Raw genomic sequence first — 115,343 nt, 5'->3', positions numbered from 1 at the left:
ACGAACACCTGACGCAATCAATACTTTCTTTATTCCCGGCAATGCGCGTGCGCGGCGATATAAATCAATGGTTGGCTTATGATCGGTATCCATATGGGCACAAATACTGGGATAAACGCAAGATGGCCTGCGACAGGTGGCTTCCGCTTTAGGACTTTTACAACGCAAGCGGTACATGTTTGCCGTAGGCCCGCCTAAATCTGATATCACGCCGGTAAACCCAGGTACTTTGTCGCGGATCTCTTCCATCTCGCGAATAATAGAGTCTTCTGAACGACTTTGAATGATTCGACCTTCGTGCTCGGTTATAGAACAAAATGTACAACCACCGTAACAGCCACGCATGATGTTGATAGAAAAGCGTATCATGTCGTAGGCAGGAATTTTAGCATCGCCATATACCGGGTGGGGGACACGTTGATAAGACAAGTCAAACACAGCATCCATTTCCTCGGTTTCAAGAGGCATGGCGGGTGGGTTAATCCAGATGTGTCTGTCGCCGTGACGCTGCATCAGTGCCCGGGCGCATCCAGGGTTAACTTCCTGATGCAAAATACGCGATGTATGTGCATAAAGCGCTTTGTTGTCTTTCACCACTTCAAAAGCGGGTAATTTTACATATACGTTTTCCCACGGTTTTCTTCGCTCAGCAGGCTGAATAACAATGGGCTGGGCAACGTCACTGGCCTGTACCGTGTTGTTATCTTCTTTGTCGCACTCGGGAAGTTCCTGATAAGGGGAAGGGATCGGTTCAATTTTTCCAGGCTTGTCGAGAGAAGTAGAGTCTACTCCCTGCCATTCCGGGAGTGCTTCTTTGACGATAATGGCTGTGCCGCGAACGTCGCGAATATCGCCGATAGTTTCGCCTGCGGCAAGGCGGTGAGTGACCTCCACCAAAGGTCTTTCAGCATTCCCGAAAAACAACATGTCGGCCTTACTGTCAAAAAGCACGGAGCGGCGCACTTTTTCTGACCAATAATCATAATGAGCGATACGGCGTAAACTGGCTTCGATGCCACCAATGATAACAGCCACGCTCTTGAAGGCCTCACGACATCGTTGAGCATATACGGTTACCGCACGATCTGGACGCTTACCGCCAACATTTCCTGGGGTGTAGGCATCATCGTGGCGAAGTTTTTTATCCGCAGTATAGCGGTTGATCATTGAATCCATGTTACCGGCGGTTACGCCAAAATATAAATTGGGTTTACCCAGTTTCATGAAGTCATTTTTATTGGTCCAATCCGGTTGCGAAATAATACCTACACGAAAACCATGGGCTTCAAGTACCCGACCTATTACTGCCATACCAAAACTCGGATGATCGACATAGGCATCGCCGGTCACCAGAATGACATCGCAACTGTCCCAGCCGAGTGCATCCATCTCTTCCTTTGACATGGGTAAAAAAGGTGCGGTGCCGTAGCAATGAGCCCAGTACTTTGGGTACGAAAATAAGCTGCGATCCGCTTTGATGGTTGCTTTCATGAGGTAAAACCGGAAATATCAAAAATAAAGGCAGGATTGTAACATTTTCGGGGTGTCAGGAGATAGTTAAATAGAAAAGCGAAGCTGTGAGCAAGCTCCGCCTGAATGGTCAGTTTCCTCAGTGGCAACAACCTTCCGTATGGCGCGGTAAGATTATGCCGTCGTGTTGATACTTATGCTGGAAGAAAGTGTTTCCATCAAAGTTGATTCAGCACTGCCAAGCATTGAGTTTGACGCGTAATTGCCAGCTTGAGTTGATGGCGGAGGTGGCATGCCTCCTCTTTGACTGTGTTGTTCGTGTTTTTGCTCAAAAAAGCTCTTTAGATCAACACCGTTTTCCTCGGCAAACTCTTTCATGGAAGCAGGGGCGTTGGCAGCAAGGCTTTCGGCGTCAAACGTCCCCGAGGCTTCCATTTCCATGACACTTTCCATGAACGCTTTTACTTCAGTGTCTTCTTTCGACTCATCCATATAGTCGGAGAGCTCATCTTGCGGAGGTGGTGGTGGAGGCGGCCTGCTTTGGGCAGCGTTAGTGGCAGAAATGCCATTGCTTTGCAGCATTCCGCTGAACTGTGATATTTCCATAGTGAAATCTCCAATCTGACATGCCAACATTGGCACCTTTTTAATTTAGCAATGGGTATTCCTTTGTTTGTCAAGGTTCTGTAAATCAATGTAAAGCTCAGAATACTCGAGCCCATAGGGTATGATAACCTTGTCATATCAAACGTTTCAGTGGAGCAAACCCATCATGGCCTTTTGGTTATTTAAGTCGGAGCCCGATGCTTTTGGCATCGATGATTTAGCCTCTCGCCCAAATAAGACTGAACCCTGGGATGGCGTCAGAAACTATCAGGCGCGAAATTTTTTAAGAGATAAGGTAAAAAACGGAGACTTCGTTTACTTCTATCATTCCAGCTGCAAAGAGGTTGGCATTGCAGGCGTGGCAACCATAGTTCGGGAGGCGTACCCTGACGATAGTCAATTTTCCCCAGAGAGTCGTTATTATGATCCAAAAGCGACACCCGATGCGCCCCGCTGGTATTGTGTTGATGTACAGTTTGTAGAAAAATTTGATCAGGTGCTGTCATTGCAAGCAATTAAAGCAATGCCTGAAATTACTCAACTCGGCGTTGTCAAAAAAGGACAACGATTGTCGGTAATGCCTGTAGAAACTGATGAATGGCGATGTCTATATAAAAGTGCAACAGGTATGGATTTTAATAGTTGAATTAGGATTAATAATGCAAGTGTATTTGGCTTTGTTTTTACTGTTTACTTCCAGCCCATTGCTCGCCGCTACGGGTACTACGGCTATCGGTATGATTATATCCGTGGTATTCGTTTGTGTGATGCTGGTAGTTTTCCTGCTGGTAGTTACCGAATTCGGAGGCGAGAAAAAGAAAGCTTATGAGGTCGAGGAGCAAGAAAACAGCAATAACAGCAAACCTCAGTAATAGCCCTTTTCTGATCTGCCAAATGCCTTAAAATGGTCATCAGCTCAAAAATTTTAGGAGGCAACGGATCTGAGCTTTACGCCCTCGGACGTAAAAATCAGAGGGCTTTTTTTATGCAGTAGGGACTGACGCCTGAACAATACAAATCCTATTATCTGCACTTACTTTAAAAATGACATGGCTTTCGCATACTTGCCGAATGCGCTCAGCAGTTTTTTCGTTTGCTCCTTACGCCGCTTAGTTATACCGACTTTCTTTGCATCTTGGTCTGCGTCCCGGGTCCTGCATTCACATCTGTAATTCATTTGGTTTTCCATGTTTTTCTCCTGTTTTTTTTTTGTAGGCTAAAACCTCAACTTATGTTGAGGTCAAGGAGTTATTTCATTAAAGTGATTAATAATGAGAAAGCGAGAGGCGGGGAAGCGAGATGGATACCTTATTGAAAGTGGGTGAGGTAGCAATGCGCAGTGGGGTAAGCGTATCTACACTTCATTTTTATGAAAACAAAGGGTTAATAAAGAGCGGCCGGAATAACGGTAATCAGCGGATATATCCCCGTGCAGTATTGCGTCGGGTTGCCATTATCAAGGTTGCCCAGCAACTGGGCATGTCGTTAAGTGAAATCAAAAAAGCTATCGAGGTGTTGCCGATGAATAAAACAGCCAGTCAGGCTGATTGGCAGCAATTATCGCAATTTTGGCACAATCAGCTGGAAGCTCGCATTGCCAAACTCACAAAATTAAAGGACGAGTTATCCAGCTGTATTGGCTGCGGCTGTTTGTCTATGAAAGCGTGTGCATTGAGAAACCCTCAAGATGAACTGGCTGAGCATGGCGCAGGCCCTGTAATATTTGACTCCTCGTCTTCTTGAATGTGTTAGTTACTATTCGACTATGAAAGTGCCAATTGGTCTCTTGTAAGCGTAGTGTCATCGCTAAAACTTTGAGAAAATTAATGTTCTCAGGTGGCGACTGTCCTGACTGAAGAGCGTAACTGGCAGAGGTGTATGGCGAAAGTAAAAAACAGAGCAATTGTCGCGATGACAAGGTTTTCTATTAATCTTGTTACTTACGGTGAGGGACATCAGGTTCTATCGCACAACGACCCCATGGGTAAAGGTCGTTATTTTAAGTTTAATATCGTACTGAAAAAGCCGATAAAAGGCGGAATTTTTCATGCTGACAAAGTAATTCTTAATTGGTTTGATCGGATTTATTTCTTCAGGCCCGATAAATACATGCATAGCGTAACAAAAATTGAAAAAGGAGAAAGAAAACTACTCTCAATAGCAGTGTACATTTAACACAGCTAAATTATCTGGAAAAGGCGCGGGTGAGGCGCAACTTACTGGCGTGCCAATGATTGATTGGGCGTCGCGGAGCCTGGGCGATGAGCCGTGGGAAACTGATTTCTTCGGCGTTGAGGGGTTTTACATGAGCACAGAAAATCGTACTGGGAGCGAGGTGCTGTACACGCTGTAACGAGCTCTTGTATTGGTTTGGATGGCACAGCGGATACGGAAAGGTCAGACGTTTTTTCACCGATACAATGAGGTCGGCAACATACAATTTGTGCGTTGGCTTGTGTAACAGTGAAATATCGTGGTCGGTATGACCGGGCGTGTATATAACCTGCCAATCTTCAAACTCGGGCAGTATTTGATTGTCACAGAGCGAGATATCTGGCTGAAAATAAGGTTTATACCAGATATGGCGTCGTGTCTTACCTAATTTGCCTGCTACCCACCAGGTGAGCGCTACATCAATGGCATGGGCGGTACGGCCGCTAACGCCGCGATACCATAAGGGTGCCTTCGGGTGGCATGCGATACGCGCACCAGTGCGGTTTTGTAACCGCTTTGCTCCGCCTGCATGATCAGGATGCATATGGGTGACGACAATGAGTTTTAAGGCCGCTAAAGGCAATGATAATTTTTCAGTAATATAGTGACACACGGTATCGACATCTGCCCGACTGCAGCCATCAAGCAACATTAGCCTGTGGTTGTCTTCAACCAGGTAAATGTTTTCAATATATCCCCCAATCTCGTGAAGTTGCATACATCCTCGTTTATTACCCTGACCAGATGATATTAGCAAAGCTCTTCTGGTCAAACCACTATAGAATTCCCCTCGACGTAAGCTGCTCTAATACAAAAGCTGTTCTTTTCTTTAAATAATCCCGCAACAAGCGTATCGCCGGCGTGATAGTTTGCCTGCTAGGGCAGACCAGCCACAATTCTGTAGAAGTTGGTTCGTATTCAGGCATGACTTTGACGATGTTACCGGCTAAAAGGTCTGCTGACATGTCTAGACAAGATTTCCGAGCCAACCCTTTGCCTCTTACGCACCAACGCCGAACCAAATCGGCATCATTTGAAACCCTGTTACTTGCAGTTTTTACTTTGTAGGTTTGGTTTTGCCGAGTAAAACACCACTCAGTATCGATAAGTTCGTGAAACTGGAACAACAAGGCATTGTGATTGGCAATATCTTCAGGTGTTGTAGGTTGACCGAATTTCTCAATGTAGCGAGGCGAAGCGCAAAGTACTCTGCGCACGTTGCAAATTTTAAAGCCATAGAGATTGTCATCTGTTAGCGCACCATAGCGAATGGCGAGATCTACGGGTTCACGGTAGAAGTCTATGTTGCGATCTGCGATATGGATTTTCAGTTTAAGGTTTGGGTGTTCCTCAGCAAACTCATCTAACCAGGGGAGAATAATATTTCGTCCCAAATCAGATGGTGCGGATAACCTCAGTTCACCGCTCACTTCTTCCTTTTCATGTTGTATGTTTTGCTTAGCAATATCCAGTGACTTCAGAGCTTCCATGCATTTGGGCAGATATCTTTCGCCTGCTGCTGACAACCTAAGTTGTCGCGTCGTTCGAATGAATAAGTCTACTCCCAGCGCTTTTTCTACTCTTTTCACTGCTGCACTGGCTGTAGCAGTGCGCATATTTAAGCTATCCGCGGCGGCCGTAATACTCTTAAGCTCAGCTACTTTTACAATAATGGTTAAATCTTCCAAGAGCATAAATAGTCTTTAGGAATCAATTTGGGAGCGCACATTATGCACAAAATCATGTGACCGATAAATTAGATTGTCAAAAAATATTAGATAAAGATTCAATCGTTAGGCTGTTTTTGTTTGTTAGTTGGGTGGTTAGTATTAACTCAGTAGTTAGAAAATAACGACATCACTGTTACACGTGGTGGCTTGACCAAATTCACGAATAAGGAAAACTGATGAAATTACTAAATAAAACAGCACTGTTTGGCATGATTGGGTTCTCAGCATTAGCGGCAAATTATGTTAGCGCGGCTGAAGTAGGGCCGTTAGAAGCGGTAACACAATTTAATGAGACACGGGGTGGCGGCATTACTGTTACACCCGATGGTCGAATCATTATTAGCATGCACCCTTTGGATGATCCGAAATATCGGGTTGTCGAAGTGATGGCAAACGGAGAGAAAAAACCTTTTCCAAACATTGATTGGGCAGACGGTCCGGACACGGGGAACGTTGGGCTTAGCGCAGTCATTGGTGTACAAACAGATTCAAACGGAATCGTGTGGATGCTGGACATGGGTAGTGAAAAATCACCGGCCCAGTTGGTTGCTTGGGATAGTGTAAATAACTCACTACATACCACCATTCAAATTGACAAGAGTGCATTGCAGCCCAATTCGTTTATTCAGGATTTTGCTATTGATGAAAATCGCGGAAAAGTTTACATCGCTGATATGACTTTCGGAAATTTCCAGGGAGCAACCAAGCCCGCTTTTATAGTCGTTGATCTGGAAACAGGAAAGTCACGGCGGGTATTGGAAAGTGCTCAGCAACTGATGCCAGAAAATAGAAATATCGTGATAGAAGCGTCGTTACTTGCCTCTAAAACAGAAAGCGGTGAAACGAACAGCTTGCGATTTGGTTTAAACCCGATTGCCATTGATGATGAATTTGAGTGGGTTTACTTTGGCGCATTTACAGGCACTCAGGTTTATCGCTTACCGGCGTCAACCCTCGCTGACAATAACGCTTCAGATCGTGATTTGCAGAATACAATTGAAGTTTACGGCCCTAAAAATCCAAGTGATGGCATAGCTTATGCGCCTGGTGTAGGCATTTTAGCAACTGACCTGGAAAATAGCGCGATTGGGCTCACGACACCAGGACATTATCAGACCCTAATCGAAGATAAAAAATTGTCATGGCCTGATAGTTTAGCGGTGAGTAACGGGTACATATACATTACTCAGGATCAATTGCATCAGCACCCGGCGTTTAGTCAAGGTTTGGGCAATGCAAAAGCACCGTACACGTTATATCGATTTAGTTACCAACCATAAGGCTAGGAAGCTATTGCCTTCTTCTGTGCCTGTTGAACCTAATAATTTAAATTTGGAGCTTTAGTATGTTACCCGAAAAAATGAAAGCTATCGGTTTTGTTGAATCGAAACCCATTGATGCCGAAAACAGCTTAGTTGAATATACTGTTGATCTGCCATCCGTTGGCGACAAGGATTTACTCGTAAAAGTCAGCGCTGTCTCAGTGAATCCGGCGGATACAAAAATTCGCGTTCGCGCCGCTAATGACAAAACCCTTGCTCAACCCAAAATTCTTGGTTATGACGGGGTAGGTACCGTTGTCGGCATGGGAAAAGATGTAACGGGTTTTGAACCTGGCGACCGGGTTTATTACGCTGGAGATGTATCCCGCAATGGTTCTAATGCTGAATATCAGGCTGTAGATTTTCGCATAACCGCACATGCGCCAAAAAGTTTGTCAGATCCTGAAGCCGCTGTGGTCCCATTGGTCGCATTAACGGCGTGGGAGGCACTTTTTGAACGTTTACGTATTCGTCCTACGGAAAAGAAAAAGCTGCTTGTTATTGGTGGTGCGGGGGGAGTGGGTTCAATGACTATCCAACTCGCAAAGCAACTCACTAATTTAACAGTTATAGCCACGGCTTCACGGCCAGAAACTGAAGCTTGGGTAAAAAAATTGGGCGCGGATCATGTCGTTAACCATCGTAATTTGGTGGAATCCATGAATGAACAAAAACTCGGGGAGGTTGACTATATTTTCAATATTGCTGACACCTTAGGGCATTGGGATGCAATGGTAGAATTGATAGCTCCACAGGGGTTAATTAGTTCAATCGTTGAGTTCGACGGCGGCATAGATCTATCGAAACTTCAGGCTAAATCCGTTGGTTTTATCTGGGAACTTATGTTTACCCGCTCGCTGTTCAATACTGACGATATTCAACAGCAGCAAAGTATTTTGTTTCAGGTGGCGAACCTCATTGATGCCGGGCGAATTAAATCTACGCTGACGACTTCTCTTGACGGTCTTAGCGCTCAAACCTTTAAAAAGGCCCATGGCGAACTAGAAACTGGTAAATCCATAGGCAAACTGGCGATTTCATTTAACTAACTTTTTAAGTAAAGAGATACCAAGCGCAAACTCTAGCATTCTTCGCCACAGCTGCAGCTTTGGCGAAGATTTGTAGTCATGCTCCTCGAAAGCCTGGGTGTGCCGCAAAGGTAAGTTTGTGCGCGATAAGCCCTTCACTCTATTTGCATCTGCTTCTCGGCTTCCTTTCGAGCATGATTTGTTTGATGATTTTGAACAATACGTTCACGACAAGCGTGATAGGCGACCTTCGACTTTTTCCAACATGTTTCGCCGCGATCCGCTAAACAGTATTCCAATTTGGATACGGCAACTTTATTGCAACGAACAAATTCCTCAGGGGTGGCAGAAGCATATAAGCTTTGACTGAACAGACAGATAACAATAAATAAAAGGGTCTTCAATGATTTAACTCCTGATGTCACATAAAACTTCGCGGCTCTTCAATTCATCGCCACAGCGGCAAGCCGTGACGATGAAAGTGGTTACGATGTCTTTGCTCTATTGCGTGGTATTAAGCATTAATTTTTCAGTTAAATAAGTAAACTGAAGTGCAACCCGGTGGGCTGCTTCTTGCAAGTTGGCCGATGCTGCATGGCCGCCATCTGTGTTCTCGTAATAGAGAAACGGTTTGCCTGCATCTTCGAACAATTTCGCCATTTTCCTCGCGTGGCCAGGGTGTACCCGGTCGTCTTTAGTGGATGTAACAAAAAAAGGTTCCGGGTAACCGGTTTGAGGGTTGAAATTGTGATAGGGAGACATTTTCTCTAACCATTCGCGTTCCTCTGGTACTTCCGGCGAACCATATTCTCCAACCCAACTAGCGCCAGCCAGCAGCAGATGAAAGCGAAGCATATCTAACAGGGGCACTTGCACTATAACGGCATTAAATAAATCCGGGCGTTGGTTCAACATTACTCCCATAAGCAAACCACCGTTTGAGCCCCCTTGAATACCCAGGTGAGACGCAGAAGTGAGTTTGTGCTCGACAAGCCATTCGGCCACAGCAATAAAGTCATCGTAAATTACCTGGCGATTGGTTTTAAGGCCTGCCTGATGCCATTCAGGGCCAAATTCGCCACCCCCACGAATGTTTGCAAGAACATAGGCGCCACCCTGTTCAAGCCAGAGTCTACCGAGAATGCCGCTGTAGTGGGGAAGCATGGATACCTGAAAACCGCCATAGCCATACAAAAGAGTGGGTGTACGCCCATCGTGCCTAATGCCTTTCTTGTGGACGACGAAAAAGGGGATCATTGTTCCGTCTTTAGAAGCAACCTGCTTTTGCTCTACCACCAAGTCGTCGGCATCAAACCAACTGGGTAAACGCTTCAAGGTTTTGCTCTCACCGGTGGACGCTGAGTAACTTATCAGGGAGTCAGGCGTTAGAAAGCCTTCGTAAGTAACAAATGCTGTATCTTCTTGTTGACTGGAGAAAGTGACTTCAAGCTTGCCATCTTGTGGAAGGTCTAGTGGTCGGGATATCCAGTCATTCCTATCTCTGGTTATCGCAAATACTTTACCCACAACATTGTCGTTGATGGATAAGAGAATCTGACCTTTCGCCAGCGATACCTTCTCGATGGATTGACGCTTATTGGGTTCGAACACTACGACTGGTAGGGACTCTTTAGTTAATTCGCTGCTGGCTGAATACGACATAGACAGGAGGCTACCGGTTTTGTACCTGGCTTTTGTACTACTGACAGACACTTGCCAATCTTGGTTAATTGTGAAGAGCAGTTGACCCTGGTGTAGCCCAATCACCTCTGACTTTTCCGGAAGTGGCAGTTTAATAGCATTTTTACCAGCAAGCACATAGTGTTGATTAGTGAAAAATGTAGATTGCTGTATTATCAATTCAATTTTACTGCCATCAGTGGTGTCCACTGTAAATGGAAATACGGCAGTATCAGATTTTTTTCCTCTGAAAACTGTCTCGGCCGATTCCAATGGGGTTCCGCGGCTCCAGCGTTTTACCACGTAAGGGTAACCTGATTCTGTTAACGTTGTGCCGTCGTCACCCCAGTCGGTGGCAACGAGAAGGGTATTGTAATCTACCCACGCTGCCATTAATTTCGACTCTGGCAATATAAAGCCGTGATCGATAAAGCGTTTAGTTGACAGGTCAAACTCCCTAACAGTAACTGCGTCCTTTCCACCGTCAGATAAACTTACCAGGCATTTATAATCGGCCTTGCCTTTCGCTGAATAGCAATCAACACCCTTGAACACCCAATTTTTATTTTCAGATTCGGCAAGGGCGTCGAAGTCAATAAGGGTTTCCCACTCAGGGGTGTTAGTGCTGAAGCTCGCTAGCGATACTCTGCGCCACAGGCCCCGAACATGTTTTTCGTCTTGCCAGAAGTTATAGACCTCACCATCCCGAATACTGCCAAGAGGGATCCGCTCTGAGGAATTCACAACGTCGAGTGCTTTGGCTTTCAGATCTGTATATATCGGGCTGGCTTCAAGCTTGGATAAGGTACGAGTATTTTGCTGCTTTACCCACGTCAGGGCTTTGTCACCCTCTATTTCCTCTAACCACAGGTAAGGATCGTCCAGTGACATTTGCTTTACTTTTGCTTTTTCTAAAGGTTTAGGATCGGTAATCGAGCTCTCTTGGAGTGAACACCCAACTAATCCGAGTATTACAATATACGTGAACAACTTCCTGATAAATTCCATGGTAGGTTTCCTTTTCCATAGTGTCGCCTGTTTCATTCCACTTTTTGACGTTAACACACCATTATGCTAACGAGCCTGTGTTGTTGTTACGTTGCAAGTAAAGCATACTACTAAAATGAATATTTCGCTTAATTAGTACACAAGGGATTAACCATGTACAAAGCCTTTTATTACCTGATGTATCGTGTACTTACTGTCGTAAGTCTTTTGTTGTTTGCGTTCAGTGCATACGCTAAATCCCTTGTGGTTAACCCAGACAAGGAACTGATGGTTCCCGTTGAAGGCGGGAACGTTTATGTCAGGCTCAATGGCGTCCCACACACAGATTCCATTCCAGTGGTGTTTATTCACGGTGGTCCTGGCGGTACGCACAATGGCTTTGTAGGCATGACTGAACTGGCAGACGATCGCATGGTGATCATGTATGACCAACTCGACAGCGGAAAATCAGACCAGCCAAACGACCCGGCAAACTGGCGTGTTGCACGTTTTGTTGAGTCATTGGATGCTATTCGCAAGCATTTAAACGTTGAGCGATGGCATTTGGTGGGACATAGCTGGGGCTCAGCCATTGCCTTGGAGTACACAGTAAAATATCCACAGCACACGGTATCGACTGTGCTTGGCGGCACATTTATTTCTACGCCACACTGGATCATGGATGCAAACTTGTTGGTAAACGCAGCCCCGCAAAAAGTACAGGATACACTTAAACAATGTGAGTCATCTCAACCGCCGGAAGCGCCTGTATGCGGTTCTGCATATACTAAGTTGTATTCTGCTTATTATACGCCAGGTAAACCCGATGAAGCGATTATCGCTTATGAAGAAAACGTAGGTGGAAACGGATTTAACCCGGTGATTTACAATGCCATGTGGGGGCCAAGTGAGTTTTCGTCTACGGGTGTATTGAAGCACTATGACGCCACCCATTTGCTGGCCGATATCGACCCGGCCAAAACATTGTTCATGATTGGTCAGTACGATTCAGCCCGTATTGATACCGTTCAAGATTATCTGGCGTTGACGCCAGGCGCCGAATTGGCCGTGGTGCCGGGTGGGGCACACGGTTTTTACGACGACAGACCTTTGGTGACGCTGGCGTTGCTGCGCAGTTGGTTAAAGCGCAAGGATGTAAAGTAGTGTGGTCGATATCTTTTACCCCGACTAATTTCCCGAAATATTTTGGATAGCTGCGTGGCTTTCTACAGTTCGTTACCGGTCAAATATTTACATCCAATTAATAACAACACTCCGCCTGCGCGGTGGAGTGGAGTTATCGTTCAAGAAGGGCAGTGGAATTTGCTAATACGCCGCTTTGGTAATCGTTAACTGCCTGAATAATTTCCTGCTGAGTGTTCATTACAAAAGGCCCGTATTGGACGACAGGCTCGTTAATAGGTTTACCCGAAACCACGATAAACTTGCATTCCTTCTCAGCAGACACACTCAACTGCTTTCCATTTTGTGACAAAACGCCCAGCTCTCCTGATACCAAAACTTTTTCTTTGCTTTGAGCTCCTTTATTAATGACTAAACTGCCCGCGTACACATAGATAAAAGTAGCTTCATCTGAAATCATGGCAATATCAGACTTCCCGCTTTTTAGGGTAACGTCTAAAAAGGTGGGCGCAACGGCCGTTGTCTTAACCGGTCCTTTCACGTCGTCAATTTCGCCTGCTAGCACTTTAATTAGAGCATCTTGAACGTGCACGGAAGGGACGCTTTCTGGCTGAATATCTTGATAGTTTGGTGCTGACATTTTCTCTGCTGCGGGAAGATTCACCCACAGCTGAAAGCCTTGCAATAAGCCCTGTTCCTGCTCTGGCATTTCTTCGTGAATGATGCCTCGGCCCGCATTCATCCATTGAATGCCACCAGCATCAATAATCCCCTCATTGCCTACAGAGTCTTTGTGACGCATTTTGCCAGTGAGCATGTAGGTCACTGTCTGAAAACCACGGTGAGGATGTGGTGGAAAGCCAGCAATGTATTCACCTGGATTATCTGAGCCAAAAAAATCCAGCATAAGGAAGGGATCCAGGCGAGGTAGATCCGGTTGCCCGATAATACGGGTAAGCGACACCCCCGCGCCATCACTGGTTGGCACGCCCGTAACCACTTTCTCTATAACTTTATGTTCACTCACTTCCACTGACATGATGTGTATCTACCTTAAATCTTAGCCTTTAATCTGTACTATGAACGTCGCTTTTAACTTCCAAAATTATTGCGACCGTGAGGCGACATAAGATCTTGCTCTGGCCCGACGGGGATAACCTGCGTCGGATTTATCATCGTGTGGCTATAGTAATAGTGCCTTTTAATATGGTCGAAGTTCACCGTTTCAGCAACGCCTGGTACCTGATAAAGCTCTTTCATATAACCATAGATATTTGGATAGTCTGCAATTTGCTTTTTATTACACTTGAAATGCCCGTGATAAACAGCGTCAAAACGTATCAACGTGGTGAATAAGCGCCAGTCAGTTTCCGTTATGTTGCTGCCAACTAAATAACGTTGTTTGCTCAACCTTTCCTCAACCCGATCCAGAGTGGAGAATAACGCTGATACTGCCTCTTCATAAGCCTCTTGTGTTGTAGCAAATCCAGCTTTATACACGCCGTTATTTATGTCGTGATATACCATGTTGTTGATAGTATCGATTTCTTCACGAAGCGCTTCAGGGTAGTAATCATCGTTATTGTTGGTAAGTGAATTAAATCCACTGTTAAAGATACGAATAATTTCAGCTGATTCGTTATTGACGATAGTTTCGGTTTGTTTATCCCAAAGGATTGGAACCGTGACACGAGTGGTAATTTCAGGCTTTGCCTTAGTGTAAATTTGATGCGCATAAGCAAAGTCATAGAGCTTATCTCCCGTAGACCCCGGATAGTCTTTAAATTCCCAGCCCTGTTCAAGCATTTCAGGGTGAACCACTGAAACATCGATATGATCTTCCAGTCCCTTTAATTTTCTAAATATGAGCGCTCTGTGTGCCCAAGGACAAGCAAGCGACACATATAGGTGATAACGACCAGATTCAACGGGAAACCTCGCATCAACTTTGTTACTGACACTATCGCGAAATTTAGATGCCTGACGCTCAAATTTCCCACCATTCGTACTGGTGTCATACCACTTGTCTTGCCATTGTCCATCAACGAGTAAGCCCATATGCCTGCCCCTTTTCAATACTTCACTACAGAATAATTTGATTTAACCATGTATTGGGTAGAACGTATGTTGCTTAAAATCGGTTCTATTATTCGAAAAAACTGGAGAGTATTAATTAACGCTCTTTTGGGCATCCAAGTCTTCCTTTTTCTTTGACGCATCGTTTTGTGTATCGACATTTTGGGATAGCTAAAACAACTAAAAAGCATAGATAGAGTAAAAGTGACATTACTAGGCTAAATCCTTAATACGGTGCATGCAGATCAAGTGTACTTTGTTGTTGATTGCTAGTGGGGCGTTAGTGGGGGATTCCGCTACAGCCCGCGTTGTAGTGGGGCTATAGCGGTTTTAAAGTGGTGGAGCTGGCGGGATTTGAACCCGCGTCCAGAAAATGTCTACCTTTGGTACTACATGCTTAGTTTGTCTTTTATTTAACTACTTTAGACCCCGACAAACAGGGTTCCTGGTAGCTGTCCTGATACTATTTCGCGGTTCAACCTCAGGAGAGTTTCCCTCGCTAGTTTGCTTTAATGACCTTCCAAAATCCTGGCTAGCAGACAGAGCTTAGGTGGAAGGGCCTATACCGGTTATTAAGCGGCTAGTGCGTAGTTTTCGTCGTTTGCGACTATTTAAATGCGGCTTTTTAAAGAGGCAAACCGCACCTCTGCATGCACCTCCAGCTTCCTAGATCCTGTCGAATCCTAATCAGCCCCGGGCGATCGCCTTGTTTCCAAGACATTCACTGTATAACCAGTTATCAGTGAATATGCGACTGATTCTAACGCATTCAAGGGTGGGGAACAAATTAATTCAGCCGAGAATAGCTGTTTAAATGTTTGAACGAACGAAAAATTACCGTTGTAATCAGATGAATGAATAATTATTAACCAGAAGAAACGGTGGAGATTTTGAAAAATATCATTAAAGTATACCCGCTTCCCTAAAAGACACGGATATATGGATACAAATACCGGAATCTATTCGCCTTTTACTTTTCCATGCGGTACAACGGTTAAGAATCGTTTGGTAAAGGCCGCCATGGAAGAAAACATGGCCGATGCAAACCTTCAGCCAGACCACAGTCTATTGTCGCTATACCGTTATTGGGCGCATGGCGGGGTGGGCATGATTATTACCGGTAATGTGATGGTCGATCATCTTGCCATGACAGGCCCGGGTGGTGTGGTAATACCGGAAAATGGCAGTCTCCATGCATTTGAAAAGTGGGCGGGCGTGATAAAATCTGGTGGTGCAAAGGCCATCATGCAACTCAACCATCCAGGCAGGCAAATGCCCCGTGAGATAGCTGACAAAGCCTGGGCACCGTCAGCCGTTCCTCTAAATTTAGGTCGCTACAGCAAACGGTTTGCTCAGCCTGTTGCGATGACGTGTGAGCAAATTCACCAGGTCACCCATCGTTTTGCCCATGCTGCCAAACGGGCCAAAATGGCTGGTTTTGACGGCGTGCAAATTCACGCCGCTCATGGCTATTTACTCAGTCAGTTTTTATCACCGCTATCGAATCAACGTCAGGATGAATGGGGCGGTTCCCTTATCAATCGCGCCAGGTTATTGCTCAATGTTGCGGGTCAGGTACGGGCTACATGCGGCAACGATTTTGTAGTAGTGATAAAACTGAATAGCGGTGATTTTCAGCGCGGTGGCTTTTCGCCTCAAGATGCAGCAGAAGTAGTAACTGCATTAGAGCGGCTGAATATTGATGCCATAGAGTTGTCTGGTGGTAACTATGAATCACCAGCGATGCAAGGACGCGGCGAACTCAATGCTGAGTTGAGCGATGATGCATATTTCCTTAGCATTGCAAAAGCTGTTAGCGGAACCAGTAGCATTCCGGTTATGACCACCGGTGGTATTAGTAAAAAAGATACCGCCGAAAAAGTTGTACAGAGCGGATGTGCATTAGTGGGCATGGCGAGTGCGTTGGCATTTACCCCTGATTTACCGTTGAAATGGCGTGAAAAACCTGATTACAAGGGTGTTCATCCCACCTGTGATTGGTCTGACAAAACTTTGGCTGCGCTAGTTATCATGGCTAAAGTGCGTCGACAACTACGCCGGTTAGGTAACGATTTAACGACAATGCGACAGCCCACTGGTTTCTGGAGTCTCATTCTTGATACCATCCATCGTCGCAAAATGACCCGGCTTTACCATGCGTATCTTAAAGCTAAAGTAAATAAAAGCGCAGACGTGGTTGAACACGTCACTACGCGCTGTGTTTCATCACCCGTTGCTTCTGACGCTCCCAGTCGCGATCTTTAACTGTATCGCGCTTGTCATGAGCTTGCTTACCTTTCGCAAGATAGATTTCCAGTTTTACCCAACACTTTTTCCAGTACATGGCTGTGGCGACAATTGAATACCCTTGTCGCTCTCTTGCACCGATTAGTTTGTCGATTTCTTTTTTGTTGAGTAATAGCTTTCGGGCTCGCTCTGGCTCACACACTACGTGAGTAGAAGCCTGATTTAGCGGGGTTATTCTGCAACCAACCAGATACGCTTCAGCATTTTGCAAAATGATATATGCGTCTGTGATGTTTACTTTACCTTCGCGGATGCTTTTTAGCTCCCAGCCTTGCAGCGACACACCAGCTTCGAATTTTTCCTGCAGGTGATAGTCGTGACGCGCTTTTTTGTTTAGCGCGATGGTGCCGGTGGAGTTTTGATTTGATTTCTTCTTTTTCATGGCCGCCATTATACTGATTGTGCCCTGAATGTCTTTCGATTTTACTGCTCTCACACACCCAGGCGAATTTCACATTGATACTTAAATGTGGGGGACATGTGTATAAATTTAAAGGGTAGGTGGGAATAAAGTCTCATGGTAAACTTTAGGGCAATTAAGTGAAAGAATAAGTGATCATTATGCCTAGTATCCAACGCAGCGCGTTAGTGGCATACAGTGCTCAGGCCATGTATGACCTGGTTAACGACGTTTCGTCTTATCCTGAATTTTTACCCGGTTGTCGCGACAGTAAAGTCATTGAGAAAAATGATGACCAAATGAAGGCCTCTTTGCTGGTTGCAAAAGCGGGTGTTAAGCAGTGGTTTACTACAAAAAATACCCTTACCGAAGCAAAAAGTATTGAAATGGAGCTTGTTGATGGCCCATTTAAGCACCTTACGGGCGGGTGGACTTTCTCCGCACTTTCCGACTCTGCCTGCAAGATTGAATTGCGTCTTGATTTCGAATTCAGCAGCAAACTAACAGAATTCGCTTTTGGTAAAGTGTTTAGCGGCCTGGCTACAAGTATGGTCAATGCTTTTACTGAACGAGCGAGGAAAGTGTACTAATGGCAACGACCTTGTCAGTGGAGGTGGCATATGCGCTGCCCGATAAACAGTCATTACTGTCTGTCTCTGTGGCTGAAGGGACGACCGTCGAAGAGGCTATCGAGCAGTCTGGCATTTTGACTTTACATCCAGATATTGACCTGTCAAAAACAAAAGTCGGTGTGTGGAGCCGGGTAACCAAACTAAAAGATACGCTGTCTGAAGGCGATCGAATCGAGATTTACCGACCTTTAATTGCTGATCCGAAAGAAATACGTAAACGGCGTGCTGAAAAAGCCATTGAAGAAGGCCGGGCCGACAAAGTGACTGGCGGCCGTGTCAACCCGCTCAAAGCGAAGGGAGCTAACTAACGCTCCCTGAGTTCGCCAACTTCCAGGAAGGGTGAAGCATCAATATTTTCTGCGTCCATCATCGAAGCAATGCGCTGCATAGTCGCTACCATCTGACTCTGCTCCCAGTCTTTCATATTGTTAAACCGATCGATGAAATGTTCTTGTAGTGGACGTGGGGCATTTTCTAAAGACGCTTCGCCTTTTTCAGTGAGATAAACACCCACTTTTCTTTTGTCTGTAGTACTTCTGATGCGAGTAACCAATTCACGAGCCTCAATGCGATCAAGAATATTGGTTATGGTCGCGGGGCTCAGGTTGATGCTGTCCGCAATCTCTCTTACCATGATGCCTGGACGTTCCTGAATATTTTGCATCACTAAAAGTTGTGGGCCAGTAAGCCCTACATCTTTGCTCAATTGCTTGCTGCGCAAATCAACCGCGCGAATCACTTTTCTTAAGGCAACTAATAATTCTTCTTCTTTTCTCATAATGTTGTCCGTCGTAGACCTGGTTCACACCAGCTGATGTAAAAAGTGCTGATGCTTATGATAGTGATCGATTACGTCGTTTATCACAGCAAGTTTTGACCATCCCATGATGTCATAGCCTTGTCCCCCTTCACTAAGGTGAACTTCGGCGCGATAGTACGTTTCATCCGGGCCAGTGTCCAGTTTACCGTTTAAATCGGGTTGATGAGTAGAGGTAAGGTGAACTTCGTAAACAAAGTCTGGTTGATCATTAATACTAACCCGAAGACTCATGAAGTCCTCATTACGCTCAATGATGACCTCAAATTGTAAATGCTCAAATTCGTCTTTCACGTCATCAAAAGCCGGCAGTACAGTTGTTTCTAAAAAGCGCGTGACGGTTTTTCGGTTAGGAAATGACACAATGTTCTCAAGCCTTGAACGCCAGTTTTTATCTCCCTCTCCAGTTGGCGCTTGCAGCGCACTAAATTGCAAACTTTCTCGTTTAAACGACTCCACACGAAGGGCTTTCCACAAACCGTACATAGCAATGAGCAAAATTATGGAAAACGGTAAAGCGGCAACAATAGTCATGGTTTGTAATGCGCCTAGCCCACCAGCAAACAACAATACTGATGCTACCACGCCAACGCTGGCAGCCCAGTATATACGCTGCCATACCGGAGTGTCGTTGCGGCCGTTAGAACACAGCATATCTACAACCATCGCACCTGAGTCACAGGATGTGACGAAGAATATGATAACCATAACCACCGCTAGCAGGGTCAATACACTACTATAAGGGAAATATTCCAGAAAAACGAACAAGGCGACTGAGGTGTCCTCGTTTACCATGTTCGCCAAGGCATCTTTACCCTGAATAAGGATCAAATCGATGGCCGCATTACCAAACACCGTCATCCACAATAAAGTAAATGCTGTGGGTATGAGTAACACGCCCATGACGAATTCGCGAATGGTTCTGCCGTAGGAGATACGGGCGATAAACAAACCCACAAAAGGTGCCCATGCTAACCACCACCCCCAATAAAATATAGTCCAACCGCCAATCCAGTCGGTCTTTTCATAAGCGAATAAATTGAGGGTATTTCTGACAATGTCCGAGACATATGCCCCTATATTTTGAATATATGCCTGTAGCAGGAACACTGTGGGGCCCAGTACAAGTATGAATACAACCAGAGCGACAGCGAGAATCATATTGGTTTCCGACAATCGCCGGATCCCTTTATCAAGACCTGTGGTAACAGACACAATGGCAATTGCGACCACTGCCAACATCAGCAGTATCTGTACTGTTGTGTTGGCTGGAATGCCGAACACATAGGAAAGGCCGGCGTTAATTTGTGCAGCACCAAAGCCGAGGGACGTGGACACCCCAAAAATGGTGGAGGTAACGGCAAAGACATCAACTACATGGCCTGGCCACTTGTAAATGCGTTCTCCAATAATCGGGTAAAGTGCGGAGCGCAAAGTCAGAGGAAGCTGGTGACGATAGGCGAAGTAGCCAAGTACCAGAGCAACAGCGGCATAAATTGCCCAGGGGTGCATGCCCCAGTGAAAGAAGGTTGTTTTCATGGCTTCCCGTACAGCGGCAAGACTGGCAGGGTCGGCCGTGGGCGGTGCCAGAAAGTGCATAACCGGTTCCGCTACACCAAAAAACATGAGTCCAATGCCCATTCCGGCGGCAAACAGCATGGAAAGCCACGTGAGTTTACTAAACTCTGGAACGGCGTGATCAGGGCCTAATCGAATGTCTCCGTAACGAGAAAATCCGAGAATAACAACAAAAAGTACAATGATTGCAACGGTGAGAATATAAAACCAGCCACCGTTGTTTGTCACCCCAGCCTGCAGAGACTTAAAAAACGTATTGGCTGCATCTGGCGCAATGGCTGTGCATACCATAAGTATGAGGATAGCCAAAGACGATGGGATAAAGACAAACAGGTTGAGTTTGCCACGAGGTGCTTGGGGTGTTGCCACGCTGTTTTCCTTAATGTGTAAAAACCACCTTTTGAAATCATGTTAAACAGACTTTTACCAATGACTTCTATGAATGCTTTGCATTGTGCTATAATTATTCGACATGAATGTATAATTATACTGTTTTTTCTACCGTTGGGCTTTATTCTGCGGAAAATAAAAGCACAAAAAGAACAAAATAGTTAGAAGTGAAGTATAACTTTTTGCAATTCGGAAATAAATGTTACCGAATGCCTCCAGTAAAAATTATTAAACCTAGAAGTACAACATTAACTCACATTGAGGAACACACATGCAAAAGACTCGTCTAAGCTGTGCCGTTATTGCTGCTTTGGCATCAACGCCATTATTAGCGCAAGAGGCTGAGAGCAAAGCGAAGATTGAAACTATTCAAGTCACCGCAACTAAGCGAACCGAATCCATTCAGGATGTGCCGGTAGCAGTGAGTGCACTGGATGGAAAAGCATTAGAGAATTTGGGTATTGATAGCTTTCAGGATTACGTAGAGTTTTTACCTAACGTTGTTTTCCAGGGCACCGGGCCAGGACAGAACGAAATTTATATCCGTGGTGCGGCTACTACTCAATCCAACATTATGTTGTCATCTGTTCAGGCATTGCAGCCTTCTGTGGCGTTTTACCTGGACGAGCAACCTGTGTCGATGGCTGGTCGTAACCTCGATATTTACGCAACAGATATTCAGCGCGTAGAAGTACTACCTGGTCCTCAGGGCACGCTGTTCGGTGCTAGTTCTCAGGCGGGTACTGTTCGAATGATTACTGCCAAACCCGATCATTCAGCATTTTCTGCCGGTGTCGATACCAACGTTAGTTTCACCAAAGGTGGTGAAATGAGCAATGCGGTTGAAGCGTATTTCAATATGCCTATCACTGACGATTTGGCGGTTCGCGTTGCAGCATACAACGACAAACAGGGCGGTTGGATCGACAATGTTCTGAACGTGCCTGGAGAAGGTGGCTATATTGGTAGCGCCCAGGTAATTAGCCGTATATCTGGCGGTGTCTTACAAGATCCTGCTGCAATGGATGCCAATCGAATTACTAACCCTGATATTGCCACAGCTGATGATGCTGCCGTTGTTTCGCCGAAAAACGACAATTTGGTAGAAGACGACTTTAACGATGCAGTTTATGCTGGTGCGCGGATCGGTTTGTCTTATCACATCAACGAAGACTGGGATTTACTTGTTCAACACACTCAGCAAACCCTGGAAACTGAGGGTGTTTTTGCTTACGACCCTAATCTTGAAGGCGAAAGCAGCACAAACCGCTTTCAACCGGAAGAAAACAAGGATGAATTTGGACTAACAACCTGGACCCTTGAAGGCCGCTTATCGAAGCTGGATGTGGTTTACACTGGTGGTTACCTCGACCGCGAAATCGATACACTGGCAGATTACACCGGCTACACGAACGGCGGTCTGTTCTCAGCGTATTACGTGTGTAATTATTCTGCTGCCGGAGATGCTGCAGACGAGCGTTGTCTTGACCCCACCAAATTCTATCGTGAAGATACTACGTCAACGCGAGCCACTCACGAATTGCGCTTCAATACCACCATGGATACGCCGTGGCGCGTAACTGCCGGCTTGTTTTATGATGATCAGGAAGTGGCAACCATAGGCCAGTTCAACATCGCTAACACAACTAAGTTCAATGCGCTTCAAACCACATTGGTTGGCAGTGAAGGCATCAATAGCAATGGCGGTCCATTCCCTTCTGATATCAGCTTTGTGAATGACATTACTCACACCATTGAACAAATTGCCGTGTTTGGTCAGTTTGAATATGACTTAACAGATACATTAACTGCCAGTATCGGTGCTCGCTGGTATCAAATTGACGATGAGTATAAAGGCTCAACAAGTACAGTGGATGTTTCTCGTCGTGTCCGTGCATTCGGTACTATGGATGCCGACGAACTAAGCGCAGTTGGAGAAGACCCGACTCTCGTCGCGCAAGCTATTGAAAGTGGCCAACTTGAAGTGAGTCTTCTTGATTCTGATGGTGTCCTGACAGTTGATGACACAATCTGGAAATTCTCTATCGACTGGAAAGTAACAGAAGACGTACTTTTGTTTGCTAACTATTCGGAAGGCTTCCGCCCGCCTGTGACTAACCGTGTAGGTGGTGGTTTGGCATCAAACCAATCTGGAAAATTCGAAGATTTCCGCATTCCGGTTTATTCGACGACAGATACGCTAGATAACTATGAAATAGGTTTAAAAGGTGATTTCTTCGATGGCATCGTGCGGGTAAACGCTACGGGGTATTATTCTGAAATCACTGATTTACAGACCTCTCGCTTCGATCCAACCAATATTTCCTTTTTAGTTTTTACCGACAATGTGGGTGATGCTGAAATTCGTGGTTTGGATGCTGATATCACCTGGCTTGCCAGCGATGATCTCGTCATTAGCAGTGCTATCAGTTGGCTCGATACGGAGTTAACTCGTGTTAATGATGAACTGGTAGGTATTTCTGCCGGAGTAGGTTCTGAATTGCCTTACTCTGCGAATTTCTCAGGAAATATCAACGCGCGTTATTTCTTTGAAGTAAGTGGCGGTAAACAGGGGTATGTAAATGCAGCAGTGAGTTACACTGGTGATCGCTTAGCGGGCATGGTCATGGACGCTTATGTCATGGAAGATGCCACCCAGTTGATCTATGGCACAGGTTCAGGCCTTGAAATTCAAGACGAAGCTGCCGTATACGAAGGCGTAACCTACGATGATCGCAATGGCGAGACCTTCCGCGGTGGACGTTACGTGCAGGAAGCTTACGTTATTGCGAACCTCGCTGTAGGTGTAACTAACGATGAGTGGAAAGCTGAGTTGTACATCGACAACGTGTTTGATGAAAGTGCAATTTTAAATATCGATACACAGCAATTCACACCTAAAGTGGTCACTAATCGTCCTCGTACTATTGGTGTTCGACTATCTTACGATTACTATTAAATTCTTTGTTTAATAAGTAAATACGTTAATATAAAAACGGCAAATCTCTTGGTTTGCCGTTTTTTTAGCTCAGCAGAAAAGGACAAGCATGACCGATAGCGTTCTATCCAGTCTCAATAATGCCAAAAAAGCATTAATGCAATCACGGTTTTCCGACGCTATTGCATTATGTCAGCAAAGTTTGTCAACGAATCAAATTGAAGACACTGACAAAGACTGTTTGTACATAATCGCAGTTGCCCAACGTATGGCGGCACAGCCTCAAGAAGCCCTGAATACGCTAACCAAACTGCTTACTCATTTTCCAGACTACGGCCGTGGTTATCAGGAGCAGGCCTATTGTTTTAAAATGCTTGGCGATGAACAGGCTATGGCTTCAGCATTTTACCGTGCAACCAGCTTTAACCCGACGCTCTTAACGGCGTGGCGTGAGCTGGTAAATGTTTATCAGCGTACTGGTAATAATCCGGCACTTAAACTGGCTAATGAACATATCAAAAACCTATCTTCTTTGCCTAAGCCGCTATTGGGCGCTATGGATTTACTCCACGAAGGGCAAGTGTCCAAAGCCGAGAAAGTGTGCCGCGACTTTTTACAGCAAAACAAACATCACCCAGAAGCAATGATGCTGCTGGCAGAAATTGGTATGCAACTCAAGGTGTACCACGACGCTGAGTTTTTGCTGGAAAGTTGTGTGGCTCTTTATCCGCAAAATGAAGCTGCGACAACCGCTTATCAAAGTGTTCTAAGCAAACTGGGAAAGTATCCGCAAGCCATAGCATTGGCGAGAAAAAGGCTAAACAAAGATCCGCAAAATTATCAGGCAAAAGTTGCCTTAAGCCATGCGTTGGTAGGCGTTGGTGAACTGGATGAAGCAATAAATCTATATAGAACGCTGCTGACTGAAAACGAAAGTAAATCAGCACTGTGGCTTCAATACGGACACGCACTAAAAGCCAACGGCGCAACGAACGAGGCTGTGAAGGCCTATGAACAGGCTGCAATAGTCAATGACGATTTTGGCGATGCATACTGGAGTCTGGCGAACACGAAAACCTATCAGTTTACTGATCCATGGATTGATAAAATGGCGAAAGTGGCAGATGGAAATAACGTGGCATTGGAAGATAAAATTCACGGTTGTTTCGCCATGGGCAAGGCGATTGAAGACAGGCAGGATTTCCAACGAGCGTTTCATTATTACGCAAAGGGAAACCGGCTTAAGCAACAAACTTTGAAGTTTGATATAAATAGAACTGAGCAGGCATTAAAAGCACAGGCTAGAGCGTGTGATCCAAGCCTTTTTGCCTCCAGAACAGGATGTGACGCAAAGGATCCAATATTCATTGTAGGCTTGCCCAGAGCGGGTTCGACCTTGTTAGAGCAAATTCTTGCCTCTCATTCTCAGGTTGACGGCACAATGGAGTTGCACGATATTCTGGGTATAGCATCCGGGTTGAGTCACCAACATAAACCCTATCCCTTTAACCTTGCAGAGTTAACAGAAGACAAGTGTAAAGAACTGGGCGAACAATACTTAGCGCAAACACGAGCTTACCGCCAGCGTGCCCCGTTTTTTATAGATAAAATGCCAAATAATTTTATTCATATTGGTTTGATAAAGCGCATTTTACCTAACGCGAAAATTATAGATGCACGTCGGGACCCAATAGCTTGCTGTTTCAGCGGCTTCAAACAACTATTTGCAGATGGACAGGAATTTACCTATTCGTTAACGGATATTGGTCGTTACTACAACGCTTATGTCGCGTTAATGGACCATTGGCATTCAGTCCTCCCTGGTGAAATTCTTACGGTTCAACACGAAGATGTTATCCACGATCTGGAAGGGCAGGTAAGGCGCATACTCAATTATTGTGAATTACCTTTTGAAGAAGCATGTCTGCAATTTCACAAAACCCAGCGAGTCATAAAAACCCCCAGCTCAGAACAGGTGCGTCAACCAATCTATCGCTCTGGTATGACGCAATGGAAAGGGTTTGAACCCTACCTTGCGCCATTGCTTGACGTGTTGGATTTAAATCAAAAAAGCACACTTTAATACTTTTTCCGTTGTAACCCCGTTTCAGCCAGGATTTTGGCTGAAATTTCTTCTATAGAGTAGCGGGTAGAGTTGAGGAAGGGAATTTTTTCACGGCGATACAGGTTCTCTACTTCACGTAACTCCATGCGGCATTGTTGTAATGACGCATAGCGACTATTTGCCCGTCGTTCAGAGCGGATTTGGCTCAGTCTTTCAGGCTGTATGGTCAGGCCAAAAAGTTTACTTTTGTATCGTCTCAGGGCCTGGGGCATTTTGAGTATGTCTCCCATGTCTTCTTCGGTAAAGGGGTAATTGGCTGCTTTAATTCCATATTGTAGTGCCAGATAGAGGCTGGTTGGCGTTTTTCCTGAACGGGATACGCCCACCAGAATGATATCTGCTTCATCATAGTTTTTAAGATTAGATCCATCGTCATTAGCCAGCGCATAATTTACTGCTTCAATTCGAATATCATAAGTCGTTTCGTGGATACTGTGGGTGCGATGTTTTTCTGGTTTAGAGGGCACACCGAGCACTTTTTCCACTGGCGCAACGAATTGATCGAGAAAATTATAGTTAATTCCCACTGAACGAGAGATAACTTTACGTACCTCGGGATTCACAATTGTATAAAAAACGAGCGGCCTTTCTCCACTATCTTGAAAACTTTCAGAAATTTTATCGAGTACGCGGTAAGCCTCTTCTTCCGTTTCGACGAACGGAATCGTGGTGTGATTAAACTGCATAGGGAACAGCGAAAGCAGGGCGTGACCGAACACTTCGGAAGTGATGGCTGTACCATCTGAGATATAGTAAGCAGTGCGCAAAACATTTCCTTAACATTGGTGTAATATTCTTTCAGATTACAGAAAGATTTTACTTTCATTTTTTCTACATTCTATGATGAAACCGTCGAAAAGCCAGTCTGCTTTTATCAGACGGCATGATCCTCGGCACGTAATGAATGCCTTTTGTTCACATTGGGTAAAATTTTAAGAAAAGCTGGAGGCTTTGGCCGTGCAAGAATACGTACTTTGGTATCAAGAGTTGGGGATGCATGATGTGGGCCGCGTTGGCGGCAAAAATGCGTCGTTGGGAGAAATGATTTCAAACCTGGCAAATGCCGGTGTTCAGGTACCGGGCGGATTTGCCACAACAGCAGCGGCTTTTAACGAATTTTTAGAGCAAAGCGGTCTGGAAGCAAAAATCCATGACGTTCTGGACACCCTCAATGTTGAGGATGTAAATGCGCTGGCAGAGGCCGGAAAAAATATCCGTCAATGGATTATAGACACACCCTTTCAAGGTGCTCTGGAAAACGCAATCCGTGACGCTTTTGACACACTGCAGGCAGATGCCGGAGGCGAAGCATCTTTTGCCGTTCGTTCTTCAGCGACGGCCGAAGACATGCCTGATGCATCTTTTGCTGGGCAGCAAGAAACCTTCTTAAATGTAAAAGGCTATGACGCAGTCATGGTGGCAATCAAACACGTGTTTGCATCCTTGTTTAACGACCGTGCCATTTCTTATCGTGTGCATCAGGGCTACGATCACAAGGGCGTAGCCTTGTCTGCAGGGATCCAGCGCATGGTTAGAAGCGACATCGCTTCTTCTGGTGTGATGTTCACAATTGATACAGAATCGGGTTTTGAAGATGTGGTATTCATCACCAGTTCCTACGGCTTAGGTGAAATGGTGGTGCAAGGGGCGGTGAATCCCGATGAATTTTACGTTCACAAACCTACCCTGGCTGCGGGAAATCCGGCTATTTTACGTCGAAATCTTGGGAGTAAACTCACCAAAATGATCTACTCCGACGATGAAGCCCATGGAAAGCAGGTGTCCATCGTAGATATTGATAAAGTCGACAGCACCCAATTCTCGCTTACTGACGACGAAGTGGAAGAGTTGGCGAAACAGGCAGTCATCATTGAAAAACATTACCAGCGTCCTATGGATATCGAATGGGCCAAAGATGGTGTTAATGGCAAGCTATACATTGTTCAGGCTCGCCCAGAAACTGTACGAAGCCGGGAAGACAGTCAGTCTATTGAACGTTTTCAGCTTAAAGACAAAGGCAGCGTGGTGTGTGAAGGTCGTGCTATCGGACACAAAATAGGCTCTGGTGAAGCCAAGGTGCTGGGCTCCATAGAAGAAATGGACAAGATTCAGGCCGGAGACGTGCTAGTAACAGACATGACGGACCCGGATTGGGAGCCCATCATGAAAAAAGCGTCGGCGATTGTCACGAATAGAGGTGGACGTACCTGTCACGCCGCCATCATCGCTCGTGAACTGGGCATCCCCGCCGTAGTGGGTTGCGGCAATGCAACAGACAGCATTCAAGCAGGAGACAAGGTAACCGTATCCTGTGCAGAAGGTGATACCGGGTATATCTACAGCTCCGAACTGGAATTTGATGTGGTGACCTCGCGTATAGATGCGATGCCAGATCTACCGTTAAAAGTTATGATGAACGTGGGTAACCCCGATCGCGCCTTTGACTTTGCCCGTTTACCCAGTGAAGGTGTTGGCCTTGCGCGTTTAGAGTTCATCATTAACCGAATGATTGGTGTTCACCCTAAAGCACTATTAAATTTTGATAGCCAGCCTGAAGAATTGCAGGAAGAAATCAGTGATATGATGGCCGGCTACCCCTCTCCGAAAGAATTCTACATACAGAAACTAGTAGAGGGTATAGCGAGCATTGGGGCGGCTTTTTCGCCGAAAAAAGTCATTGTCAGAATGTCAGACTTTAAATCTAATGAGTACTTCAATTTAGTTGGCGGGTACCAGTATGAACCCGACGAAGAAAACCCCATGTTGGGCTTTCGGGGGGCAAGCCGCTACATTTCTGAAGATTTCCGCGATTGCTTTGCGCTGGAATGTGAGGCAATAAAGCGGGTTCGCAATACGATGGGGCTAACCAACGTCGAAATTATGATCCCCTTTGTTCGAACGTTAGAAGAGGGCCGAAAGGTTATCGAACTTTTAAAAGAGCAAGGTCTGGTTCAGGGAGAAAATGGACTCCGCGTTATTATGATGTGCGAATTGCCTTCTAATGCGTTGTTGGCTGACGAGTTCCTCGATATCTTCGACGGTTTCTCCATAGGCTCGAACGACCTAACGCAGCTGACATTGGGGCTGGATAGAGACTCGGGCGTAATCGCTCATTTGTTTGACGAGCGTGATCCTGCTGTTAAAGCGTTGTTGTCTATGGCAATTCGCACAGCGAAGAAGCGAGGAAAGTACGTGGGTATTTGTGGTCAGGGGCCTTCTGATCATGAAGATTTCGCGGCATGGTTGGTGGAAGAGGGCATTGACTCCGTATCACTTAACCCTGATACCGTAGTAGAAACCTGGCTCTATTTAGCGGAGAAACACGGTTAGGTAAACACTAATTAGTAAATTGTAAGAGCAGTATAATAACTCCGATGATGCGGGTTGTTGATTTAGTCAACAACCCGTTCTTTTGTAACGGGTTGTCGCTTAGCGCAATTTACGTGATAGTAGATAGGTATCTAATTTCTTTGCGCCACGGCTCATGCCATTCTGTACGTGTTTGAGCCAGACTTTCGCTTTTGGAACATCGTAGCTAAGCACAACTAACCCAGCCAAAATTAACAATGTTGAACCAGGAATAATGGTGAAAACCACACCAGAAACAGCCAACAAAGCCCCCAGTGTTATTCTGACAGTCTTTAACATGACAAACCTTGTTATAAAAAATCTACCTACCAATACCATATAGCTTTTGTCAGAAAAGCCAACAAGCGAAGTGTAACCAATTGTGATTGATAGCGCGTAGCTTGCGGGTGATAGTGCCTTATTTTTGTGGTAAATTGCAGGAAATAACAGCCTTTCACAAGGCCCTATAACAATCAAGAAAGTGAAATATGACAGACGAAACCGTACCAGCCATCTCAGAACAAGAACGCAAAGCGTGGATTAACGAGCAATTGCAAAAGGCAAATAAACATTTAGCGGAAAACGGAATTGTAGTAAGTACAGTTGACGAAACCGTAAGCCGCTACCTGCTGCCTTTTTTTGCAGTATGGAAAGTTAAAGCTAGTGACAAAAAAGTTTACTGGGTATTAAGCGGTGATTTACCTGCTGACTTTATCGCTGGTGATAATGCAAAAAATGCCAGAGAAGCGCTCCGCCATTTTGCACTGAGCTGGCAGATAAAAGCCGAAAACCTGGTTCGTTCCGGTATTGCAGATCAAACACAAATGCAGTTTGCTGGAATATTGCAAAACCGCGCCGAAAAGCTTCACGACTTCGCTGAAGAGGACGCTATCTGGCGGGGCTAGTCTGTCAATTTAGCCGCTAATGCAAGTCTCTCACATCGGGTGGATAAAATTCGGTAATAGGGCATCGCATGCGTTGGCGTGGGATGCCCGCTTCCATAAAGACCTTACCATCAGGTTCATATCCCAAAGTACGATGCTTTTCCACACCGTCTAAACGACATACCACTTTAAGGTAAGGAAGTTTTATACCTTTACCTGCCTTAACTAACCTGTTGAAAAGTGCCTGATAAAGTAGTGGGGAGCGGTAAAGTTTTTTGACGGCGATCCGGCCAATTTCACCATCTTTCGTCAGACGCGCCGTGGCGATGGGCGTGTTGTTTTTATCATAAACCAAGACGTGAATAGCGTCTTTGTCTCGTTCATCGAATTCTATGTGATCGGGAAGGTGCCACTCAAGCACAAAAACTTGTTCTCTAAGTGCAGTTAGTCGATTTTTACTACTCTGCCAATCGACGTTTTTAATCGTAAACGTCATATGGATTACTCATCGTGCCAGGAACGTTTTACTTGCCTGAGTAAAACGTTTTTTATATGTATGGGTCGTTAGTCCATTAATTCCCAATAACCTTTGTTAATGAGTATAGACAAAAGTTGTAGAAACGCAAAATCGTCAACTAACTTGGTTTGTAAGAGGTGACTATAATTCAAAGGGATACCGCAAAACATGTCTTCAAGTGCAGGCTGATGCACCTTATCAGTCACAAAATGTTCGCCGTTAATAAAGAACTCGAATTGTGGCGTTGATTGAATTTCCCTAAAAATTGGCTTACAGCCATTCGCACGATACATGATGCTGCCGGCTTCGAGCGCTTCTTTTAGTGCATCAGGCGAGGGGATGGCATTATTGAAATTCTCAGGCAAATGTTGATCACTAAGCATGGTGAGTAACGCTGTAGTACTTTGTTCACTATTGAGATAATCCATTAACATGGACTTTAGCGTCGAAATTTCTGTTTGCGTGATCATCGACGGATGAGAAGGGGAAACAAGTTGTGGGTCTGTATAACGGGTGGCCGCAGGGCCGTGCGCACTGACAAGTTCTGCAACTTGTTGCAAAATGTCTTTTTGATCCGGGGCGCGAAAGCCAATTGAATAGGTCAGGCTATTGTCCAAGGTCACGCCATCGTGTGGCCAGCCTGGCGGTATATACAAAATGTCGCCAGGCGCTAACTCAACGTCAATAACGGGTTCAAAATCGCCTACTTGTTGTAAATCTTTATGAGGCACATTGGGCTGATGGTTTCCAGGTCGACCGACACGCCAGTGCCGCTTGCCTTTGCCCTGGATTAAAAATACATCGTATTGATCGGTGTGGGCGCCCACGCCAGCCCCCGGAACGGCAAAACTGACCATGACGTCGTCCATCCGCCAGTACGGAATAAAACTAAAGGCTGCCATGAGGGTATCGATGTCTTCAATGTAGCGTTCTACGCCTTGAACTAATAAGGTCCACTTTCCTGAACAATGGGCGGAAAAGTCGGTAAAAGGCCCATGTTCCACATGCCAGCAGTCGTCTTCCTCCTGACGAACTATTCGACTATCAACGGATTCTTCCATTGCTAGGCCTGCTAAGTCATGCTCGTCGATAGGATCTACAAAATCAATTAACCCTTGTCTGATAACGACGGGCTTTTTTTGCCAGTGTTGTTCTAAAAAATCAGTGGCGGAAAATGATGGCGCAAGGCTGAACATAAGAATTCTTCTTTAAGCACTGTAAAGAGTGTGAGCGACGAGGTTGTCACCGACCACAAAATGTTCGGAAAATGACATACCTTCAACATGGTTATCCAGCAGATGTCCGCGGGTTCGGGCACAAATAGTGATGGTTCCGGGTTTACTTCCTTGTTCGAGTCGCGATGCGCGATTAACCGTTTTGCCCCAAATATCGAAGTGAGGTTTATGGGCGCCAATAATACCGCCTGTCACCGCACCGGTAGCAATACCAATGCGAATGTTGCAGTCGAGACCTTTTTCTTCTGTCAGCATTTTAAAGCTAGATAAGATTTCCTGGGCAAATAAACAGATAGTATGCGTGGGATGAAGTTCTTCTTCTGGCTCGTGAATGTAAGTCAAGGGTATGCCGATAGCAGCCATGTATTCATCACCGTTAGTTTTGACTTTCTCTACGCCGAGTCTGAGTGCGTGGGCATCAAACAGGCGGTAAAAATCATCTAAAATATGTACAATATCAGCATCATCGTATTGTTCGCTTAGTTTGGTGTATCCCTGGAGATCGGCAAAGAGTACAGAGACATCGCTAATTTTTTGTGTGTGTCCCAAGGGCCAGTGTTTTGCTGGATTATCCGGAGAGGGAGGCAACATGCTTTTAAGTAACGCTCTGTTGCGTTTTTCCGAAATAGACAATGCTTCAGCCTGATTTTCGAATCTGCTTCTAAGCAGGCGTAGCATAATGATTCCGCCGACAACTAATATGATTGCGTTTGATACCCTAAGCGTGGCCCATGTATGCGTTTGGCTAAATACGATGACGCCTTCAACAACCACATACAATGCGCCGTAGGTGAACTCCGCAAAGCGCCTGTTCCGTGTTTCTTTGCGAGGAAATATAAACCCACTGGTAATCATGCCAACTAAGAGAAACTGTTGTAACCCTGTGTCTTGTTCCCACATCAAAGAAAGTAGGGTGATGAGGGTCATACAGCTTAGCACGAAGATAAATCTGGCTTGTTCTGCTGCGCCTTTGGTATTGCGGTAGGTCAATGCCAGTGTGCATGTAAACAACAGCCCATGTGTGGCAATTAGCGTAAGAATGGAGGTTGAGAAGTCGTTTAGGATGAAGACAACCGCCAGGGTGTAAATTGCCAGGCCGCCAAGGACGGCTACCGACAACGACCGCACCATTTTCACCACAGCCTGAGTTTTGTTGATCGGCGCCTTTTCCACGTTTTCCCTGTACGTACAATAGGAAAGGGCTGCATTGCAGCCCAAATATTAATGACTTAGATCAAATAGTATACCGTGAGCGTTATTCGGGCAACTGATCTACGAGTCTGATGGCATCGCCAATGTAATTTGCTGGCGACAGAGCTTTCAATTCGGCTTTGGCGCTATCTGGCAGTGCCAGGCCGTCGATAAATTCAGCGATAACAGCAGCATTGACTTTCTTACCACGGGTAAGCTCTTTTAGTTTTTCGTATGGTTTTTCAATACCGTAACGGCGCATGACCGTTTGAATGGGTTCTGCAAGTAATTCCCAGTTGTTATCCAACTCTGCTAACAGACTTGCTTCATTAACTTGCAATTTACTAATACCTTTTAACGTAGCCTGATAAGCAATTACTGCATAACCAACGCCCACACCTAAATTCCGCAGTACGGTTGAGTCGGTTAAATCCCGTTGCCAACGTGAGATAGGTAATTTGGCAGCCAGGTGGTCGAAAATCGCATTGGCTAGTCCGAGATTACCCTCTGAGTTTTCAAAGTCTATGGGGTTTACTTTGTGCGGCATGGTGGAAGAGCCAATCTCACCTGCGATAGTTTTCTGCTTAAAATGACCAAGGGCGATGTATCCCCATACGTCACGGTCGAAATCGAGAATAATTGTGTTGAATCTGGCTACTGCGTCAAATAACTCAGCGATGTAGTCATGAGGTTCAATTTGTGTGGTGTACGGGTTCCAGGTAAGGCCGAGACTGGTCACGAATTGCTCTGAAATCTGATGCCAGTCGGTATCTGTGTAAGCCGATAAATGGGCGTTGTAATTTCCCACAGCACCATTGAGCTTACCCAGTATTTCAACATTGGCTATTTGCTCCCGTTGACGACGGAGTCTCATGGCAACATTGGCCATTTCTTTACCCATGGTGGTGGGTGAAGCCGGTTGGCCATGGGTTCTGGCCATCATGGGAACGGTCTTGTATTCTTTGGCTAAGCGGGTGATTTCGGAAATGAGCTTGTCACAATAGGGTAGCAGTACCTGATCACGGGCTTCGGTTAACATCAGACCATGTGAAAGATTATTGATGTCTTCAGAAGTACAGGCAAAGTGAATAAACTCATTGATGGCGTTTAGTTCGCTGTTATCAGCAACACGTTCTTTGAGAAAGTATTCAACTGCTTTGACATCGTGATTCGTAGTGCGCTCAATATCTTTAATACGCATGGCGTCTTCGACAGAGAAGTTAGCCACTATGTCATTGAGTAGTGAGTGCGACTTCTCGCTAAAAGCGGGGACTTCTGTCACAGAGCTTTGCTCAGACAAACGCTGCAACCAACGCACTTCTACCTGAACCCGGTATTTCAGTAAGCCATACTCGCTAAATATGCTACGCAGTTCAGCACTTTTGCTCGCGTAACGGCCATCTACAGGGGAAATTGCGGTCAACTGAGTCAGTTCCACCTTTAGCTCCTCAATTAATTTATTAACTTCAACGCCAAAGTGGCGCTGTCTACAATTTGTTTTCTCGCAAACAGTATTTGCCTGCGTCGTCCTCCCATCTGTCGCCACATTACAGCCGCTCGAACACCAGCCAGGAGCAAGGCTCTTACCCGGTGTTGATTTATGGGACGACTTAGGTATTCAGTATTGCCTGCCACTTGAATTTTGGGGGCTAAGGGACTAATTACGTCGCTGTATATACTAGCCAGAGAACCGATAATTTGGCTGTTATCGAAGTCGACGTGAGCCAATTGTCGCTGAACGTGGGAAATTCGCTTAGCCAGTTCATTAAGAGAATCGGAACGGTTGCTGAGTTTCCTTTCCAGGCTAAGGATGCTGGCAACGTAACGGGTCAGTTCAGCATTTTTGCTCGTACTTTTACCAGACAGTTGCGACACAATGCTGCGATATCCAACAGCAAGATTACTCAAACTGCCAAAAACGTGTTGAGGCGATTCAGGATCAGTGACCAGAATACTGGACAGACTGGCTTCGCATGCCGTTTCATCTACCTGACCCGTGCGGGCAACTTGTTGAACGAGAGTCGCTGCTTGTGCGACACCGGCGAGTGCAAGGTGTTGTTCTATTTTTGGATCTAACATTAGCGAATGTAGCTCTCGATAATACCGCCGCCCAAACACACGTCATCCTGATAAAACACAGCAGACTGTCCTGGTGTAACCGCTTTTTGAGGAGTATCAAAACGAACCTCGACCAAGTCATCTCCCACAGCGGTTAAGGAACAGGGGATATCCGCTTGACGATAGCGGGTTTTAACAACCGCCCTTAGCGACCCTTCAAGCGTGCGCCTATCGACCCAGTGCAGCTGTTTTGCGATTAATCCATCAGAATACAAACGGGGGTGATCTGCGCCCTGACCAACAATTAAAACATTGCGTTCAACGTCTTTATCCACCACATACCAAGGGTCATCACCATAGTCGGCTAAACCACCAATATGCAGGCCTTTGCGTTGTCCAAGCGTGTGGTACATCAGCCCTTCGTGCTCACCGATTTCAACCCCTTCGGCGGTTTCAATTTTACCCGGTTGTGCAGGTAGATAACGGGCGAGAAAATCCTTGAATTTCCGCTCACCGATGAAGCAGATCCCAGTTGAATCTTTTTTACTGGCTGTCACCAAGCCTAGTTGCTCAGCGATTTCTCTTACCCGGGGCTTTTCCAGTTCTCCTACGGGGAACAGGGTTTTTGCGATGTGTTCTTCGCCAAGAGTATACAAGAAATAGCTCTGATCTTTATTGTTATCAAGACCACGAAGCATTTCCCAGCGCCCGTCTCGAAAACGGCGGCGCACATAGTGACCGGTGGCAATATAATCTGCACCGAGATCTTCTGCAGCAAATTCCAAGAAAGCTTTGAACTTAATTTCTTTATTACACATGATATCGGGGTTTGGGGTACGTCCGGCTTTATATTCTTCGAGGAAATACTCAAAGACATTATCCCAGTATTCTGCGGCAAAATTGATGGTGTGTAATTCTATACCCAGTTTGTCTGCCACTGACTGAGCATCGGCAAGGTCCTCTGCAGCAAGACAATATTCGTTGTCGTCATCTTCTTCCCAGTTCTTCATGAATAACCCTTCTACCTGATAACCTTGTTGCTGCAACAGGTAGGCAGATACCGAAGAGTCCACACCGCCGGACATGCCGACAATGACTTTTTTTACTGAAGTTGATGGCTGGGTGGTTGATGTCATAGAAGCTCTTTGCAATGTTCCAAATTAATCGAAATTGACAGGGCGCGGATTCTAACAGAATTTCCGGCCTATATCACTGCGAGCGCGGGGTTTTTTGTACTAACTTATTCCGATGAAAAAGAATCCCGGCTTTACATGAAATCTCGTGCAGGTAGTTAGATACATTTTTAGCTTAATTTCAGGTACTCACCGTTTTTGATGCCATCAATTGTCCAGTTGCCAATGCGGTAGCGTATGAGGCGCAGAGTAGGATAGCCCACGTGAGCTGTCATGCGGCGTACTTGTCTGTTTTTACCTTCAGTCAAGGTAATTGACAACCAAGACGTTGGGATGTGCTTGCGAAATCGCACTGGCGGTGTGCGCTGCCAGATGTTTGGCTCTGACATTAGTTTGACTTTGGCAGGCCGGGTGAGTCCGTCTTTGAGTTCTACACCTGTTTGAAGTTGTTCGATGGCTTCGGCTGAGGGAACACCTTCTACTTGCACCCAATAGGTTTTACTTGTTTTCGCCTTTGGGTTTGCCAGGCGATGTTGCAACTTACCATCGTTGGTGAGTACCAATAGCCCTTCAGAATCCCGGTCGAGCCTACCTGCGGCATAAACGCCCGGAACGGGTATGAAATCTTTCAGCGTTTGCCTACCTTCCTGGTCTGTAAATTGGGTCAGCACATTAAAAGGCTTGTTGAATAAGATCACTGTTTGGTTTGACATAGTGCTCGCTTGGTCTTCGTTTCAGTAGAGTCAGTGGTTACAGGTACTTGATTTAATATTGTTATTATACGCCATTATGTCATGTGTTTTTGTTTCTAAGGCCAGTATGATGATACAAAGTGAAGGAAAAATACGTTTTTTTGCTAAACTTTGCGAATAAGACAATGGTATGACTTGTAACTTGTCCTATCGACCTTATATTATTTAGCGCGGTAATTTTGCAGGCACAGGTGTGCCTGTTGGTTGTGAGTTGTTCATTCTGGGGCCGTAATGGTCACTGGCGAAGGGCTTTACACACCGTGCCAAGCTGAAATTTACTTTCAGTTTACGTCTGAACACACGCGATTATCGAGACGCTCTTCGTGTTCACTGATGAGCGAAATGGATTAATTCTGGTAGCTCTTTACCGACAACTTTGAGGTATATAATGACCAAAGCTAAGTCGACTATCATCTACACTAAAACAGATGAAGCGCCAATGCTGGCGACCTATTCACTCCTGCCAATCATACAAAAATTTGCTGGTGCGGCAGATATCGACATTGAATTGAGTGATATTTCTCTGGCCGGGCGTATTCTCGCCACCTTCCCAGAGTTTTTGAACGATGAACAAAAAGTGCCCGATGCATTGTCGCAACTTGGCGAACTGACACAAGATCCCGATGTAAATATCATCAAGCTTCCCAATATCAGTGCTTCTATTCCCCAACTTCGTGCAACAATTAAAGAATTGAACGCCAAAGGTTACAACGTTCCTCCTTTCCCGGAAGATCCTAAAACAGATGAAGAAGCAGATATCCGCGAACGTTACGGAAAAGTTCTGGGCTCAGCAGTAAACCCTGTATTGCGTGAAGGTAACTCCGATCGCCGGGCGCCAACGGCGGTGAAAAACTTCGCTAAAAAACATCCTCATAGTATGGGTGAGTGGAGCCAGGCTTCTCGTTCACATGTTGCGCACATGCGTGGCGGTGATTTCTACTCCAGTGAAAAATCAACCACTGTTGAAAAAGACGGCCATGTGAGTATTGAGTTCACTGCTAAAGATGGCAGCAAGAAAACACTCAAGCCTTGCGTAGACTTACTTGCCGGCGAAGTCATCGACGGTATGTTTATGAGTAAAAAAGCCCTTTGCAAGTTCTTTGAGGAGCAAATTGAAGATGCAAAGCAAACGGGCGTATTGTTTTCACTGCACGTGAAAGCAACCATGATGAAAGTTTCTCATCCTATTGTTTTTGGCCACTGCGTAAAGGTTTTCTATAAAGAACTGTTTGATAAGTATGAAGATTTATTCAAAGAGTTGGGCGTAAATCCGAACAATGGTCTTGGCAGCGTTTACGATAAAATTGCGAGTCTTCCGGAATCACAACGTTCAGAAGTAGAACGTGACATCAACGCTTGTTATGCAGATCGTCCACCAATGGCGATGGTAAATTCAGACAAAGGTATTTCTAATCTGCATGTACCTTCAGACGTCATTGTTGATGCATCTATGCCTGCGATGATACGCAACAGCGGTCAAATGTGGGGCCCGGATGGAAAAGCGCATGATACTAAAGCGGTTATCCCTGAATCCACTTATGCCACTATTTATCAGGAAGCGATTAACTTCTGTAAGACTCACGGTGCTTTCGATCCAACAACCATGGGAACAGTGCCAAACGTCGGCTTGATGGCTCAGAAAGCAGAAGAATACGGTTCACACGATAAGACCTTTGAGATTGAAGCTGACGGCACCGTACAAATTGTTGATCAGGACGGTAACGTACTTATTGAACACGACGTGGAAGAGGGCGATATCTGGCGTATGTGTCAGGCCAAAGACGCACCAATTCAAGATTGGGTGAAATTGGCTGTGACCCGTGCTCGTCAATCCGGAATGCCAGCTGTATTCTGGTTAGACGACGAACGTGCTCACGATGCACAATTGATCTTAAAAGTAGAGAAATACCTGAAAGATCACGACACTAGTGGTCTAGACATTCATATTATGTCTCCAGTTCGTGCTATCCGTTTCTCTATGGAGCGCGCAATTCGCGGCTTAGACACAATTTCTGTCACAGGCAACGTATTACGCGATTACTTAACAGATTTGTTCCCTATTCTGGAACTTGGTACCAGTGCCAAGATGTTGTCCATTGTGCCTTTAATGGCCGGTGGTGGCTTATATGAAACTGGTGCTGGTGGTTCTGCGCCTAAGCACGTTCAGCAATTTGTTGAAGAAGGTCACTTGCGTTGGGATTCCCTTGGTGAGTTCCTCGCTCTCGCTGTATCCCTAGAAGACGTTGCGATTAAGCACGACAATCCAAAGGCAAAAGTTATTGCCGCGGCATTGGATAAAGCGACTGAAAAACTGCTCAACACAGGTAAATCTCCAGCACGTAAAGCAGGAGAACTGGATAACCGCGGTAGCCATGTTTGGTTGGCACTTTACTGGGCGGAAGAAATGGTTAATCAAACTGAAGACGCTGACCTGGCGGCCAAGTTTAAGCCGACTTTCGACGCATTAACTGCCAATATCGATACAATTTTGGCGGAAATTGATGCTACCCAAGGTAAACCTCAGGAAATCGGTGGTTACTATTTCCCTGATGAAGAGAAGCTTGCAGCGGCAATGTCACCAAGTGAGACATTGCATGAAGCATTAGCGAAATAATGAAAGTTTGTTAATAAAAAGCCCGGTGAAGCCGGGCTTTTTTATGTGCGCCTTTAAACTGTAAATTTGAAATTCATCATGATGGCACATAAAAAAAGCTTTTCACTGTCATCTTGAACAGTAAAAAGCCTTTTTAAAAAGATTTTTACTTAACGCTCGGCTTCGTCAACGACTCCGATATTTTCAGCGTGTAACCCTTTCGGGCCTTGCTGTACGTCAAATTTCACTTCCTGGCCTGCTTTTAAAGACCGGTACCCTTCCATTTGAATGGTTGAGTAGTGTGCAAAGATATCCTCTCCGCCGTCCTCAGGAACGATAAACCCAAATCCTTTAGCATTGTTAAACCATTTAACTTTACCAACCGCCATACTTCGACTTCCTCTTAATCCTTGAACTCATATGATTATGCCCCCACAATAGAAATTAGGAGCACAATGGCTATGTGCGTCACTCACATGGCCATAGTAAAACTGTAGATATTTTAACCATTGCATGTCAAGCCTAATTTGAAGATTATTTATAATTGAAAAAAATCGGCTAATTAGCGTTAAGGCACTATTATTGTACTATGAGTAAAGACAACGCGATCAGTATCGAGAAAGAGAAACAACGCAACGCGGAGCGCCACAAAGCGCAGCCGCCTCCCATGTATAAAGTGTTGTTGAATAATGACGATTACACGCCAATGGATTTCGTGGTCGAAGTACTCATGCATTTTTTTAATATGGATGCTGAGAAGGCCAACCAACTTATGCTCACTGTTCATTACCAGGGACGGGCGGTTTGTGGCATATTTACTGCTGAGATAGCAGAAACGAAAGTGATGCAGGTTAATCAGTACGCACGTAAGCATAATCATCCACTTATGTGCACCATGGAACAGGCATAAGTTTTTAACAGAGGGCGAGCTATATGTTGAACAAAGAATTAGAGCAGACGCTTAATGAAGCTTTCGTGTTTGCCAGAGAACATCGTCACGAGTTCATGACGGTTGAGCACTTGTTGCTGGCGCTGATGGATAACTCCGCTGCCCGTGAAGCACTCACCGCCTGTGGCGCAAATGTTGAGTTAATTAAAAGCGAACTTATTGAGTTTGTAAAAGATACCACGCCCCTGATTATGGACGACCAGGCTAACGAAAGAGAAACACAACCCACACTGGGTTTTCAGCGCGTCCTTCAGCGAGCGGTGTTTCACGTTCAGTCTTCTGGCAAGGAAGAAGTGTCTGGTGCGAACGTGCTTGTGGCCATTTTTTCCGAACAGGAATCACAGGCCGTGTATATTCTGAAAAAAGCGGACGTTACCCGTTTGGATGTGGTTAACTTCATCAGCCATGGCGTTAGCAAAAATGAAGATGAAAGCCCCGCTGGCGCTGAAAGTAATGAAGAAGGGGCTGAAGGCGAAGAATCTGGCTCGGCGTTGAGTAAGTATTCCACTGATCTAAACAGACAAGCAAAAGAGGGGAAAATTGACCCTCTTATAGGTCGTGATTCCGAAGTTGAGAGAACTATTCAAATATTGTGTCGTCGGCGCAAAAATAACCCGTTACTAGTAGGTGAAGCGGGTGTGGGTAAAACTGCTATAGCAGAAGGCCTTGCGTATCGTATTGTCAATGACGATGTGCCTGAGGTTATTGCCGAAAGTACGGTATATTCTCTCGACCTGGGTGGTCTGCTTGCTGGTACAAAATATCGCGGCGACTTTGAAAAGCGATTAAAAGCAATACTCAAAGAACTGAGTAAAGATGAAAATGCTATTTTGTTCATTGACGAAATCCACACCATTATTGGCGCTGGCGCGGCTTCGGGTGGTGTCATGGATGCATCCAACCTGTTAAAGCCCAAACTTAGTTCAGGCGAATTGCGTTGTATTGGCTCTACGACTTATCAGGAATATCAGGGGATTTTTGAAAAAGATCGGGCTTTGGCACGTCGTTTCCAAAAAGTCGATGTGGTTGAACCGTCTGTAAGCGATACCACTAAAATATTGCTTGGCTTGAAATCGCGATATGAAGCTCATCACAGCGTTCGGTTTACGCAAAAAGCGTTGCATGCAGCAGCCGAGTTGTCTGCTAAATACATCAATGAGCGTCATCTTCCAGACAAGGCAATTGATGTAATGGATGAAGCCGGAGCAAGTCAACGTTTGTTACCAGTGTCAAAGCGCAAGAAAACCATTAATGTTGCTGATATCGAACAGATCATTGCCAAAATGGCAAGAATACCGGAAAAGTCTGTTTCTGCTTCAGATAGAGAAGCATTAAAGCATTTGGGCAGAGATCTGAAAATGGTGGTGTTCGGACAGGACAAGGCTATTGAAACCCTTACTGATGCAATTCATCTGTCTCGGGCTGGCCTTGGTACTGAAGAGAAGCCAATTGGGAGCTTCCTGTTTGCAGGTCCAACCGGTGTCGGTAAAACGGAAGTCACACAGCAACTGGCGAAAATCATGGGTGTTGAACTGATCCGCTTCGATATGTCTGAATATATGGAGCGTCATGCAGTGAGCCGGTTGATTGGAGCACCTCCAGGCTATGTCGGCTTTGATCAGGGTGGTCTTCTTACTGATGCTGTTATTAAGAACCCATACTCCGTCGTATTGTTAGATGAAATAGAAAAGGCACACAGTGATATTTACAATATTCTGTTGCAAGTGATGGATCACGGCACGCTTACTGACAACAACGGGCGTAAAGTAGATTTCCGAAACGTAGTGGTGGTGATGACTACCAATGCCGGTGTACAGGAAACTGTTCGTAAATCTATCGGTTTCAAACAGCAGGATCACAGTCATGATGCTATGTCAGAAATCAATAAAGTTTTCTCGCCGGAGTTCCGTAACCGACTTGATGGCATTATTTGGTTCAATCACCTCGATACAGATATCATTTTGCAGGTTATTGATAAATTTATCATCGAACTTCAGGCTCAACTCGACGCCAAAGGAGTGTCGCTGGAAGTCACACCTGCCGCCAGAGCCTACCTTGCTGAGAAAGGCTATGACAAAGCCATGGGAGCGCGACCTATGGCAAGATTAATCAAGGACGAGATTAAGAAAGAACTGGCCAATGAGTTATTGTTCGGCGAACTGAATAAAGGGGGCAGCGTGAAAGTTGATTTGGGTGAAGACAAGTTGACCTTTTCGTTCTCTGGCGTGGAAGCACCTAATGCAGAGTCTGAGGCAAACTAGCTGATAGTGTCTTTATTACACGAATAAAAAAGCCCGATAAATCGGGCTTTTTTTAAGATTCTACAGACTACTGAGTATTATCTTGCACGATAAACGATTCGACCTTTAGTGAGGTCATACGGCGTCATCTCTACGGTTACTTTGTCACCAGTAAGAATACGAATATAGTTCTTACGCATTTTTCCAGAAATATGCGCGGTCACCACGTGTCCATTTTCAAGTTCAACGCGGAATTGTGTGCTTGGAAGGGTGTCAACAACGGTTCCTTCCATTTCGATAGAATCTTCTTTTGCCATGTAAAGCAGTTACCTCAGTGAGTCAAAATTTTGCCGCGCAGACATTAACCAATAAATGACCGCATGTAAAGTGAAACGGATTATTTACTTGTGATTTTTTGCCATTTGTTGTCAAAAAGTCGCTCGTGGGGGAAAAAGTTGCTTTTGTAATTCATTTTATTGCAGTTGTCGATTTGATAACCCAAATATAAATAACTTCGGTCAAGCTTTGCTGCAAAGGCGATTTGTTGCAGTATCATCCAGGTTCCCATTGAACGTTCTGTCAACTCAGGTTCGAAGAATGTATAAAATGCTGAAAAAGAATTCGTGCCGTCGCTGTGAGCAATGTCATCAGTTACCGCAACGGCTATTAACTGATCATTTTGGTAAGCCTCAATAAACACTGGTTGGTTCCACCAACAATCAGTGAAGCCTTGAAATTGTTCCTGGCTTGGTGGATACATACTGCCATCCCTATGGCGGGCAACTATGTACTTTTCGTACAAGGGATAATATGTATCTTTTGGAGACTTACTGAAATTGGTCTCAAGACACGAATTCTTTTTTAATACTCTGCGTTGACTTCTACTAGGGGTAAACTCGTTTACTGGTATTCGAATAGATTGACAAGCTTCGCAAGCCGGGCAGTGGGGCCTGTAAATTTGTTCACCACTACGCCTGAAACCAGCTTGAATAAGCTGGCCATAGCGGTACCGTAAATCCTGTTCTACTTCCGCATAAACCAATAGTTGTTCGTGTTCTTCTGGAAGATAACTACAGGCAAAAGACTGCGTAAGTCCAAACTTCATTGTGATATATATCCACGTTGCCAACATCTTTGATACGTCGGAAGTAACCGACCATCTTCATCAAGTGTAGCATTGTGTTTCTGTAAACGAGAAATGAATACCTCTCTAGGCTGGCCAACAGCACCTAATGATTGTAAATGCTCGGTTGGTAACTGGCAGTCTATGAACGCCAGATTGTGTTTTTTCATATGGCTCACCAGTCCATACATGGCGAGTTTTGACGTGTTTGGCTGCTTGTGAAACATTGACTCCCCACAAAAAACTTCGCCTACTGCTACGCCGTACAATCCTCCAACCAATTTATTATTAAGGTCCCAAACCTCTACCGAATGTGCGATTCCGGCCTCGTGAAGCTGTGTGTAAGCCTTAACCATATCTTCGGTTATCCAGGTGTCAGATGACATTGTATTATCGTCAGGACGACGACGAGGAATGGTGGCACATGCTTCAATAACGTCTTTAAATGCCTGATTTAAAGATAGGGTATACCGCTGCTGCCGAATAAGCTTTTTAAGACTTTTCGAGACGTGAAAATTGTTCAGTTCTATAATGGCCCGGGGGGTTGGTGACCACCATAATATGGGCTCATCGTCACTGAACCAGGGAAATATACCTCTGGAATATGCGTCAAATAGTCTGAATGGGTCGAGTGTTGCGCCATAGGCCAAGAGTCCATTAGGGTCTTCAAGCGCCTCTGTAACCGGCGGGAAAGGGCTGTGAACATCCAGATAAGGTAATTCGATCATAGTTGTGGGGGAAAGGGCGAACGCGTCGCCCTATATTTTTTATTAGCCTTGTTCCGGCATAAAACCGTCGAGGAATTTTTCAGCATCCAGAGCTGCCATACACCCAGTACCAGCAGAGGTAATGGCTTGACGGTAAACATGGTCGCTTACATCACCAGCTGCATAAATGCCTTCAACTGAAGTTTGAGTAGCATTTCCGTTCAGGCCACTTTGAACCACGATATAGCCGTCTTTCATTTCAAGTTGGCCTTCGAAAATATCCGTATTCGGCTTATGACCTATGGCAATAAATAAGCCCATTACATCAATTTCTTCTTTAACATCTGACTGGGTATCGGCAATGCGAATTTTAGTCACGCCCATTTCGTCACCTAGCACCTCGTCAAGGGTGCGATTTAGATGTAACACCACATTACCGTTTTCTGCTTTGTCCAGCAGGCGTTGTTCGAGAATTTTCTCACTGCGGAAGCTATCACGACGGTGAATAACATGAACTTCTGAAGCGATGTTTGACAGATAAAGGGCTTCTTCCACTGCCGTATTACCGCCGCCAACTACAGCTACTTTTTGGTTGCGATAGAAAAACCCATCGCACGTCGCGCAGGCAGATACGCCTTTACCTTTAAAGGCTTCTTCCGATTCCATACCAAGGTATTTGGCAGATGCGCCTGTGGCGATGATTAGCGCATCACAGGTATAGGTACCAGAATCACCGTAAAGGGTGAACGGACGCTTGCTGAAATCTGTTTTGTTGATGTGGTCAAAGATGATCTCAGTGTTGAACTTTTCTGCGTGTTTCTGCATGCGAACCATCAAATCAGGCCCGGTTAACCCTTCGGGATCACCAGGCCAATTTTCAACTTCAGTAGTAGTTGTTAATTGGCCGCCTTGTTGAATACCAGTCAGAAGTACGGGTTCTAAATTTGCCCTCGCTGCATATACTGCTGCTGAGTAGCCCGCAGGGCCAGAGCCAAGAATAAGAAGACGTACATGTCTGCTTTCTGCCATTATTTTCTCCAATCGTGTGCTTGGCCGTGATGGCCAATTATCAATGCCTTAAAGATAAGGGCCAATATCGCATATTCAAGCATTTTTGAGTATGACTTTTCATGACAAATTATTTCAATAGTGTTTCATAACAGCAGGAGTGAGCTATACTGCCATAACATCAGTATTAACTTCAGTTCCACGTAGTCGCGTGGAGCATTAACGCCACAATATGAATCATTCGTTTTTTGGCTGATAGTAAGGGGTCGAACATGGCACAATCGGTTTTCTCGCTTTTTAAAGATGGGCAGGAGTACATGGATACTTGGCCGGTAAAGCGCGAACTTTATGCGTTCTTTCCCGAGTGTCGCGTGATCAGTGCCACCCGTTTTGCAATAAAAGTGATGCCACCAGCTGCATTGTTAGCTTGTGCAATGATGTTTAACACCCTTGGAAATGACTTTCTGCCGCAGGTGTTTGCTGTTGGCTTGTTTTTTCTAAGTCTTCCCCTACAAGGGCTCATCTGGCTGGGACACCGTTCAAATCAGGTACTACCTCCACAACTTAAGACATGGTATCAGGACGTGCATCGGAAAATGGCTGCAGAGGGCTGTGAGTTGCACGCAATGCGTAGTCAGCCCAAATACATTGAACTGGCTAAAACGTTGAAAACTGCATTTTCAGAGCTTGATAACGTATTTACTAAAAAATGGTTCGACTGACGTCTCTTTTGGCACTAACCGCGCAGGCTGTAACGTAAATTTTCTATCGCACTTTATATGAAAAGCCCCCCAGAAATTGAAAAGTTCAACTAATGGGGGTTACTTCGTTTACCGCCTTTCATCAGACGATACGCGGCTTTGATTATTTGCTAATGACAAATTTGGTGTCTGCGCTACGCAATAAGAACAGTGCAAAGCATGCTCCCCACATTGGCCAGGCTGCAAAAAATAGCAAGTGATTAAACGCATCGGCATATTGTTGAAATGCCGACAGCGTTGAACCTCCGTGGAGTAAGAAAATTAAACCGTAAGTGTAGCGTTTAGCAATGCCGCCCAGAAAAGCAAGTACCAAAGCTAATTGTAGTGTGCCCATGACGTAAACGGCCATTTCGGGTACACCGCCTATGCCGTAAAATTTTTCGAAAATCGCCATGCCGTGAGCCGGATTTACAAACTTATCCAGGGTCCAGACGAACATTACAATAAAAATAGTGACGCGAAGAGAAAGTAGTGACCATTGCAGTCGGTTTTGAATATCGGTGTTGTTTTGCATATACGCTCCAAAAGTATAATTTTACCAGCATACTAGAACGACCGTTCAAAATAAAAATTTCAATTAATTTTGTATTTTTTTTATTTTTTTAAAAATTAGATGTACTGAAATTTTTTGTAAAGCGTATCGGTCTTGTGAAATAAGAAATATAAATACGGAATCATTAATGAAAAAATTATTTGGCCTGGCCGTTAGCACACTTGCGCTCGCCATTAGTCAGTCATTGTTTGCACAACAGGTGCAAGACATTGAAGTGATAGAAATAAAAGGGGATAAAAATAGCATTAATACGCTCAGTCCTGGCGACAACACACTTAAAGGAATTTTCGGTAGCGGTTTAAGTGCTGCAGAGACTCCCAGAGCGGTTACGTCTCTGTCGGCAGAAGCGATAGACGCTCTTAACATTAATGATTTACACGACATCGTAAAGGCAGCCCCTAATGCCTACGCTTCAAGCGGCTTCGGTACACCCAGCTTGCCAAGTATTCGCGGTCAGTTAGGCGAACTTTTTCAAGACGGCGTGCGTCGTCAGGCTGGTAATAACGGTTTTGGCTTGCCGTTATCTTTTAATAGTGTTGAGCAAATTGACGTGGTGAAAGGGCCGTCCCCCGTGTTATTTGGGAGTACACAGCGCAATGGCGGCTTCGTAAACCTTCAAACCAAGGTAGCACCTACTAGCCAGAGCAAAGGGAAAGTCACTCTTCGTGCTGGGCGCTGGGATCAGTATTCAGCGCAAATCGATTACGGTACTGCAATAGAAGAAGGTAAAAGCGGCATTCGCTTTAGTGCAGAGTATTTGGACCACGGTAGTTTCTATGACTTTGCCGAGCGGGAGAGCACGAATCTGTTTGTGGCGTATCGCTATGCACCGAGTGACGTACTGACGTGGGATATCAGTGCGGAGTATTACGACACGGATTACCCGGATAACGCGGGTATAAACCGTCCAACCCAAGATCTTATCGACAACGGTATTTACATTACCGGGCAAGGCACTCAGCCAAATGGCAGCACAGTGCCAGGGGCTGGAGCCATTATTTCTCCTACTGGTGAAGTGGTTATTCCCCGCAATCGCGTATTTACTAACCCAGACGACATCAATGGTGCTGAAACTACGGTTATTCGAAGCAACGTAGAATACAAATTGGCTGATAACCTGGCGCTTCGCAATATCACGTATTATCAATATCTTGAACGTGAGGAAATTGCGCAGAATAGTTTTGTGGAGATTATTGACGGCGCCGATACATTTGAAAACCGCACCGAGCTAGATTATCAATGGAACGATGGCCAACTGACTACGATAGGCTTGGCGCTTCGTTATAATGATGTACTGGGCTATAGCCAGTTTACCACTGAGGCCGATAACCCGATTGATTTAACAGGTCCTATCTCAAACCGTGTCATTCCGCTCACCGACGCGCAAAAAGCCCGTTTGGTTGAGCTGCGTCCGGGCTTATATGTTTCTCCAGGTGCACAATACGACCTGGATGGCGATGGAAGTGGCGATTTTAACCTGTCAGACACCACAGATTCCACATCGTGGCAAACGGGGCTGGCATTACAGCAACGCTCTACGTGGACCGATAAGTTTTCTACCATCGCCGGCATGCGCGTTGATTACTACGATGTAGAAGCCCGCGATCCATTAGCGCCTGCTGGTGTTGAAGCAGCGTCAGATTCGTACAGTGATACATTGACCAGCTACCAGCTAAGCGCGGTTTACAAGCTAACCGGCGATGTCAATGTATATGCCGCGTTTTCCAAAAGCGACGCTACATCGAACAGTATGGCAGGTGGCACGGTGTTAGGCGGTAACAACGAAATTAACCCGCTTAACTTTGCTACTGAAAATACCCTGTACGAAGTGGGCGTAAAATATGCGCCAAACAATAGCTGGTACGCAGAGGCCGCTGTATTTGACCAAACCCGAAGCTTACGTAATCGTGATGGCAGTAACAGTGGTGTGAAAACACAAGGTTTCGAGCTACAAATGTTCTATCAAGCAAACGATATCTGGATCAATGCTGCTTACAGCTATTTAGACGCTCGCTTCGACGACTCGGCAGCGTTTCAAGGCACGGCGCAGGTAATAGACGCTTTTGACAATAGTCGCCCAGATATTATTGAGGGGACGGGAGTGGGGTCGCCGTCGTTTGCCGCGTTCCCTGCATCTGATAGCCAAGTACAAGGTATTCCACCGCAAATAGCATCTATTAATGCTGGTTGGCAGGTTACTGATGATGTACAGCTTGGTGCGAGTGCTTTATACACCAAGTCATTCCCGTTAGACTTTTTACAAACCGTGCATATTCGCGATCAGTACACTATAGATTTAAATGCCGATTACCAAGTTAGCGATGATCTGCGTGTACGCTTAGATGTTATTAACGTTACCGATGAAGAAAACTGGCAGCCGTTGTTTGAAGGTGGGTATTTTGGCGCGACGCTTGTCATGCCAAACGTGCCTCGTCACGCTCATGTTACCATGCAATACGCGTTTTAAGCGCTAAGGGTTTTTATGTTTAAGAAAATAGCGCTTTTAGGGGTTATTGCCACCGCTATATTTAGCTTTTTTTACTTTGATTTGAATAGCTATTTAACTCTTCAGGGTATAAAAGACTCATTGGATACGTTTCAAGCGCAAATAGCACAAACCCCTGTGTTGAGCATAGGTGTGTTCTTTGCCATTTATGTTGCAATAACCGCGCTATCTTTGCCGGGCGCAGCTATTTTGACCTTGGCAGCAGGGGCCTTGTTTGGCCTGGTTCAGGGCTTAGTGATGGTGTCGTTTGCCTCTAGCGTAGGGGCAACGCTGGCGTTCTTAGTTTCGCGCTTTATCTTGCGCGATACCGTACGCAACAAATTTGAAGAAAAGCTTAAAAAGATTGATGAGGGCGTGGAAAAGCAAGGCGCGTTTTACTTATTTACTCTGCGTTTAGTACCGGTATTTCCGTTCTTTTTAATCAACCTGTTAATGGGGCTGACGTCACTAAAAACCTGGACATTCTACTGGGTAAGTCAAGTGGGCATGCTGGCAGGCACCGTGGTTTATGTAAATGCGGGTACGCAGCTGGCGCAAATAGACAGCCTGTCTGGCATTGTCTCACCCGAGCTTATCTTTTCATTTGTACTTTTAGGCATATTCCCATGGATTGCCAAGGCAATCGTGGCGGTAGTCAATCGTCGGCGCGTTTACAAAGGCTACAATAAACCGAAGAAGTTTGATCGCAACCTGGTGGTGATCGGCGCTGGTGCAGGTGGTTTGGTTACCAGCTATATTGCAGCTGCAGTAAAGGCAAAAGTCACGTTGGTAGAAGCAGGGGAAATGGGAGGCGACTGCCTTAACTATGGCTGCGTACCCAGTAAAGCGATTATAAAAACGGCGAAAGTAGCAAACCAAATGCGCCATGCTGATAATTATGGGTTAGAGCCGGTAACACCTTTTATGTCGTTTAGCAAGGTGATGGCACGTGTGCACGAAGTGATTGCGGCAATCGCGCCTAATGACAGCGTAGAGCGTTACACCAGTTTGGGCGTTGATGTTGTAAAAGGCTATGCGAAAATAGTCGACCCCTGGACAGTGGAGATCAAAAAGAATGATGGCGGCATCCAAACGCTTACAACCAAGAACATTGTTGTTGCCACTGGCGCGGCGCCTTTTGTTCCAGACCTGCCTGGTATTGAACAAAGCGGTTATGTCACCTCTGACACCTTATGGACCAAATTTGCAGAGCTCGAAGACGCGCCAAAACGCTTGATCGTACTGGGTGGTGGGCCTATTGGCTGTGAACTAGCCCAAGCCTTTTCACGCCTGGGTAGTGAGGTTACGCAAGTTGAACGTGCCACACGTTTAATGGGCCGTGAGGATGCGGATGTAGCCGAGTATGCTGAATCTGTACTGCGTGAAAGCGGAGTGAATGTGTTGACATCTCATGACGCACTGCGCTTTGAGACGAGAGACGGCGAAAAAGTATTAGTCGTCGCTAAAGAAGGGGTTGAGGCAACTATTGCCTATGACGAAGTGATTGTGGCGGTGGGACGAAAAGCGCGTTTACACGGTTTTGGCCTTGAAGATTTAGGTATTCGATTTGATAGAACGATTGAGGCCGATGAATACCTGCAAACCCTAATGCCAAATATTTTTGCTGCTGGAGACGTGGTAGGTCCATATCAATTTACTCACGTAGCCTCACATCAAGCATGGTACGCAGCCGTTAATGCATTATTCGGCACGTTTAAGAAGTTCAATGTAGATTATCGCGTCATTCCTTGGACAACCTTTATCGACCCTGAAGTAGCCCGTGTAGGTATTAACGAACGAGAAGCAGCGGAACAAGGCATTGACGTTGAAGTAACGCGATACGAATTTGCAGAGCTGGATCGTGCGGTCGCTGAAAGTGCCAGAAAAGGGTTTATCAAAGTACTTACCCCGCCGGGTAAAGACAAAATATTGGGCGTTACTATAGTCTCGGAACATGCCGGAGACTTACTGGTAGAATTTGTTATTGCCATGAAACACGATTTAGGTCTTAACAAAATTCTTGGCACTATCCACGCTTACCCTACGTGGGCTGAAGGTGCGAAATACGCAGCGGGTAACTGGAAGCGCGCTAATGCTCCAGAAAAACTTTTAAGTTACGTAGAGAAATTCCACACATGGCGCAGAGGATAGCAGCGATGGGTAGGGTAGTCGCTATTAGAAGATTCAGTCGATTGGCAGTGTGCAGCGTTATGCTGCTTGCTGCGAGCGTGAGCTTTTCGGTGTTGTCTGATGGAGCTGTACTTAACGGTGCGAATGAGCTTCACAAGCCATATAGCGCATTGCTAAGCAAACATGTGAAAACCATCAACAATGGTGCCAGCACAGAGGTTGATTACAATGGGTTTAAGCAAAACAGGGGCCATTTAACCCAGTATTTAAGTAGTCTGGCAAAGGTAGAACAAGCGACCTTTGATAGCTGGCCCGAGGCCGACCAACTGGCGTTTCTGATTAATGCCTACAATGCTTACACCATTGATCTTATTCTCACCGCATACCCTAAGATAGACTCTATACGTGACTTAGGCGGTTTTTTTTCGTCGCCCTGGAAAAAGGACATTGCACCGCTATTGGGTAAAACCCGTACGCTGGATGAAATAGAACATGAGCTTATTCGTGGGCAAAATGAACGTGTTAAAGGATACAACGAGCCTCGTATTCACTTTGCCGTTAATTGTGCCAGTATCGGTTGTCCGGCGCTGCGTGAAGAAGCTTATAGTGGTGAAAGTTTAGATAGCCAGCTTGATGCACAAACCAAGCGATTTTTAGCCGATACGTCTCGTAACAGAATGGATGGCAACACCTTGAAGCTATCTAGAATATTCGACTGGTACAGTGAAGACTTTGAAAACAATGCAGTTCGCAAAAGCGAACCTTGGCAGGGTGCTCAAAGCGTAAATACAGAAAATCTCAGCCAATTTTTACTGTTATATAAAGATGCATTGAATCTGTCGTCACAGCAAGAATCACTACTTGAGCAAGAAAGCGCAGAACTAGAGTTTTTAGATTACGACTGGGCGCTCAATGCAACGCAATAGGGCTTTAGTACATTTAAAAGCGGTTTTTTTAAGCCGCAAGACTCAATCGGTTTTTGGCCATCCTTGTGTGAATAACGTAGGGAAGTGTTTTGCCCAATATTCTCCACGTTTCTTTAGATTAACCATTTGCCGCAGCTTCAACCGGTATAATTCTCTATTATTCGTAATGGGACTTGCCCTATGTCTTCAAGCGCAGCAGCCAAGCGCAGCTTCATTTGATGTTGCTGCCAGTGTTGCGCATAGCCTGCCTCAGTCGCCAACATTTGCACTAACAGCAACCAATTCAACAAAGCCAAACCCGACAGGTCTTAAGTACACAGCAGCGAAATCGCCTAAAGCCGACACACAAAACAAACCTGTTGTGCGTTTTCACGCGTGGGGTGGTAGTGCCCAGGTGAACGCTTATTTGCAATGGGTAGCGGGGCAAATAAGCGAGCGATTTAACATCGAACTGCAACACGTTAAGCTTGCTGATACCAGCGACGCCGTCTCACGGGTGCTTGCAGAAAAAGCAGCAGGTAATCACGATAACGGCAGTGTAGATTTAATTTGGATAAACGGCGAAAACTTTGCCGCCATGAAAAAGCATGACTTGCTTGCTAAAGGTTGGGTTGAAGAACTCGATCATTTCTCGCTAACCCGCCCTGAAAACAACCCTGCCATGGTAACCGATTTTGGTGAAGCCACCCTTGGCATGGAGGCGCCTTGGGGTAAAGCATCAATGGTGTTTTATTATCGCAGTGGGCATATGAAATCGTTAGGTGTAACGCCTCCTCAAACAATTCACCAACTATTGCGGTTCAGTCAAAAAGCGCCTGGGCGCTTTACCTACCCGGTGCCAAGCGATTATTTAGGTATTAGCTTTATAAAATACGTAGCCATCGCCCTCAACGGCGATAAACAGCCTTTGTTTTACCAACCCGTTAACGAACAGTCTCTTCAGGCGATAATACCCGCACTTTGGGCTTATCTGGACCAATTACATCCAAATATGTGGCAGCAAGGGGAGTATATGCTTCGCCAAGCCTCACAACTTCAGCGCTTGGTCGGCACAGGAGAGTTAACACTCGCGTTTTCATTTACAGCCGCTGAAATTCCATCTGCCGTAAATCGTTTTGATTTACCCGATGATGTACGCACCTATGCTATGCAGGACGGCAGTCTTGCAAACGTACATTTTATCGGGTTGACCTATAATTCAAATGATAAAGAAGCCGCAACAACCGTGGTTAACTTCTTGCTGTCTCCAGAGGCCCAAGCCGAAAAGCAAAAGTTAACGGTGTGGGGTGACGACACAGTACTGGATATGTCAACGCTAACAAAAGCGCAAACCTTGTTGTTTATAGACAATACCGTGCACAAATCCGCCCTCGACAAATCACAGTCAACGGTACTCTTAGCCGAACCCCATGCAAGCTGGACGGATGCATTGCGCGAAGCCTGGTATGAACGCTACGGGGCACGCTACTAATGTTTACTCACGTTACACTTGTTGTTCGTTGGTGTTTGCTGCTTTTGCTTTGCATTCCCGTTTTAGCAGGGTTGATTGGGGTGATATTTCCTGCATTGGGTTATTTCCCGGCTATCGATGAAAATACCTTTTCAACAAACGTGTTTGCGACGTTATTTGCTTTCCCTGACATATGGCAAATGATGTGGTTGTCACTTTTTACCGGCTTAGGCTCAACGCTTTTAGCCGTTACTGGCTCGTTTTGTATACTCGCTGCGTTTTACCACTCTTCCCTGCTTGGAAAAATCCAGGGTGTGCTTAGCCCGTTTCTGGTGTTTCCCCATGCAGCAGCAGCCATTGCTTTGTTATTTGTAGTTAGCCCTTCAGGGATATTTGCTGCAATCAGTGCGCGCTTAAATGGGTTCACAAGTAGTGATATTGATGGATCTGTACTGCCATCAGAAAATGGCGGAGTGCTACTCTTTGATGACACTGGCCTTGGTGTGCTCTTCGCACTTAGTTTGAAAGAGTTGCCGTTTATCATGTTAATGACGCTAAGCGTTATGTCTCAGCCCCTTGTTAAGAAGAAATTATCAGGTTATGTAGAAGTGGGGACGGCGTTAGGTTATTCACCTACCGCGAGCTTTTTCAAACTGGTATTGCCGACAATATATTCGCAAATAAAATTGCCCATATTAGCGGTACTTGTCTTCGCCTCTTCAAATGTGGAAATTCCACTCATTCTGGGCCCAAATAACCCAAGTACTTTGGCTGTCGCTATTATGCATTGGTTTAATCATATTGATTTGTCTATGCGACTGCTTGCAAGCAGTGCAGCTGTGGTCCAGGTAGCAGTATCAGCTGTGGCGGTACTGTTATTTCTGGGCATCGAGCGTTTAGTTAAACATATAGCTAAGCGTAGCCTCTCTAGTGGCGATCGGTATTTTGCCGATCCACTGCCACGTGTTTGTGGTGTTGCTATTTTAGCGCTTTACATTATTTTGATATGCGCAGTGGTATACACGGTTGTCGTGTACTCTTTTGCTAAACAATGGCACTTCCCGTTATTCCTGCCAGAAGGAACAACACTACTGCATTGGAATACCGCAATAAGTGCATTGGCAGCTCCACTTGTCAATACGTTAATACTCGGTGTGCTGGTTAGCACAAGTGCGTTGGTGCTTGTTTTGTTTACTCTTGAAAGCGAACAGTTAAGGCCTGCTCGTAGCTTTTCATCTGGCGCCTTATCCGTTTCTCTTTTTTTACCGCTATTAGTTCCTGGCGTAGCGTTTTTGTATGGTTTGGTGTGGTTTCAGCAGCTTGTGTTTCAAAATGCCATATGGTTTCACACCTATATAGCGCACATGGTTTATGTGGTGCCTTACGTGTTTTTATCGATGGCGGTGGCATATCGGAAGTTCGACAACCGATACGCAATGGTGGCGCAGAGCTTGGGCAAAACGCCGTGGCAGGTGTTTTATCACGTTAAGCTTCCATCGTTGTTTGGCGCTATTTTAGTGGCGTGGGCCTTAGGGCTAGCGATTAGCTTTAGTCAATATTTACCCACCTTGCTGGCGTCTGGCGGGACGATCCCTACTATTACTACCGAAGCTGTGGCGTCGGTATCTGGCAGCAGTACGCGACTTACTGCAGTGTATGTCATGATTCAAGCAGTGTTGCCGCTGGTTGGCTTTGTGATCGCCTGGTACGTGCCTGCATTGACTATGAAAAAGCGGGGTAGGGGAATGCTGGTATCGGACAGGCGCAATGATATTTCAGCAAACCCAGTGCAGTAAAAGTGCATGGTTAAGATAAGAACAAAAATCAGAGGGAAGTAATTCATAGTGCTAAATTTAGAAAACATTGTTATCTATCGCGATGAAAAGCCGCTGTTACAGCTAAGTGCTGAAGTCGCAAACGGTGAAGTGCTGACTATTATGGGTCCGAGTGGAGTAGGTAAGTCTACTTTACTTCAAGCCATCGCCGGGCAACTTCAAGCCCCGTTCAGCCTATCGGGACAGATTAAAATAAATAATGTGGTGATGAATGAAATCGAAGCGCACCGGCGTAAAGTGGGCGTTATGTTCCAGGATGCGCTGCTGTTTGAGCATATGACTGTGGGAGAGAACATTGCGTTCGCTATGCCTGGTAATTTATATAAAAACAAGCAATTGAAACATAACGCCATCAACGATTTATTAGTGGCCGTCGAACTTGATGGCATAGCTAACCGGGCTGTAAATACGCTATCTGGTGGGCAGCAGGCAAGAGTAAGCTTGATCAGAACGCTGGCGTCTCAGCCTGAAGTGGTTTTGCTTGACGAGCCGTTTAGTAAATTAGATGTGGCCCTTCGCAGTCAAATTCGCCGCTGGACGTTTTCTCAGCTAAAAGCACGCAATATACCCGCTGTATTAGTGACACACGATAAAGATGATGCACTAGCTGCTGGCGGCGACGTTATAGAAATTCTATAGAGGTATTACAGAGACTATCATGTTAGATGCCAAAGTAACCCCTTTGATAAAGCCACTGTTAAAGCCGTTAATAAAAGCGCTGGATAGTAGTGGCGTTACTCCAAACCAGGTGACACTTGCAGGATTTGTCGTCGGCATTTTTGCACTTCCCTTTATTATTCTTAACTGGTGGAATATGGCGCTAGGCTGCATCATATTGAATCGTGTCTTCGACGGTATTGACGGTGAACTGGCGCGACATCAGCAAAGCAGCAGCAGTGCGGGCGGTTTTTTGGATATTTGCCTGGATTTTATGTTCTACGCTTCTGTCCCTTTAGCATTTGGCATAGCAAACCCAGTTGAGTGGGGCGCACCTGCGATGGTGTTACTAGCAACTTTTATTGGCACTGGCAGCAGTTTTTTGGCATTTGCTATTGCTGCTGAGAAATTTCAAATAGACAGGCCCCAGTTTGCTAACAAAAGCTTTTACTACATGCAGGGGTTAACCGAAGGCACAGAAACTATTTTAGTGTTTTTGGCATTTTGTATTTGGCCACAGTATTTTGCTGCGATTGCTTATGTGTTCGCAACCGCCTGTGCCGTTACAGTGGTGACTCGAATTGCAGGAGGCTTTTTTACCCTTGATAACGTCGAACGCAAGGCTTTCAAGCGCAGCGCTCAGCCACTGCTTCAGAACACGAATAATGATGAAAGCTCTCATAGCAGTCAAAGTACTGAGAATGGTTAAAGTACTAAACACAATAAAGGCAACAAATATTGGATAATACCTCGCTCATCCGCATAAGCGTATTTCTCTTCGTTTTTGTACTAATGGCAGTGTTTGAAGCCCTGTTACCTGCACGAGAGGCCGTGCTTAGTAGAAAAACCCGTTGGGTGGGTAATTTGTCGATGGTGGTGATAGGGGCGTTGGTATCGCGCATTTTGCTTCCGGCAACCCTGGTTGGTGTGTCTTTATGGGCTCAGCAGCAAGGTGTAGGCGCGTTCAACTTATTGCTGGATGCTTTGCCAAATGGTGTTACAAGCTCTGGCCAATGGCGTCTTAACGAAGGCCATTACGATGAGTCGTTAACCGATAGTTCCCTGCAATCACTGGTGTATATATGTGTCATCACGTTAAGTGTTTTATTGCTTGATATGCTTATCTACTGGCAGCACCGACTTTTTCATACCGTGCCATTGTTGTGGCGCTTTCATAAAATGCATCACGCTGATAGTCATGTCGATACCACCACAGGTCTTCGCTTTCACCCAGTTGAAATTGCCGTAAGCCTGGGTATTAAGGCCGCAGCGGTAGTGTTACTGGGCGTGCCAGCTATTGCTATTGTTATCTTTGAAGTGGCCCTCAATGGCTTTGCTCTTTTTAATCACGCTAATATTAGGTTGCCGCAAAAATGGGACGATAGAATAGGGTTGGTGTTTATTACCCAGCGTTTACATCGTATTCATCATAGCCAGGCAAAAAGCGAATCGAATTCTAACTACGGATTTAGCGTATCGTGGTGGGATAGGTTGTTTAATAGCTTTACGCGAAGAGCGGCTTTTAGCGATGAAACTTTGCCGATAGGCCAAAAAGACGTACCTGCTGTAAAAGAAAATGCCGGCGTACTGGCACTTTTGCTTCAACCATTTAAAACTCGCACGCAGCGCTAGAAGCAAACTAAAAGAGTGCTTATATGCTCGCCATAGTCATAGTGTTGACTGGCTAAGAAATTGTTTGCAGCGTTTACAGCGATATTGCGTGCCTTTGAGGATTTTATTGTGCCTGCGGATCGTCAAAGAGACCTCACCACACAGACAATGGTAAGTAAATGTCTTGAGATTAAGCGCTGTCAGGTCAAAGTTGTGCGTAGTAGAGGGGCTTGCGTTGAACAGGTCCCGCATCAAGGATTGCCACTCTATACCATGGGGTTTTACACGACCGAATATCTGATAAGCAAGTAGATGACAGATTTCGTGAGGTATAACGTTGTCTATGAAAGCGTCGGTATTGTGAATAAAGAGAACGGGGTTAAAGTTAATTCTGTTTTGTTGCAAAAACGCAGTACCAGCATTCTTTCCACTTTTTCTGAAGGTTACCGCAGGTAAAGGAAAGCTCCGTTTTAATTTAGTCGATGCGATACGGTAAAGGCGGTGAACTTCTTCTGTCACCGCCAGCTTGTCTTGCAACTTCATCACTAATAGAACTAATTTACCTTACACTGAAGACAGAGTGTGTAAATTCCCCTTGGATCGTTCAATTTTGTCACATGACTGGCTTCAGACATCACATTCTTCACCATTTTAAGTAACTGACTGTCGCTGTCTGCAAACTGCATTTTTACACCCCACACAAGTGCCTGGCCAAAAAACTCCTTCCAGAACTGTTCCTGGGGAGATAGTGTACGCTCTACGTAATGGGTATCGTAGGTTTCCAAGCCTGCGATTTCAGCAGCGCTCTTAATAGCGTCATCGATGTCGCCCAATTCGTCCACTAATCCCAACTCTAATGCCTGAGAGCCCAGCCATACGCGGCCCTGAGCAACTTTATCCACTGCCTCAGGCGTCATGTTTCTGTGTTCTGCAACCATGGTAATAAACTGGGTGTACGCTGTTTCAACGTTACGCTGCAGAAGATTTGCAAAACGTGGGTCCAGCTCCCTGAGTGGTGATAAGCCAGCTACTTCTGTTGATGCCACCCCGTCAACGTGAACACCAAGGTAATCAATGGTGTCTTCAAAGGTTAAGAACATGCCATAAACGCCGATAGAGCCTGTAACCGTACTTGGTGACGCATAGATTTTATCTGCTGGTGCTGAAATCCAGTAGCCACCGGAAGCAGCGTATGTGCCCATGGAAACAACTACGGGCTTGCCAGCTTTTTGCAATTCCAGAACTTCCTGGCGAATAATTTCAGAAGCAAAAGAACTGCCACCGGGAGAGTCAACCTCCAGCACAACAGCTTTTACGGTTTTATCCTGTCTGGCTTGGCGAAGTAGCCGGGCAGTGCTTTCACCACCAATCGTGCCCGGGGGCTGATTACCATCATAGATTTCTCCTTTTGCTACGACGATGGCAACTTTATCCTTGTTGTTGCTTATCTTCGGTAGTGGCGGTGAAATTACTTTCAAATACGTATCAAATGAAGTGACGTTGACTCCCAGGTCGTCATCACTGCTTCCTACCAACCCAATGAGTTCCTGTCTGACATCTTCACGGGTTTTTAGTGCATCAACCCAGCCATTTTGCAAAGAGTACTGGGCAAAGTCTGCACCTGCTTGTTCAAATTTTGAAAGCAGAACGTCGAGTTTTTCATCAAAACTGTTGATGTCAATATTTCGGGCTGCAGCGACATCGGCTTTATACTGATCCCAATATTCATCAAGCCATAACTTGTTAGCTTCTTTTGCCGCATCAGACATATCGTTGCGAATGTAAGGTTCGACAGCAGACTTATATGTTCCCACACGGAAAATGTGGGTGGAAATGCGCAATTTATCGAGCATATCCTTATAGTAAAGACCAAAACGGCCATACCCTTCGAACATCACGTTACCCATGGGGTTCAGATAGATATGGTTTGCATGGGCGGCCAGGTAATACTGATTCTGGTTGTAATAATCACCGATGGCGTAAATTGGTTTTTCTTCTTTGAAGTCGTCCAGTGCGTCAGCAACTCTTCTCAGTTTATCTAAGCCTCCGCCGCGCAAGCCGGATAAATCCAGTATAAGTCCTTTAATTCGACTGTCTTGTTTGGCGTTACTTAACACCTTTTCTACGTCTCTAACCAAAACTTCTGGATTTTCCGGTTCATCGCCAAACGCTTCCTCCATGAATTTAGCGAACGGGTCGACCTGTTCTTTCTGAACAACAAGGTTGCCATTTAATTGCAATAAAAGGGCGCTTCCAGGTTTTACCTTGACAGGATCTTCACTGTTACTTATTGCGATAATCAAACCGATAACAATGAATAGGAAGATAATATTGAAGAGCAATTTTCTGGAAAAATTCAGGACACTCCATAGTCCAATAAAAAGCGACTTTGTCCAGCTTCTACTAGCCGTCATATAACTAACTACCTCAGGAAATTATTTATTAAATGGTATCTAAACCACAGTGGAACGCGAATTAAATTTGTAATGAATTGTAAGATACCGCGATTCGCAGGAGCAACACAATCTAAAATAATGTAAGGGATCTTAGTCGCAGATACTTCGTATAGCTACGTTGAAGGGCAGGTTTGATTACCGCAATCTTATTTTGTGCTTTCCATTGCGAAAATTAAATGGTTTTTTGACGTATCCGAAAGTAGGATAACCGAAGTTATAAGAACCATCAGATGTAATTGGTTATTTGTCCGTAAGGGCAATGTAAGCGATATATACAGGGGGATGTTTTGGACGCTTTGTCACTCTTACTCAATCGTCAGTCGCAGGCTCGTCTGCAGGCACCTGCTCCTGCAGGAACTGCCTTGGAAAATATTATGCGGGCTGCGCTTAGAACACCTGATCACGGGGGGCTTACTCCCTGGCAATTTGTAATATGCCAGGAAAAGGGGCTGACTGATCTAGGCGCGATTTTTGAGCGTTCGGCTATTGAAAACGATAAATCAGCGAAGGAAATAGAGAGAGCTGTTCAACTTCCTTTGCGGGCACCTATGGTGATTGTTGCCATTGCGAAGTATAAGGAACACGAGAAAGTCCCACAGGTTGAGCAAATTGCGTCGGCGTCCTGTGCCGTCATGGCCATGCAAATGGCCGCGCAAGCTCAAGGTTTCAATGGTATTTGGCGAACAGGGGCTTACGCACATTGCGAAGTAGTACGGAAGGCTTTTGAATTGTCTGAAGATGATGAAATTATAGGTTTTCTTTATCTTGGGACACCGGCTATTGCTTCTGTAGAAAAGCCTTTACTGTCGCCAACTGACTTTTTCACTCACTGGCAATAAGCAGATGAAGTCCGTGATCGTGACGGCGCTTATCTTGTCCAGCTAATAGAAGGCAAAAAAGGGGCTTATGCCCCTTTTTAATGTTGACAATTATAATGACGTTTTTAGTCTACCTGGACGATTTTTAGTGCGTTTGTTGCACCAATTTTCTCCATTTCGTCGCCGTAAGTCATTATTACGCTGTCACCAGATTGCACTACGCCAATGGCTTTGAGCGCTTCCATAGTGTCGTGTTTCAGCTGGCCTGGCTCGCTATCCCGCGAATCGAAGAAAACTGGTTTAACACCACGATATAAAGCCATGCTATTGAGGGTAGTATCGTGTCTGGACATAGCAATGATTGGTAGTGATGTCGTGATACGCGACATCAATTTAGGTGTGTTACCACTTTCAGTCAGCGCCACAATAGCCTTAATGCTTGGCAGGTGATTAGCAGCGTAAACCGCAGATAATGCGATAGTTTCACTCACTGTAGAGAACATGTCATCCATGCGGTGTTTTGATAGCTTGATACTTGGATGCGTCTCTGCACCTTCACATACCCGTGCCATTGCCTTTACCGTTTCTACCGGGAAGCTGCCTGCTGCTGTTTCTGCTGATAACATAACAGCGTCAGTTCCGTCGAGTACCGCATTGGCAACATCCATGACTTCTGCGCGGGTAGGCATGGGGCTATTGATCATCGATTCCATCATTTGTGTTGCGGTAATTACCACTTTATTCAACTGACGAGAACGAGAAATGAGTTTCTTTTGTTTACCTACCAGTTCAGCATCGCCGATTTCAACGCCTAAGTCTCCACGTGCTACCATAACGGCATCTGAAGCATTAATAATGTCGTCGATAGCTTCATCAGTGGCGACGGCTTCAGCGCGCTCAACTTTTGCGCAGATCAGCGCATGACAGCCAGCCGCTTGAGCCAGTTCCCGGGCGTAGTTTAAATCTGCACCACTGCGAGGAAAAGAAACTGCCAGGTAATCAACGCCGATTTTGGCTGCTGTTTTAATGTCTTCTTTATCTTTTTGTGTGAGTGCTTCTGCTGACAAACCGCCACCCTGACGGTTGATACCTTTGTTATTAGACAGTTTCCCACCCACAGTAACGACAGTATGTACTTTGCGATCCACAACTTCGGTCACTTTCAGTTGAATTCTGCCATCATCAAGAAGAAGAATATCTCCGGTATTAACGTCATCTGGCAAGGCTTTATAATCGATACCTACAGCATTGACATCGCCTTCCTCTTTCCCAAGTTCTGCATCGAGAACGAAGGGGGCGCCCACTGAAAGTTCTACCGCACCTTCTTTAAAACGGGCAACACGAATTTTGGGTCCCTGAAGGTCTCCGAGAATAGCAACGTACTTGTTGAGGTTCTTCGCCGCCTGACGTACTTTTCTAGCACGCTCAATGTGATCTTCGGCTTGACCATGTGAAAAATTCATGCGGACGACGTTGGCGCCGGCAGCGATAATTGCCTCAATCATTTCCAGGGTATCTGTTGCGGGTCCTAGCGTGGCAAGTATCTTCGTTCTTCTCGTCATAGTATTAGGTCACTTAATTTCGTCGTTAAAAGAATGGATCAATTTGTTAAGACAACAGTGATGAAAATGTGTTCAATCTGTTGTTGTAATAGCTTTACGTAATTTTATTACAGAATAGTAGTGCAATCTGACATTAATGTGAATCTAAGAAAATTTTTTTGTTACTGGACTTACCAGTGAGGTGATAGATAAGCGTAAAATACGAGCCATTGTAGTAACGACTCGCTAATATTTATGGCAGAGTTTGAGTTATTCCCGTTTGTCGTAGCGAGAACCCCGCAGTGTGTCTTTCACTCGCTTCAGGTTTTCTCTGAATTTATTTCCACGGCGTAATGTGAAGCCGGTCGCTAAAACATCGATAAGTGTAAGTTGGGCTATTCGTGAGGCCATCGGCATGTACATATCAGTATCTTCAGGTACTTCGAGAGAAAGCACATGGGTACACTCTTTGGCCAGCGGGCTATCAGCAGAGGTAATGCCTACCACTGTGGCGTCATTACTTTTGGCAATTTGCGCGATTTCAACCAGGCTTTTGGTACGCCCTGTGTGGGAAATGAGAACGACAACGTCGCCGTCGGTGCAATTCATACAGCTCATGCGTTGCATCAGGATATCTTCAAAGTACACGACGGGGACGTTGAAACGGAAAAACTTGTTTAATGCATCATGAGCAACAGACGCCGATGCTCCTAAGCCAAAAAACGAAATTTTATGTGCTTGAGTTAATAAATCGACAACCCGGTTGACGTTAGCAACGTCAACCGATTGTTTAGCGACTTCCAGAGAGGCCATAGTAGACTCGAATATCTTATTGGTATATTCGCCCGGTCCGTCGCTCTCATCCACATGCCGGTTTACATATGGCGTGCCATTGGCCAGGCTCTGGGCCAGATGGAGCTTAAAATCGGGAAAGCCCTTGGTATCGAGACGACGACAGAAGCGGTTCACGGTCGGTTCGCTGACATCCGACATTTTAGCCAGGGTTGCTATACTAGAGTGAATGGCGGTTTGTGGGTTTGCCAGTATCACTTCTGCTACTTTTCGCTCTGACTTGCTGAAAGCGGTTTTATTTTGAGTAATTTTTTCAAGAATATTCATACGGATATAACAAAAAATAGGGTAAGGTTATTATCATTCTAGCTGACTATATTACGCAATGTGTCACCGGTGACAAGAAAAATGTAATTTTTTGACAAAATAACCGACAGAATAAAGAGTATTCAGGCAAAAAATACCACTTTATTTATGTATAACGAATGCAAGTTGTAATTTTACTACATTTAGTGTTAACTATGTGCTAACAACAACGGGAACGAAATGATGGTGTTGCCTCTCAGACATTGTTTGTTCCTGCGGATTATCATTAAGAAGGTCGACAATTATGGTAATGGATAATTCCTTTGAACCCTGTGATTTTGTGCTCTTTGGCACACTCGGGGATTTGTCTCGACGGAAACTGCTGCCGTCACTTTATCAGTTGGAAAAAGCTGAACTCATCCATCCTGATACAAAAATAATTGGTGTGGCCCGTCATGAAATGTCTGACGAAGCCTATCGTAAGGAAGTTCAGGCCAATATCGAAAAATTCGGCGAAAAGAAACTCTGTGAAGAGACCTGGTCTCGTCTTGAAGCACGTCTGAGTTACGTTTGTGTCGATATGAAGGACATGGAAAGTTATCGCGTATTTGATTCTGTGGTTGATGCCCAAAGAACAATGGTTTGTTACCTGGCTACACCGCCAGCTATCTATGGTGATATATGTCGTGGTTTGCACAGTTGTAACATCATCGACAGTTCGGTGCGGGTTGTCCTCGAAAAACCAATAGGTCACGATCTCGAATCGTCAAAAGTCATCAACGACCAGGTTTCTGAATATTTTAATGAATCCCAGATTTATCGCATTGACCACTATTTGGGCAAAGAAACTGTACTCAACCTCATCTCATTACGGTTTGCAAATTCCATTTTTGCTACAAACTGGGATCACAATTCTATTGACCATGTACAAATTAGTGTCGCTGAGTCGGTAGGAATAGAAGGGCGTTGGGGCTACTTTGACGATGCCGGCCAAATGCGAGATATGGTGCAGAACCATTTGTTACAGATCTTGAGTTTAGTTGCTATGGAACCACCGGCGACACTTGATGCAGACAGTATTCGTGACGAAAAACTGAAAGTGTTAAAGGCGTTGCGCCCAATTAATATGAGCAACGTTAATGAATCAACAGTCAGAGGTCAGTACACCACTGGTTTTGTCAAGGGCGAAGAGGTGCCAGGCTATCTCGATGAAGAAGACGCCAATACGAAAAGCCAAACTGAGACTTTCGTTGCTTTGAAGGTCGACATTGATAACTGGCGCTGGGCTGGTGTTCCTTTTTACCTTAGAACGGGTAAGCGTTTGCCGACAAAAGTGTCTGAAGTTGTGATCTACTTTAAGCGTCAGCCGCACAATCTGTTTGGTGACAGCTTCCAAAAATTACCACCTAATAAACTGGTTATACGACTTCAGCCTGATGAAGGTGTTGAAATTACCGTTATGAACAAGGTGCCAGGGCTAACGAGTTCTGGTTCTATGGATTTACAAAAATCAAAGCTCGATTTGAGTTTCTCAGAGGCTTTTGGTGAAGAGCGTATCCCTGACGCATACGAAAAGCTTTTGTTGGAAGTTATGCTCGGTAATCAGGCATTGTTTGTTCGTCGCGATGAAATTGAACAAGCTTGGTCGTGGGTTGATTCTATCTTAGAAGCGTGGAAGCAATCTAACGAACCCCCGGAGCCGTATCAGGCAGGTACGTGGGGACCGGTAGACTCTATAGGTTTGCTGGCTCGAGCGAATCGCAGTTGGTATGAGAGTAAAACTACCCGGAAGAAAAAATAGTATGGCATTGAAAACCGAAACTTTTGATTCTGCTGAAGCGCTGACCGATGCATTTGCCAGTCAATTGGTCGCAATTCTAAACGAAGGTATCGCCCTGCGCGGTCGTGCTAGTCTGGTGGTAAGTGGCGGCAGAACGCCGTTGGCGTTGTTTAAGCAATTAAGTGACACCGAACTCGATTGGAGTAAAGTGGATGTTACCCTTGCCGATGAGCGCTGGGTAGACGAGTCTCACGAAGCGAGTAACACTGCGCTGGTTAAGCAAAATTTGATTCAAGATAAAGCGGCAAACGCGCATTTTGTATCGTTAAAGACCGATGATGCCGATGCCAACGACGGCCTTGCAGAAGCTGAAAATCGCCTGAGTAGCTTTAGCCAGCCTTTTGATGCACTCATTCTGGGTATGGGAGAAGACGGTCACACCGCTTCTTTGTTCCCATGCTCTGATCAAGTCGCTGATGGACTAAATATGTCCAGTGGGAAAGTGTGTATCGCGGTACAACCAACTACCGCCCCTCACCAGCGTATTTCTTTGACCTTGCCGGCATTACTGAATAGTCGCAATATTTTTATCCATCTTACCGGGGATAAGAAAAAGGCCGTACTCGAAGATGCGTTGGAAAACGCTACTGAAATTGAAAAGCCCATTACTGCTGTGGTTAATCGCGCAGATGTAATACTTAAGTGGGCTCCATAGGAGAAGATTATGAATTCTCAAATTGCAGAAATTACTCAGCGCATTATTGAGCGCAGTAAGAATACACGAAAAGCGTATCTGGAAAAAATTGAAAAAGCACGTCGTGCCGGACCGCACCGTGGCGTATTGTCTTGCGGTAACCTTGCACATGGTTTTGCCGCATGCGGCACTGAAGACAAAGCTGATTTGCGTTCAATGACGAAGGCAAATATTGCGATCATTTCATCTTACAACGATATGTTGTCTGCGCACCAGCCGTATGAAAATTATCCCGCGATCATCAAAGAAGCCATTCGTGAAGTAGGCAGTGTTGCTCAGTTCGCCGGCGGGGTTCCGGCCATGTGTGACGGTGTTACCCAGGGTAATCCCGGCATGGACCTTAGTTTGATGAGTCGTGATGTGATTGCCCAGGCCACTGCTGTGGGGTTATCTCACAACATGTTCGACGGCGCAATGATGCTTGGGATCTGTGATAAAATCGTCCCAGGCCTGTTGTTAGGCTCACTCACGTTCGGTCATCTGCCAACAGTATTTGTTCCTGCAGGCCCAATGCCTTCAGGCTTGCCGAATAAAGAAAAAGCCCGTGTAAGACAAGAGTTTGCCCAAGGAAAGGTCGGTCGTGACGAACTGTTAGAAGCAGAGTCGCAATCCTACCATTCTGCAGGTACTTGTACATTCTACGGAACGGCGAACTCTAACCAGTTAGTGGTTGAGACGATGGGCCTACACCTTCCTGGGTCGTCCTTTGTCAATCCAGGTACTGAATTGCGAGATGCGTTAACCAAGGCTGCGTCAGTTCAGGTTACACGTCTCACTGATTTGGGCGATAATTACAGGCCAATTGGTCACATCGTCGATGAAAAAGCGGTAGTGAATGGTATCGTGGCGTTGTTAGCAACAGGTGGCTCAACAAACCACACCATGCACCTTGTCGCAGTAGCGAGAGCCGCAGGTATTATTATCAACTGGGATGATTTCTCTGATATTTCAAATGCGGTGCCTCTGATCACACGTATTTATCCCAACGGCTCTGCTGATATTAATCACTTTGTTGCAGCTGGTGGTATGTCGTTGCTGTTTAAACAGTTACTCGACGCTGGTTTATTGCACAATGATGTGAAAACGATATGTGGTGACGGTTTGGATTTATATACCAAAGAGCCGGTATTGCGTGATGGTGAATTGGAGTGGCGCGATGGTCCCACGGAATCTCATGATAAAGAGGTTTTCGCAACGGTAGACGAGCCCTTTAAACCGGATGGTGGTGTGTGTGTGTTACGGGGTAACTTGGGTCGTGGTGTTATAAAAACATCAGCACTGCGCTCACCAGTGTGTCACATAAAAGCACCTGCAGTAGTGTTTGAAGACCAGTTTGAACTGGATGCCGCTTTCAAAGCCGGTGACCTGGATAAAGACTGCATTATTGTTGTTCGTTTCCAAGGGCCATCAGCGATTGGTATGCCAGAACTTCATCGCTTAACACCGCCACTGGGTGTGTTGCAAGATAAAGGGTTCAAAGTGGCCCTTGTCACCGACGGAAGAATGTCAGGTGCATCAGGCAAAGTGCCTGCGGCGATCCACGTCACACCAGAAGCTTATAACGGTGGTTTGTTGGCCAAAGTACAGTCTGGCGACATTATTGAGCTCAATACGCAAACAGGTGATTTAACTCTTCATGTTGATGAAAAAACTTTAGCAAGCAGAGACGCTAAACCCGCAGACCTGGCACATCACCAGGTTGGTATGGGAAGAGAACTCTTTGCTGGTTTTAGGGCCACGTTATCCGGCGCTGAAGAGGGGGCGTGTTCATTGTTCGCGACGCAGGAGCAGGCGCTATGACACATAAGTTCGTGGCGGATGTAGGAGGAACTAACATCCGCCTGGCGAGGGTCACCGCTGATGGTTTGCAGAATATAATTAAATATCAGTGTTGTGACTTTGCCAGTATCGATCTTGCTATCGAACAATACTTTAGTGAACTTCCTGATTATACTTTTTCTAAGGGGTGTATCGGTATCGCTTGCCCTGTGCTGGGCGATCAGGTGTCGATGACAAATCACAGCTGGGCGTTTTCTCAAGAAGCTCTGAAAAATCGGTTAAAGCTTGATGCCTTGTTCGTAATAAACGATTTCACTGCTGTTGCACATTCTTTACCTGGCTTGTCTGCAGAACAGGTAGTACAGATAGGGACAGGAACGCCTATAGAAAACGGTAACATTGCGGTTTTTGGGCCAGGCACTGGCCTGGGAGTTGAGCATATCACAATGACCACATCAGGTTGGCAAACACTTGATGGGGAAGGCGGTCACGTTGATTTTGCACCGGTGGATGAAACAGACATTATTGTCTGGCGTTATCTGCAGAAGAAAGATGGCAGGGCATCTGCGGAAGAACTTATGTCTGGCCGCGGGATCGTTAATATTTATACTGCGCTAGCCCTCGATGCTGGTGTCGACGTGGCGTTTTCTGAGCCCGCAGGTATCACTGAAAATGCCTTGAGTAATCAGTGTGATATTTGTGTGCGTACCCTTACCCAATTTTGTCGGGTAATGGGTAGCTTTGCCGGGAACCTGGCATTAAACATGGCCACAACAGGTGGGATATTCATTGGTGGCGGTATTGCCAACCGCTTTGTTGACTTTATTCAGCAAAGCGATTTTCGTGCGCGTTTCGAAGCTAAAGGGCAGATGAAGCATTACGTCAAAGACATTCCCACTTTTCTTATTGCTGAGCCCGATCACGGCCTGTTAGGTGCTGCAGCGTATTTGAATCAACATACTGCGAGTTAACTATGACAATGAACTGGAAATATTCACCGGCAGATGTGTTTGCTGCTGGTCCTGTGGTCCCAGTGTTAGTAATTAAAGACCTGGATAAAGCAGTGCCACTGGCAAAAGCATTAATGGCGGGTGGCATAAAAGTACTGGAAGTAACACTTCGCACACCTGTTGCCCTTGATGTCATTAAAAAAATAGCGGACGAAGTGCCCGATGCCATCATCGGTGCGGGTACGGTGACAAATGCACAGCAGTTAAAACAAGTGATAGAAGCTGGAGCTAAATTTGCTATTAGTCCTGGACTGACAGAGAATTTGCTACAAGCAGGTAAAGAGTCAGAGATCCCTCTTATACCAGGTATTTCTTCTATTTCTGATCTGATGACAGCTAAAGATGCAGGGTATGACCACCTCAAATTCTTCCCGGCGGAGGCATCCGGTGGCGTTAAGGCTATTAAATCTATTAGTGGTCCTTTCCCCGATATCGCATTTTGTCCCACAGGTGGTATCGGACCAGGTAATTACAATGACTACCTCGCACTGAAAAGTGTCAAATGTGTTGGTGGCTCCTGGCTTGCACCTGATGACGCCATTGAAAATGGTGATTGGGACGCCATCACTGCGTTGGCAAAAGCAGCTTGTGATGGCGCTGTATAACGTCTGGCTAATTTAGCTTGTTGCTACTCATTTAAAAAAACCAGCGTAATGCTGGTTTTTTACTATTTGTTTGTTGTTAAGTCACTACTTGTTTTATAGCGTGTTTTTCATCGGGACTTAAGGTACAACCATTAAGTAGAGCGGTTTCCACGCACACCATATGTTTGAATCCAAAAGCATCCATATCTGCCATAGACGCAGCACCTTGCCAGGGGTTCCACACCACAATGGAATCATGACCGTGATTTTCTACACGAGTTAACGGTGATTGATTGTGGTTAATAGTGATAGTTTTTGGTGCATCATTGTGAATACGGTCCGTTTCTCCGCTGACCACATAGGGAACAGGCGTAGGCTTCTCAGCCCAACTCTCTAATTTATCTTTATATGTACCAGTAATTCCTTCCAGCGTTATGTGAGAAATGTCCGGCACACTAAAGTACGTGTGTAATGCTCCATTAAACTGTAAGGGGACTATACCGGTGTTATGGGTGTTAAGTGATACAGATAACTGTTCTCCAACTATGACTTCGTAAGTTACTGTGCAGTCATATTCAAACCCTTCTGCACGACTGAAAGCGGGCGCTAGGATTAAACGAGTACCGATATCAGTTTCTTCGGCTTGTTGAATTTGCCACACTTGGGTACGCAAAAATCCATGGGAAGGCAGGGCGCCTTTTTCCCGCCCGTGGTCGTCAGAAAACCAAGGCCAACAAATTGGGATCCCGCCACGAATCGGCCGCTCACCGTTCAGAAAAGCATGTGGACTTAACCACAATCTATCGCGATCGTCTGACCTGGGTGTGTAAGACAGCACGTGGGCGCCATAAAGGCTGATTCGGCACGAAGCATATGCATTTTCTATTTGTAAAAAAGTGATCCCAGCCGATTCTTCTACCTTAATGGATTCGGGTATACTCACGAAATGTCTCCTTGACAAAAATTGTGTATTAGTTTGTTTTATTGTGCATTGAAAACAAAAAAGGTGCGATAAAAATCGCACCTTCTTTTACTAGCAGTTAATACTCTGCCAATATAAACAGCTTAAGCAGAAATATGCTTAACCAAATCGAGAACTTTATTTGAGTATCCCCATTCATTGTCGTACCAAGAAACGACTTTGACGAAGGTGTCAGTCAGTGCAATACCTGCGTCTGCGTCAAATACCGACGTTCTTGCATCACCCAGAAAATCGTTAGATACCACGGCATCTTCGGTATAGCCCAATATGCCTTTCAACTCGCCTTCAGCAGCGTTTTTCATTGCCTCACAAATTGCTTCGTAAGAAGTAGGCTTGGCCAGGTTTACTGTTAAATCAACCACTGAAACATTTGGTGTAGGTACGCGGAACGCCATACCTGTTAATTTACCATTAAGCGCAGGAATTACTTTGCCTACTGCTTTGGCCGCACCGGTAGAAGATGGAATGATGTTCTGGCTTGCACCACGACCACCACGCCAATCTTTATGAGACGGACCGTCTACAGTCTTCTGTGTTGCAGTTGTGGCATGTACTGTTGTCATAAGACCATCCACGATACCGAAGTTATCGTTAAGTACTTTAGCAACAGGAGCCAGACAGTTAGTGGTGCACGATGCATTAGATACGATTGACTGACCTTCGTAACTATCGTGGTTAACACCCATCACAAACATTGGCGTGTCGTCTTTAGACGGTGCTGACATTACCACTTTCTTCGCGCCAGCTTCAAGGTGAGCTGCTGCGGTTTCTTTAGTAAGAAAAAGCCCGGTTGACTCGACAACGACATCTACATTAACGTCGCCCCAAGCCAGATCAGCTGGATTTCTTTCTGAAGTTACCCGAATAGTTTTACCGTTAACTACCAGGTTGTTATTGTCGACACCTATTTCGCCGTCAAAAACACCATGAGTAGAATCGTACTTGAGCATGTAAGCAATGTAGTCTGTGTCTAACAGATCGTTAATTGCAACAACTTCAATGTCATCACGTTGTTGCGCTGCGCGCATTACCAAACGACCGATGCGTCCGAAACCATTGATACCGATGCGTATTGTCATGTCATACCTCTAATTTGGTATTAGTGAAAAAAAATTACGTAAAGTATGGATCAAAATGGCATAATTGGCAAAACAAAATGCGATTAATGTTGCAAAATTACAATAAACAGCTATGCAATCGTATTCAATTTCGCCTTTCGTATCTTTAATCGATAATGTTAAAAATTTGTGCGTTCACTGGTATGGTAAAGATAACTTCACCATACTCAACGCGGTTAAACAGGAAAAGACGACTATGACAAATCCCGTTTTGCAACAACTTGTTGAGATGCGAGGAATTGAAACCCATTATATAGATGCATGGGGTAAACCCGCTGTTATCTCAGAATCAAGTCAGACAAAACTACTCAGTGCCCTGGGTTATAACACTCATGATGAAGATACCATTATGTCTCAGTTGCATAATGAAGCGAGACGTTTCTGGCAGTCACCGTTAAACCCGGTGCAGGTGTTACGCCAATCAGATACCATGATGTTTAATATTCGGTTACCCATTGAGCTGGTAACCGATGAATATACTGTAGTCATCACTACGGAAGAAGGGCAAGTCTTCGATCACAGTTTCTCACCTGTTGATGAAACTTTAATTAATGCGTCGCATCTCGAAGAAATCGAATATCACGAATATCAGGTAACGATCCCTCTTACATTACCTATAGGTTATCACTCGCTGGCATTATATGTTGAGGGGGACGATGAGGCTTTGTGCGAAATGCGCATTATCATTGCGCCCGCCCGCTGTTACATTCCCGAGGAAATTGAGAAGGGCAAAAAGGTGTGGGGGCTTAGTGTACAGCTCTATTGCGTAAAAAGTGACACAAACTGGGGAATAGGTGATTTTTCGGATCTGACTTATCTAATTAAAAATGCAGCCGAGAGAGGCGCAGATTTTATTGGTCTGAATCCAATTCACGCCCTTTATCCGGCAAATCCTGAAGCTTGTAGCCCTTACGGACCATCATCCCGACGCTGGCTGAACTATTTGTATCTAGACGTATCATCACTGCCTTGCTATGACGACCCTAAAGTCCAGGCTATCGTAAATAGTGACGAATTCAATCGTAAGCTCGAAGTCTTAAGACAGACGGAGCTCGTCGATTATGCCGGGGTGGCAGAATTAAAGCTGACGGTTCTGACAGCGCTGTTTGATGTTTATTATCAGCAGTATCTGACTAAAAACACCCGTCAGCGCAAGGCATTTAAGGCTTTTGTGGAAGAGGGCGGCGATAGCTTAGATATATTAGCCGTATACGACACCCTGCAGGAAGCACTGGCAGAAGAAGGTAAACCTTCATGGGGGTGGCCGGTTTTTCCAGAATCATTGTCCGATTATCACAAGGATGGCGTAGCGGCATATAGGAAGAAACACGAGAAACGGGTTAAATTCTTTATGTTCCTGCAATGGCAGGCAGCGTTGCAGCTACAAGCAGCTAGCGATGTTGCTGTTGATGCTGGAATGACAATAGGTTTGTATCGTGACCTTGCTGTCGGCGTAAGCGAGGGAAGTGCGGAAATCTGGGGTAATAAAGATCTTTATTGTATCGATGCGTCAGTGGGTGCCCCTCCAGATATTCTTGGTCCTTTGGGCCAGAACTGGGGTCTACCACCTATGGATCCGCACAAGTTATACGAACAGCAATATCAACCGATCATCGATTTATTTTCGTCGAATATGGCAGGTTCAGGTGCATTGAGAATCGACCACGTTATGGCACTGCTGAGATTGTGGTGGGTACCCAAAGGAGACAATGCTAAAGACGGCGGCTATGTGTATTATCCAGTGGACGATTTACTTGCAATACTGGCGCTGGAAAGTCACCGTCATCAAAGTCTTGTAATAGGCGAAGATTTAGGCACTGTACCCGAAGAAATTCGTGAAAAATTAGCCGACAACGGAGTGTATTCGTACCGGGTGTTCTTTTTCGAGCAAGCTGAAGACGGCGGCTTCTTCTCACCAGCCCACTATCCAGAGCAATCTATGTCAACCCTGACGACTCATGATATGCCGACGCTCAAAGGCTTTTGGCACTGTTTGGATCTTGAATTGGGTAAAGAAATTGGTTTGTATCCCACAGAAGAAATTCTTTCTGGGTTGTATACAGACAGACACGACAACAAGCAGGCAATATTGGATACCTTGCACGGACATCAGAGCATCAGTAATGATATCAGCCATGATGTCAATTACGTCGGTATGACCACAGAGTTAAACCGGGGAATGCAATTGCATATGGCTACTGGCTCCAGTGCATTGCTGAGTTTGCAATTGGAAGACTGGCTGAAGATGGATAAGCCTGTTAATGTACCGGGTACGTTCAATGAATATCCGAATTGGCGAAGAAAGCTAACTCATACGTTACAACAGATATTCAACGACCAAAACCTCAGTGTACTTGCAAGTAAACTGACAGAGACACGAAATAAAGCCAGCACTGATTAGCGTGATTGGCAGCGGAAACGCAATGACTGCCAGATCTACTGGCAGTCGACAGGAGTAAAGAATGGAAGTAGAACAGCAGTTAGCCCACGCAAGATGTCGTGACCCGTTTTCAGTACTGGGAATAAAAATCAAAAAAAATAAGGCTACTATCACAGCCTTTGTGCCTGACGCGATGGCTATAGATGTTCACTTTCAAGGTGTGTCTGCTCCGTCTACTGCTTTGAAGCGTATAAAAAACTCAGATTTGTTCTGTGCAGTTTTACCTGTTTCTGATGTAACAGGCCCCTATCAACTGTGCGTTACCACAGAAAATGGCGAATACAGTTTCTGTGACCCTTATCAATTTCAGGACGTGGCATATCACGGTGTTCATTACATTGATCACGAACCGAGAAATTTGTATCAACAGGGTGGCGCACAGCTCATTGACGTTGACGGTGTAAAGGCCACACGTTTTATAGTCTACGCGCCTAATGCATCTGCGGTTTCAGTGATCGGTGATTTCAATCACTGGGACGGCAGGCGTCACGCTATGCAACATACGGATTTGGGTTACTGGGTATTGGTGATACCCGGGGTTGGTGAGAACGCCCGCTACAAATATCAACTCAAAGATGCTTGGGGTAATGATTTGCCCCACAAAGCTGACCCACTGGGTTACTATGCAGAGCAGTATCCCTCTCACGCGTCAAAGGTCTTCAGCCACGATAATTACCAATGGGGCGATGAGCAATGGATGAAAAACAGGGATGGTGATAAGTACGCCAAACCTATGAGTATTTATGAAGTTCACCTGGGCTCATGGCGTCGACCTGACTCAGCATCTGAATCCCGTTATTTATCTTATCGCTCGTTGTCTGAGTCTCTTGTCAGTTATGTCAAAGAGATGGGGTATACCCACATTGAATTGCTGCCTGTTTCAGAATTCCCGTTCGATGGCTCGTGGGGGTATCAGCCTGTTGGGTTATTTGCTCCGACCAGTCGGTTTGGTTCACCGGATGAGTTCAAGTACTTTGTTGATACATGTCACCAGGCTGGTATTGGCGTAATTATCGATTGGGTTCCAGCCCACTTTCCTGAAGATGCTCATGGTTTGGCTAGGTTCGATGGAAGTCACGTGTACGAATATGATGATCCCCGAAAAGGATGGCACCCTGACTGGAACTCGTGTATTTACGATTTTGGCAAAGATACGGTTCGTCAGTTTCTGGTAGCCAATGCCTTGTTCTGGTTAGATAAGTTTCATATCGACGGGCTTAGGGTTGATGCAGTTGCCTCAATGCTTTATCTGGACTACTCCCGAAATGAAGGTGAGTGGATTCCCAATGTTGATGGTGGCAACGAGAATTACGAAGCCATAAGCCTGCTGAAATGGATGAACGAGGAAGTGTACAAACACTTTCCCGGTGCGATGACAATTGCCGAGGAATCCACGTCATTTCCCCGGGTGTCCCGTCCGGTTTACGAAGGTGGGCTGGGCTTTGGCTTTAAATGGAATATGGGTTGGATGCACGACTCTTTACACTATATAAGTAAAGATCCAGCCTATCGCCGTTACCATCATGGAGATATTACTTTCAGCATGGTTTACGCGTTCGACGAAAACTTTGTGCTACCCATATCACATGATGAAGTGGTTCACGGGAAGGGAAGCTTGCTGGGAAAAATGCCTGGCGATGAATGGCAACAAGCGGCTAATTTACGTTGCTATGCTGCGTTTATGTTTGGCCATCCAGGTAAAAAACTCAATTTTATGGGCAATGAGTTTGCCCAAGCGAAAGAGTGGAATCACGACGGGGAACTCGATTGGCATTTACTGTCGTTTGATAAACACAAAGGTGTTCAAACACTTTATAAAAAATTGAATCATACTTACCAGGTTTACCCAGCTCTTCATGAATTAGATCATCATTTTGAAGGCTTCAACTGGATAGACCACAATTACGCTGAACTAAGCGTGTTGTCTTTCGTAAGAAAGAGTAAGCAAAATCAAAAGGTGTATGTGGTGAGTAATTTTACGCCAGCACCTCGCAATGGTTTTCGTATTGGGGTTGAAAACCCGGGTGTTTATCGTCTCGTCCTCAATACCGATGGCGGCGAGTTTTGGGGAAGTGATTTTCCCGTTCAAGCCGAAATCCGTGCTGAAGATGTGCCATGGAACGACCAACCGCACTCCATTGAAATCGAGCTTCCGCCTCTGGCAACGCTATATTGGGTTTACGAATAGGAGCCGTACTGGCTGTGCACACTGATACTTCAACTTTAAGGCAGACCGAGCGAGGTCTGCCTTCGCCGTTAGGCGCAACCCTCACTGCTGAGGGTACTAATTTCGCAGTTTATTGTCCCGGTGCAAAAGCCGTGACTTTATGTCTGTACAGTCACGATACAGAAGAGTCGGTGGCAGAGATCCTTTTGACTGGCAAAACAGGTGACGTTTGGCATGTATTATTGCAAGGCGTGGAGGAAGGGCAGTTATATGCATACCGTGTTGAGCGTGCTGAGCAATTTTTGCATAAGGTAACATCCGAAAAACTGCTAATTGATCCTTACGCTAAAATGCTCAACAGACCAATTCATTGGAGTGCCAGACAATATGAAACTGACACTGCATTTATGATCCCCCGCAGTGTTGTGATTAAGACGCCTGAACACGCGAGCACTCGAAAAACTGTATACAAACCTCATGAGCGTATTGTCTACGAAGCTCATGTCAAGGGGATGACAATGAATCATCCCGCCGTGCCCGAGGCGCACAGGGGCACTTATATTGGTGCTCGCCATCCAGAGATCATCGCGCATCTGAAAGCGTTAGGGGTGACCACAGTTCAGTTTATGCCCCTCGCCAGTTTTATGCCCGAGCCTTATATCACTGAGAAAGGGATGACCAATTATTGGGGTTACAACCCGGTTAACTTTTTCGCCCCGGAACCACGATATAGCGTTGAACATGCCTTTAACGAAGTTAGAGAGATGGTGCAAGCTTATCATGAAGCTGGCCTTGAGGTGATTGTCGATGTTGTGTTTAACCATACAGCAGAAGGTGGTGATGGTGGACCTGTACTTTCGTTCAAAGGTTTTTGCCCACAACAGGCCTATTTATTAGAGCAAGCTGCCACGGGTGAATTGATTTACAGCAATCATTCAGGTTGTGGCAATACCGTTCACAGTGCACAACCTTTTATGATGACGCTCATTATGGATGCTCTGCGCCATTGGGTGACGGTCATTGGCGTGGACGGATTTCGTTTTGACTTGGCTGTGTGTTTAGGCCGGGATCCCCAACAATTTACACCTCACTCCGGTTTGCTTAGGGCGATGGCTCAGGACCCTGTTCTTAAAGACGTCATTCTTATCGCTGAACCCTGGGACATTGGGCCCGGAGGGTATCAGCTTGGCGCGTTCCCTTATCCCTGGCTTGAAGTCAGCGACCGTTATCGGGACACAATTCGTGCCTTCTGGCGTGGTGATCACGCTATAACGCCTGAGTTTGCAACCCGGTTGATGGGTTCCAGGGATATTTTTCATAAGGGAAGTAAACCTATCACCACGTCGGTGAACAATATCACTTATCACGATGGTTTTACCTTGCATGATTTGGTGAGTTATTCACAGCGTCACAACGAAGCCAATGGAGAAAATAACCGCGACGGTCACGGTCACAACCTTTCGGCCAATTACGGTGTAGAAGGTGAAACTAATGATGAACACGTTCTTTCGTTGAGGGAACAGCAGAAGCGAAATTTATTCGTCTCTCTGCTTTTATCACAGGGTACACCACACATACTCGGTGGAGACGAACTGAGTCGCACGCAACTGGGCAATAACAACGCCTACTGTCAGGACAATGATATTAACTGGTATCAATGGTCTCTGAATAAGCGGCAGACTGATTTTCTGCATTTTTGCCAGTACGTTATTCATTTGAGAAAGGGTAGTACCTTACTTCAGCAATTACTGCTGGAAGATGATCATTTCCAGACCGAAAACAATGTGTCATCCATAGGGTGGTTTAAACCCGATGGCAGAGACAAGGTATCTGAAGACTGGCAATCGCCACAGAGCAAAGCCTTTGGGCTTGAGATAAAAGGTTGTCCGGTAGCGTCAGAAGAACCAGAACACTGGTTTTTGTGTTTCAACGCCAGTCAGGAAGACAGGCGATTCAATTTACCCAGCTTATCTGCGAAAGGAGCCTGGCGTTTGGAAGTTGATACCCGATACGCATCACTGTCAGAGCAGCCTGAAATAAGTATTCAGAGGGTATTTCTACAAGCTGCCAGAACGGTTGCCGTGTTCAGCTTTCAACCACTAAAACGCTGACTACCTTTACCAGTGTTTGCACGATAACCGTTTTACCTATTTTGTTCAGTAAATCACAGGTAAATTGATAATATTTTAGTGTTGGCACTAGCAGGGAGTGGTATGATCCGCAGCCATCTGAAACGTGAGGTGAGACCAAATGCAAAAAGAAGATGGAAAGCAAGCAGAATCAAAGTGTGATATTGGGTTTATTGGCCTGGGCGTGATGGGCGCTAATTTGACCTTGAACCTGGTGGACCACGAATATCGCGTTGCTTGTTTTGACCTGGACCAATCAAAAGTTGATGCTATTCTGGCTAAAGATGCAGAAGAGCGTGGTGATAAGCCACCGCGGGTCGAAGGTTGTAGCTCTTATACCGAATTATTAAGTAAGCTAACGTCACCTCACATGATCATTGTTTCCGTTCCTGCCGGTGAGCCGGTTGATCACGTCTGCTCGCACCTCATTGATGCGGGCGTACAAGCTGATGATATTGTTGTCGATACAGGTAACAGCTTGTGGACCGATTCTGTAGAGCGTGAAGAAAAATATAAGAGCAAGTTCATTTTCTTTTCAACTGCCGTCTCCGGCGGAGAAGTTGGCGCTCGTTTTGGTCCGTCGTTAATGCCATCAGGCAATCCATATGCGTGGACTCGCCTAGAACCGGTATTAACTGCCATTTCTGCTAAGGTCGATCCTGCAACCGGCTTGCCTATTGAATCGTTTGTTCCGGGTAAACCAGTAACAGAGGGCGAACCCTGTGCAACCTATATCGGCCCTGTTGGTGCAGGTCACTATGTAAAAATGGTTCACAACGGCATTGAGTACGCAGATATGCAATTGATATGTGAAACCTATCAGGTTATGCGTACCTCTTTGCACATGTCACCAGCTGAGATCGCTGAGGTGTTTCGGCGTTGGAACAAAGGTAAGTTAAACAGTTACTTAATTGAAATTAGTGCAGAAGTTCTCGAACAGATGGACCCGGAAACAGGCGTGCCTTTAGTTGATGTCATTCTGGATAAAGCCGGGCAAAAAGGAACGGGATTATGGACTGCCGTAAGTGCACTGCAGGTTGGAAGCCCAGCTCAAACTATAACTGCAGCAGTATTTGCTCGTAGTATTTCCAGTTTAAAAGACGAACGTGTTGCCGCCAGTAAAGTACTCTCTGGACCCGCGGTGAAGCCTCTTTCAGACTCCGAAAAAATGGCTTCAATAAATAAACTTGAACACGCCTTGTACTGTTCAAAAATCTGCGCTTATGCACAGGGCTTCCAGTTGATGGCAACAGCTTCAAAGGAGCGGGGCTGGGAGCTTGATTTTGGCGGTATCGCCCGTATCTGGCGAGCAGGCTGCATTATTCGAGCGGTGTTTTTACAATCTATTGCTAAAGCATATGAAAACAACGAAGAGTTAGCAAACTTGTTGCTGGACCCATTCTTCTCTGAACAAATTACCGAATATCAAGCCAACTGGCGGGAATCATTGGCGCAGGCGGCGCTGGCAGGTATTCCTTGCCCAGCCATGATGTCGGCACTAAGTTATTACGATTCATATCGCTCCGCTGTGTTGCCTGCTAACTTGCTACAAGGTCAGCGGGATTATTTCGGAGCGCATACTTATCAGCGTATTGATAAATCTGCTGGAAAGAAATTCCACCTTGATTGGAGCAATCCGGCACGTCCACAGCACGCGGTGAAAAAGTAAATAAAGGCAGGTGAAAATGACAGATCAATCAGACTGGAAAGCCAAACTATCACCAGATGCATACTATGTCACTCGGGAATCTGGCACGGAGCGGCCATTTACCGGTGCTTTGTTGGACGAAACCAGACCTGGCACGTATGTATGTAAATGTTGTGGCAATACGCTGTTTGATGCGTCAGCGAAATTCGATGCAGGGTGTGGTTGGCCGTCGTTTGATAAACAATCAAAAGAGGGCAATGTTGGCTACAGGGATGATAATAGTCACGGCATGCGAAGAGTAGAAATATACTGTTTGTCATGCGACGCACATTTAGGACACGTGTTCCCTGATGGCCCAACCCAAACCGGTCAAAGATATTGCGTTAACTCTCTCTCAATGGATTTTGAAACGCGTGATGGGAAAAAAATATCGGGTTGATCAGTTTAACTTCACATGTGATTAAAAAATAAGCACCGCCTTTTGATAAGGCGGTGTTTTCGATCTTGTTACGGGAAGATAGAGTGTATTCATTCCCACAAAACCTGAAAGTTCGTTACACAATTTTTTGTATCAGAGCTTGGTGATTCCTAACGATTCAGCATCAAAATTACCATCTTCCAGCGCGTCAATCACCTCGTCGACAACATCGTCTAGCAAAGAAACCGGTAACTTATATTGGGTGGCCATCGCAGTTAATTGATGGTCATTGACCCCGGCTTCAAATTCCTGACCAACTCTTGACCACATATAAACTAAACCGAATTTTTCCTCTTCTAAGGCAATGGTTGCCAAAGATTGGAAAACTGTAGGGTCGATATTTTCTTCATTCTCATAAAGGCTAAGCGCTCTGTAAAGTGATTGTTTGGCATTAGTCAAATCCCGTTTAACCTGTATTGACGCTAATGCAATTAATAACTCAGGAGACTGTAATTTCCCCTGTTCCGCGGCCCTTAAAAAGCGGTCTTTTGCACTTTCGTCACTAAAACGAGACCAGTGATAATAAGCTAATAAAGGATGGTCGCTGCTTTTGGTAATTCGAGACATTCGGTCCAATTCCTTTCGAGCAGTTATCACACCTTTCATACGTCCGTTTTCCACATCGCGGTACTTTTTGTGAGTAATCCCTGACGCTTTAGTAATACAGCGTTGATAGTCTTCAAATATCGTTAACTTTCGATAGTACTGCTCGGGGGTAAGTTCATCCCCAAAGCGATATCTGTGCTTGATGATGTCTGCTTTTTCTGCCCGACACCATTGATCGGGGTTTAAATCTTCACACAGTGCAGGATTGTCTTTGCACATGGTAGCCACTTTCGGTTCAAAAATATCGTTACATCCAAAGAGACTGGAAGTGAGAAATAGACAACTCAAGAGATAGCTAACTTTTGTGGGAAAATTACTAAAGAATGGATAGCTGAATATGGTTTTTGTAGAAATACTGAAAATTTTCAACAATTTGGTCTTCCTGATTGAATTCTTTAAACTTGCTGTTGTTCCATGCAGACAACAATTTTACACCTTAGTGTACCCTACAATTAATATCGTGACTGCCTGGAAATTAACAGAAATTTTATTCGAAAAGGCGAAGCATGAATCAACAGTTTGAACAGGAATTACAAAGTAGTTGGCAAGAGCGGCAGGAATACGCCGAAATGATGCTGCCATTGGTGGGTAAATTGTATCGAAATCACGCGGTTGAAATTTCAGTTTACGGTCGCTCGTTGTTGGGTGCCAGTGTTATCGATATTATAAAATCACATCGTAAAGTTCGCTTACACGAAGGGATAAAGTTGCGCCTTCGAGAGAGCTTCCCGATTTTGGAGGCGTTAGCTTCCATGAAGTTATCTCCTGCGCAAATTGATATTGGTAAACTCGCATTTGATTTTCATTATGGCAGTGCCGTAGACGAAAAAGATTTGCAGGCATATCTGTGCAATAAGCTCGCTGCGGTTGCTGATTCAGACAGAGGGCAAGATACCCAGGATGTGGTTCTGTATGGATTTGGCCGTATTGGACGTTTGTTAGCAAGGCTCATGATAGAGCGGCAGGGTAAAGCAAATAAATTGCGGTTGCGGGCTATTGTCGTCCGGGGTGGTAAAGATGGCGATTTAGAAAAGCGCGCCAGTTTGTTGCGTCGCGATTCGGTACACGGGCCGTTTAACGGCAGTATAACGGTCGACCATGAGCGTCAGGCACTTAAAGCCAATGGCGCTTTCATTCAGGTAATATACGCCAACAGCCCGGACCAGGTAGATTACACGCAGTACGGTATTGATAATGCCATTGTGGTTGACAACACCGGAATGTGGCGAGATAGAGAAGGACTTGGTTTGCACCTAAAAGCCAAAGGTGCAGGCAAAGTACTGCTTACCGCCCCTGGTAAAGGTGATATTAAAAACATTGTCCACGGTGTTAACCACACTGACATACTGGGCGATGACAGCATTCTTTCAGCTGCCAGTTGTACGACTAACGCAATTACACCGGTGTTGAAAGCCCTCGACGAAGAGTATGGCATAAGTTCTGGCCATGTGGAAACGGTACACAGTTTTACCAATGATCAGAATCTCATTGACAACTACCACAAAGCTGACCGCCGGGGCCGTAGTGCACCACTTAATATGGTTATAACAGAAACCGGTGCTGCAAAAGCGGTGGCAAAGGCCTATCCAAAGTTAGCTGGCAAGCTTACCGGTAACGCGATTCGCGTTCCAACACCGAATGTGTCGCTGGCGATATTGAACCTTAATCTCGATACCGAGACAGATAAACTGGCAGTCAACGAATTTCTTCGCGATACGGCGCTGTTTTCGGACTTGCAGCATCAAATTGACTACACAGCAAGCAAAGAGATTGTGTCTACGGATTTAGTGGGTTCCAGGGCGGCAAGTGTGGTTGATTCCCAAGCGACGATAGTTGCACAAAACCGCCTTACACTCTATGTGTGGTATGACAATGAATTTGGATATAGTTGTCAGGTCATGCGGGTTGTCCGCGACATGGCGGCACTTACTTTCCCAACGTTACCTGCTTAATATTTTAAGGTAGGTATTCAAACCGGTACTTTGTGCCGGTTTTTTTATATGTTGGCTTTTTCAGCTTGTCGCGCTGAGAGGTAATCACGCCTCGTGGCATGGTATTTCCTGTTGCGTCTGTGCTAAATTAGCAAAAAATTAGAAAGGCTCGACAGATACATGCATATTTCAAGTCAGTTCGACAGTGGAAACATCACTGTGATAGAGGCTAGCTCTCCTCAAAATATAAAACTAGCAATTAACAAAGACAATCAATCTGACTACTACCAATGGTTCCACTTTCGGCTTTTCACCGAAGCGTTTGAACAACATACTATTACCATTACTGATTTAGCAAAATCAGCCTATCCAGATGGTTGGAAAGACTACAATGTTCTCGCATCTTACGACAGGCAGCAGTGGTTTCGTGTGCCTAGTGAGTTTGATGGTGACAATTTACGTTTTACTTTTGCACCGGAACAACCTTCTGTTTACTTCGCTTATTTCATCCCTTACAGCTACGAACGACACCTCGATCTAATCCATGATGCGCAAATGGGGTTATTCTGTGAGCATCGGTTGTTGGGGCAAACCCTCGATGGTCGGGATATGAATTTACTGGTAATTGGCGAAGAAACACCAGCTAAAAAGAAGATATGGGTCACCGCCCGCCAGCACCCGGGAGAAACCATGGCCCAGTGGTGTGCCGAAGGCTTAATCTACCGCCTGCTCGATGAGCAAGACGGCTTAGCACGTGATTTGCTTCAGAACGCTGTGTTTTACATCGTACCAAATATGAATCCAGACGGATCAGCGCGCGGGCATCTGCGAACCAATGCAGTAGGGACGAATCTCAATCGTGAATGGGCATCTCCCAGTGAGAAGAACAGTCCAGAAGTACTGTATGTTTTACAAGCTATGAGTGATATTGGTGTAGATATGTACCTCGATATTCACGGCGATGAAGCATTGCCTTATAATTTTGTTGCGGGTAGCGAAGGTATTCCGGGCTATTCGTCGCGTCTGAAGCAACTGGAAGACACGTTTAAAGCGGCGCTACTTGCTGCTACACCAGAGTTTCAGGACGAATATGGTTATCCAAAAGACAAGCCAGGTGAGGCGAATTTAACAGTAGCATCTAATGCGGTAGCACATAAATTTGATTGCCTGGCCTATACACTGGAAATGCCATTTAAAGATAATAATAATTTACCGGATCCGGTTTATGGCTGGTCAGTGCAACGCTGCCGTCAACTGGGTGAAGATTTACTGATTGCCGTGCGTGCGGTAGTGTCCACACTGCGATAATAAAAACACGCAAAATAACAACAATACATTGAGGGGAATATACCTTGGAAGGGTTATACGATTTTCTGGTGTCACTAGATGGCATATTGGGGGGCGCCGACTGGTTCCCGTTTGTTTTATTAGGTGTCGGTCTTTTCTTCACCATTTATCTTAAATTTCCACAAATACGTTTTTTCAAACATGCCTGGTTAGTCGTAACGGGTAAGTTTGACAAATCAACGGATGAGGGAGACACCACGCATTTTCGGGCCCTGACTACAGCTCTTTCGGGGACTGTGGGAACGGGAAATATCAGCGGGGTGGCGTTTGCCATTTTCCTCGGTGGCCCTGCGGCGCTGTTCTGGATGTGGGCAACAGCCTTTTTGGGCATGACGACCAAATTTGTAGAAGTCACCTTGTCCCATAAGTATCGTGTTAAAACACAAGATGGCACGATGGCTGGTGGCCCAATGTACTATATGGACCGTCGCCTGAACATGAAGTGGCTGGCGGTTGCTTTTGCTGTGGCAACGGTGATCAGTTCATTTGGCACGGGAAATCTGCCTCAGAGTAACGGTATTGCCCAGAGTATTGAGGCGACTTTTGGTTTTGAGCCTGTTGTCGTGGGAAGTGTACTGGGTATTCTGCTTGCTCTGGTTATTTTAGGTGGCATTCAGCGTATTGCTGCGTTCACCTCTAAGGTCGTTCCTATCATGGCTGTCATTTATCTGATTGGTGCGTTGGCTGTAATTTTTGCCAATCTAGAAAATATTGGTCCTTCATTTGCTGCAGTTATCTCAGAGGCCTTCACCGGCTCAGCGGCTGCTGGAGGTTTTTTAGGGGCTTCACTGGCGTACGCTTTCAATCGTGGCGTTAACAGAGGACTCTTCTCAAACGAAGCGGGTCAGGGATCTGCCCCCATTGCTCACGCAGCTGCAAAAACTCAGGAGCCGGCCTCTGAAGGCATGGTGTCATTACTCGAACCCTTTATCGACACTATTTTAATCTGTACTGTCACGGGCTTAGTAATTCTGTCTTCAGGTGTATGGAAGGAGAAGCACGAAAATATCTTTGATCGCTCGGATATGTACTTTGTTCAGGGTCAGTACGATGATAGCAACGAAGCTGACCGAACAGCTCTGTATCAATACCTCAACGATCTGGAAGAAAATACCGTTGAACCCTATACAGGCGCCATTACCGTCGTGAATGGAACTGCCGTGAGCGATGGCTTTACCTTGATCAATGCCCGTTCTATTGCAGAAGATGTGAAATATTCACTTGGTGCTGAAGATGCGTTTACGGGTACGTTACAAATAAAAGATGGTAAGCCAGTTAAGGATAACCTCGAAGTGTCGGGTAAGTCTTTAGTACATTCAGCCGCGTTGACCACCATTGCATTCACCCGTGGCTATTTCGGTAATTACGGGCAGTACATCGTCTCAATTGGTTTGATGTTGTTTGCTTTCTCAACGGCCATTGCCTGGTCTTACTATGGTGACCGAGCCATGACCTATTTGCTGGGGCCGCGCTCGGTAATGCCTTATCGGGTTATCTACGTTGCCGGGTTCGTTTGGGCTTCATTTTCTGATACAACCCTGGTGTGGGCGTTATCAGCGGTTGCCATCGTAGTTATGACATTGCCTAATCTGTTTGGTATAGTCATGCTAAGCAAAGAAATGAAACAAACGGTGAATGACTACTGGTCGAAAGTAAAGGATAAGTAGTCTGCTGGAAGCCTGCGAATGACGCATGCCAGGCAGGCTAAAAAAGGACACGACTGTGTCCTTTTTTTGTTTTACCTTTTGTTGCTAAATTTTAATCAAATTTTCATATTACAGGAGCCAGAATGGCCTTAACTGATTGCCCCGCATGTGGCAAAAAAATATCTGACAAATCTTCTGTTTGCCCCCACTGTGACTTTAGTGTGGGTGACGCGTCTGCAGAAGATATATTGCGCAAGCAAAATTTGCAGCGTTACAAGAAAAAACAGAGTATTCAAAATCAATCACTAATGGCAGTGTTGTTGTTTGTCATCGGGTTTGGCTTGTTGTATTGGGGGCGTCCGGTTCCCGGTGACACACAATTTAATATCGCTATTTTAACAGCGGTAATTGGCTTTATGTGGTATGTTGTCAACCGAGTTCGATTAGTCTTAATTAAACGATTTTCTTCATGAATATAGATGCTTTACTCGCCGCAATGACGCCAGATATTTACCAGCGCTTGCGACAGGCAGTGGAAACAGGTAAATGGTTAGATGGCACGGTGCTGACAGAAGAGCAAAGAGAAAGTTGTATGCAGGCTGTGCTTTTGTATCAGTCTAAAATTGAAAAATCTTCTGAGCACATGACGGTGAATGAACATGGCGACATCGTGCAAAAAAGTAAAAGAGAGTTCCGTGAAGCCTTACAGCAGGAACAGGATGAGAACACCATAGCCCGGTTTAAGCAGGATGATATTTAGTCGATTTTTTACACCATCTCATGCGAGTCGCGACCCACAAAAACGCATAAAAGCTATTGCAGAACTATCTCCGCAAAAGACAAAAGAACGTACAGCTTTACATGAGTTAGCATTTAACGATAGCGAATCCGAAGTAAGCTTAGCTGCACTGGAAAAACTAAACTCTTTTCCACTATGGCTGAAAATGTCACAAACTGCGAAGGATGCCCGCATTCAACGGCGGGCTAATCAGCAGGTTGAGCTAATCATTCTCGATCCGCAAAGCCAGGTAGTTTCGTCAGAAGAATTGGCTGAATTTTTATTGAAACAAGCACCTGTTGAACTGGTTAAAAAAGTTTTACTTTCGGAAAAAGTGAACGTTCTTGACCAAGACGCAGTACTGGCGCTTCTCGACAAAACGGGCAACCAGGGTTTTCTTACACGGTTCTTTAATGCACATTCAAACGACAGTGTGAAAATGGCTTTAGTTGGCCGCACCACTGACGACAGCCTGTTATTGAAATGGCAAAAGAAAGCTGATTCACCGGATGTACGCCAGGTCATCGAGAATCGTATCCTGATTTTGAAAGAAGCGCGGGAAAAACCCGTTGAAACTGAGAAAAAAGCAACCCTGTTACTGTCAAAACTACAAGCACTGACAGAGCGGTTTGATTATCAGGAAGTGGTAGAGCGCCGCAAAGACAGCGAGAGTGAATTTGAAGTGCTGCAAGCTGACTTTGCTGTTTTGTCAAAAGATGTGCGTCAATCACTTGAAGATAAGTACCAACAACTTAAGGGCAAGGTTGATGGGCACGAAGAGCGGCTTCGTAAAGAGTGGGAAGCTAAAGCATTAGAGCAGCAAACTGAAATTGAATGGAAGAAGCTTAGAAAAGATACGGGCGAGGTTTGCAAAGAGGTTGAATGGCTCTTTTCTGAGCGTTTGAGCGATGCAACGTTGGCTGATGTGAGTGCTGTCAACGATAAAACCCGTGATCTTGAAGAGAGGATCGCCGCGTTTAGTTCCCAACAGGTTTCACAGTTTCTCCGTATTGAGCAACAAATTTCTAATTTAAATCAGCGTCTTGCCCGTTTTAATGAACAGCAGCAAGCTGGTCAACGCTTGCTTAAAATACTCACTCAGGCTGAAACGGCCTTAGGTGAACATGAGCAACATTTTATCGAGAAGCAGTGGAATGAAACCAAATCAAATTGGCAGCACGAACTAGCCGCACTTGACGTCATACCCGCTTCTTATCAAAAGCGCTGGTCAGATATTGTATCTAAAGTAAAAGGCCTCACTACTGAACAGCGCGTGAATGAGCAAAAAGCGGCTAAAGAAGCTAGACGCTTACTTTCCACGGTGAGTAACCTGTACGAATCAGGGCGATACAGGCCGGCGATTGCACGATTTAACGAGTTAACTGCAGCCATGGATGCGTTACCTGCTTCTGTCAATCAACAGCTCGCCCGCCGGTATGACACACTTGCTGAATCGATAACCCGTTTGGCAAACTGGCAGGCAGATATAGCTGCGCCAAAAAAACCTGCTCTTTTGGCTGAAGCTCAAGCTTTAGCCGACGCAGAAGCTGACGATATCCCAGAAAGAGCACAAGCCATAAAATTGTTACGCAAACAATGGCAATCGCTGACAATTCCGGGTGACGATGATCCGGATAAAGATGCGTTTGATGTTGCCCTGGAAAAGGCTTTTGCGCCTTGCAGAGCTTTCTATGCTGCCCAGGAACACGAACGGGAACAGAACGCCAAAACCCGTCAAACTTTCATTGATGAAATGGAAAAAGCGGCGAGTTCTATCACTGAACCTGCAGAATTGGCTAAAGTCAGCGAGAAGCTAAAGCAGCAGTGGCGGGAAGCGGGGAGTGTGGAGCAATCCGTGTATGAAGTGTTGCGAGAACGTTGGAACAATGCTGCCGCGCAAGTCAGCGCAATTGTGTCCGATTGGCACGCTGAGAATCGCAAGCTGAAAAAAGGCATTATTGAGAGAGCCAAAGCGCTAGTCGATGAAACTGAATCGGTCGATACGGTGGAAAAGGCGAAACTACTTCAGCAAGAGTGGAAGACAATAGGCAGTGCCGGAAGGCGTCACGATACAAAGCTTTGGCAACTGTTTAAAGAAACTAATGACACACTATTTCAGCAGGTAAAAAAACACCGCAACGATGAAACAGCAAAGCAAAATGATCAGGTCGATGCATTGCTGAGTGATGTTAAGTCAATAGCAGCACAGTCTATTTCGTCTGATGAAGTATTAGACGTAGCGCTAGCGCCGATTTTTGACACGTTGTCGACGCTACCGAAAAATAAACAAGGTGTGATCCAACAGCGCATTTCAAAATTGAAAAAGGCCGTGAAGGCCAAACAGGATGCAGCACGTATTGACAGCAAGAAGTCACTTATTCAAGGGCTGGTTAGTTTGCTCAGTGGCTATGACAGTGAACAGGGGTGGAACAAAAGCAGTGAAGCCTGGGAGAGTTTGCCAAAAGCCTGGCGGGATCTTCTGTCTTCGAAAACCTCTGCCTCAGCAAATGGTCGGTCGAGTGAGTGGTATCTCACGCAGTGCGAAATTTTAGCTGATATACCGTCGCCCGAAGGCAGCAAACGTACCGAAGTACAAATGGCTATGATGACCGACAAATTGCAGCACGGAGAAGACGCAAATCTCGTCGACAGTGTTAAAGCTTGGTTTAGTGAATTGCCAATTAAGTCCAGTGAAGTACCAAGAATGGCAAAGCTGCTAGACCGAATAGAGAATGATGCGAGCTTGTTGGAGAGGTTTGCGAAATGAGAGTTGAGGTAGAATTTGTCTTTCCTTCTCAGCCTGCAGCATACCGTTTTCTTAATACTGCCGGACATTTTGATGCTGAAAACCTCACCGTAAAGCGGGGAAAAACGGATCACCACGTTCTCATCAGGTATCAATATTCTGCAAATGGTTTTGATGATACGGCTTCAAGACTGGATGACCTGGCCCGGGAGATGGGGGGAGAGGAATGCAGGTAAACCTGAAGTAGCGCATTTCTGATCTGAAATTTTGGTAATGGTCAGACCGAATCTGATGGGCGGGAATGACAAGTTGCGGACTTTCGAATGGATAGATTCAAAAGTCCGGCTTCGTAATGAACTAGGCTCTTTCAAATGCCTTGATAAAATTCCTTGCCTCTTGATGGAAACGCAAATGCTGTGGCTTTTTGAGTTTTCGTGGGGAAGAAAAAGCTGGCGTGATGTATCCCCAAGGTGCTTTTTTCGAAAAGTAGATGACAAAATCTATGTTATCTGACTTCGCCCACATCGGTTTTACAACAGTATTTTCGTCGCCAGAATCTACAGATTTCACTTGGATTCTGTAGTAAAGGTTACCATCTGATATAAGGACATCGGTCTTTGCGCCGTGATCTACATGAGGTTTGTAAACTTGCCATCCATCGCGAATAAGCCAAGCTTCTACTAAGTTTTCAAATGATATATTTTCGAAAAACTGCTTTGTTTTAGAGGGTATTTCATTAGATTTTACTGGCATTATTTTTCTCAATTCAACCATCACTCTCTGGGTAGGAAAGTGTGGGGTACGAGTCCGCTGAGACTAATACAAAAATTGATTCCACAATGCGTCGGTAACGAATAGCATTTGTCAGCTAGGGTTTAATCCCGTAACCCAGAGGCGTTGCGCGTGCACGTTCTTTGCTAAAGCTGACTGAATCGCCACTGATTTCCTAGACGCCTCTCAGTTAGATAAACTAACTGAAAAGAGAGGTGTATATGAGCGGTAAACGCTACCCTGAAGAATTCAAAATTGAAGCGGTCAAACAAGTCGTTGATCGTGGCCATACTGTCGCCGATGTTGCCAAGCGACTCGATATTACTACTCACAGCTTGTATGCCTGGGTTAAGAAGTTCGGCCCTGATTCTAAGAAGCATAATGATTTATCTGAGGCCCAGGCTGAGATAAAGCGGCTTCAGAAGGAATTAAAACGGGCTACAGAAGAACGGGACATATTAAAAAAAGCCGCGGCGTACTTCGCAAAGCAGTCCGATTGAGGTACGCCTTTATCAAGGATAATAGCGATTGCTGGCCTGTCCGTTGGCTATGTCGGATGCTGGATGTTCATCCGAGCGGATACTATGCTTGGAGCAGTAAGCCTCTGTCGAAACGCGATAAAGCCAACCGACGCCTAACAGGACTAATAAAGCAATTCTGGCTGGAGTCTGGAGGCGTGTACGGCTACCGAAAAATCCATTCAGATTTACGGGACATCGGTGAACGATGCGGTATTAACCGCGTTCACCGATTCATGGTTCGGGAAGGGTTACGTGCCCAGGTTGGCTATCGACGGCCTCGTCATCGAGGCGGAGAAAGTCACGTTGTGGTTCCAAACAGGCTGAATCGAGAATTTAATCCCGCTGCGCCTGATGAAGCCTGGGTAACGGAGATCACTCACGTCCGAACTCACGAAGGCTGGCTATATTTGGCGGTTGTCGTGGACTTGTTCTCCCGAAAGGTTATCGGCTGGTCAATGCAGCAGCGAATAACGAAAGATATTGTGCTCAATGCCCTGTTGATGGCTGTATGGCGCCGGAATCCAAAGCAACAAGTGACAGTGCACTCAGATCAAGGAAGTCAATATACCAGCCATGACTGGCAGGCATTCCTAAAAGCGAATGGTCTGGAGGGAAGTATGAGCCGACGAGGTAACTGTCATGATAACGCTGTTGCAGAAAGCTTCTTCCAGCTACTGAAGCGTGAAAGAATCAAAAAGAAAATCTACTCAACCAGAGAAGATGCTCGTTCTGACATATTCGATTACATCGAAATGTTTTATAACTGCAAACGCAAACATGGTTCCAATAATTTACTGTCACCAGTAGAGTATGAAAAACGCCATGTTCAACGGCTGGGAAGTGTCTAGGCTAATAGTGGCGATTCAGACTCACTTGGTCGGTGGTGGTTCACGTTCGAGCTAACGTTACTGCTTTTCGGTTTTTCGGTTTTTCGGTTTTTCGGTCAATATTCTATGACAGAAAACAGCGATATCAAGACTTTAACCACCGCAAAGGCGGTGGCCTCTTTAGACAAAGAGCGGACGAAAAGATTATTGACTAGCTACTTCTGCTTTGTGCCAAAAACTGCCGTTGATGAGCAGGTAGCAAAACGGCACATTTGTACGTAGAGTAGTAGAAGCCGCTTTTGATTCATCACTGCTGTTGTTATCACTATGGCTTATCATCATCAAATGATAATCTATGAAGTGTTCCGTTCGAACCTCAACGAGATCGATCTGACCTGATGCAAAAATATAGTTTAAATGAGTTGTCCATCGAATGATTACTTTAACGACTGGGACCGAAGGAAAAAAAATTCTAGCTCAGAATTTTTAAGCAATTATCTCAGCCGTTAATTCTCAACCACAGATTTAGGTTTTACTTCAGGTTCTTTGGCTTCTTCCTGTTTTTTAAATTCTTTCAAATCTTCTTTATAGTCCTCGATAGTTACGTTCTCGCCCATCAGGCATTTTTCTCTGGCATCGCCAACATATTGCTCACAGCTTTGCATTCGCATTTGCTGATCGTTATTCACAGCTTCTTTGCTCGTACAACCTGATAAAAGAGTCACCCCTATCACCAACAAAACTGAATGCTTCATGTTAAATATTCCCCAAAATCAGCAAGTAATAAAATTATACTGCCTAGACTATTTAAATGCTGAAGCTCTCAAAACAGATCACAAAATAAAATTTATTTTTAATTCAGTAAATTTTAGAAATAACGCCATTAAAAGCAATTTTCATTAATAGAAAATTTAATATCAGACGCTTTTACTGGTATCGGACCCATTACTCCGCTATTTGGCTTATCATTTCCAGTAGGTAGCCTAAATCCAACCACTTTCATAACCTTATTCCATGCAGGTATATATTGGCTTTGATTTGAATCATTTATTTGTTGTGCAATACAAAGGTTTTTCCACTCAGTGGTAATGGTTTTGTCGTGGTTGGTAAATTTTAAATAGTCTAACTGCAAACCTGTGAGATCAATATCATCCTTGATATAAAACTTTAATAGCAAAATCATCTCGTCAATATTAAGGCTGGCACCAAGTTTCAGCTTGTATGCTGGTGTAAATTTAGTTCCGTTAATATTTACTCTAGCGTCACTAGATTCATAGGAACGAATATCTTTACCCGTATAAGCCATTTGGTGACTTATTCGTTGTTCAAAAACATCTGTAAGTTCTGATAAATTTAAAGGTTGAAGCCAATTACCTTTAACAGGTTCGTCGGATACGTCAGATACAAGTGTGTCTTGAGGTTTTACCAATGGCGCTACATTTTGTTGAGCTTTAAATTCGTTGCAAGCTTGTTTATTACCTAATTGACAAGCTTCTTCTAAGCTATAGTTAGAGGCGGTTGTGTTGTTTTTAAAGGTGGTTACATCCATAAAACACGGTGAATTGGAATAGCTGCTCTCATTGCCTGTTGTACTTTCTTTTTTAAATAGCTTCTCATTAATACTCCAGCAAGTCTGCATACACTGTCCTTTGCTGGAAAAATGCCTGTTACTTGTTGTTCCACCAGCATCTTCGCAGATCTTTTGATTGGCAACACAAGTGTTCCCTAAACTTGCGATATTTCCATATTTATCTGCACCTGTTTTATTACATAAAACGTTGGAAAATTCTGACGGCTCTATACCATTCTCGGGGATTGTTAATTCTTCTAGCCTTACAATGGCTTGGGCACTTAATTTAGTATCGTTTTGAATTTTGACCAGAGGCATTTGTTCTATTAATCCGCCAGTATTGCTTTGGATCTTTACATGTTTTCCTTCAACGGTTATTTCAAGTTTATCTAATAAGGCATCAAGTTCATCCGTTGATGGATTTGCAATGTATAGATCTTTAATGGGATCTCGATTCGAATCCACTAAATCGCCAAAGAATTGCATTACCTTATGAACGGTTCGATCTAAATAAGTGTTTGAAGTGTCTATTAAACTAGATAACTTGGTAAAGCATTCAGGGGAATCCCAGCATTCGTCCATTGAATCAAAGCCGACGTCTGAAATAGATAAGCCCGTGATTAGGTTTGAAAGTTCATTAATATTGGCCGTTTTCTTCAGCGCTTCAAGTTGATCATTAATAGAATATAAAGTGTCATGTTTGCCATGCGTTTGTTTTTGACTTTCTGGAATCTCGACTCTCAACATAAAAGCGAGATCTTTAGCTTGTTTAATTTTGTCTCTTAAATTATCAAACTGAAATCCGCCGCGGGCATCAGTGATAACGCAATCAACCAGATTACTGAAATTTTCTGTTGATAATGAGCTATTACCAATCGCTTTAGCACACACTTTAGCGTTTCGAATGGGGGCTCCGAGGGCAGCAATACCTGAAAGTTGAACAGGATTAAAAATGCTCTGTATATCATTAATAATACTATTCGCTTTATGTGACTCGCTATTACCTTCTAATGGAATTATTCTTTTAATTCTATCAATGTAACGTTCAGCTTCTTGTTTGTTCTCATGAGTAAACCACCAACTATCATTTTGGTGTTGGTCAAGATACGAGGTTCTTATTTGTATCAACTGAGCTATAGCGACATCTCTATTAGAGGCTGCTTCTTTGGAAACTCCTCCTTGAAACGCTAAGAGATTCACATAATAAAGATGGGCATTGGCTTCATCTAAATAGGCTTCAACTAAATCTAAAGATACATCATCCAAGTTTTCTGGGAGTGAGGACAGTGTAGGCGGCTCAGGTAAATTCTTAGCGAAAGATGGAAATGGTATAGACAAGTATATAAAGAAAATGACGAATAAAAGATTGCCGATTTTTACATTGAATTTGTTCACAACCTTCATCCCTAAAGCATACAAACCATTAGTAAAATATCATCACTAATATAGTCAATCAACTTTAGACATTGCGGTTAATTCTTGGCGAAGTGCTTACATTGGTTGTTACACATCAAAACCCGTCGATGCAAATAGTCAACTTCAACCTCCATTTCGTGCAGGGTTCGAGTCGATTCTAAGTTCAAGCTATCATGCATATTTTGGCGAAATATAAGAAGAACAAACGCTATTTACTACCCTTTATACCAGCTGAATTAAAGACTTGGTTCGCGTACTCAGATTGAAACTCAGATTGAAGTTTGGTAATGAAGTGATGAACTAATTGTCCGCCACATAGTTGAGTTCGCAGGCCATTGGTACTGACTAATTGTTCGTGAAATGTGAAAGATGGTGCCTCAACAAGTTAATGCTCAAGCTCTATTTTGCGGTAGGACTTTTAAGCCCCAAAATCGAAATTTCGCTGAATGACGAAGTCTTCAAATGACGGTGGTTCTAGTACTTCATCTAACGGTGGTGCTCTGCATGTGTTGGCAGTAATGGGAGAGCCGTTTTTTGACTAAGTGCATCAATACCTTGTTGATGATAGTAGGCTGTGTAATACAAGCGACAATTTTGACATTGTTGCTCTCACACGCTTCGCAAATGGTAATATCAATGTTGAATACTCGCTTTAACCGCTGAGCCCACGACATACTGCGGGCGTGGTAGAGTTTATCTGGATCTTTCAGATGTTCTGCTAACCGAGGGCTGTTCTTTCCTCGCTGAGAAGCCGTGACCTCTGCACGTACATTGGCATTGGGGGCAAATACCCCGTACTGCGCCGGTCACCGGAAACGAGTGAGATTGAGTCTAGGTGGTGGCACAAGTGCAGCAAGTTTGCCTATGAAGTCAATCGGCGAAAAGAAAACGTGAGTGGTACCATCTGTATATGGCGTCTTGAGTTCATATCTGACTTTGCCTGTGGAGATTAGACTTAAGCGTTTTTCACTCACCGCTGGCCTTGCGATGTATCTGCAAAGGCGTTCGAGTTTATCAGATTGGTGGGTATCAGCAAAAAACCCTGCATGTAAGCTAAACCCAGCTATCTTTGCGAGTTGACCAAAGTTTTCCGAATCTTTGGCTGGAACTGCTTGTAGACTGAACACTTTTTTACCTGCATCTGGCCCCACAGCGATACGATAACTAACCGATGCGGCCTGTAATGGCAATAAACTATCTTCATCATCAATCGTCAAGTTTAGAAAGGTGTTGTCCATGTCACGTTGGATCTGTCCTGCTTTTTCCAGATATTGTGCGATGCGATGGCTGATGGTGTTGACTACCCGCTCCATATCGCTATGGCTAGGGGCTTTGACACGTTTGAATTTGGTTTGACCTCGCTCTTTTTTGACGACGCCTTCTGGAAATAGCATGTGGAAGTGGATATTGAGATTCAGTGCACTTTATAGGTAGAGTATTGAGCTACTAGCAAATGCATCCTTGCCAAGGATTGGTATTTCAGTGTGCAGATGAAGTTGGGTTTGGTCTACTGTCCTTTGAGGTGGAAAAATTCCTTGTCCCAAGGTCCGCTTTACGCTCATACCTGTCCTCTGTCCCTCAAAGTGCAAACTTCGGCAATACGTACTGAGCAGACACAAAGTGTCAGATGCACATTAAGACAAAGAGCGGACATTTCAACTTCGCGCATAACGGGCAAATACACGTAGGCTATAATACCGAGCAATGCAGGGGAGCCTACGTGTATTTGTCCCCCGCGAGCGAAGCGAGTGTTTATACGTTTGTTAGCTGCCCGCTGCAATCTTTGAGAGCTTGGTCAGGAATTTCTCAATTGCCATAGAGTTTTCAAACGTGACAGCCAATCCATAATGGACTTCTTTTTTTCCAGTATGAAGGCGTTTTGGAAACCTAGTCATATCCGCATTGTGGTATGAATCAGAATTGATAGTTGCACCAGAAATTGTCTCTAGCTCATCTCTAAAGGCATCGAATACAGGTCTAATAACAATTTTGGGGTCGTTATTTTCTTTGTGGAAATAAATCGGCTCCTTGAGTTTAGGAAGCATATACTCCGTAACTTTTTTTACCGAATGAATAGATCTACATCCAAACTTCAATAATGTGTCTTCCATTGTATCGTGACTTACCGCCATAAAATCTCCTTGGGCAGCTAACAATTTAATATAGTGCGATTTGCGCGTTTTTCTGCCAACGTATCGCTCGCTTTTATACTTTCACTATTAATACCAAACTAGCTATCGTATTGCTATATAGAGGAAAGCAGGCAATCTAGATAAAGTGCTAAAGAGAAAAAACAAGCGATTGGATCGTTTTTCAGAATATGGGAGCGACGCAACCTATTTAGATAAATAATTAACCTCGCTTATTAATACGCTCATGTCGTTGCTCATTCAATATACCACTAAAATGGAAAGGCCCAACGGCTGCTTCACGTACAGTTCTGCCGCTCAAGCCAGCTTTGCTCATAAAGCAACCACTGTTGAATTTGGGCTACGGCTTTTTAAAAGAAAAAAGTTAATTTTTATCCACTTGGTTATCTTGAATTTTCTGACTCTTTGGCTTTTGTGCAAGTCTTAACTCTTGTTGTAGCAAACGCTGCAAGCCTTTTGGCAAATTCTGCCAATAGGCAGAAATAGATACTCGCCAAGTTAACAAAGAAGATGGTGTATTTTTGATGAGTTTCATAAAGTGCTCCACCTGCTTTCTATTTTGTTCTATCGCTATTCCAATGGAATCATAGTTGTTACCTAGACGGGAATAGGCCTTAGCTATCTGATCAAATTTGGGATTAAAATAAATTGCATCAGATGAACCATTTCGGATACTAATTTTAGGGTGTGTAAGTAGTTGCAGGACATAGTCAACGTCTTCAGTCGTTGCCAGAATAGTGGCCGCGCGACTTGATTCTGTTGAAGTACCTTCCAACAAACTCTTAAGTTGCTTAGCTCCACTTTCGCTAAGTGGTCGCATAAGCAAAAGATCGGTGACAAAGTCTTCATATTCCCGGTCAATCCGGTTCAGCAACATACGTTCGGCTTTTTCAGGGTCTTTAGCAAGCAAGCAGTGTAAACTAGCCTCAACCTCTTCATGAGATTCTCTGCTAGCCAGTACCTCCAGCTTTTTAGAATCCAAGGCATTTAGGTCACATAGAGCATTAATGGCAGCCACATAAAGGTAAGAAGGTATATCGTTCAGATCTCGGTAGGAAAGAAATTCTTCAAGTACTGGTATAGATGCCTCAGACAAAAACGGACGTAGTGATGAAATAACATTTGACGCATCAGATATACCAACTTCTGCTGGATCAATATTTTGAAGTATTTGGTCCGCTAGCTTTGACTCTATTAACTGATGCTTAGATACTTCGGTTAAAAGAAATCCATCTGAAAGTGCTTGAATGGATAAATCACTAACTTTAATCTGTTGCTGTGCAATAGCCGCAATGATCGCATTTCGCCGTGTCCATTCGTCACCTTCACGAATGTAAGGCATTAAATTGGGAATACTATCGTTTGGATTAACTTGAGCAAACTCATAAAGCAATCTAGCGGTATCCAATGAGTCAGTATGCGGAAGTCGTTCAACGAGATAATTGACCCATTGATCTGCCTGCCCAGTCATCCTTACATAGTTGGCTACATGAACCTGAGAGAACTCTGATGTATTGGTAAGTGCCTCCCATAACGTTTCCATATCAAAAGTAACCTGATTTCTTAATGCAGCATCAAAGATTAGACTATGTTCAAAGGCCATTCCCCGTAAACTAAAGAACTTGACTAATAGTGCCTTTACACGTTCGGGGTCACCGGTGAGCAGAGGTAGGATCGTGCGCTGAAAATGACGATCTTCAATACTTCCGTAACGATCAAAATTACCTAAGGCGATATCTGGACTGAGGCGAAAAAGTCCAATAAATGCGCCAGCCTTGACATCGTTGCGACCACTCGACGCCATCTTTAACAGTGTAGGAATATCAACATCCTCAGCAAGCTCACCATACATAACCGATGCACCGCCTACATTGTAATCACCAATATAATCCGCCAAACTAAAGTAATCTCTTAAAGACCGCAAAACTTCTAACTGTTTTCCCAATCTAAGTTGATGTAACTCTCTATAGGGCGTAATTAAAAACTTGTGTAGCTCGGGACCAATTGACCTTCCTACGCCACCGAATATCGTAATTGAGTTGTCGATTTGAAACTCTTGTTCTATAGCTGAAGAAGGGATATCGGTTTCCTTAACCAAGTAAGGAAACCCAAAAGCATTGAGTTTTGGATGTCCTCTGTAGACGCTAATGTAGTCACCAGAGAAATCGGCGTACTCAGATTTGTCTAAAAGGGCATACCAAGTACCTATAGCAAACAAGACTATAACGGCGGTAGTTGCAGTAATACGCAGTATAAGTCTTCTTATATACAGAGGAGAGTATCGTACAGTACGAACTTTGATGTCATTGAATGTACGCTCTTTATTTACAAACAGCAAAGGATCATCTGAATAAACGCCAGCGAATACCGGCTCTTGAGACAGGTGCTCGATACATCTACTCTGAATCTCTTCAGCAAGCTGATTCCTAATATGAGGAAACAAATCTGAAAAATAAATCAGCCCTCCGCTATTACTGAGCAACTGTTCTCCAGACAGTACCTTTATAATGATCTGTGTAAACAAGGTACCAGTACTGTGTTGAAGCTCCCAAGATGGTTGTCCTGCTTTTGATGCACTGATCAAAACACGAAAATCAGCCTCTCCGAGTTCACGGAATAAGTCTGGGGCCTTCTCTGCAAATCCTGCACTATTGCAGCAATCCAAAAGCAGCAAGATCCCTCTGGCATCGAGACCCTTTAGCTGCTGTTCTAAGTATTCCGATGAAAATGCTGTCTGATATAAGTCTTCTGATCTAGTATCACTGAAACATAGATAAAACTGCTTGTCGTCACTGACTCCATGTCCGGCGAAATACAACGTCAGTGCAGCATGACGCGGCAGTCGCTCCAGAAACTTTTCGAATGCTGCTTTTGCTGTGTTTACCGCAAGCACGCCGCTCTCCCCAGTCAGTAGCAACGTATTTTCTTCAGGAATAGCACAGCCATCTCTATCAGTTAAAGTTTGATGTAACTGCTCAGCGTCATGAGTTGGAGCGGACAGGTCTGCCCACTCACCTTCAGCATAGCGATTAACTGCAATGACAATTGCATAAGAGAGAGAGGAAAAACGAGAAAATGAGAGATCTTTTCTCATGTAGGAACAGCCCTATTTTCTAATACCAACGAGTTAAAAAGGTTCTTTTTCCAGAGCGGCTTGCGCCATGAACGATTTCTTCACTACCACGAGCCAATGCATCGGTGGTATCTGGTGTGCCAATCGCACCGGTTGCACCTACTGTTGTACAAAAAATGAGAAATCCATTCACTATACCTACGAAAATATCGCTAAGCGATGCAGCACTTGTCTCAAAAACACCGAATAGTGAAATTATGATTGCAATAAATAAAGCCAACCATCGAGGGTTAAAATTAAATGCCGCCTGACAGCCATTTGCGATAACAAAAGTAGCACCAGTAGCACCTGAGAGCGTTAACATGCTTTGTAGAGTGAAGAATTCAGATGGAATTTCCATATACACGATCCTATAACCATTTGGCTCCGTTTCCACTGTATATTTAACTATAATTTCCTCTAAAAAAACACCAACTCTCTTTAGAAAAAATTGAGAAACCTAGTATCTCTGCGATTTTCTCAGGAATATATTGAACGTTTTTTAATTAATTTGAGACAAAAAATAACATTAGGAACGTAAAATTGTGTTGACTGTATTGTAATTTTTGGTGAATAAGCTCTATATTTTCATCGCCTACTTTACGATCTCATCGGTCTCATAAATTATGGCTCTGAACGTCAGCTTTAGTCTTGAGTTCAATTGGTGAGTGCAACGCTATCCTTATAAAAGGAGGAATGTTGCCATGAAACAAAGAAAACGTATCTATTATTCACCAGAACAGAAAGCACTTATTTGGGACAGATATAAGCGAGGTGATTCGCTGCATGATATCGCTAGAATGTTTGATCGCTTTCACTCTTCGATTATGCCAACTATTTATCAAACTGGTGGGTATCGGCCACCAGAACGAAAAAGACATCCACAGTCTCTCTCACTTGATGAAAGAGAAGAAATATCACGATGCTTAGTCGGTAAACAATCCATTCGAGAGATTGCCAGACGTTTGTCCAGAGCGCCACCTACAATTAGCCGTGAAGTAAAAAGAAATGGTGGGTTGAAGCACTACCGCGCCGTGAAAGCTGAACAACGAGCATGGGATGAAGCATTGAGACCTAAGCCATGTAAGTTAATTGGATCCCCAGAGTTATGTAAACTAATAGCTGTTAAGCTTAAAAGGGCATGGTCGCCACAACAAATTGCGGGTTGGTTAAAGCGACAATACCCCGATAATCAGGAAATGTACGTGTCTCACGAAACCATCTATAAAACACTCTTCATTCAGACGCGAGGCGCTCTAAAGAAAGAGCTACAAAAGTTTTTGCGGTCAAAAAGAGCGGTTCGCAAATCTCGTCAATCTTCACTGAAAAGGTTAGGTCTAGGCAAAATCCCTGATGCTGTTTCTATAAGTGAACGACCTGCATCAGTTGAAGATAGAGCGATACCTGGTCACTGGGAAGGCGACCTAATATGTGGCTCCAACAACAGTTACATAGCGACACTAGTAGAGAGGCACTCTCGATTCGTAATGCTTGCGAAAGTGGATGATAGTAAAACGTCGACCGTGATTGCTGCACTTATCAAGCACGCTCAAAAGTTACCTAAGGAACTATATAAATCTCTAACTTGGGACACGGGAAGAGAAATTAAAGACCACAAACAATTCACACTAGCCACGGATATAAAAGTATATCTTTGCGATCCTTACTCACCGTGGCAACGTGGTACCAATGAAAACACCAATCGATTACTACGACAGTATTTTCCAAAAAGTACCGACTTATCAGTACACAGCCAACAAAAACTTAGCAGTGTAGCGAGACAACTTAACGAAAGACCAAGAAAAACGTTAGACTATGAAACACCAGCACAGAAATTTAACCAATGTGTTGCGCCCATTGATTGAACTCAAGGTACACAAAAGACTGCCAGGTTTGGTCCCATTCAGTCGCTTGAAATCGATACCCTGTAGCCCGCATATTTTCTTAAATTGATTACCCTGTCTTCGTCGAGTAACAGGTACTGCCCCTTAATTCCGTGTAAAGTCCCAGAAAAAACAGGTGTTTGGTCTAAATTTATTGACTTAATTTTGTCTGGGAATTGGTGAACAGGGTACTCAATACTGACTTCTTCACTGCTAACTTGGGTAACCGCATCTTCGCCATGCAGTTCTTTTATATGCGCAAGTTCGGGGGCTATTTTGTCCATTATTTGTTGTTTTAAGGCTTCCAGAGAAACTGGTTCTGGTTGTCCTTTTAGCATGGTTCGCCAGTTTGTCTTGTCTCCAATGTGTGCTTTGCACGCTGTTTCTACCAAGCCACTTACTAGTCGATTTTTAACCCGCAAAAATACCAGTGCTTGTGAAGCGCCTTGATCTATCCAACGGCTGGAAATTGTTTCAGAGACGTGGCGGGTGATGCCAATTTTTACGTTGCCCGTATTAGCGAGATAAACGTAATGATCACTAAAACAGTGTGCCTCTCCCCATTCAGGTTCCCGACACGTTCCTTCATGATAGTGACACTTTTCTGGCTTTATCATGCAAGAATCACATTGAGCCAATGTGATAAGACATCGATAGCAATAACCTTGGTTAAAGCTCTTTTTTGTCTTCTTATCACAGTTTACACATCGTATTTCGCCGTGGGAGACGAGTTCAATATGCGTGCCGATGAGTGCGTTCATATCGATGCATTCATCACCCAGAGTTAGTTGATAAGACGCCTTGCCACTGTGATCAGCTGAGACGTGCATTTTGTGCAGCGCACCTTCATACTGTGCCATAAAAATATTCTTTATATACTGAGTTCACCACGTAAATCGTGGGTGAGTTTATGTTGGATCTCATGAAAGCTAAGAGACTGACTTAGTAAGTAATGCAGTTTTGCCAGCGCGGCTTCTGGCGTCATATCACTGCCAGACAGTACGCCAGCTTCTTTGAGACTGTTTCCCGTCGCGTAACCGCCCATATTTACCCGCCCGCGTAAGCACTGAGTACAATTGAGCACCGGAATTTCCCGCTCCGCCGCATAGCGAAGCTGCGCTAACAGGGCAGGGTGCTGTGGGGCATTACCAACACCATAACTAAGTAAAATAAGTGCATTTACCGGCTGCTGTAAGGTATTTTTAATGACCTCTGGTGAAATTCCAGGGTACAAACTTACCAACCCAATGGGTTGAGCAGTAACCCTACTGACGCTTAACGCTTCATTGCTTGGCGTGGCTAATGTACCGGCCTTTACCCGTATGTTTATGCCTGCCTCTAACAAAGGAGGAAAATTAGGGGAATCAAAAGCATTAAACCCATCGGCATCCACTTTTCTACTGCGATTGCCCCTAAGCAAGCGGTTGTTAAAAAACAGGCTGACTTCTGCAATAGGGTAGTTAGCAGCAACGTAGAGGGCATTTAATAAGTTAACCTGGCCATCAGAACGCAATTCTGCAAGGGGAATTTGTGAACCTGTCACAATTACTGGTTTTGCTAAATTTTCGAGCATGAAGCTCAATGCAGACGCTGTGTATGCCATGGTATCTGTACCATGCAGAATAATGAAACCATCGTACTTATGATAATTCGCCGCTATGTCATCGGCGATACGTTGCCAGTCGTTGGGGTTCATATCTGACGAATCAATTAAGTGGTCGTATTCATGCAATGTATAAAGCGGCATTTCGGGGCGATGAAACTCTGGCATATTTTCCAGTGTATTACCAAGGAAGCCCGCAGCAGGAACATAGCCTTGTTTAGAGGGTTTCATACCAATAGTGCCACCGGTGTAAGCGATGTAAATGTGTTTGCGCATATTCGCTCCTTACTGTGTCGCGGTATTGTATCAAGATCACTGTTTAAGTCATCCAGGCTGTGTGGCTGACGTTATCGTTGTGTAGGATCTCAAAAGCGGGGGAGAGCCTGTGTCACTCATGTTGACACAGGCGCATGGAGCTATTTAACTTCTTTGCCGGCTGCTTGCTGATCAGCGTGGTAGCTTGAACGCACCATTGGCCCACATGCCGCGTGGGAAAAACCGATTTCCTTGGCATAGTCACCCAGGTCGTCAAATTCAGTAGGGTGTACATAGCGTTTTACGGGGTAGTGGTGGCGTGAGGGTTGTAGATATTGCCCTAGAGTCAACATGTCTACATCGTGGGCACGTAAGTCTCTTAATACGCCCTGGATTTCTTCGTTCTCTTCGCCCATTCCCATCATTAAGCCAGATTTGGTTTTAACGTCAGGGTGTTGCGCTTTAAACTTTTTCAACAAATCCAGCGACCATTGATAGTTTGCGCCTGGACGACATTCCCGATAGAGACGGGGAATGGTTTCCAGGTTGTGATTGAACACATCGGGTACACCTTGCTTGAAAATTTCCAATGCACGATCCATTCGTCCACGGAAATCAGGTACCAGAACTTCAATCGTTGTTGCCGGGCTGTGCTCTCTGATCGCATTGATGCAATCAACGAAATGCTGCGCGCCACCGTCACGTAAATCGTCACGGTCAACTGAGGTAATAACAACATACTTGAGCTTCATTTCCGCGATGGTGCGAGCAAGTTTCTCAGGCTCTTCAGCGCTGGGAGGAAGGGGCTTACCATGAGCTACATCGCAAAACGGACACCTGCGAGTACAAATGTCACCGAGGATCATAAACGTTGCTGTACCGTGGTTAAAGCATTCAGCCAAGTTTGGACAAGATGCCTCTTCACACACCGAATGGAGCTTGTTTTTGCGTAACGTCTGCTTTATTTCATCAATGCGATCGGTAGTTCGTGGCAGTTTTATTTTTATCCACGAAGGTTTACGCAACATCTCTGCTTTTTCTGTTGGCACGATGGTAATAGGGATGTGTTTTACTTTTTCATCATCGCGGAGTTTTACTCCGGCTTTTGGACGTGCGTTACTCATCAAAACCTTCTTTTTCGATCGTCTGTTTTATGTTCAGAATATTCAACAAATGGTGTGCTAGCGGCATTCCTGCTTTTTGCAGGGTATCCGGACCATTCAATCTTGCTGTATCTGTCATTTCCATGCCAGCATAGCCACAGGGGTTTATACGGGAAAACGGCGATAGATCCATGTTAACATTAAGTGCTAAGCCATGAAACGAACAACCCTTGCGGATTCTTAATCCTAAGGAGCACACTTTTTTTTCATCGCAATATACGCCGGGGGCATCTTTTTTTGCGTATGCCTCGATATTTGCGCTGCTCAATAGGGCCACAACTGCGTCTTCCATAGCCGTGACCAAGTGTCTGACACCAAGTTTGCGCCTTTTAATATCCAGTAGCAAATAAATAACCTGCTGACCCGGTCCGTGGTATGTTACCTGGCCACCCCGATCGACATTAACGACAGGGATGTCCCCTGGCATTAGCACGTGTTCCGCTTTGCCTGCCTGACCTTGAGTGAAAACCGGCTCATGTTCAACCAGCCAAATTTCATCCATAGTTTCACTAGTTCGTTCATCAGTGAACGATTGCATTTTTTGCCATACCGGCAAATAAGGTTGCAACCCCAGTTGGCGTATGACCACTGGTTCCTCAGAATGACTTTGACTCACTTACAGTACAACCCTGACCAATTCGAGTTTGGCGAGCTCCGTATATATGACTTCCATATGTTCTTTACTCGTCACTCTAACGCTTACTGAAACCGAGTGGTAATTGCCTTTTTTACTGGGCTTTACCGTGGGAGAGTAATCTCCGGGGGCGTGCGCTTGTAAACAGGTTATAACGTGTTCGGGTAAGTCTTCATGGGCAACGCCCATTACTTTAAAAGTCTGCGAACAAGGAAATTCGAGTAATTCATCGAAACGGGTATCCATGAGATATCCTTACTTCTTAGCTAAATAAAACGGCCAGATTATAACAATCTGGCCGTCCATGAACAAAACAAAAAGGTGGTTGATGGAAAACTAACTACTCGTCATCCCAACCTAATTGCAGCATAAGATAATCTATTGTGCGGTCAAAAAAGCCGCCTTCATTAACTTCCTGAAGTGCAACCAGGGGGTATTCTGCGACGTCTTTCCCTTCAAGCTGTAAATAGAGCGTGCCAACTACCTGACCTTTTGCCAATGGCGCTTCAAGCTTTTTATCGAGTTCGAAATTTGCTTCTAAATTGCCAGCCTGACCACGAGGAATGGTAATGGGGGTAGATTGATTAATTCCAAGGTCTACAGTTTCTCTGTCACCCATATAAATGCGATGAGATACAAAGCTGTCACCCGCCGAATAAGGGGTAACTGTTTCGTAAAAACGGAAGCCATAACGCAGGAGTTTTTTGTTTTCTTCTTTGCGGGCTCGTTCACTGTCGGTTCCCATTACCACAGAAATAAGGCGCATATCGCCCTGTTTTGCTGAGGTTATCAGGCTATACCCGGCATCTGAGGTATGCCCCGTTTTTATGCCATCGACATTGAGGCTTTGATCCCAAAGTAAGCTATTGCGGTTGTATTGCTTGATGCCGTTGTAAGTAAACTCTTTTTCACTGTAAATACTGTAAATTTCAGGGGTCTCAGACACCATTGCTTGAGACAGAATAGCCATGTCTCTCGGTGTAACGTAATGATCCGCATCGTGTAGGCCGTGACTGTTAACAAAATGAGAGGAAGTCATGCCTAAGGCCTGGGCGTGGGCGTTCATCATACTGGCAAATGCACTTTCTGAGCCGGCTATGTGTTCTGCCATCGCTACACAGGCGTCGTTTCCTGATTGAACGATAATACCCCTTACCAAATCGGAAACTTTTACCTGTGTTCCCACTTCAATAAACATTTTTGACGACTCTGGAAAATTCTTTGCCCACGCATTTTCAGATATGGTTACCACCTCGTCCATGCTGATGTTACCGGCTTCCAGTTCTTTTCCGATAACGTAGGTCGTCATCATTTTAGTCAGGCTCGCTGGCGGCAACTGCATATCAGCATTTTTCTCGGCAATTACCTGGCCGGTTTCGTTATCTAGCAGTACAAAGCCTTCGGCGGCAACTGTGGGGGGAGGAGGAATGACAACATTCGCTTGTACACAGGCAGTAAAAGCTGCGGCAAGCAGAATACTTAAAAAGGCAGACGGTTTAGCGCATTTTATCTTTTTTAGCATGGGAATGATTAATACCATTTTTTTAATGAGACAATAGTGGGGAAGTTTATCGTAACCCCACTTGTTGGACTAGGTTTTACCTGAAAAGTTTAGCTAAAAACAGGGCCAGCGGCTTATTTCCTCGGTAATGCCACTAAATCAACCGATGAATGCCATAATTGGACAAGTAATCACAAGCTCTCAGTAATCGCATATGCTCCTGGATAACCATTTTGCTTGAGATCGTCAAGTAACATCTTCACCTTAAACCGATCGGTCAGCGGGCCTAAGCGGAGTTTGTAAATATTATTGATCAACGGCATTTGCGCGGGCACCTGGTAAAGGGTAGATAAAACCGTGGAGACTGATTTTGCCCGTTCAGCGTCGCTCACTGCGGCAACTTGTATATAGACATCGCTGGATTCTGTAATTGTACTTTCATCTTCAGGCGAGGGTGAAACGGGCACAAGGCCAGCATATTCAGCGTAAGTTACGGTGGGACGTTTACCGACGGTTACGTAGTTGTCTTCATCGAAATGAATAACCTCTAGTTTCACCTTAGCCGTGCCGTATTGTTGGTAATCGAGCTTCTTTGCGGCAGCATAGGAGAGGTCAATAATACGATTAGAATGAAATGGGCCTCGGTCATTTACGCGGACGATGACAGATTTGTTGTTGGATAAATTGGTTACGCGTACGAAAGAGGGTAAGGGCAGGGTCTTGTGAGCTGCTGTCATCGCGAACATGTCATAGGTTTCGCCGTTCGAGGTGAGATGGCCGTGAAATTTCTGCCCGTACCATGAAGCTAAGCCGACTTGTTCAAACCCTTTGCCCGTTTGTAAAGGAAAATAGCGCTTTCCTAATACTTCATAAGGACGGCTATTCCACTCACGATAGGGTTCATACTGTGGTGTGGCATCGGTGTAATCCGGCTCGTCATAAACAAATGTAGGTGCAGAGTCGGTATGCTGGGCATAACGGCTTTGCGATTGGCATGCAGTTAAGCAAACCACAGCGATGAGAAGTAACCCGTATTTAGCGCACATGATTATTTTTCGTCTTTATTTATCGGGATAAAAATCTTTTTTGCGTTCCTATGGCCATTAATATACCAAAGCCCGCCATAAGCGTTACCATAGACGTTCCACCGTAACTTATAAGCGGAAGTGGTACACCGACAACGGGTAACAAGCCTGACACCATGCCCATGTTGACAAAAACATAAACAAAAAACGTCAGCGTGATAGAACCTGCCAGTAATTTACTGTAGGCGTCTTGCGCACGATTGGCAATAATCAACCCACGAATAATGATAAACAAATAAATAGCAAGGAGGAGCAGGACACCCATAAGGCCAAATTCTTCACTGAACACAGCGAAAATAAAATCAGTATGGCGTTCAGGCAGAAACTCCAGTTGCGATTGTGTCCCCTGCAGCCAGCCTTTGCCTTCAAGGCCTCCAGAGCCAATTGCAATTTTCGACTGGATAATATGGTAGCCGGCACCAAGGGGGTCGCTTTCCGGGTTTAGAAATGTAATAACCCTTTGCTTTTGGTAATCTTGCATAAGGAAGAACCACATAATTGGCGCAAACGCACCCGCAAGCGCACCTAGCACACCAATTAATCGCCAACTCATACCAGCCAGGAAAATCGCAAATATACCAGAACTTGCTATGAGTAAGGATGTGCCCAAATCAGGTTGTTTGGCAATCAACAGGGTCGGCACGACTACCAACACAAAGCCTGAAACTATATGAACGAGTCTGGGTGGTAGCGTGAATTTGCTGATATACCAGGCAACCATCATAGGTACCGCAAGTTTCATCAGTTCAGAAGGTTGGAATCGGATGAATTTCAGATCTAGCCAGCGCTGTGCGCCTTTCCCCATATCGCCGAATAAAAGCACCGCAACGAGCATACCTAAACCCAGCAAATAGGCATAAACAGATAGCCTTCTGTAAGCCATAGGTGGTACCTGGGCCATGAATAGCATTACGCCCAACGCGATGCCGAGGCGAGTAAACTGGCGTTCCATTTGTCCGGCATCCTGTCCTGAAGCAGAGTACAAAGTGTATAATCCTACCGTCATTAGAACGAGTAAGCCCAATAGTAGCCAAACGTCTATGTGGATGCGTTGCCAGATGGTGGTGCTATTCTGTTTGAGTTGTGTCCGTTTCACCCTGTTTATTCTGCCTTATCCGATTCAACACCATCTAGCTGAGGCTGCATAAATTCATGTTCTCGAAAATAAAAATCCATCACTTGCCGGGCAACCGGCGCAGCATTGGTACTGCCTCCACCTGCATTTTCAACGACTACGGTAGCCGAGATTTCAGGTGCATCAAACGGGGCAAACGCCACATACATAGCGTTGTCCCGCAAGTGCTCTGACACATCATCTTCGTTATAAGTTTCGTTCTGTGCTACTGAAAAAAGCTGCGCTGTTCCCGATTTACCGCCGGATTGATAGGAGGCATCGGCAAAAGATTTTCTACCAGTGCCTTCTTCCCCGTGGTTTACCTCGTGCATGGCATTAAGCATTAACGCCCAGTTATCTTCGTTTTTAACCATTATTGGGCGCATGGTTTTCGGTTCGGCTTTTGCAATCGTGCCATCGGGCTGCATAAAGCCCAACATAATTTGTGGCACGTAACGCTCACCATTGTTAATGAGAGTATTTATGGCCTGATTAAGCTGTACCGGTGTTGCCGTCCAGTAGCTCTGACCAATCCCTACGGGAATTGTGTCCCCAATGTACCAGGGTTCATTGAATCGAGCGCGTTTCCAGCCCCGACTGGGCATATTAGCGTCTGATTCTTCGTATAAATCAATGCCGGTATAGTCTCCGAATCCGAACTCTGACATGCTGTCGCTGATACGATCAATCCCCAGTTTGTAGGCCAAATCATAATAGAAGGTGTCACAGGATACGGCGACCGCTTTTGTTACGTCTACTTTCCCATGGCCCCATTTTTTCCAATCACGCCATACATGACTTACATTGGGAAGACGGTAGCGGCCGGTGTCATTAATAGTAGTGTCTTTATCGATGATGCCTTCTTCCAAGCCGACTAGACCGAGCAGGGGCTTTATTGTAGACGCAGGAGGATACTGCCCTTGGGTTGCCCGGTTGATCAACGGGCGGTCTGATGACTGCAACGCGCGATAGTTTTTACTGCTGATACCGTGAACAAAAAGATTAGGATCGTAGCTGGGGCTGGAATACATCGCCAGTACTCCACCGTCCTTGGGGGATGACATTACCACTGTCCCGCGTTTGCCTTGTAACGCTTTTTTAGCTGCTAACTGGAGGGGTAAATCAATGTTAAGGACAATGTCTTTGCCAGGAACAGGAGGGTCAATACTCAGGGTGCGAATAATGCGGCCCTGACTGTTAACTTCCACTTGCTGATAGCCGACTTTACCGTGAAGCAACTCTTCATGATATTTTTCAATACCCAACTTACCAATATCATAGGTAGCGGCGTAATTTGCCTCTTGCCCGGCTTCTACCAATTTCTGTAAATCTTTTTTATTGATTTTGGCTACATAGCCAAGAACGTGGGTGAGGGTATCGCCATAGGGATAAAAACGGGACAATCTGGCCTCAACGGATACGCCCTGAAAACGATGTTGATGAGCAGAAAATCGTGCTACTTCTTCTTCAGTTAGCTGGGTACGCAGGGCGATAGGTTTGAAGCGGCGCTGTCCGCGATAGATTTTAAGGAAGTTTTCTTTTTCTTCATCGGTGATCCCCATCAGTACGGATAATCGCGAGAGGGTTTCTTCTAAATCATCGACGTCTTCAGGTACAACTTCGAGGCTGAAAACCGGTTTGTTTTCAGCCAATAAAATGCCGTTTCTATCGTAAATAAGCCCTCTGTTTGGGGCAATTGGAAGAACTTTGATTCGGTTCCCGTTCGAACGTGTCTGATAGGCGTCGTGTTGTTCAACCTGAAGCACGTACAAATTACTTACAACAATACCGAGCATCACTATAACGATGAACAAGGCAATGACAGCCCGTCTTGCAAATAGATTTGCCTCGGCAGTGTGATCGCGGATTGTCTGGCGCTTAGGTGACATTACTATTCCCTGTGGTAGGGATGGTTTTGAGTGACTGACCAGGCGCGGTAAAGACTTTCTGCCACGATGATGCGTACCAAGGGGTGGGGGAGTGTGAGGTTTGACAGCGACCACTTTTGTTCGGCGGCGGCTATACAAGCCGGGGCTAACCCTTCAGGACCGCCTATTAACAGACTGACATCTCGGCCATCCATTTTCCAGGCATCGAGCTGGGTCGCCAACTGAGGTGTGTCCCAGGGCTTTCCTGTTACTTCCAGCGTAACAATTCGATTTCCCTTCGGGATAACTGCCAGTGTTGCCTCACCTTCCTTTTGTAAAATACGGGCAATATCAGCATTTTTTCCCCTCTTACCGGCGGTAATTTCGGAAAAATATACTGGAAGATCGGCGGGAAACCGGCGCAGGAATTCTTCCACACCACGATTGACCCAATCGGGCATTTTGGTTCCTACAGCAACAATTTGAATTTTCACCGTCAGCTACGTCCCGGTTATAACACAACAATACCGCGCTGCATCAGCAGCCGGTGTAAATACAAATTTAACCCCAGAGTTTTTCCAACTGGTAGAAATCCCGAGCTTCGTCTTGCATTACATGAACAATAATATCGCCTAAGTCCACAAGTACCCACTCGCCAGATTCTTTACCCTCAATACTCAAGGGAGGATGTCCGGCGTGCTTTGTTTCAACTTGCAAGTTATCTGCTATTGCCATTACGTGACGCTTTGAATTACCTGAGCAGATGATCATGAGATCGGTAATACTTGATTTACCTTTTACATCCAACTCAATAATGTCCCGTGCTTTCAAATCGTCAATTTTGTCGAGGACAAATTGTTTGAACTGATTACTCTCCAAAAGTTCTCCTTAAGATGAACAAAAAAATCTTTACCAGCTTAGTATAGCGAAACTCTCACGCTATTTGTTTGCAACGTCACTACGCGCTCCCAATAAGGGGAATTTGTGTTAACGGTACTCCCATAAAAAGCATGCAAAGATGTGCTAATTTAACATACGGCCGTGATATCACATTTTGCTTAAATGCAATATCTGCATCTTCAATTTCTTTTCTGATATGTTCAAGTGCGTCGGGTGACAGGCGCTGCAACGCTGACATATACAAATTTTGTCTGTTTTTCCAAATTCCCAGTTTAGGCCACTGGATTGGCTGGTTAGCGTGTTGCAAATCTTTTAGCTGCACAAGGGTTTGCCATTCGCGTATAAATGCCCAGATAAGAATGTTGGGTTCGACGCCTTCACTCTCCAGTCGATACAAAATTTTTATACAGCGAGACTGTTCACCGGCGAGCATTACATCTATGAGTTGAAACACGTTAAATCGGGATTGATCGACAATGGCAGCTTCTACTTTATCACTGGTCAGTTGTTGATTAGGATAAAGCAATGCCAGTTTTTGGATTTCCTGATGGGCCGCAAGCATGTTGCCTTCGGTCATATCTGTGATCATTCGCACGCAGGTTGCGTCAGCTTGCAAGTTGAATTCTTTTAAGACCTGCTGAATCCACATATTCAATGCTTTCCCTTCAAGGGGGTAGCACATGGCGTGAACACCGAGACTGTCGAGTACCTTGAACCATTTTCCCCGTTGTACATCTTTACCGATACGGGGGCCATGAACCACAAGTAAAACGTCTTGCCCCAGTGACTGTGCGACAGACTGTAAGGTTTGACTTCCTTCGGTTCCAGGCTTTCCGGTTGGCAGCTCAAGCTCAATAAGCTGCTGAGAGGCAAAAAGAGACATTGACTGTGTTGCTTCAATTAGTTGAGACCACTGAAAACCACTGTCTGCAACGAAAACATTTCGCTCCGTAAATCCCGCTTCCTTCGCACGGGTTCGCACCTGTTCGATCATGGTATATTTTTGTTGTGGTTCATCACCAAAAAACAGGTAACAGGGTTTTAAACCCTGATGTAGTTCTTGTTCGAAGCGATTGGGATACACTTGCATAAGTATAAACTACTGCACCAACGCATCATTAGCGTGGCCAGACAAGCGCCTGATAATATTGTCAGCTGCTTCTTCGCGCATTTCACTTAACACTAAATCAAGCTCTCTTGATTTTGCCAATACTAAATCAGGGTCGTCCTGATAATCCCTTAGTACTTCGAAATACGCATTAATAGGCTCTTTGCCCGGAAAAGTCACCTGATAGCGGACACCATAAATAAGTTCGTACTCGGCAACCTGACCTGTGGCAAATACAGACAACAGACGTCGCTCCAATTGCTCAGGCATGATGTTAATCATAACCGAGTGTGCTGGCGAAGGGCTGTCAGCCATAACACCGCCTTTAATGTTGTAAACATCAAGACGTTTTTTAAGGGCTCTTGCAAGTGGTGCATGGGCCTGAGCAGAGGAGACTGCTACGTAATTGACAGAAGCGGGCAACGACTGGTTGCCCCGCAAGTGAAAACCGCATGCTGTGGTAACCAGAATCAGGCTTACGACAACTGCAAGCTTTAATAAGCGCTGCATCAGTTAGCCACTATATTGACAAGCTTACCGGGTACCACAATAACTTTTCGGATTGTTTTACCATCGATAAATTGTTGTACATTGTCTTGTGCTAACGCTTGTGATTCCACCACGTCTTTTGCCGCATCCGCGGCTACTGTCATCTTCGCTCGAACCTTACCGTTTACCTGAACGACAATTAACTTCTCGTCTTCAACAAGTGCAGCTTGATCAACATCAGGCCATCCGGCATGTTCGACAGCTGTTTCATGGCCGAGTAATTGCCACAAGTGATGGCAAATATGAGGCGTAATCGGGTTAAGCAAACGGACAATGGCTTCGATTGCTTCGCGCATAACGCTATGGTCTGTGTCGGAGCTCTGCGGTGCTTTTTGCAAGTGATTAAGCAATTCCATTACTGCCGCTATTGCAGTGTTAAAGGTTTGTCTGCGACCCAAATCATCGCTGACTTTGGCGATGGTCTTGTGTACTTCACGGCGCAGCGCTTGTTGATCTTTAGATAAGGACTTGATATCCAAAGGAGCGGGACTTTGGCAAACGCTTAAATGCTCAGTGACCAGTTTCCATATACGCTTCAGGAAACGGTTTGCACCCTCAACCCCTGAGTCAACCCATTCGAGGGTTTGTTCTGGCGGAGCTGCGAACATAGTAAACAAGCGTACGGTATCAGCGCCATACTGGTCGATAACTGACTGAGGATCGATACCATTGTTCTTCGACTTAGACATCTTCGTCATGCCACCGTGTTGAACTTCCGTACCATCTTCGGACAGCCAGGCTTTTACAATTCGGCCTTTGTCGTCTTTTTCCGTCGAAACGTCTAACGGGGAATACCAGGTTTTTTTGCCGTTCTCATCTTCACTGAAGTAAGAATCGGCCAGTACCATTCCCTGGCATAACAAACGCTTGAAGGGTTCATCTGATTCGACCAAGCCTTCATCACGTAGCAGTTTGTGGAAAAAACGGGAATACAATAGGTGTAAAATAGCGTGTTCTATACCACCGATGTACTGGTCAACGGGCAGCCAGTAATTGGCTTGCGCAGGGTCAAGCATGGCTTCGCTATTTTGTGCGCAGCTGTATCTGGCATAATACCAGGACGACTCCATAAAGGTGTCAAACGTATCTGTTTCACGCAGTGCAGGCTGACCATTAAACGTGGTTTTCGCCCATTCTGGGTCAGCTTTGATTGGCGAGGTTACGCCATTCATCTGTACGTCTTCTGGTAACACTACTGGTAAATCTTCAGAAGGTACCGGTACCGATTCACCGTTCTCAAGATTTAGCATTGGGATAGGGCTGCCCCAGTAACGCTGGCGACTTACGCCCCAATCGCGCAGTCGATAATTGACTTTTTTGACACCACAGCCGAGGGCTTCAAGTTTTTCAGCGATAGCCTTAAATGCGGCGTCAAAATCCAGCCCGTTGAACTCCTCAGAGTTTATCAACACGCCTTTCTCTGTATAAGCACTTTCAGTGAGATCTACTGTCTCTTCACTGTTATCCACCGGAGCGATAACCTGTGCGATGGGCAAGTGGTATTTAGTTGCAAATTCCCAATCACGCTGGTCGTGCCCTGGTACTGCCATTACCGCGCCAGAGCCGTAATCCATCAATACAAAGTTTGCGACCCATACCGGTACTTCTTTACCTGTGAGTGGATGAATGGCTGTGAGACCGGTAGCAAACCCTTTCTTCTCCATTGTGGCAAGATCGGCTTCTGCAACTTTGGTGTTTTTACATTCTTCGATAAATGATGCCAAAGCCGGATTCTCTCTGGCAGCAAACTCTGCCACAGGGTGCTGAGCAGCAACGCCAACATAGGTAACGCCGAAAAAGGTATCTGGACGGGTGGTATAGACGGTAAGTTCTTCTACGTCCCCGGCAGGTTTGGCAAGTTTAAAGGTAATTTCAACGCCTTCAGAAC

General features: G+C 45.1%; 99 protein-coding genes and 1 other RNA gene (2 of these 100 running past the window's edge). 46 read left to right on the top strand and 54 right to left on the bottom strand.

Translation table 11 applies throughout. The features are described from left to right. On the bottom strand, positions 1-1,491 hold the 5' portion of the coding sequence (locus ACXACM_RS14490; RefSeq protein WP_474822597.1) for a YgiQ family radical SAM protein. Its footprint begins 717 nt before the window's first position; 1,491 of the gene's 2,208 nt are visible here — the first part of the coding sequence; its start codon is at positions 1,489-1,491; its stop codon lies beyond the left edge, outside the window. 153 nt (positions 1,492-1,644) lie between these two features. Continuing rightward, positions 1,645-2,076, bottom strand: a complete 432-nt coding sequence (locus ACXACM_RS14485) for a hypothetical protein (RefSeq protein WP_474822596.1) — start codon at positions 2,074-2,076, stop codon at positions 1,645-1,647. A gap of 166 nt (positions 2,077-2,242) precedes the next feature. On the opposite strand from ACXACM_RS14485, the gene ACXACM_RS14480 reads away from it, so the two are divergent. The 4 genes from ACXACM_RS14480 to ACXACM_RS14465 all read left to right on the top strand — a co-directional run bounded on the left by ACXACM_RS14480 (position 2,243) and on the right by ACXACM_RS14465 (position 4,251). Beyond that, positions 2,243-2,722: an EVE domain-containing protein gene (locus ACXACM_RS14480; protein WP_474822594.1), complete on the top strand. Its 480-nt coding sequence runs from the start codon at positions 2,243-2,245 to the stop codon at positions 2,720-2,722. Between the two features lie 13 nt (positions 2,723-2,735). Then, positions 2,736-2,948 (top strand): hypothetical protein, encoded by a 213-nt coding sequence (locus tag ACXACM_RS14475; RefSeq protein WP_474822593.1) that lies wholly within the window; start codon positions 2,736-2,738, stop codon positions 2,946-2,948. Between the two features lie 427 nt (positions 2,949-3,375). Continuing rightward, a complete protein-coding gene (gene soxR / locus ACXACM_RS14470; RefSeq protein ID WP_474822592.1) occupies positions 3,376-3,819 on the top strand; it encodes a redox-sensitive transcriptional activator SoxR in 444 nt (147 codons plus the stop codon). A gap of 135 nt (positions 3,820-3,954) precedes the next feature. Beyond that, positions 3,955-4,251, top strand: coding sequence for a 2OG-Fe(II) oxygenase (locus ACXACM_RS14465; protein ID WP_474822590.1), 297 nt, complete (start codon positions 3,955-3,957; stop codon positions 4,249-4,251). Between the two features lie 10 nt (positions 4,252-4,261). On the opposite strand, the gene ACXACM_RS14460 is transcribed toward ACXACM_RS14465, so the two are convergent. Both ACXACM_RS14460 and ACXACM_RS14455 read right to left on the bottom strand, forming a co-directional pair. Then, the gene (locus tag ACXACM_RS14460) at positions 4,262-5,008 is read right to left on the bottom strand and encodes an MBL fold metallo-hydrolase (RefSeq protein ID WP_474822589.1); all 747 of its coding nucleotides are present in this window, start codon (positions 5,006-5,008) and stop codon (positions 4,262-4,264) included. A gap of 58 nt (positions 5,009-5,066) precedes the next feature. Continuing rightward, complete coding sequence (locus tag ACXACM_RS14455; protein ID WP_474822588.1) at positions 5,067-5,984, bottom strand: LysR family transcriptional regulator; 918 nt, start codon at positions 5,982-5,984, stop codon at positions 5,067-5,069. A gap of 212 nt (positions 5,985-6,196) precedes the next feature. Here ACXACM_RS14455 and ACXACM_RS14450 point away from each other — a divergent pair, with 212 nt between their 5' ends. Both ACXACM_RS14450 and ACXACM_RS14445 read left to right on the top strand, forming a co-directional pair. Next, positions 6,197-7,300, top strand: a complete 1,104-nt coding sequence (locus tag ACXACM_RS14450; RefSeq protein WP_474822586.1) for an L-dopachrome tautomerase-related protein — start codon at positions 6,197-6,199, stop codon at positions 7,298-7,300. A gap of 65 nt (positions 7,301-7,365) precedes the next feature. Next, entirely contained in the window at positions 7,366-8,391 is a 1,026-nt protein-coding gene (locus tag ACXACM_RS14445; RefSeq protein WP_474822585.1) for a zinc-binding alcohol dehydrogenase family protein, read from the top strand. Between the two features lie 480 nt (positions 8,392-8,871). Here the strand turns inward: ACXACM_RS14445 and ACXACM_RS14440 are convergent, their stop codons facing one another. Continuing rightward, positions 8,872-11,058: a prolyl oligopeptidase family serine peptidase gene (locus ACXACM_RS14440; protein ID WP_474822584.1), complete on the bottom strand. Its 2,187-nt coding sequence runs from the start codon at positions 11,056-11,058 to the stop codon at positions 8,872-8,874. 153 nt (positions 11,059-11,211) lie between these two features. On the opposite strand from ACXACM_RS14440, the gene ACXACM_RS14435 reads away from it, so the two are divergent. Beyond that, on the top strand, positions 11,212-12,201 hold the full coding sequence (locus tag ACXACM_RS14435; RefSeq protein WP_474822582.1) for a proline iminopeptidase-family hydrolase: 990 nt from the start codon (positions 11,212-11,214) through the stop codon (positions 12,199-12,201). Between the two features lie 133 nt (positions 12,202-12,334). On the opposite strand, the gene ACXACM_RS14430 is transcribed toward ACXACM_RS14435, so the two are convergent. The 3 genes from ACXACM_RS14430 to ssrA all read right to left on the bottom strand — a co-directional run bounded on the left by ACXACM_RS14430 (position 12,335) and on the right by ssrA (position 14,951). Beyond that, entirely contained in the window at positions 12,335-13,219 is an 885-nt protein-coding gene (locus ACXACM_RS14430; RefSeq protein WP_474822581.1) for a pirin family protein, read from the bottom strand. 53 nt (positions 13,220-13,272) lie between these two features. Next, positions 13,273-14,238 carry a glutathione S-transferase family protein gene (locus tag ACXACM_RS14425; RefSeq protein ID WP_474822580.1) on the bottom strand — a complete coding sequence of 322 codons (966 nt, stop codon included), beginning with the start codon at positions 14,236-14,238 and terminating at the stop codon, positions 13,273-13,275. A gap of 354 nt (positions 14,239-14,592) precedes the next feature. Further along, positions 14,593-14,951: a transfer-messenger RNA gene (ssrA, locus tag ACXACM_RS14420) on the bottom strand. Positions 14,952-15,195: 244 nt separating this feature from the next. On the opposite strand from ssrA, the gene ACXACM_RS14415 reads away from it, so the two are divergent. Next, positions 15,196-16,521 carry an NADH:flavin oxidoreductase/NADH oxidase family protein gene (locus ACXACM_RS14415; RefSeq protein WP_474822578.1) on the top strand — a complete coding sequence of 442 codons (1,326 nt, stop codon included), beginning with the start codon at positions 15,196-15,198 and terminating at the stop codon, positions 16,519-16,521. Here ACXACM_RS14415 and smpB read toward each other — a convergent pair. After that, on the bottom strand, positions 16,466-16,945 hold the full coding sequence (smpB, locus tag ACXACM_RS14410; RefSeq protein ID WP_474822576.1) for an SsrA-binding protein SmpB: 480 nt from the start codon (positions 16,943-16,945) through the stop codon (positions 16,466-16,468). The two genes, ACXACM_RS14415 and smpB, sit on opposite strands and share 56 nt — an antisense overlap. 179 nt (positions 16,946-17,124) lie before the next feature. On the opposite strand from smpB, the gene ACXACM_RS14405 reads away from it, so the two are divergent. Both ACXACM_RS14405 and ACXACM_RS14400 read left to right on the top strand, forming a co-directional pair. Continuing rightward, on the top strand, positions 17,125-17,553 hold the full coding sequence (locus tag ACXACM_RS14405; RefSeq protein ID WP_474822575.1) for a type II toxin-antitoxin system RatA family toxin: 429 nt from the start codon (positions 17,125-17,127) through the stop codon (positions 17,551-17,553). Then, on the top strand, positions 17,553-17,903 hold the full coding sequence (locus ACXACM_RS14400; protein WP_474822573.1) for an RnfH family protein: 351 nt from the start codon (positions 17,553-17,555) through the stop codon (positions 17,901-17,903). Before ACXACM_RS14405 ends, ACXACM_RS14400 begins: the two co-directional genes overlap by 1 nt. Here the strand turns inward: ACXACM_RS14400 and ACXACM_RS14395 are convergent. Then, on the bottom strand, positions 17,900-18,373 hold the full coding sequence (locus ACXACM_RS14395; protein ID WP_474822572.1) for a MarR family winged helix-turn-helix transcriptional regulator: 474 nt from the start codon (positions 18,371-18,373) through the stop codon (positions 17,900-17,902). The two genes, ACXACM_RS14400 and ACXACM_RS14395, sit on opposite strands and share 4 nt — an antisense overlap. 24 nt (positions 18,374-18,397) lie before the next feature. Continuing rightward, positions 18,398-20,359 (bottom strand): BCCT family transporter, encoded by a 1,962-nt coding sequence (locus ACXACM_RS14390; protein WP_474822571.1) that lies wholly within the window; start codon positions 20,357-20,359, stop codon positions 18,398-18,400. 292 nt (positions 20,360-20,651) lie between these two features. On the opposite strand from ACXACM_RS14390, the gene ACXACM_RS14385 reads away from it, so the two are divergent. After that, positions 20,652-23,339, top strand: a complete 2,688-nt coding sequence (locus ACXACM_RS14385) for a TonB-dependent receptor (protein WP_474822569.1) — start codon at positions 20,652-20,654, stop codon at positions 23,337-23,339. Between the two features lie 88 nt (positions 23,340-23,427). Beyond that, the gene (locus ACXACM_RS14380) at positions 23,428-25,401 is read left to right on the top strand and encodes a tetratricopeptide repeat-containing sulfotransferase family protein (RefSeq protein WP_474822568.1); all 1,974 of its coding nucleotides are present in this window, start codon (positions 23,428-23,430) and stop codon (positions 25,399-25,401) included. On the opposite strand, the gene ppsR is transcribed toward ACXACM_RS14380, so the two are convergent. Further along, positions 25,398-26,210, bottom strand: a complete 813-nt coding sequence (gene ppsR / locus ACXACM_RS14375; protein WP_474822567.1) for a posphoenolpyruvate synthetase regulatory kinase/phosphorylase PpsR — start codon at positions 26,208-26,210, stop codon at positions 25,398-25,400. The two genes, ACXACM_RS14380 and ppsR, sit on opposite strands and share 4 nt — an antisense overlap. 190 nt (positions 26,211-26,400) lie before the next feature. Here ppsR and ppsA point away from each other — a divergent pair, with 190 nt between their 5' ends. Then, entirely contained in the window at positions 26,401-28,773 is a 2,373-nt protein-coding gene (ppsA, locus tag ACXACM_RS14370) for a phosphoenolpyruvate synthase (RefSeq protein WP_474822566.1), read from the top strand. A gap of 99 nt (positions 28,774-28,872) precedes the next feature. Here the strand turns inward: ppsA and ACXACM_RS14365 are convergent, their stop codons facing one another. Beyond that, entirely contained in the window at positions 28,873-29,091 is a 219-nt protein-coding gene (locus ACXACM_RS14365; protein ID WP_474822564.1) for a tellurium resistance protein TerC, read from the bottom strand. A 188-nt stretch (positions 29,092-29,279) separates the two neighbouring features. On the opposite strand from ACXACM_RS14365, the gene ACXACM_RS14360 reads away from it, so the two are divergent. Continuing rightward, the gene (locus tag ACXACM_RS14360) at positions 29,280-29,696 is read left to right on the top strand and encodes a DUF4826 family protein (protein ID WP_474822562.1); all 417 of its coding nucleotides are present in this window, start codon (positions 29,280-29,282) and stop codon (positions 29,694-29,696) included. A gap of 16 nt (positions 29,697-29,712) precedes the next feature. On the opposite strand, the gene ACXACM_RS14355 is transcribed toward ACXACM_RS14360, so the two are convergent. The 7 genes from ACXACM_RS14355 to ACXACM_RS14325 all read right to left on the bottom strand — a co-directional run bounded on the left by ACXACM_RS14355 (position 29,713) and on the right by ACXACM_RS14325 (position 36,522). Next, a complete protein-coding gene (locus tag ACXACM_RS14355) occupies positions 29,713-30,171 on the bottom strand; it encodes a GNAT family N-acetyltransferase (RefSeq protein WP_474822560.1) in 459 nt (152 codons plus the stop codon). A 68-nt stretch (positions 30,172-30,239) separates the two neighbouring features. After that, positions 30,240-31,388, bottom strand: a complete 1,149-nt coding sequence (locus tag ACXACM_RS14350) for a JmjC domain-containing protein (RefSeq protein ID WP_474822558.1) — start codon at positions 31,386-31,388, stop codon at positions 30,240-30,242. A 12-nt stretch (positions 31,389-31,400) separates the two neighbouring features. Further along, positions 31,401-32,600 carry an adenylate/guanylate cyclase domain-containing protein gene (locus ACXACM_RS14345; protein WP_474822557.1) on the bottom strand — a complete coding sequence of 400 codons (1,200 nt, stop codon included), beginning with the start codon at positions 32,598-32,600 and terminating at the stop codon, positions 31,401-31,403. Positions 32,601-32,682: 82 nt separating this feature from the next. Next, positions 32,683-34,056 (bottom strand): adenylosuccinate lyase, encoded by a 1,374-nt coding sequence (gene purB, locus ACXACM_RS14340; RefSeq protein WP_474822556.1) that lies wholly within the window; start codon positions 34,054-34,056, stop codon positions 32,683-32,685. A 14-nt stretch (positions 34,057-34,070) separates the two neighbouring features. Then, positions 34,071-34,697, bottom strand: coding sequence for a high frequency lysogenization protein HflD (gene hflD, locus ACXACM_RS14335; protein WP_474822555.1), 627 nt, complete (start codon positions 34,695-34,697; stop codon positions 34,071-34,073). Continuing rightward, entirely contained in the window at positions 34,697-35,812 is a 1,116-nt protein-coding gene (gene mnmA, locus ACXACM_RS14330) for a tRNA 2-thiouridine(34) synthase MnmA (RefSeq protein ID WP_474822554.1), read from the bottom strand. Before mnmA ends, hflD begins: the two co-directional genes overlap by 1 nt. Positions 35,813-35,979: 167 nt before the next feature. Beyond that, positions 35,980-36,522, bottom strand: coding sequence for an rRNA large subunit pseudouridine synthase E (locus tag ACXACM_RS14325; protein ID WP_474822552.1), 543 nt, complete (start codon positions 36,520-36,522; stop codon positions 35,980-35,982). A 427-nt stretch (positions 36,523-36,949) separates the two neighbouring features. On the opposite strand from ACXACM_RS14325, the gene ACXACM_RS14320 reads away from it, so the two are divergent. After that, positions 36,950-39,175: an NADP-dependent isocitrate dehydrogenase gene (locus tag ACXACM_RS14320; protein ID WP_474822551.1), complete on the top strand. Its 2,226-nt coding sequence runs from the start codon at positions 36,950-36,952 to the stop codon at positions 39,173-39,175. Between the two features lie 149 nt (positions 39,176-39,324). Here ACXACM_RS14320 and cspD read toward each other — a convergent pair whose 3' ends face one another. Next, positions 39,325-39,543: a cold shock domain-containing protein CspD gene (cspD, locus tag ACXACM_RS14315; RefSeq protein ID WP_474822550.1), complete on the bottom strand. Its 219-nt coding sequence runs from the start codon at positions 39,541-39,543 to the stop codon at positions 39,325-39,327. A gap of 200 nt (positions 39,544-39,743) precedes the next feature. Here cspD and clpS point away from each other — a divergent pair, with 200 nt between their 5' ends. Further along, a complete protein-coding gene (gene clpS / locus ACXACM_RS14310) occupies positions 39,744-40,064 on the top strand; it encodes an ATP-dependent Clp protease adapter ClpS (protein ID WP_474822548.1) in 321 nt (106 codons plus the stop codon). Between the two features lie 23 nt (positions 40,065-40,087). After that, positions 40,088-42,364, top strand: coding sequence for an ATP-dependent Clp protease ATP-binding subunit ClpA (clpA, locus tag ACXACM_RS14305; RefSeq protein WP_474822547.1), 2,277 nt, complete (start codon positions 40,088-40,090; stop codon positions 42,362-42,364). A 77-nt stretch (positions 42,365-42,441) separates the two neighbouring features. Here clpA and infA read toward each other — a convergent pair whose 3' ends face one another. The 4 genes from infA to trxB form a co-directional block, all read right to left on the bottom strand. Then, complete coding sequence (gene infA / locus ACXACM_RS14300; protein ID WP_070124261.1) at positions 42,442-42,660, bottom strand: translation initiation factor IF-1; 219 nt, start codon at positions 42,658-42,660, stop codon at positions 42,442-42,444. 80 nt (positions 42,661-42,740) lie between these two features. After that, the gene (locus ACXACM_RS14295) at positions 42,741-43,448 is read right to left on the bottom strand and encodes an arginyltransferase (protein ID WP_474822546.1); all 708 of its coding nucleotides are present in this window, start codon (positions 43,446-43,448) and stop codon (positions 42,741-42,743) included. After that, positions 43,445-44,194 (bottom strand): leucyl/phenylalanyl-tRNA--protein transferase, encoded by a 750-nt coding sequence (gene aat / locus ACXACM_RS14290; protein WP_474822544.1) that lies wholly within the window; start codon positions 44,192-44,194, stop codon positions 43,445-43,447. The genes ACXACM_RS14295 and aat overlap by 4 nt, the downstream gene beginning before the upstream one ends. A 42-nt stretch (positions 44,195-44,236) precedes the next feature. Further along, a complete protein-coding gene (gene trxB / locus ACXACM_RS14285; protein ID WP_474822543.1) occupies positions 44,237-45,202 on the bottom strand; it encodes a thioredoxin-disulfide reductase in 966 nt (321 codons plus the stop codon). A gap of 251 nt (positions 45,203-45,453) precedes the next feature. Between trxB and yfbV the strand changes: the two genes are divergently transcribed. Continuing rightward, on the top strand, positions 45,454-45,903 hold the full coding sequence (gene yfbV, locus ACXACM_RS14280) for a terminus macrodomain insulation protein YfbV (protein ID WP_474822542.1): 450 nt from the start codon (positions 45,454-45,456) through the stop codon (positions 45,901-45,903). A 142-nt stretch (positions 45,904-46,045) separates the two neighbouring features. Here the strand turns inward: yfbV and ACXACM_RS14275 are convergent, their stop codons facing one another. Next, the gene (locus ACXACM_RS14275; protein WP_474822541.1) at positions 46,046-46,456 is read right to left on the bottom strand and encodes a hypothetical protein; all 411 of its coding nucleotides are present in this window, start codon (positions 46,454-46,456) and stop codon (positions 46,046-46,048) included. Positions 46,457-46,622: 166 nt separating this feature from the next. Between ACXACM_RS14275 and ACXACM_RS14270 the strand changes: the two genes are divergently transcribed. From ACXACM_RS14270 to ACXACM_RS14235, 8 genes are all read left to right on the top strand, one after another. Beyond that, positions 46,623-48,962, top strand: coding sequence for a TonB-dependent receptor (locus ACXACM_RS14270; protein ID WP_474822539.1), 2,340 nt, complete (start codon positions 46,623-46,625; stop codon positions 48,960-48,962). Positions 48,963-48,977: 15 nt separating this feature from the next. Then, positions 48,978-51,131 (top strand): FAD-dependent oxidoreductase, encoded by a 2,154-nt coding sequence (locus tag ACXACM_RS14265; protein ID WP_474822537.1) that lies wholly within the window; start codon positions 48,978-48,980, stop codon positions 51,129-51,131. Between the two features lie 5 nt (positions 51,132-51,136). Then, entirely contained in the window at positions 51,137-52,036 is a 900-nt protein-coding gene (locus tag ACXACM_RS14260) for a DUF547 domain-containing protein (RefSeq protein WP_474822536.1), read from the top strand. A gap of 166 nt (positions 52,037-52,202) precedes the next feature. Next, a complete protein-coding gene (locus ACXACM_RS14255; RefSeq protein ID WP_474822534.1) occupies positions 52,203-53,507 on the top strand; it encodes an ABC transporter substrate-binding protein in 1,305 nt (434 codons plus the stop codon). Then, on the top strand, positions 53,507-55,282 hold the full coding sequence (locus tag ACXACM_RS14250) for an ABC transporter permease (protein WP_474822533.1): 1,776 nt from the start codon (positions 53,507-53,509) through the stop codon (positions 55,280-55,282). The genes ACXACM_RS14255 and ACXACM_RS14250 overlap by 1 nt, the downstream gene beginning before the upstream one ends. A 48-nt stretch (positions 55,283-55,330) precedes the next feature. Next, complete coding sequence (locus ACXACM_RS14245; RefSeq protein ID WP_474822532.1) at positions 55,331-55,960, top strand: ATP-binding cassette domain-containing protein; 630 nt, start codon at positions 55,331-55,333, stop codon at positions 55,958-55,960. A gap of 19 nt (positions 55,961-55,979) precedes the next feature. Continuing rightward, positions 55,980-56,687, top strand: a complete 708-nt coding sequence (locus tag ACXACM_RS14240) for a CDP-alcohol phosphatidyltransferase family protein (protein WP_474822530.1) — start codon at positions 55,980-55,982, stop codon at positions 56,685-56,687. 29 nt (positions 56,688-56,716) lie between these two features. Then, positions 56,717-57,610 carry a sterol desaturase family protein gene (locus ACXACM_RS14235; protein ID WP_474822529.1) on the top strand — a complete coding sequence of 298 codons (894 nt, stop codon included), beginning with the start codon at positions 56,717-56,719 and terminating at the stop codon, positions 57,608-57,610. Positions 57,611-57,646: 36 nt separating this feature from the next. On the opposite strand, the gene ACXACM_RS14230 is transcribed toward ACXACM_RS14235, so the two are convergent. Next, positions 57,647-58,132 carry a SprT family zinc-dependent metalloprotease gene (locus ACXACM_RS14230; RefSeq protein WP_474824366.1) on the bottom strand — a complete coding sequence of 162 codons (486 nt, stop codon included), beginning with the start codon at positions 58,130-58,132 and terminating at the stop codon, positions 57,647-57,649. 11 nt (positions 58,133-58,143) lie between these two features. After that, positions 58,144-60,003, bottom strand: coding sequence for a signal peptide peptidase SppA (sppA, locus tag ACXACM_RS14225; protein WP_474822527.1), 1,860 nt, complete (start codon positions 60,001-60,003; stop codon positions 58,144-58,146). A gap of 329 nt (positions 60,004-60,332) precedes the next feature. Here sppA and ACXACM_RS14220 point away from each other — a divergent pair, with 329 nt between their 5' ends. After that, entirely contained in the window at positions 60,333-60,884 is a 552-nt protein-coding gene (locus ACXACM_RS14220; RefSeq protein ID WP_474822526.1) for an NAD(P)H nitroreductase, read from the top strand. A gap of 104 nt (positions 60,885-60,988) precedes the next feature. On the opposite strand, the gene pyk is transcribed toward ACXACM_RS14220, so the two are convergent. Both pyk and ACXACM_RS14210 read right to left on the bottom strand, forming a co-directional pair. Beyond that, entirely contained in the window at positions 60,989-62,425 is a 1,437-nt protein-coding gene (gene pyk, locus ACXACM_RS14215; RefSeq protein ID WP_474822525.1) for a pyruvate kinase, read from the bottom strand. Positions 62,426-62,674: 249 nt separating this feature from the next. Then, on the bottom strand, positions 62,675-63,523 hold the full coding sequence (locus ACXACM_RS14210) for a MurR/RpiR family transcriptional regulator (RefSeq protein WP_474822523.1): 849 nt from the start codon (positions 63,521-63,523) through the stop codon (positions 62,675-62,677). A gap of 283 nt (positions 63,524-63,806) precedes the next feature. Here ACXACM_RS14210 and zwf point away from each other — a divergent pair, with 283 nt between their 5' ends. From zwf to ACXACM_RS14185, 5 genes are read left to right on the top strand one after another with little or no spacing between them, the layout of a single operon-like run. Then, positions 63,807-65,303, top strand: coding sequence for a glucose-6-phosphate dehydrogenase (gene zwf, locus ACXACM_RS14205; RefSeq protein WP_474822522.1), 1,497 nt, complete (start codon positions 63,807-63,809; stop codon positions 65,301-65,303). A 1-nt stretch (position 65,304) separates the two neighbouring features. Then, positions 65,305-65,997: a 6-phosphogluconolactonase gene (pgl, locus tag ACXACM_RS14200; protein WP_474822521.1), complete on the top strand. Its 693-nt coding sequence runs from the start codon at positions 65,305-65,307 to the stop codon at positions 65,995-65,997. A 9-nt stretch (positions 65,998-66,006) separates the two neighbouring features. Then, positions 66,007-67,836, top strand: coding sequence for a phosphogluconate dehydratase (gene edd / locus ACXACM_RS14195; RefSeq protein ID WP_474822519.1), 1,830 nt, complete (start codon positions 66,007-66,009; stop codon positions 67,834-67,836). Further along, a complete protein-coding gene (locus ACXACM_RS14190) occupies positions 67,833-68,786 on the top strand; it encodes a glucokinase (protein ID WP_474822518.1) in 954 nt (317 codons plus the stop codon). Before edd ends, ACXACM_RS14190 begins: the two co-directional genes overlap by 4 nt. A 2-nt stretch (positions 68,787-68,788) precedes the next feature. Continuing rightward, positions 68,789-69,430, top strand: coding sequence for a bifunctional 4-hydroxy-2-oxoglutarate aldolase/2-dehydro-3-deoxy-phosphogluconate aldolase (locus ACXACM_RS14185; RefSeq protein WP_474822517.1), 642 nt, complete (start codon positions 68,789-68,791; stop codon positions 69,428-69,430). Between the two features lie 76 nt (positions 69,431-69,506). Here ACXACM_RS14185 and ACXACM_RS14180 read toward each other — a convergent pair whose 3' ends face one another. Both ACXACM_RS14180 and gap read right to left on the bottom strand, forming a co-directional pair. After that, positions 69,507-70,352, bottom strand: coding sequence for a D-hexose-6-phosphate mutarotase (locus tag ACXACM_RS14180; protein ID WP_474822515.1), 846 nt, complete (start codon positions 70,350-70,352; stop codon positions 69,507-69,509). A gap of 122 nt (positions 70,353-70,474) precedes the next feature. Then, positions 70,475-71,470 carry a type I glyceraldehyde-3-phosphate dehydrogenase gene (gene gap / locus ACXACM_RS14175; RefSeq protein ID WP_474822513.1) on the bottom strand — a complete coding sequence of 332 codons (996 nt, stop codon included), beginning with the start codon at positions 71,468-71,470 and terminating at the stop codon, positions 70,475-70,477. A 235-nt stretch (positions 71,471-71,705) separates the two neighbouring features. On the opposite strand from gap, the gene malQ reads away from it, so the two are divergent. From malQ to msrB, 5 genes are all read left to right on the top strand, one after another. Next, positions 71,706-73,910: a 4-alpha-glucanotransferase gene (gene malQ / locus ACXACM_RS14170; protein WP_474822512.1), complete on the top strand. Its 2,205-nt coding sequence runs from the start codon at positions 71,706-71,708 to the stop codon at positions 73,908-73,910. A gap of 61 nt (positions 73,911-73,971) precedes the next feature. Continuing rightward, a complete protein-coding gene (glgB, locus tag ACXACM_RS14165; RefSeq protein ID WP_474822511.1) occupies positions 73,972-76,137 on the top strand; it encodes a 1,4-alpha-glucan branching protein GlgB in 2,166 nt (721 codons plus the stop codon). A gap of 14 nt (positions 76,138-76,151) precedes the next feature. Beyond that, on the top strand, positions 76,152-78,227 hold the full coding sequence (gene glgX / locus ACXACM_RS14160; RefSeq protein WP_474822509.1) for a glycogen debranching protein GlgX: 2,076 nt from the start codon (positions 76,152-76,154) through the stop codon (positions 78,225-78,227). A 139-nt stretch (positions 78,228-78,366) separates the two neighbouring features. Continuing rightward, positions 78,367-79,914 (top strand): NADP-dependent phosphogluconate dehydrogenase, encoded by a 1,548-nt coding sequence (gene gndA, locus ACXACM_RS14155; protein ID WP_474822508.1) that lies wholly within the window; start codon positions 78,367-78,369, stop codon positions 79,912-79,914. Positions 79,915-79,930: 16 nt separating this feature from the next. Continuing rightward, the gene (msrB, locus tag ACXACM_RS14150; protein WP_474822507.1) at positions 79,931-80,332 is read left to right on the top strand and encodes a peptide-methionine (R)-S-oxide reductase MsrB; all 402 of its coding nucleotides are present in this window, start codon (positions 79,931-79,933) and stop codon (positions 80,330-80,332) included. Positions 80,333-80,464: 132 nt separating this feature from the next. On the opposite strand, the gene ACXACM_RS14145 is transcribed toward msrB, so the two are convergent. Further along, entirely contained in the window at positions 80,465-81,265 is an 801-nt protein-coding gene (locus ACXACM_RS14145; protein WP_474824364.1) for a DUF2989 domain-containing protein, read from the bottom strand. A gap of 218 nt (positions 81,266-81,483) precedes the next feature. Here ACXACM_RS14145 and ACXACM_RS14140 point away from each other — a divergent pair, with 218 nt between their 5' ends. The 7 genes from ACXACM_RS14140 to ACXACM_RS14110 all read left to right on the top strand — a co-directional run bounded on the left by ACXACM_RS14140 (position 81,484) and on the right by ACXACM_RS14110 (position 89,661). Beyond that, a complete protein-coding gene (locus ACXACM_RS14140; protein WP_474822505.1) occupies positions 81,484-82,929 on the top strand; it encodes a glyceraldehyde-3-phosphate dehydrogenase in 1,446 nt (481 codons plus the stop codon). 159 nt (positions 82,930-83,088) lie between these two features. Next, positions 83,089-84,216, top strand: a complete 1,128-nt coding sequence (locus ACXACM_RS14135; protein ID WP_474822504.1) for a M14 family metallopeptidase — start codon at positions 83,089-83,091, stop codon at positions 84,214-84,216. Between the two features lie 44 nt (positions 84,217-84,260). Beyond that, a complete protein-coding gene (locus ACXACM_RS14130; protein WP_474822502.1) occupies positions 84,261-85,922 on the top strand; it encodes an alanine/glycine:cation symporter family protein in 1,662 nt (553 codons plus the stop codon). Positions 85,923-86,044: 122 nt separating this feature from the next. Next, positions 86,045-86,374: a hypothetical protein gene (locus ACXACM_RS14125; protein ID WP_474822501.1), complete on the top strand. Its 330-nt coding sequence runs from the start codon at positions 86,045-86,047 to the stop codon at positions 86,372-86,374. Further along, positions 86,371-86,661, top strand: coding sequence for a YeaC family protein (locus tag ACXACM_RS14120; RefSeq protein ID WP_474822500.1), 291 nt, complete (start codon positions 86,371-86,373; stop codon positions 86,659-86,661). The genes ACXACM_RS14125 and ACXACM_RS14120 overlap by 4 nt, the downstream gene beginning before the upstream one ends. After that, complete coding sequence (locus ACXACM_RS14115; protein WP_474822499.1) at positions 86,651-89,446, top strand: DUF349 domain-containing protein; 2,796 nt, start codon at positions 86,651-86,653, stop codon at positions 89,444-89,446. Before ACXACM_RS14120 ends, ACXACM_RS14115 begins: the two co-directional genes overlap by 11 nt. Continuing rightward, positions 89,443-89,661 carry a hypothetical protein gene (locus ACXACM_RS14110; protein ID WP_474822498.1) on the top strand — a complete coding sequence of 73 codons (219 nt, stop codon included), beginning with the start codon at positions 89,443-89,445 and terminating at the stop codon, positions 89,659-89,661. The genes ACXACM_RS14115 and ACXACM_RS14110 overlap by 4 nt, the downstream gene beginning before the upstream one ends. Positions 89,662-89,782: 121 nt before the next feature. Here the strand turns inward: ACXACM_RS14110 and ACXACM_RS14105 are convergent, their stop codons facing one another. Continuing rightward, positions 89,783-90,178, bottom strand: a complete 396-nt coding sequence (locus ACXACM_RS14105) for a hypothetical protein (protein WP_474822497.1) — start codon at positions 90,176-90,178, stop codon at positions 89,783-89,785. Positions 90,179-90,417: 239 nt separating this feature from the next. Here ACXACM_RS14105 and ACXACM_RS14100 point away from each other — a divergent pair. Continuing rightward, positions 90,418-91,565 (top strand): IS3 family transposase gene (locus ACXACM_RS14100; protein WP_474822496.1). Its coding sequence is split into 2 segments (ribosomal slippage): positions 90,418-90,655 and positions 90,655-91,565, totalling 1,149 coding nucleotides; the frame shifts between segments, so codons are not numbered across the junction. Positions 91,566-92,050: 485 nt separating this feature from the next. Here the strand turns inward: ACXACM_RS14100 and ACXACM_RS14095 are convergent. The 6 genes from ACXACM_RS14095 to ACXACM_RS14070 form a co-directional block, all read right to left on the bottom strand. Continuing rightward, on the bottom strand, positions 92,051-92,299 hold the full coding sequence (locus ACXACM_RS14095) for a hypothetical protein (protein ID WP_474822495.1): 249 nt from the start codon (positions 92,297-92,299) through the stop codon (positions 92,051-92,053). Positions 92,300-92,427: 128 nt separating this feature from the next. After that, entirely contained in the window at positions 92,428-94,509 is a 2,082-nt protein-coding gene (locus ACXACM_RS14090) for a hypothetical protein (protein WP_474822494.1), read from the bottom strand. Between the two features lie 827 nt (positions 94,510-95,336). Beyond that, a complete protein-coding gene (locus ACXACM_RS14085) occupies positions 95,337-95,924 on the bottom strand; it encodes a transposase (RefSeq protein WP_474822493.1) in 588 nt (195 codons plus the stop codon). Positions 95,925-96,293: 369 nt separating this feature from the next. Then, on the bottom strand, positions 96,294-96,662 hold the full coding sequence (locus ACXACM_RS14080) for a hypothetical protein (RefSeq protein WP_474822491.1): 369 nt from the start codon (positions 96,660-96,662) through the stop codon (positions 96,294-96,296). A gap of 382 nt (positions 96,663-97,044) precedes the next feature. Beyond that, on the bottom strand, positions 97,045-99,774 hold the full coding sequence (locus tag ACXACM_RS14075; protein ID WP_474822490.1) for a caspase family protein: 2,730 nt from the start codon (positions 99,772-99,774) through the stop codon (positions 97,045-97,047). Between the two features lie 19 nt (positions 99,775-99,793). Then, complete coding sequence (locus tag ACXACM_RS14070) at positions 99,794-100,153, bottom strand: hypothetical protein (protein WP_474822489.1); 360 nt, start codon at positions 100,151-100,153, stop codon at positions 99,794-99,796. Positions 100,154-100,496: 343 nt separating this feature from the next. Here ACXACM_RS14070 and ACXACM_RS14065 point away from each other — a divergent pair, with 343 nt between their 5' ends. Further along, on the top strand, positions 100,497-101,657 hold the full coding sequence (locus ACXACM_RS14065) for an IS30 family transposase (RefSeq protein WP_474822487.1): 1,161 nt from the start codon (positions 100,497-100,499) through the stop codon (positions 101,655-101,657). 38 nt (positions 101,658-101,695) lie between these two features. On the opposite strand, the gene ACXACM_RS14060 is transcribed toward ACXACM_RS14065, so the two are convergent. The 14 genes from ACXACM_RS14060 to leuS all read right to left on the bottom strand — a co-directional run. Further along, positions 101,696-102,535: a DUF2797 domain-containing protein gene (locus tag ACXACM_RS14060; protein WP_474822486.1), complete on the bottom strand. Its 840-nt coding sequence runs from the start codon at positions 102,533-102,535 to the stop codon at positions 101,696-101,698. 11 nt (positions 102,536-102,546) lie between these two features. Then, entirely contained in the window at positions 102,547-103,554 is a 1,008-nt protein-coding gene (gene ansA / locus ACXACM_RS14055) for an asparaginase (RefSeq protein WP_474822485.1), read from the bottom strand. Between the two features lie 140 nt (positions 103,555-103,694). Continuing rightward, positions 103,695-104,657 (bottom strand): lipoyl synthase, encoded by a 963-nt coding sequence (lipA, locus tag ACXACM_RS14050; protein ID WP_474822483.1) that lies wholly within the window; start codon positions 104,655-104,657, stop codon positions 103,695-103,697. Continuing rightward, complete coding sequence (gene lipB / locus ACXACM_RS14045) at positions 104,650-105,234, bottom strand: lipoyl(octanoyl) transferase LipB (RefSeq protein ID WP_474824362.1); 585 nt, start codon at positions 105,232-105,234, stop codon at positions 104,650-104,652. Before lipB ends, lipA begins: the two co-directional genes overlap by 8 nt. 78 nt (positions 105,235-105,312) lie before the next feature. Continuing rightward, the gene (ybeD, locus tag ACXACM_RS14040) at positions 105,313-105,576 is read right to left on the bottom strand and encodes a DUF493 family protein YbeD (protein ID WP_474822482.1); all 264 of its coding nucleotides are present in this window, start codon (positions 105,574-105,576) and stop codon (positions 105,313-105,315) included. A 94-nt stretch (positions 105,577-105,670) separates the two neighbouring features. Next, positions 105,671-106,852, bottom strand: a complete 1,182-nt coding sequence (locus ACXACM_RS14035; RefSeq protein ID WP_474822481.1) for a serine hydrolase — start codon at positions 106,850-106,852, stop codon at positions 105,671-105,673. A 170-nt stretch (positions 106,853-107,022) separates the two neighbouring features. Beyond that, a complete protein-coding gene (locus ACXACM_RS14030; RefSeq protein WP_474822479.1) occupies positions 107,023-107,877 on the bottom strand; it encodes a septal ring lytic transglycosylase RlpA family protein in 855 nt (284 codons plus the stop codon). Positions 107,878-107,896: 19 nt separating this feature from the next. Further along, positions 107,897-109,021 (bottom strand): rod shape-determining protein RodA, encoded by a 1,125-nt coding sequence (rodA, locus tag ACXACM_RS14025; RefSeq protein WP_474824360.1) that lies wholly within the window; start codon positions 109,019-109,021, stop codon positions 107,897-107,899. Continuing rightward, positions 109,018-110,919, bottom strand: coding sequence for a penicillin-binding protein 2 (gene mrdA / locus ACXACM_RS14020; RefSeq protein ID WP_474822478.1), 1,902 nt, complete (start codon positions 110,917-110,919; stop codon positions 109,018-109,020). The genes rodA and mrdA overlap by 4 nt, the downstream gene beginning before the upstream one ends. A gap of 2 nt (positions 110,920-110,921) precedes the next feature. Next, on the bottom strand, positions 110,922-111,392 hold the full coding sequence (gene rlmH / locus ACXACM_RS14015; protein ID WP_474822477.1) for a 23S rRNA (pseudouridine(1915)-N(3))-methyltransferase RlmH: 471 nt from the start codon (positions 111,390-111,392) through the stop codon (positions 110,922-110,924). Positions 111,393-111,459: 67 nt separating this feature from the next. Then, a complete protein-coding gene (rsfS, locus tag ACXACM_RS14010; RefSeq protein ID WP_474822475.1) occupies positions 111,460-111,777 on the bottom strand; it encodes a ribosome silencing factor in 318 nt (105 codons plus the stop codon). 79 nt (positions 111,778-111,856) lie between these two features. Then, positions 111,857-112,888, bottom strand: coding sequence for a DNA polymerase III subunit delta (gene holA, locus ACXACM_RS14005; protein ID WP_474822474.1), 1,032 nt, complete (start codon positions 112,886-112,888; stop codon positions 111,857-111,859). 9 nt (positions 112,889-112,897) lie between these two features. Next, positions 112,898-113,416, bottom strand: a complete 519-nt coding sequence (locus ACXACM_RS14000; RefSeq protein ID WP_474822473.1) for an LPS-assembly lipoprotein LptE — start codon at positions 113,414-113,416, stop codon at positions 112,898-112,900. After that, positions 113,416-115,343, bottom strand: partial view of a leucine--tRNA ligase gene (leuS, locus tag ACXACM_RS13995; protein ID WP_474822471.1) — the 3' portion only. It continues 679 nt past the right edge of the window; 1,928 of the gene's 2,607 nt are visible here — the last part of the coding sequence; the start codon falls outside the window, past its right edge; it ends in the stop codon at positions 113,416-113,418. Before leuS ends, ACXACM_RS14000 begins: the two co-directional genes overlap by 1 nt.

The sequence above is a fragment of the Alteromonas sp. AWQ4_252 genome (assembly GCF_056158205.1).
This window is presented reverse-complemented; position numbering and strand designations above follow the sequence as displayed.

Coding starts and splice junctions, on each gene's coding strand:
- ACXACM_RS14035 (WP_474822481.1), bottom strand. CDS start 106,852: ATGCTAAAAAAGATAAAATGCGCTAAACCGTCTGCCTTTTTAAGTATT.
- ybeD (WP_474822482.1), bottom strand. CDS start 105,576: ATGGATACCCGTTTCGATGAATTACTCGAATTTCCTTGTTCGCAGACT.
- malQ (WP_474822512.1), top strand. CDS start 71,706: ATGACAAATCCCGTTTTGCAACAACTTGTTGAGATGCGAGGAATTGAA.
- ACXACM_RS14405 (WP_474822575.1), top strand. CDS start 17,125: ATGCCTAGTATCCAACGCAGCGCGTTAGTGGCATACAGTGCTCAGGCC.
- gndA (WP_474822508.1), top strand. CDS start 78,367: ATGCAAAAAGAAGATGGAAAGCAAGCAGAATCAAAGTGTGATATTGGG.
- ACXACM_RS14365 (WP_474822564.1), bottom strand. CDS start 29,091: ATGTTAAAGACTGTCAGAATAACACTGGGGGCTTTGTTGGCTGTTTCT.
- ACXACM_RS14095 (WP_474822495.1), bottom strand. CDS start 92,299: ATGAAGCATTCAGTTTTGTTGGTGATAGGGGTGACTCTTTTATCAGGT.
- pyk (WP_474822525.1), bottom strand. CDS start 62,425: ATGACGAGAAGAACGAAGATACTTGCCACGCTAGGACCCGCAACAGAT.
- lipB (WP_474824362.1), bottom strand. CDS start 105,234: ATGCAATCGTTCACTGATGAACGAACTAGTGAAACTATGGATGAAATT.
- ACXACM_RS14135 (WP_474822504.1), top strand. CDS start 83,089: ATGCATATTTCAAGTCAGTTCGACAGTGGAAACATCACTGTGATAGAG.
- ACXACM_RS14430 (WP_474822581.1), bottom strand. CDS start 13,219: ATGTCAGTGGAAGTGAGTGAACATAAAGTTATAGAGAAAGTGGTTACG.
- ACXACM_RS14350 (WP_474822558.1), bottom strand. CDS start 31,388: ATGTTCAGCCTTGCGCCATCATTTTCCGCCACTGATTTTTTAGAACAA.
- ACXACM_RS14395 (WP_474822572.1), bottom strand. CDS start 18,373: ATGAGAAAAGAAGAAGAATTATTAGTTGCCTTAAGAAAAGTGATTCGC.
- yfbV (WP_474822542.1), top strand. CDS start 45,454: ATGGCACAATCGGTTTTCTCGCTTTTTAAAGATGGGCAGGAGTACATG.
- ACXACM_RS14190 (WP_474822518.1), top strand. CDS start 67,833: ATGACACATAAGTTCGTGGCGGATGTAGGAGGAACTAACATCCGCCTG.
- cspD (WP_474822550.1), bottom strand. CDS start 39,543: ATGGCGGTTGGTAAAGTTAAATGGTTTAACAATGCTAAAGGATTTGGG.
- ACXACM_RS14295 (WP_474822546.1), bottom strand. CDS start 43,448: ATGAAGTTTGGACTTACGCAGTCTTTTGCCTGTAGTTATCTTCCAGAA.
- ACXACM_RS14415 (WP_474822578.1), top strand. CDS start 15,196: ATGGATACAAATACCGGAATCTATTCGCCTTTTACTTTTCCATGCGGT.
- ACXACM_RS14320 (WP_474822551.1), top strand. CDS start 36,950: ATGACCAAAGCTAAGTCGACTATCATCTACACTAAAACAGATGAAGCG.
- ACXACM_RS14450 (WP_474822586.1), top strand. CDS start 6,197: ATGAAATTACTAAATAAAACAGCACTGTTTGGCATGATTGGGTTCTCA.
- ACXACM_RS14070 (WP_474822489.1), bottom strand. CDS start 100,153: ATGGAAATTCCATCTGAATTCTTCACTCTACAAAGCATGTTAACGCTC.
- ACXACM_RS14105 (WP_474822497.1), bottom strand. CDS start 90,178: ATGCCAGTAAAATCTAATGAAATACCCTCTAAAACAAAGCAGTTTTTC.
- ACXACM_RS14240 (WP_474822530.1), top strand. CDS start 55,980: ATGTTAGATGCCAAAGTAACCCCTTTGATAAAGCCACTGTTAAAGCCG.
- pgl (WP_474822521.1), top strand. CDS start 65,305: ATGGCATTGAAAACCGAAACTTTTGATTCTGCTGAAGCGCTGACCGAT.
- sppA (WP_474822527.1), bottom strand. CDS start 60,003: ATGACGGCTAGTAGAAGCTGGACAAAGTCGCTTTTTATTGGACTATGG.
- aat (WP_474822544.1), bottom strand. CDS start 44,194: ATGATCGAATTACCTTATCTGGATGTTCACAGCCCTTTCCCGCCGGTT.
- ACXACM_RS14440 (WP_474822584.1), bottom strand. CDS start 11,058: ATGGAATTTATCAGGAAGTTGTTCACGTATATTGTAATACTCGGATTA.
- mrdA (WP_474822478.1), bottom strand. CDS start 110,919: ATGTCACCTAAGCGCCAGACAATCCGCGATCACACTGCCGAGGCAAAT.
- lipA (WP_474822483.1), bottom strand. CDS start 104,657: ATGAGTAACGCACGTCCAAAAGCCGGAGTAAAACTCCGCGATGATGAA.
- ACXACM_RS14270 (WP_474822539.1), top strand. CDS start 46,623: ATGAAAAAATTATTTGGCCTGGCCGTTAGCACACTTGCGCTCGCCATT.
- ACXACM_RS14360 (WP_474822562.1), top strand. CDS start 29,280: ATGACAGACGAAACCGTACCAGCCATCTCAGAACAAGAACGCAAAGCG.
- ACXACM_RS14445 (WP_474822585.1), top strand. CDS start 7,366: ATGTTACCCGAAAAAATGAAAGCTATCGGTTTTGTTGAATCGAAACCC.
- ACXACM_RS14455 (WP_474822588.1), bottom strand. CDS start 5,984: ATGCTCTTGGAAGATTTAACCATTATTGTAAAAGTAGCTGAGCTTAAG.
- ACXACM_RS14255 (WP_474822534.1), top strand. CDS start 52,203: ATGGGACTTGCCCTATGTCTTCAAGCGCAGCAGCCAAGCGCAGCTTCA.
- gap (WP_474822513.1), bottom strand. CDS start 71,470: ATGACAATACGCATCGGTATCAATGGTTTCGGACGCATCGGTCGTTTG.
- ACXACM_RS14210 (WP_474822523.1), bottom strand. CDS start 63,523: ATGAATATTCTTGAAAAAATTACTCAAAATAAAACCGCTTTCAGCAAG.
- ACXACM_RS14230 (WP_474824366.1), bottom strand. CDS start 58,132: ATGAAGTTGCAAGACAAGCTGGCGGTGACAGAAGAAGTTCACCGCCTT.
- glgB (WP_474822511.1), top strand. CDS start 73,972: ATGGAAGTAGAACAGCAGTTAGCCCACGCAAGATGTCGTGACCCGTTT.
- ACXACM_RS14485 (WP_474822596.1), bottom strand. CDS start 2,076: ATGGAAATATCACAGTTCAGCGGAATGCTGCAAAGCAATGGCATTTCT.
- clpS (WP_474822548.1), top strand. CDS start 39,744: ATGAGTAAAGACAACGCGATCAGTATCGAGAAAGAGAAACAACGCAAC.
- ACXACM_RS14475 (WP_474822593.1), top strand. CDS start 2,736: ATGCAAGTGTATTTGGCTTTGTTTTTACTGTTTACTTCCAGCCCATTG.
- holA (WP_474822474.1), bottom strand. CDS start 112,888: ATGCAAGTGTATCCCAATCGCTTCGAACAAGAACTACATCAGGGTTTA.
- ACXACM_RS14355 (WP_474822560.1), bottom strand. CDS start 30,171: ATGACGTTTACGATTAAAAACGTCGATTGGCAGAGTAGTAAAAATCGA.
- ACXACM_RS14460 (WP_474822589.1), bottom strand. CDS start 5,008: ATGCAACTTCACGAGATTGGGGGATATATTGAAAACATTTACCTGGTT.
- ACXACM_RS14275 (WP_474822541.1), bottom strand. CDS start 46,456: ATGCAAAACAACACCGATATTCAAAACCGACTGCAATGGTCACTACTT.
- edd (WP_474822519.1), top strand. CDS start 66,007: ATGAATTCTCAAATTGCAGAAATTACTCAGCGCATTATTGAGCGCAGT.
- ACXACM_RS14110 (WP_474822498.1), top strand. CDS start 89,443: ATGAGAGTTGAGGTAGAATTTGTCTTTCCTTCTCAGCCTGCAGCATAC.
- ACXACM_RS14465 (WP_474822590.1), top strand. CDS start 3,955: ATGGCGAAAGTAAAAAACAGAGCAATTGTCGCGATGACAAGGTTTTCT.
- mnmA (WP_474822554.1), bottom strand. CDS start 35,812: ATGACATCAACCACCCAGCCATCAACTTCAGTAAAAAAAGTCATTGTC.
- infA (WP_070124261.1), bottom strand. CDS start 42,660: ATGGCAAAAGAAGATTCTATCGAAATGGAAGGAACCGTTGTTGACACC.
- ACXACM_RS14250 (WP_474822533.1), top strand. CDS start 53,507: ATGTTTACTCACGTTACACTTGTTGTTCGTTGGTGTTTGCTGCTTTTG.
- ACXACM_RS14380 (WP_474822568.1), top strand. CDS start 23,428: ATGACCGATAGCGTTCTATCCAGTCTCAATAATGCCAAAAAAGCATTA.
- ACXACM_RS14030 (WP_474822479.1), bottom strand. CDS start 107,877: ATGTGCGCTAAATACGGGTTACTTCTCATCGCTGTGGTTTGCTTAACT.
- ACXACM_RS14085 (WP_474822493.1), bottom strand. CDS start 95,924: ATGCTATTTCCAGAAGGCGTCGTCAAAAAAGAGCGAGGTCAAACCAAA.
- ACXACM_RS14140 (WP_474822505.1), top strand. CDS start 81,484: ATGAATCAACAGTTTGAACAGGAATTACAAAGTAGTTGGCAAGAGCGG.
- hflD (WP_474822555.1), bottom strand. CDS start 34,697: ATGTTAGATCCAAAAATAGAACAACACCTTGCACTCGCCGGTGTCGCA.
- ACXACM_RS14060 (WP_474822486.1), bottom strand. CDS start 102,535: ATGGCACAGTATGAAGGTGCGCTGCACAAAATGCACGTCTCAGCTGAT.
- msrB (WP_474822507.1), top strand. CDS start 79,931: ATGACAGATCAATCAGACTGGAAAGCCAAACTATCACCAGATGCATAC.
- ACXACM_RS14435 (WP_474822582.1), top strand. CDS start 11,212: ATGTACAAAGCCTTTTATTACCTGATGTATCGTGTACTTACTGTCGTA.
- clpA (WP_474822547.1), top strand. CDS start 40,088: ATGTTGAACAAAGAATTAGAGCAGACGCTTAATGAAGCTTTCGTGTTT.
- ACXACM_RS14000 (WP_474822473.1), bottom strand. CDS start 113,416: ATGCAGCGCTTATTAAAGCTTGCAGTTGTCGTAAGCCTGATTCTGGTT.
- ansA (WP_474822485.1), bottom strand. CDS start 103,554: ATGCGCAAACACATTTACATCGCTTACACCGGTGGCACTATTGGTATG.
- ACXACM_RS14325 (WP_474822552.1), bottom strand. CDS start 36,522: ATGTCAAACCAAACAGTGATCTTATTCAACAAGCCTTTTAATGTGCTG.
- ACXACM_RS14185 (WP_474822517.1), top strand. CDS start 68,789: ATGACAATGAACTGGAAATATTCACCGGCAGATGTGTTTGCTGCTGGT.
- trxB (WP_474822543.1), bottom strand. CDS start 45,202: ATGGCAGAAAGCAGACATGTACGTCTTCTTATTCTTGGCTCTGGCCCT.
- ACXACM_RS14265 (WP_474822537.1), top strand. CDS start 48,978: ATGTTTAAGAAAATAGCGCTTTTAGGGGTTATTGCCACCGCTATATTT.
- ACXACM_RS14260 (WP_474822536.1), top strand. CDS start 51,137: ATGGGTAGGGTAGTCGCTATTAGAAGATTCAGTCGATTGGCAGTGTGC.
- ACXACM_RS14080 (WP_474822491.1), bottom strand. CDS start 96,662: ATGGCGGTAAGTCACGATACAATGGAAGACACATTATTGAAGTTTGGA.
- ACXACM_RS14400 (WP_474822573.1), top strand. CDS start 17,553: ATGGCAACGACCTTGTCAGTGGAGGTGGCATATGCGCTGCCCGATAAA.
- ACXACM_RS14120 (WP_474822500.1), top strand. CDS start 86,371: ATGAATATAGATGCTTTACTCGCCGCAATGACGCCAGATATTTACCAG.
- zwf (WP_474822522.1), top strand. CDS start 63,807: ATGGTAATGGATAATTCCTTTGAACCCTGTGATTTTGTGCTCTTTGGC.
- ACXACM_RS14115 (WP_474822499.1), top strand. CDS start 86,651: ATGATATTTAGTCGATTTTTTACACCATCTCATGCGAGTCGCGACCCA.
- ACXACM_RS14125 (WP_474822501.1), top strand. CDS start 86,045: ATGGCCTTAACTGATTGCCCCGCATGTGGCAAAAAAATATCTGACAAA.
- ACXACM_RS14480 (WP_474822594.1), top strand. CDS start 2,243: ATGGCCTTTTGGTTATTTAAGTCGGAGCCCGATGCTTTTGGCATCGAT.
- smpB (WP_474822576.1), bottom strand. CDS start 16,945: ATGAAAAAGAAGAAATCAAATCAAAACTCCACCGGCACCATCGCGCTA.
- ACXACM_RS14075 (WP_474822490.1), bottom strand. CDS start 99,774: ATGAGAAAAGATCTCTCATTTTCTCGTTTTTCCTCTCTCTCTTATGCA.
- soxR (WP_474822592.1), top strand. CDS start 3,376: ATGGATACCTTATTGAAAGTGGGTGAGGTAGCAATGCGCAGTGGGGTA.
- ACXACM_RS14385 (WP_474822569.1), top strand. CDS start 20,652: ATGCAAAAGACTCGTCTAAGCTGTGCCGTTATTGCTGCTTTGGCATCA.
- ACXACM_RS14425 (WP_474822580.1), bottom strand. CDS start 14,238: ATGGGCTTACTCGTTGATGGACAATGGCAAGACAAGTGGTATGACACC.
- ACXACM_RS14065 (WP_474822487.1), top strand. CDS start 100,497: ATGAAACAAAGAAAACGTATCTATTATTCACCAGAACAGAAAGCACTT.